Source organism: Streptomyces sp. NPDC052042 (assembly GCF_044548345.1).
Classification (GTDB): Bacteria; Actinomycetota; Actinomycetes; order Streptomycetales; family Streptomycetaceae; genus Streptomyces.
In genome coordinates this window covers 824,295-939,637 of sequence record NZ_JBIUBU010000001.1, presented here as the reverse complement: position 1 = coordinate 939,637, position 115,343 = coordinate 824,295, and the positions used below count along the sequence as shown (strand labels likewise).

At 71.6% G+C, this 115,343-nt stretch carries 84 protein-coding genes, 2 tRNA genes and 1 pseudogene (2 of these 87 cut by a window edge); 52 read left to right on the top strand and 35 right to left on the bottom strand.

Going from position 1 to position 115,343, the window contains the following annotated elements; translation table 11 throughout:
• The 4 genes from ACIHCL_RS04000 to ACIHCL_RS03985 form a co-directional block, all read left to right on the top strand.
• Window positions 1-910, top strand: the 3' portion of a protein-coding gene (locus ACIHCL_RS04000; RefSeq protein ID WP_399856652.1) for a Cys-Gln thioester bond-forming surface protein. Its footprint begins 458 nt before the window's first position; the window shows 910 of its 1,368 coding nt (coding positions 459-1,368); the start codon falls outside the window, past its left edge; it ends in the stop codon at window positions 908-910.
• A 600-nt stretch (window positions 911-1,510) separates the two neighbouring features.
• Window positions 1,511-3,175: an energy-dependent translational throttle protein EttA gene (ettA, locus tag ACIHCL_RS03995; RefSeq protein WP_399856650.1), complete on the top strand. Its 1,665-nt coding sequence runs from the start codon at window positions 1,511-1,513 to the stop codon at window positions 3,173-3,175.
• Window positions 3,176-3,181: 6 nt separating this feature from the next.
• Window positions 3,182-3,604 (top strand): acyl-CoA thioesterase, encoded by a 423-nt coding sequence (locus ACIHCL_RS03990; RefSeq protein ID WP_399856648.1) that lies wholly within the window; start codon window positions 3,182-3,184, stop codon window positions 3,602-3,604.
• A complete protein-coding gene (locus tag ACIHCL_RS03985; RefSeq protein WP_399856646.1) occupies window positions 3,601-4,299 on the top strand; it encodes a hypothetical protein in 699 nt (232 codons plus the stop codon). The genes ACIHCL_RS03990 and ACIHCL_RS03985 overlap by 4 nt, the downstream gene beginning before the upstream one ends.
• A 552-nt stretch (window positions 4,300-4,851) precedes the next feature.
• Here ACIHCL_RS03985 and ACIHCL_RS03980 read toward each other — a convergent pair.
• Window positions 4,852-5,256, bottom strand: coding sequence for a globin (locus ACIHCL_RS03980; RefSeq protein WP_399856644.1), 405 nt, complete (start codon window positions 5,254-5,256; stop codon window positions 4,852-4,854).
• Between the two features lie 154 nt (window positions 5,257-5,410).
• Between ACIHCL_RS03980 and ACIHCL_RS03975 the strand changes: the two genes are divergently transcribed.
• Complete coding sequence (locus ACIHCL_RS03975; protein ID WP_399856642.1) at window positions 5,411-6,394, top strand: methyltransferase domain-containing protein; 984 nt, start codon at window positions 5,411-5,413, stop codon at window positions 6,392-6,394.
• Window positions 6,395-6,508: 114 nt separating this feature from the next.
• Here ACIHCL_RS03975 and ACIHCL_RS03970 read toward each other — a convergent pair whose 3' ends face one another.
• The 14 genes from ACIHCL_RS03970 to ACIHCL_RS03905 form a co-directional block, all read right to left on the bottom strand.
• The gene (locus tag ACIHCL_RS03970) at window positions 6,509-7,756 is read right to left on the bottom strand and encodes an FHA domain-containing protein (protein ID WP_399856640.1); all 1,248 of its coding nucleotides are present in this window, start codon (window positions 7,754-7,756) and stop codon (window positions 6,509-6,511) included.
• A gap of 114 nt (window positions 7,757-7,870) precedes the next feature.
• Window positions 7,871-9,229 carry a VWA domain-containing protein gene (locus tag ACIHCL_RS03965; protein ID WP_399856638.1) on the bottom strand — a complete coding sequence of 453 codons (1,359 nt, stop codon included), beginning with the start codon at window positions 9,227-9,229 and terminating at the stop codon, window positions 7,871-7,873.
• Between the two features lie 211 nt (window positions 9,230-9,440).
• The gene (locus tag ACIHCL_RS03960) at window positions 9,441-10,763 is read right to left on the bottom strand and encodes a protein phosphatase 2C domain-containing protein (protein ID WP_399856636.1); all 1,323 of its coding nucleotides are present in this window, start codon (window positions 10,761-10,763) and stop codon (window positions 9,441-9,443) included.
• On the bottom strand, window positions 10,760-13,459 hold the full coding sequence (locus ACIHCL_RS03955; RefSeq protein ID WP_399856634.1) for a tetratricopeptide repeat protein: 2,700 nt from the start codon (window positions 13,457-13,459) through the stop codon (window positions 10,760-10,762). Before ACIHCL_RS03955 ends, ACIHCL_RS03960 begins: the two co-directional genes overlap by 4 nt.
• A gap of 118 nt (window positions 13,460-13,577) precedes the next feature.
• Window positions 13,578-14,903: a hypothetical protein gene (locus tag ACIHCL_RS03950; RefSeq protein ID WP_399856632.1), complete on the bottom strand. Its 1,326-nt coding sequence runs from the start codon at window positions 14,901-14,903 to the stop codon at window positions 13,578-13,580.
• Window positions 14,904-15,225: 322 nt separating this feature from the next.
• On the bottom strand, window positions 15,226-16,266 hold the full coding sequence (locus tag ACIHCL_RS03945) for a glutamate ABC transporter substrate-binding protein (RefSeq protein WP_399856630.1): 1,041 nt from the start codon (window positions 16,264-16,266) through the stop codon (window positions 15,226-15,228).
• Window positions 16,267-16,295: 29 nt separating this feature from the next.
• Complete coding sequence (locus ACIHCL_RS03940; RefSeq protein ID WP_399856628.1) at window positions 16,296-17,699, bottom strand: hypothetical protein; 1,404 nt, start codon at window positions 17,697-17,699, stop codon at window positions 16,296-16,298.
• A 514-nt stretch (window positions 17,700-18,213) separates the two neighbouring features.
• Entirely contained in the window at window positions 18,214-19,191 is a 978-nt protein-coding gene (locus ACIHCL_RS03935) for an N-acetylglucosamine kinase (protein WP_399856626.1), read from the bottom strand.
• On the bottom strand, window positions 19,182-20,471 hold the full coding sequence (locus ACIHCL_RS03930) for a 6-phospho-beta-glucosidase (protein ID WP_399856624.1): 1,290 nt from the start codon (window positions 20,469-20,471) through the stop codon (window positions 19,182-19,184). The genes ACIHCL_RS03935 and ACIHCL_RS03930 overlap by 10 nt, the downstream gene beginning before the upstream one ends.
• Window positions 20,472-20,473: 2 nt before the next feature.
• Complete coding sequence (locus ACIHCL_RS03925) at window positions 20,474-21,382, bottom strand: carbohydrate ABC transporter permease (RefSeq protein ID WP_399856622.1); 909 nt, start codon at window positions 21,380-21,382, stop codon at window positions 20,474-20,476.
• A gap of 1 nt (window position 21,383) precedes the next feature.
• Window positions 21,384-22,265: a carbohydrate ABC transporter permease gene (locus tag ACIHCL_RS03920; protein ID WP_399857135.1), complete on the bottom strand. Its 882-nt coding sequence runs from the start codon at window positions 22,263-22,265 to the stop codon at window positions 21,384-21,386.
• A 79-nt stretch (window positions 22,266-22,344) separates the two neighbouring features.
• A complete protein-coding gene (locus ACIHCL_RS03915) occupies window positions 22,345-23,682 on the bottom strand; it encodes an ABC transporter substrate-binding protein (protein WP_399856620.1) in 1,338 nt (445 codons plus the stop codon).
• 108 nt (window positions 23,683-23,790) lie between these two features.
• Window positions 23,791-25,014 (bottom strand): ROK family protein, encoded by a 1,224-nt coding sequence (locus ACIHCL_RS03910; protein WP_399856618.1) that lies wholly within the window; start codon window positions 25,012-25,014, stop codon window positions 23,791-23,793.
• Window positions 25,015-25,376: 362 nt separating this feature from the next.
• Window positions 25,377-26,444: a mechanosensitive ion channel family protein gene (locus ACIHCL_RS03905; RefSeq protein ID WP_399856616.1), complete on the bottom strand. Its 1,068-nt coding sequence runs from the start codon at window positions 26,442-26,444 to the stop codon at window positions 25,377-25,379.
• A 330-nt stretch (window positions 26,445-26,774) separates the two neighbouring features.
• Here ACIHCL_RS03905 and ACIHCL_RS03900 point away from each other — a divergent pair, with 330 nt between their 5' ends.
• Window positions 26,775-27,335, top strand: a complete 561-nt coding sequence (locus ACIHCL_RS03900; RefSeq protein WP_399856615.1) for an HNH endonuclease — start codon at window positions 26,775-26,777, stop codon at window positions 27,333-27,335.
• Between the two features lie 335 nt (window positions 27,336-27,670).
• On the opposite strand, the gene ACIHCL_RS03895 is transcribed toward ACIHCL_RS03900, so the two are convergent.
• A complete protein-coding gene (locus ACIHCL_RS03895) occupies window positions 27,671-30,760 on the bottom strand; it encodes a beta-N-acetylglucosaminidase domain-containing protein (protein ID WP_399856613.1) in 3,090 nt (1,029 codons plus the stop codon).
• 437 nt (window positions 30,761-31,197) lie between these two features.
• Between ACIHCL_RS03895 and ACIHCL_RS03890 the strand changes: the two genes are divergently transcribed.
• The 5 genes from ACIHCL_RS03890 to alc all read left to right on the top strand — a co-directional run bounded on the left by ACIHCL_RS03890 (window position 31,198) and on the right by alc (window position 36,537).
• The gene (locus tag ACIHCL_RS03890; RefSeq protein ID WP_399856612.1) at window positions 31,198-31,479 is read left to right on the top strand and encodes a hypothetical protein; all 282 of its coding nucleotides are present in this window, start codon (window positions 31,198-31,200) and stop codon (window positions 31,477-31,479) included.
• Window positions 31,480-33,675 carry a 4-alpha-glucanotransferase gene (gene malQ / locus ACIHCL_RS03885; protein ID WP_399856610.1) on the top strand — a complete coding sequence of 732 codons (2,196 nt, stop codon included), beginning with the start codon at window positions 31,480-31,482 and terminating at the stop codon, window positions 33,673-33,675.
• 178 nt (window positions 33,676-33,853) lie between these two features.
• Window positions 33,854-34,081: a hypothetical protein gene (locus ACIHCL_RS03880; RefSeq protein WP_399856608.1), complete on the top strand. Its 228-nt coding sequence runs from the start codon at window positions 33,854-33,856 to the stop codon at window positions 34,079-34,081.
• Between the two features lie 256 nt (window positions 34,082-34,337).
• Window positions 34,338-35,306 (top strand): LysR substrate-binding domain-containing protein, encoded by a 969-nt coding sequence (locus ACIHCL_RS03875; protein WP_399856607.1) that lies wholly within the window; start codon window positions 34,338-34,340, stop codon window positions 35,304-35,306.
• 55 nt (window positions 35,307-35,361) lie between these two features.
• A complete protein-coding gene (gene alc, locus ACIHCL_RS03870) occupies window positions 35,362-36,537 on the top strand; it encodes an allantoicase (protein ID WP_399856605.1) in 1,176 nt (391 codons plus the stop codon).
• Window positions 36,538-36,647: 110 nt separating this feature from the next.
• Here the strand turns inward: alc and pepN (ACIHCL_RS03865) are convergent, their stop codons facing one another.
• From pepN (ACIHCL_RS03865) to pepN (ACIHCL_RS03850), 4 genes are all read right to left on the bottom strand, one after another.
• Window positions 36,648-39,224, bottom strand: a complete 2,577-nt coding sequence (gene pepN, locus ACIHCL_RS03865) for an aminopeptidase N (protein ID WP_399856603.1) — start codon at window positions 39,222-39,224, stop codon at window positions 36,648-36,650.
• A gap of 169 nt (window positions 39,225-39,393) precedes the next feature.
• The gene (locus ACIHCL_RS03860) at window positions 39,394-40,422 is read right to left on the bottom strand and encodes an aspartate-semialdehyde dehydrogenase (RefSeq protein WP_399856601.1); all 1,029 of its coding nucleotides are present in this window, start codon (window positions 40,420-40,422) and stop codon (window positions 39,394-39,396) included.
• 229 nt (window positions 40,423-40,651) lie between these two features.
• On the bottom strand, window positions 40,652-43,963 hold the full coding sequence (locus ACIHCL_RS03855) for a S8 family serine peptidase (protein WP_399856599.1): 3,312 nt from the start codon (window positions 43,961-43,963) through the stop codon (window positions 40,652-40,654).
• A gap of 811 nt (window positions 43,964-44,774) precedes the next feature.
• Window positions 44,775-47,390, bottom strand: coding sequence for an aminopeptidase N (pepN, locus tag ACIHCL_RS03850; RefSeq protein ID WP_399856597.1), 2,616 nt, complete (start codon window positions 47,388-47,390; stop codon window positions 44,775-44,777).
• 179 nt (window positions 47,391-47,569) lie between these two features.
• Between pepN (ACIHCL_RS03850) and ACIHCL_RS03845 the strand changes: the two genes are divergently transcribed.
• Together ACIHCL_RS03845 and ACIHCL_RS03840 are read left to right on the top strand one after the other, a co-directional pair.
• Entirely contained in the window at window positions 47,570-48,220 is a 651-nt protein-coding gene (locus ACIHCL_RS03845) for a DsbA family protein (RefSeq protein ID WP_399856595.1), read from the top strand.
• Between the two features lie 275 nt (window positions 48,221-48,495).
• The gene (locus ACIHCL_RS03840) at window positions 48,496-48,954 is read left to right on the top strand and encodes a GNAT family N-acetyltransferase (protein WP_399856593.1); all 459 of its coding nucleotides are present in this window, start codon (window positions 48,496-48,498) and stop codon (window positions 48,952-48,954) included.
• Here the strand turns inward: ACIHCL_RS03840 and ACIHCL_RS03835 are convergent.
• Window positions 48,941-50,251 (bottom strand): MFS transporter, encoded by a 1,311-nt coding sequence (locus ACIHCL_RS03835; protein WP_399856592.1) that lies wholly within the window; start codon window positions 50,249-50,251, stop codon window positions 48,941-48,943. The genes ACIHCL_RS03840 and ACIHCL_RS03835 overlap by 14 nt on opposite strands.
• Window positions 50,252-50,312: 61 nt before the next feature.
• On the opposite strand from ACIHCL_RS03835, the gene ACIHCL_RS03830 reads away from it, so the two are divergent.
• The 3 genes from ACIHCL_RS03830 (at window position 50,313) to ACIHCL_RS03820 (ending at window position 53,435) form a co-directional block, all read left to right on the top strand.
• The gene (locus ACIHCL_RS03830) at window positions 50,313-51,329 is read left to right on the top strand and encodes an ArsR/SmtB family transcription factor (protein ID WP_399856590.1); all 1,017 of its coding nucleotides are present in this window, start codon (window positions 50,313-50,315) and stop codon (window positions 51,327-51,329) included.
• A gap of 109 nt (window positions 51,330-51,438) precedes the next feature.
• Window positions 51,439-52,386, top strand: a complete 948-nt coding sequence (locus ACIHCL_RS03825; RefSeq protein WP_399856588.1) for a hypothetical protein — start codon at window positions 51,439-51,441, stop codon at window positions 52,384-52,386.
• 548 nt (window positions 52,387-52,934) lie between these two features.
• Window positions 52,935-53,435, top strand: a complete 501-nt coding sequence (locus ACIHCL_RS03820; RefSeq protein WP_399856586.1) for a hypothetical protein — start codon at window positions 52,935-52,937, stop codon at window positions 53,433-53,435.
• A 204-nt stretch (window positions 53,436-53,639) separates the two neighbouring features.
• On the opposite strand, the gene ACIHCL_RS03815 is transcribed toward ACIHCL_RS03820, so the two are convergent.
• Complete coding sequence (locus ACIHCL_RS03815; protein ID WP_399856584.1) at window positions 53,640-54,479, bottom strand: MOSC domain-containing protein; 840 nt, start codon at window positions 54,477-54,479, stop codon at window positions 53,640-53,642.
• Window positions 54,476-55,126, bottom strand: coding sequence for a CatB-related O-acetyltransferase (locus tag ACIHCL_RS03810; RefSeq protein WP_399856582.1), 651 nt, complete (start codon window positions 55,124-55,126; stop codon window positions 54,476-54,478). The genes ACIHCL_RS03815 and ACIHCL_RS03810 overlap by 4 nt, the downstream gene beginning before the upstream one ends.
• A gap of 411 nt (window positions 55,127-55,537) precedes the next feature.
• On the opposite strand from ACIHCL_RS03810, the gene ACIHCL_RS03805 reads away from it, so the two are divergent.
• Both ACIHCL_RS03805 and ACIHCL_RS03800 read left to right on the top strand, forming a co-directional pair.
• On the top strand, window positions 55,538-56,191 hold the full coding sequence (locus tag ACIHCL_RS03805) for a hypothetical protein (RefSeq protein WP_399856580.1): 654 nt from the start codon (window positions 55,538-55,540) through the stop codon (window positions 56,189-56,191).
• A 187-nt stretch (window positions 56,192-56,378) separates the two neighbouring features.
• Window positions 56,379-57,254, top strand: coding sequence for an alpha/beta fold hydrolase (locus ACIHCL_RS03800; RefSeq protein WP_399856578.1), 876 nt, complete (start codon window positions 56,379-56,381; stop codon window positions 57,252-57,254).
• Between the two features lie 144 nt (window positions 57,255-57,398).
• On the opposite strand, the gene ACIHCL_RS03795 is transcribed toward ACIHCL_RS03800, so the two are convergent.
• The 4 genes from ACIHCL_RS03795 to ACIHCL_RS03780 all read right to left on the bottom strand — a co-directional run bounded on the left by ACIHCL_RS03795 (window position 57,399) and on the right by ACIHCL_RS03780 (window position 62,034).
• The gene (locus ACIHCL_RS03795) at window positions 57,399-58,040 is read right to left on the bottom strand and encodes a superoxide dismutase (RefSeq protein ID WP_399856576.1); all 642 of its coding nucleotides are present in this window, start codon (window positions 58,038-58,040) and stop codon (window positions 57,399-57,401) included.
• A 171-nt stretch (window positions 58,041-58,211) separates the two neighbouring features.
• Window positions 58,212-59,615 (bottom strand): FGGY family carbohydrate kinase, encoded by a 1,404-nt coding sequence (locus ACIHCL_RS03790; RefSeq protein ID WP_399856574.1) that lies wholly within the window; start codon window positions 59,613-59,615, stop codon window positions 58,212-58,214.
• 101 nt (window positions 59,616-59,716) lie between these two features.
• Window positions 59,717-60,889: an NAD(P)-dependent oxidoreductase gene (locus ACIHCL_RS03785; protein ID WP_399856572.1), complete on the bottom strand. Its 1,173-nt coding sequence runs from the start codon at window positions 60,887-60,889 to the stop codon at window positions 59,717-59,719.
• A gap of 371 nt (window positions 60,890-61,260) precedes the next feature.
• Window positions 61,261-62,034, bottom strand: a complete 774-nt coding sequence (locus tag ACIHCL_RS03780) for a DeoR/GlpR family DNA-binding transcription regulator (protein ID WP_399857134.1) — start codon at window positions 62,032-62,034, stop codon at window positions 61,261-61,263.
• Window positions 62,035-62,361: 327 nt separating this feature from the next.
• On the opposite strand from ACIHCL_RS03780, the gene ACIHCL_RS03775 reads away from it, so the two are divergent.
• The gene (locus ACIHCL_RS03775) at window positions 62,362-63,834 is read left to right on the top strand and encodes an FGGY-family carbohydrate kinase (protein ID WP_399856570.1); all 1,473 of its coding nucleotides are present in this window, start codon (window positions 62,362-62,364) and stop codon (window positions 63,832-63,834) included.
• Window positions 63,831-64,478, top strand: a complete 648-nt coding sequence (locus ACIHCL_RS03770) for a histidine phosphatase family protein (RefSeq protein WP_399856568.1) — start codon at window positions 63,831-63,833, stop codon at window positions 64,476-64,478. Before ACIHCL_RS03775 ends, ACIHCL_RS03770 begins: the two co-directional genes overlap by 4 nt.
• 172 nt (window positions 64,479-64,650) lie before the next feature.
• Here ACIHCL_RS03770 and ACIHCL_RS03765 read toward each other — a convergent pair whose 3' ends face one another.
• Window positions 64,651-66,174: an amino acid permease gene (locus ACIHCL_RS03765; protein WP_399856566.1), complete on the bottom strand. Its 1,524-nt coding sequence runs from the start codon at window positions 66,172-66,174 to the stop codon at window positions 64,651-64,653.
• A gap of 423 nt (window positions 66,175-66,597) precedes the next feature.
• On the opposite strand from ACIHCL_RS03765, the gene ACIHCL_RS03760 reads away from it, so the two are divergent.
• On the top strand, window positions 66,598-67,194 hold the full coding sequence (locus ACIHCL_RS03760) for a biotin transporter BioY (protein ID WP_399856564.1): 597 nt from the start codon (window positions 66,598-66,600) through the stop codon (window positions 67,192-67,194).
• A 188-nt stretch (window positions 67,195-67,382) separates the two neighbouring features.
• Here the strand turns inward: ACIHCL_RS03760 and ACIHCL_RS03755 are convergent, their stop codons facing one another.
• On the bottom strand, window positions 67,383-68,924 hold the full coding sequence (locus ACIHCL_RS03755) for an amino acid permease (protein ID WP_399856562.1): 1,542 nt from the start codon (window positions 68,922-68,924) through the stop codon (window positions 67,383-67,385).
• A gap of 430 nt (window positions 68,925-69,354) precedes the next feature.
• On the opposite strand from ACIHCL_RS03755, the gene ACIHCL_RS03750 reads away from it, so the two are divergent.
• Together ACIHCL_RS03750 and ACIHCL_RS03745 are read left to right on the top strand one after the other, a co-directional pair.
• Window positions 69,355-69,843 (top strand): ribose-5-phosphate isomerase, encoded by a 489-nt coding sequence (locus ACIHCL_RS03750; RefSeq protein ID WP_399856561.1) that lies wholly within the window; start codon window positions 69,355-69,357, stop codon window positions 69,841-69,843.
• A gap of 124 nt (window positions 69,844-69,967) precedes the next feature.
• Window positions 69,968-70,777 carry an Fpg/Nei family DNA glycosylase gene (locus tag ACIHCL_RS03745; RefSeq protein ID WP_399856559.1) on the top strand — a complete coding sequence of 270 codons (810 nt, stop codon included), beginning with the start codon at window positions 69,968-69,970 and terminating at the stop codon, window positions 70,775-70,777.
• Between the two features lie 268 nt (window positions 70,778-71,045).
• Here ACIHCL_RS03745 and ACIHCL_RS03740 read toward each other — a convergent pair whose 3' ends face one another.
• Window positions 71,046-72,278, bottom strand: coding sequence for a GNAT family N-acetyltransferase (locus ACIHCL_RS03740; RefSeq protein WP_399856557.1), 1,233 nt, complete (start codon window positions 72,276-72,278; stop codon window positions 71,046-71,048).
• 105 nt (window positions 72,279-72,383) lie between these two features.
• On the opposite strand from ACIHCL_RS03740, the gene ACIHCL_RS03735 reads away from it, so the two are divergent.
• The gene (locus tag ACIHCL_RS03735; protein WP_399856555.1) at window positions 72,384-73,529 is read left to right on the top strand and encodes a PP2C family protein-serine/threonine phosphatase; all 1,146 of its coding nucleotides are present in this window, start codon (window positions 72,384-72,386) and stop codon (window positions 73,527-73,529) included.
• 326 nt (window positions 73,530-73,855) lie between these two features.
• On the opposite strand, the gene ACIHCL_RS03730 is transcribed toward ACIHCL_RS03735, so the two are convergent.
• Window positions 73,856-75,058: a cation:proton antiporter gene (locus tag ACIHCL_RS03730; protein ID WP_399856553.1), complete on the bottom strand. Its 1,203-nt coding sequence runs from the start codon at window positions 75,056-75,058 to the stop codon at window positions 73,856-73,858.
• Between the two features lie 252 nt (window positions 75,059-75,310).
• Here ACIHCL_RS03730 and ACIHCL_RS03725 point away from each other — a divergent pair, with 252 nt between their 5' ends.
• From ACIHCL_RS03725 to ACIHCL_RS03715, 3 genes are read left to right on the top strand one after another with little or no spacing between them, the layout of a single operon-like run.
• The gene (locus ACIHCL_RS03725) at window positions 75,311-76,273 is read left to right on the top strand and encodes an ABC transporter ATP-binding protein (RefSeq protein WP_399856551.1); all 963 of its coding nucleotides are present in this window, start codon (window positions 75,311-75,313) and stop codon (window positions 76,271-76,273) included.
• A complete protein-coding gene (locus ACIHCL_RS03720; RefSeq protein ID WP_399856549.1) occupies window positions 76,273-78,759 on the top strand; it encodes an FtsX-like permease family protein in 2,487 nt (828 codons plus the stop codon). Before ACIHCL_RS03725 ends, ACIHCL_RS03720 begins: the two co-directional genes overlap by 1 nt.
• Before the next feature lie 9 nt (window positions 78,760-78,768).
• Window positions 78,769-79,248, top strand: a complete 480-nt coding sequence (locus ACIHCL_RS03715) for an HD domain-containing protein (RefSeq protein WP_399856547.1) — start codon at window positions 78,769-78,771, stop codon at window positions 79,246-79,248.
• A gap of 68 nt (window positions 79,249-79,316) precedes the next feature.
• On the opposite strand, the gene ACIHCL_RS03710 is transcribed toward ACIHCL_RS03715, so the two are convergent.
• Window positions 79,317-80,483, bottom strand: a complete 1,167-nt coding sequence (locus ACIHCL_RS03710; protein ID WP_399856545.1) for an acyltransferase family protein — start codon at window positions 80,481-80,483, stop codon at window positions 79,317-79,319.
• A 490-nt stretch (window positions 80,484-80,973) separates the two neighbouring features.
• Between ACIHCL_RS03710 and ACIHCL_RS03705 the strand changes: the two genes are divergently transcribed.
• Window positions 80,974-81,168: a hypothetical protein gene (locus tag ACIHCL_RS03705; protein ID WP_399856543.1), complete on the top strand. Its 195-nt coding sequence runs from the start codon at window positions 80,974-80,976 to the stop codon at window positions 81,166-81,168.
• A 185-nt stretch (window positions 81,169-81,353) separates the two neighbouring features.
• On the opposite strand, the gene ACIHCL_RS03700 is transcribed toward ACIHCL_RS03705, so the two are convergent.
• Window positions 81,354-81,424, bottom strand: a tRNA-Gly gene (locus ACIHCL_RS03700).
• Between the two features lie 190 nt (window positions 81,425-81,614).
• Between ACIHCL_RS03700 and ACIHCL_RS03695 the strand changes: the two genes are divergently transcribed.
• The 5 genes from ACIHCL_RS03695 to clpX all read left to right on the top strand — a co-directional run bounded on the left by ACIHCL_RS03695 (window position 81,615) and on the right by clpX (window position 86,529).
• Window positions 81,615-81,691, top strand: a tRNA-Pro gene (locus ACIHCL_RS03695).
• Between the two features lie 233 nt (window positions 81,692-81,924).
• A complete protein-coding gene (gene tig / locus ACIHCL_RS03690; RefSeq protein ID WP_399856541.1) occupies window positions 81,925-83,361 on the top strand; it encodes a trigger factor in 1,437 nt (478 codons plus the stop codon).
• Between the two features lie 324 nt (window positions 83,362-83,685).
• On the top strand, window positions 83,686-84,291 hold the full coding sequence (locus ACIHCL_RS03685; protein ID WP_399857132.1) for an ATP-dependent Clp protease proteolytic subunit: 606 nt from the start codon (window positions 83,686-83,688) through the stop codon (window positions 84,289-84,291).
• A 79-nt stretch (window positions 84,292-84,370) separates the two neighbouring features.
• Window positions 84,371-85,054, top strand: a complete 684-nt coding sequence (locus tag ACIHCL_RS03680; protein WP_399856539.1) for an ATP-dependent Clp protease proteolytic subunit — start codon at window positions 84,371-84,373, stop codon at window positions 85,052-85,054.
• 176 nt (window positions 85,055-85,230) lie between these two features.
• Complete coding sequence (clpX, locus tag ACIHCL_RS03675; RefSeq protein WP_399856537.1) at window positions 85,231-86,529, top strand: ATP-dependent Clp protease ATP-binding subunit ClpX; 1,299 nt, start codon at window positions 85,231-85,233, stop codon at window positions 86,527-86,529.
• Window positions 86,530-86,598: 69 nt separating this feature from the next.
• Here clpX and ACIHCL_RS03670 read toward each other — a convergent pair whose 3' ends face one another.
• Complete coding sequence (locus tag ACIHCL_RS03670) at window positions 86,599-87,630, bottom strand: hypothetical protein (RefSeq protein ID WP_399856535.1); 1,032 nt, start codon at window positions 87,628-87,630, stop codon at window positions 86,599-86,601.
• A 161-nt stretch (window positions 87,631-87,791) separates the two neighbouring features.
• Here ACIHCL_RS03670 and ACIHCL_RS03665 point away from each other — a divergent pair, with 161 nt between their 5' ends.
• The 12 genes from ACIHCL_RS03665 to ACIHCL_RS03610 all read left to right on the top strand — a co-directional run bounded on the left by ACIHCL_RS03665 (window position 87,792) and on the right by ACIHCL_RS03610 (window position 104,215).
• Window positions 87,792-90,440 (top strand): valine--tRNA ligase, encoded by a 2,649-nt coding sequence (locus tag ACIHCL_RS03665; RefSeq protein WP_399856533.1) that lies wholly within the window; start codon window positions 87,792-87,794, stop codon window positions 90,438-90,440.
• A gap of 196 nt (window positions 90,441-90,636) precedes the next feature.
• Window positions 90,637-92,160 carry a bifunctional folylpolyglutamate synthase/dihydrofolate synthase gene (locus ACIHCL_RS03660; RefSeq protein ID WP_399856532.1) on the top strand — a complete coding sequence of 508 codons (1,524 nt, stop codon included), beginning with the start codon at window positions 90,637-90,639 and terminating at the stop codon, window positions 92,158-92,160.
• 3 nt (window positions 92,161-92,163) lie between these two features.
• Entirely contained in the window at window positions 92,164-92,523 is a 360-nt protein-coding gene (locus tag ACIHCL_RS03655; RefSeq protein WP_399856530.1) for a DUF4233 domain-containing protein, read from the top strand.
• Window positions 92,524-92,619: 96 nt separating this feature from the next.
• On the top strand, window positions 92,620-93,033 hold the full coding sequence (ndk, locus tag ACIHCL_RS03650) for a nucleoside-diphosphate kinase (protein ID WP_399856528.1): 414 nt from the start codon (window positions 92,620-92,622) through the stop codon (window positions 93,031-93,033).
• 290 nt (window positions 93,034-93,323) lie between these two features.
• On the top strand, window positions 93,324-94,343 hold the full coding sequence (locus ACIHCL_RS03645) for a rod shape-determining protein (protein WP_399856526.1): 1,020 nt from the start codon (window positions 93,324-93,326) through the stop codon (window positions 94,341-94,343).
• A 145-nt stretch (window positions 94,344-94,488) separates the two neighbouring features.
• Window positions 94,489-95,532, top strand: coding sequence for a rod shape-determining protein MreC (gene mreC / locus ACIHCL_RS03640; protein ID WP_399856525.1), 1,044 nt, complete (start codon window positions 94,489-94,491; stop codon window positions 95,530-95,532).
• A gap of 11 nt (window positions 95,533-95,543) precedes the next feature.
• The gene (gene mreD, locus ACIHCL_RS03635) at window positions 95,544-96,203 is read left to right on the top strand and encodes a rod shape-determining protein MreD (protein ID WP_399856523.1); all 660 of its coding nucleotides are present in this window, start codon (window positions 95,544-95,546) and stop codon (window positions 96,201-96,203) included.
• Window positions 96,204-96,309: 106 nt separating this feature from the next.
• The gene (gene mrdA, locus ACIHCL_RS03630; protein ID WP_399856521.1) at window positions 96,310-98,475 is read left to right on the top strand and encodes a penicillin-binding protein 2; all 2,166 of its coding nucleotides are present in this window, start codon (window positions 96,310-96,312) and stop codon (window positions 98,473-98,475) included.
• Window positions 98,475-99,665, top strand: coding sequence for a rod shape-determining protein RodA (rodA, locus tag ACIHCL_RS03625; protein ID WP_399856519.1), 1,191 nt, complete (start codon window positions 98,475-98,477; stop codon window positions 99,663-99,665). Before mrdA ends, rodA begins: the two co-directional genes overlap by 1 nt.
• Window positions 99,666-99,727: 62 nt before the next feature.
• Window positions 99,728-101,440 (top strand): CHAD domain-containing protein, encoded by a 1,713-nt coding sequence (locus tag ACIHCL_RS03620; RefSeq protein WP_399856517.1) that lies wholly within the window; start codon window positions 99,728-99,730, stop codon window positions 101,438-101,440.
• Between the two features lie 71 nt (window positions 101,441-101,511).
• Window positions 101,512-103,467 (top strand): TIGR03960 family B12-binding radical SAM protein, encoded by a 1,956-nt coding sequence (locus tag ACIHCL_RS03615; protein WP_399856515.1) that lies wholly within the window; start codon window positions 101,512-101,514, stop codon window positions 103,465-103,467.
• A gap of 406 nt (window positions 103,468-103,873) precedes the next feature.
• Entirely contained in the window at window positions 103,874-104,215 is a 342-nt protein-coding gene (locus ACIHCL_RS03610) for a hypothetical protein (protein ID WP_399856514.1), read from the top strand.
• Here ACIHCL_RS03610 and ACIHCL_RS03605 read toward each other — a convergent pair.
• Window positions 104,212-104,367: pseudogene (locus ACIHCL_RS03605) on the bottom strand (transcriptional regulator); the annotation flags it as partial. The gene ACIHCL_RS03610 and the pseudogene ACIHCL_RS03605 sit on opposite strands and share 4 nt — an antisense overlap.
• A gap of 363 nt (window positions 104,368-104,730) precedes the next feature.
• On the opposite strand from ACIHCL_RS03605, the gene ACIHCL_RS03600 reads away from it, so the two are divergent.
• The 7 genes from ACIHCL_RS03600 to ACIHCL_RS03570 form a co-directional block, all read left to right on the top strand.
• Complete coding sequence (locus tag ACIHCL_RS03600) at window positions 104,731-105,513, top strand: TIGR03936 family radical SAM-associated protein (protein WP_399857130.1); 783 nt, start codon at window positions 104,731-104,733, stop codon at window positions 105,511-105,513.
• A gap of 232 nt (window positions 105,514-105,745) precedes the next feature.
• Window positions 105,746-109,990, top strand: coding sequence for an Rne/Rng family ribonuclease (locus tag ACIHCL_RS03595; RefSeq protein WP_399856512.1), 4,245 nt, complete (start codon window positions 105,746-105,748; stop codon window positions 109,988-109,990).
• 781 nt (window positions 109,991-110,771) lie between these two features.
• The gene (rplU, locus tag ACIHCL_RS03590; protein ID WP_045947825.1) at window positions 110,772-111,092 is read left to right on the top strand and encodes a 50S ribosomal protein L21; all 321 of its coding nucleotides are present in this window, start codon (window positions 110,772-110,774) and stop codon (window positions 111,090-111,092) included.
• Window positions 111,093-111,106: 14 nt separating this feature from the next.
• Entirely contained in the window at window positions 111,107-111,364 is a 258-nt protein-coding gene (gene rpmA, locus ACIHCL_RS03585) for a 50S ribosomal protein L27 (protein ID WP_399856509.1), read from the top strand.
• A gap of 171 nt (window positions 111,365-111,535) precedes the next feature.
• Window positions 111,536-112,972 carry a GTPase ObgE gene (gene obgE / locus ACIHCL_RS03580; protein WP_399856507.1) on the top strand — a complete coding sequence of 479 codons (1,437 nt, stop codon included), beginning with the start codon at window positions 111,536-111,538 and terminating at the stop codon, window positions 112,970-112,972.
• 287 nt (window positions 112,973-113,259) lie between these two features.
• A complete protein-coding gene (locus ACIHCL_RS03575) occupies window positions 113,260-114,759 on the top strand; it encodes a D-ribitol-5-phosphate cytidylyltransferase (RefSeq protein WP_399856505.1) in 1,500 nt (499 codons plus the stop codon).
• A 146-nt stretch (window positions 114,760-114,905) separates the two neighbouring features.
• Window positions 114,906-115,343, top strand: partial view of a hypothetical protein gene (locus tag ACIHCL_RS03570; protein WP_399856503.1) — the start only. It continues 1,590 nt past the right edge of the window; 438 of the gene's 2,028 nt are visible here — the first part of the coding sequence; the start codon lies at window positions 114,906-114,908; its stop codon lies off the right edge, out of view.

The window sequence follows — 115,343 nt, the reverse complement described above, 5'->3', positions numbered from 1 at the left end:
CGAGAAGCTCGCCGACTGGCTGGAAGAGAACGCCGTGAACCAGGCCGAGCCCAAGGCGTCCCTCGCCCTGGACCCGGCCGCGATCTCCGGCAAGTCCGGCGAGCGCCTCGGGCCGGTCACCGTCCACACCAACGCGGGCCAGGTCTCCGTGACCCCGCCCGCCGACGCCGCCAGCGGCGTCAAGGTCACCGACAAGAGCGGCAAGCCCCTCACCGCCGCGGTCAACGGCAGCGAGCTCTACTTCGACGTCCCGGCGGGTGCCGCCGACGGCTCCGCCTCGCTGACTGTTCAGGCCACCACGTCGGTGCCGGTCGGCCGGGTCTTCGCCGGCGTCACCAAGAGCCAGACCATGATCCTGGCCGGTTCCAGCGATTCCACGGTCTCCGCGACCGCCACCGCGACCTGGGCCAAGCAGGGCGCGATCCCGGCCGTCTCGGCGCAGAAGAACTGCGCCAAGGGCGGCGTGGACGTCACCGCGACCAACAAGGGCGACGAGGCGTTCACCTTCGAGCTGGCCGGGAAGGAGCACACCGTCGACGCGGGCAAGTCCGAGACGGTGACCGTCCCGGTCGCCGAGGACCAGGCGTACGACATCACGGTCACCGGCCCCGAAGGCTTCTCGAAGACGTTCAAGGGCGTCCTGGACTGCAAGACCAGCAGCAACGGCACCGGCGGCACGGGCGGCACGGCCGGTGCCGGCGGCACGGGCGGCACCGACACCCAGACCGAGGGCCAGCCGGCCCCCGCCACGTCCGGCGGCGGCTCGACGGGTTCTACCGGTGACCTCGCCGAGACCGGTGGGTCCAGCGCCACCCCGATCATCGCTGGTGCCGCGATCGCTCTCGTCGCCGTCGGTGGCGGCGCGGTCTTCTTCCTCCGCAAGCGCAAGGCCCAGCCTTCCGCGCCGTGACGCTGCGGCCCTGTGACCCCGCGATCGCCGAGTTCACCGTGATCGCGGGGTGACGGACCGCGAGCGGGGCGTGACACCCTGCTCGACGCCCGCTCGACGACGGCCCCGGTACGCGTACCGGGGCCGCCGTCGTGTGCCGGCGTACATGGCACTTGCCGGTGTGCCTGGCACTTCGATGCGGGACACGATGACATAGGCCGGGACGCGATGGCATATGCGGAGACAGATGACGTATGCGGAGACGCCCGGGAGCCGGCCGGGGCCCTCTCGGCATACGCGGGGGCGGGGCGCCGGGGAGCGGCCCGCCCGGCATGGCGGGGTGCGCCCGACGCGGTGTGGTGCGTCCGGTACGGCGGGGTGTGCCCGACACGGTGTGGTGCGGGCCGGTCCGGAATGGTGGGGTCCCGGTCCGGTACGGGGCCTGCGCGGCCGGGGCCGGTGTGGTCAGGGCCGTTCCGGGACGCCCGGAGGGGCCGGCCATGGGCCCGGTGCGCGGGCCAGGACGCGGGGCGGCGTGCGCCGGGCTGGTTTCCATCCAGGGGTGGCGGTCAGGCAAGATGGGGTGTATCTGCCCACACATCGATAGCCGGACGGTTTCTCTTGGCTGAGTACATCTACACCATGCGCAAGACGCGCAAAGCGCACGGCGACAAGGTGATCCTCGATGACGTCAACTTGAACTTCCTGCCGGGTGCGAAGATCGGTGTCGTGGGTCCCAACGGCGCCGGCAAGTCCACGGTGCTGAAGATCATGGCGGGCCTGGAGCAGCCGTCCAACGGTGACGCGTTCCTCTCGCCCGGTTTCAGCGTCGGCATCCTCATGCAGGAGCCGCAGCTCGACGAGTCGAAGACGGTCCTGGAGAACGTCCAGGACGGCGCCGCCGAGGTCATGGGCAAGCTCAAGCGCTTCAACGAGGTCGCCGAGCTGATGGCGACCGACTACTCCGACGCGCTGATGGAGGAGATGGGCAAGCTCCAGGAGGACCTGGACCACGCCAACGCCTGGGACCTGGACGCGCAGCTGGAGCAGGCCATGGACGCGCTGGGCTGCCCGCCCGGCGACTGGCCGGTCGTCAACCTCTCCGGTGGCGAGAAGCGCCGTGTCGCGCTCTGCAAGCTGCTCATCGAGGCCCCGGACCTGCTGCTCCTCGACGAGCCCACCAACCACCTCGACGCCGAGTCGGTGAACTGGCTGGAGCAGCACCTCTCCAAGTACGCCGGTGCCGTCGTCGCGGTCACCCACGACCGCTACTTCCTGAACAACGTCGCCGAGTGGATCCTGGAGCTCGACCGCGGCCGCGCCCTGCCGTACGAGGGCAACTACTCCACGTACCTCGACAAGAAGGCCGCCCGCCTCAAGGTCGAGGGCCGCAAGGACGAGAAGCGTCAGAAGCGGCTCAAGGAAGAGCTGGAGTGGGTCCGCTCCAACGCTAAGGGCCGGCAGACCAAGTCCAAGGCGCGCCTCGCCCGTTACGAGGAGATGGCGGCCGAGGCCGAGAAGATGCGGAAGCTGGACTTCGAGGAGATCCAGATCCCGCCGGGGCCGCGGCTCGGTTCCATCGTCGTCGAGGTCGAGCACCTCTCGAAGTCCTTCGGCGACAAGGTCCTCATCGACGACCTGTCGTTCACGCTGCCGCGCAACGGCATCGTCGGCGTCATCGGTCCGAACGGCGCGGGCAAGACCACGCTGTTCAAGATGATCCAGGGCCTGGAGACCCCCGACTCGGGCTCCATCAAGATCGGTGACACGGTCAAGATCTCCTACGTCGACCAGAGCCGGGCCAACATCGACCCGAAGAAGACCCTCTGGGCCGTCGTCTCGGACGAGCTGGACTACATCAACGTCGGACAGGTCGAGATGCCGTCGCGGGCGTACGTCTCCGCCTTCGGCTTCAAGGGCCCGGACCAGCAGAAGCCGGCCGGTGTCCTGTCCGGTGGTGAGCGCAACCGCCTCAACCTGGCGCTGACGCTCAAGGAGGGCGGCAACCTGCTGCTCCTCGACGAGCCCACCAACGACCTCGACGTCGAGACCCTGTCCTCGCTGGAGAACGCGCTGCTGGAGTTCCCGGGCGCCGCGGTGGTCATCTCCCACGACCGCTGGTTCCTGGACCGCGTCGCCACGCACATCCTGGCGTACGAGGGCGACTCCAAGTGGTACTGGTTCGAGGGCAACTTCGAGTCGTACGAGAAGAACAAGATCGAGCGCCTCGGTCCGGACGCGGCCCGGCCGCACCGTGCCACGTACAAGAAGCTGACGCGAGGCTGATCCGTCTTGGCACGTCACATCTACCAGTGCCCCCTGCGCTGGTCGGACATGGACGCCTTCGGGCACGTCAACAACGTCGTCTTCCTCCGGTATCTGGAGGAGGCGCGCATCGACTTCATGTTCCGACTGGCGCCGGGGGACGGTTCGCCGTCCTTCTCGGGCGGTTCCGTGGTGGCCCGGCACGAGATCGACTACCTGCGCCCGCTGGTCCACCGACACGAGCCGGTGACCATCGAGTCGTGGGTCACGAAGATCGGTGCCGCGTCGCTGACGGTCGCGTACGAGGTCAAGGACCCGGACCAGGTGTACGTGCGGGCCACCACCGTCGTCGTTCCGTACGACCTGGCCGCGAAGCGGCCCCGGCGGATCAGCGCCGAGGAGAGGCTCTTCCTCCAGCAGTACCTGGACGGGGAGCCTGTCGCGGCATGACGGTTCCCGTGATGCCCCTGGAGTTCGCCGACGCGAGGGAGGCCGCGGATCTCGCGGCCTTCCTCGTGCGGCTGCTCCACTACGACCGGGCCGCCGCGGTGCGGCTCCAGGCGAGCGGCGACGCGCTGGCCGTGTTCGGCAGGCCGCCGTCGTTCGAGGTGCTGGCGATCCGGACGGCGCGGCTGACCGGACGGCATGACTTCGACATCACGGTGTCGGCCGGGGAGCTTCTGGAATCCCTCGGAACCTTCGACACCGAGGGCGGGGCTTCTGCCGGGCCTCTGCCGGCCGCCGTCACCGGGCCGCCGTGGGCGGGGGTGCTCCCGCCGCGCGGCGGCTGGCGCGAAGTGCCGGGCCTGCCTGACCCGGTCTCCCTGCGTCAGGCCGTCACCACCGCGGTGGCGGAGTTCCGCTCCCGCGACGAGGTGCTGCCCGAGGCCCGACGCACCCGCACCGAACGGGACCTGATCGGCCGTGAGATCTGGTCCCGCACGATCGGCGCCACCGGGCTCCCGTTGCGGGCCGTCCACGCCGCCCTGTCCCTGGGCTTCCTCCGCCCGGCACCGGACTTCCCGATCGCCCTGCTCGCGGCCGGGTCCTGGATGCGGCTGCGCACTCCGTTCGGCTCGATCGCCCTGCGCGGTCACGGCAGCGGGCTCGGCGGCGCGATCGCCGTGTCGGTGACCGCGGGCTGAGCGGCCCGCCCTCCGGTCCTTCCGGACGCCGAAGGTCCGGACGCCTGGTCCCGGGCTTCCCGGCGAGCGTCCCGGCAGCCGCTGACCGGGCACAGCCCGGTCAGCGGCCGGTCGGCGCCCGGTCCACCGGGCACAGCCCGGGTGAGTTCCAGGCTTCCTGGGCCGGGTCGCGCATCCGCAGGCTGAGGGCGGCGCCGGTCACGGCCCGGGAGCCGTCGGGGCACCACGCTCTCGAAGACGCCTCCCGGCGACGACCCCCGTACGGGAGGCGTTCCACGGCGGCACCTGTCCGGGAGACGCCACCCCCCTGCACGGGAGACGCCCCCCGTACGGGTGCCGCCGTGGAACGGGAACCTCCGCGGATCCCGGCCGCGGCCGGGGCGTGTTTCGAAAGCAGCGTCGCCCGCCCGAAGGGCAGGGGCCGCGGCGTCCGGTGCGGTGCATCGCAAGGCGGACGGTCGTCCTCGTACTGGGCGTACGTGGACGATCCCGACAACACGGCGAGGCGCCGTGCCGGACGCCGCAGGCCGGACGGGACTTTCGAAGCACGCACTAGCCCTCGGTGTTCACCATCGAGGCCGCAGCGTACGTGAGGTAGTCCCACAGCCGTCGCTCGTGCTCCGGCGCCAGCCCGAGTTCGTCGAGGGCGGTCCGCATGTGGCCCAGCCATGCGTCGTGCGCCGCCCGGTCCACCCGGAACGGGACGTGCCGCATCCGCAGCCGCGGGTGTCCGCGCCGCTCGGTGTACGTACGGGGGCCGCCCCAGTACTGCATCAGGAACAGCCTGAACCGCTCCTCGGCGGGGCCCAGATCCTCCTCCGGGTACATCGGCTTGAGGAGCGGATCCTCCGCAACGCCCTGGTAGAAGCGATGCACCAGGCGCCGGAAGGTCTCCTCGCCGCCGACCTGCTCGTAGAAGGTCTGCTCCTGAAGCGTGTCGCTCGGGTTGTCAGTCACCCGTCCATCGTCGCAGACGCACCGGCCGAGTACCCGGGTCCTAGGACCCGATGGACCCGATGCCTGCCGGTCCGGTCCACGGCGGGCCGGACCGGCCAGGGTCCTGGCCACCGGGGCCCGCGCGCAGCAAGGTGGAGACCGGGAAGGTGGAGAGATGGACGACACACATCCGGACCGGTTCGCAAAGGCCGCCGCCGAGGAACGGTCGGCGATGGTACGGCGGATCGCGGCCGGCGGGGCACTGCGCGATCCGCGGTGGCGGGCCGCGTTCGAGGAGGTGCCGCGCCACCTGTTCGTTCCGTACTACTTCGTGCGTGGCGGCACGAACCGGCTGTGGTGCGAGGACCCCGACCCGGTCCGCCGGGCCCGCTGGCTGCGCGGGGCGTACGCGGACGAGGCGCTGGCCATCCGGATCAGGGACGGCGAACTGATCTCGTCGAGCAGTCAGCCCTCGCTGATGGCCCGGATGCTGGAGGAGCTGGACGTGCGCGACGGCCAACGGGTCCTGGAGATCGGCGCGGGCAGCGGCTACAACGCGGCTCTGCTCGCGCACCGGCTCGGCGACGACGCCGTGACCACCGTCGACCTCGACCCGGAGATCACCGAGTCGGCGCGCCGGCATCTGGCGGCGGCGGGCCACCACCCGGCGGTGGTCACCGGTGACGGGTCCCGGGGCTGGCCGCCGCGCGGCCCGTACGACCGGATCATCGCGACCTGCACCTTGGCGCGCGTGCCGCGGGCCTGGCTGGACCAGTGCGCACCGGGCGCCCGGATACTGGCGCCGCTCGCCACCGGGCTGATCGCGCTGCGGGTGCGGGAGACAGCGCGCGGGAGGTGCGCCGAGGGCCGGTTCCTGCACACGCCCGCCTACTTCGTGCCGCTCCGGGGCAGCCCCGTGCGGCACGCCTGCCGCCCGTACACCGGCGCACTTCCCAGGCGCTTCAGCGAGGACGAGCGCTTCCGCTTCCTGCTGGAGCTGACCGGATCCAGCCTCGATCCGCACGAGGCGCTCTCCCTCTGGAAGCGCGAGGGGCGCCCCGGACGGGAGAGATTCGGCATCACCGTCCGGGACGGGCGGGAGTGGGCCTGGCTGGACGACCCCGACGGGCCGTACGCCTGGCCACTGCCCGACGAGTAGCCCCGGCCCACCCGGGGCGCCTGCCGGACACCGCGCGCCGGGCGGAACGTGTCGGACGGAACGTGTCGGACAAGGCCCAGGCGGCCCCGTGTTCCGGCGGGGCGCCCCGGCCCGTCAGTCGCGGCGGATCGTGAGCGTCGTCCACGCCCCGACATGCACCCTGTCGCCGTCCTTGAGCGGGACGGGCACATAGGGCTGGATCGGGTCCTCGGCCCCATTGAGCGTGGTGCCGTTCGTGGAGTTCTGGTCGACCACGGCCCAGCCGCCGTCGGGCTGGCGCACCAGTACCGCGTGCTGGTGCGAGACGCCCGGGTCCTCCGGCGGCACGGAGAGGTCGATGTCGGGGGACTCGCCGGTGCTCTGCCTGCGGCGACCGATGGTGACCTGGTTGCCGGTCAGCGCGACCCGCTGCTCCGGGGAGTACGCCGGCAGGTTGAGTCCGTTCGCCTCCGGGCCGCTGCGCTGCATCATCGCCAGGAAGTAGTCGCGGTCCGGGGCGAGGACGGCGGTCCAGCCCGCGGACGGCTGGTTCGGGGCCCCTCCGGGTCGGCTCGGGTCCGCGCCCTGGGCAGGCTGCTGCGGCGGAGCCGCCGGCTGCGGATCCTGCGGCCGGGACGGCGGTGACAGCATCCAGTCGTCGTCACCGGACCGTGTCGGCCGCGATGGTGCGGGCGGCTGAGGCGCCGAGGGCGCGGGCGGGCCGGGGTGCTCGAACGAGGGCGGCGCCGACTGCTGCTGGAACGGCGACGGGGACTGCTGCTGGAACGGCGGCGGAGAGGGCGGCCCCTGCTGCTGGAAAGGCTGCGGGGGCTGCGGCGCCTGCGGTCCGGGGCCGGACGCGGGTCCCGGGCCGGGCGTGGAGGCGGCGGGCGCTCCGGGCACGGGGGCCGGGGGCTCGGGGCGGCTCGCCTGGTCGGGCGAGAGCGGTTCGGCCGGGCGGTTCACCTGTGAGGGCCGCGAGCCCTGGTACTCGAACGGATCGGGCAGCCGCTGGGGCCCCGACGGCTGCTGCGCCTGGAAGCCCGGCGGCAGGTTCAGGCCGGGCGGGGGCGCGACGGAGGCGCTGGGGCGCGGGGCCAGCGGTGTGTACGACGTCGCCTTGTTCGTCAGGTAGTTCCAGCGGCACTCCTCGCAGAACGGCTCGTTCGCCTCGCGTGGTGTGCGGCACTGGGGGCAGAGCTCGGCCTGCTGGGTGGCGTCCGCACCGGCCGTCCCCTGCGGGGAGCCGTAGCCGGGCGTGGGCGGCGGGGGAGGCGGTGGAGGGACCGAGCCCGCGGGAGCGCCCGCGCCGGTCATGCGATGGCCGCAGACCTCGCACCAGTCCTCGGAACCCGACTGGTGTCCGTTCGGGCAGGTCGGCATGTCGGCGCTTCCTCCTTTCCTCGTCCGGCCCCTCGGGGCCGGCCCTTCTCGTTCTCCTCGCCGCCTGGCGGATCACTCCGCTCCGGGCGGCCCGACTGGGCGGTTGTCTCTCGGCTATCTCTTGACGCGGACGGTCTTGGTGGAGCGCGTTTCGAGCGTCATCGAGTCGGCCTCCGCGACCTTCGCCTTCAGTCGCACAGTACCGTTCGCGGCGTCCACGACGTCCACCACCTTCGAAAGCAGTTTCGCAGTGTCCTCGTTCCCGGACACCGACGCCAGCTGTACCGCGCGGCCCAGTTTCGCGGTCGCGCTGTCGAAATCTCCCGATTTACGGGCGTCCAGTCCCTGCTGGATGACCTGCGCCAGCTCCGCCTGGCCCGTGTAGTGCGCGACCTGTGGATTGATCGAGGTGGACGCGGCAGCGTCGTCGGTCCACACCGCCCGGACCAGGCCCTGGGAGAGCGTCTGCGGTGCCCCGCCCGCGGGGTCGGGGAGGACCAGCGAGACCCGGCACGCCAGCATCTCCTGGCCCGTTCCGGCCGCCGGTACCCGTATGCACACGTGGTAGTCGCGCGACTCGTCGCCCCATGAGCCCGTCGGATAGTCCCCGGCTCGGGGGCCCGCCTCGGTGCGGCGCCCGGTCAGATCGACGACGCTCGGCGCGACCTGCTTCATGAACGCGATCTCGGCCCCGACGGGCGTCCAGAGCCGCAGCGCGATGTCCGCGACCTCCTTGCCCATCGCGTTCTCCATCATCTGCCGGAAGTCCGTGGCCAGTTCGGCCGGGTCGGCGACGATGTCGGCCGTGCCGAGCAGGGCGGAGGCGATGCCTGTGACCTCTTTCACCTCCCAGTCGGTGCCGACGCCCCGCGCGTCGCAGGTGAAACGGCCCGCGCAGGATTCGAGAGCGGCCCGCAGATCCTCCGGCGTCTCATGCTCGTTGCGGCCGTCGGTCAGCAGGATGCCGTGCCGGATCGCCACGTCGGCCGCGCCCAGCAGCCGGTCGGCCAGCCGCAGCCAGGTGCCGACCGCGGTGCCGCCTCCGGCGGCGAGCGAACGCAGCGCCTCCTTCGCCCGGGCCCTGGTCCGGGCGTCGGCCACCGCGAGCCCGCCGTTGGCCGGGTAGACCTCCTTGGCGACATGGGTGCCGCCGATCACCGCGAACGAGGTGCCGTCGCGCAGGGTGTCGATCGCCGCGGCCGTCGCGTCGCGGGCGTTGCGCATCTTCGTCGGCGGGTAGTCCATGGAACCGGAGCAGTCGACCATGATCACCACAGCGGCTCCCGTCGCCCGGCCCGGCCCGGACAGCGGAGCCGACGCCGTACCGGGCAGCGGGTCGCCGCCGGTGGTGCCGCCTCCGGTCGAGGTGACCGTGACGATCGCGTTGACCTCGCGACCGCCCTCCGGGAGGAATTCGTTCTGGTACACCTCGACGGAGAACCGCGGCGCGTTCGACTTGGAGAAGTTGGCCATCTGATCGGCTCCTTGGAGACTCCAGGTGTCGGATGAGGACAACTGTGAGGGGGCAGGCGGAGAAGCGGTGCGGAGGGGGCGGGACAGGGCAGGAGTCGGGCGCGCGGGGACGGGCGGGACCGGGAGGGAACCGGCATCGGAGGCGACCGGATCGGGACCGGAGGCGACCGGAACCGGCAGCGAACCGGAACCACGTGCTACGCAAGGCGGCTCAGGGCGTGCCGCAGCCCGATCCTGCCCCTTGCGGCGCCACCGCGAACGGCAGCAGCGCCACTGTTACGTTGTCGTGGCCCCCGCCGTCGAGGGCGTGGCCCACCAGCACCTGTGCGCCGTGCAGCGGGCGCGCCCGCGCGTCGGCCGGAACCGCCGCCGCCATCTCGACGGCCGACTCCGCGTAGTTCCACAGGCCGTCCGTGCAGACCACCACGAGACCCGGCCGGTCCGGCTTGAACGACCCGGTGTGCGGCTCCACTTCGTACGCGTCGGCGCCGAGCCAGCCGGTGATCGCGTGGGCGCGGTCGTCCGCGTACGCCTCGGCCTCGCTCATCAGACCCGTCGCCACCATCTGCGCCGCCCACGAGTCGTCCTCGGTGAGCCGGGCGGGCGGAACGGAGCGGTCGTCCGGCACCCAGTAGGCGCGGCTGTCGCCGACCCAGCCGACCACCAGCAGGTCGCCCGCCGTGATCGCGCCGACCAGAGTGCACGCCGGGGCGTTCTGGTGCCGATGGGGGTCGTGTTCCATGTTCCCGGCCAGGGCGTTGACCGACTTCGAGGCCGCGACGATCGCGTCGTGCATCGCCTGCTGCGGATGGATGCCGCGCGGCAGCGACTCCAGAAGCGCCTCGTTGGCGGCGTTCGCGGCGGCGGCCGATGCCTCGTCGGGGCGGCTCGCCGAGGAGACGCCGTCGCACACGATCGCGATGACGGCCGGTGATCCGTCGGGCAGGGCGGTGGTCGAGACGGCGAACGAGTCCTCGTTGCGGTGGTGGCGCAGGCCCCGGTCGCTGACGGCGGCCACCGAACCGAGCTCCTGCTCCATGTGGTCGCGTTCGCGCGGCTGGGCGTGACCGCAGTTCTGGCAGTAGCCGTCGGTGTCGACCCGGCCGGCGCGGCAGGCCACGCACAGCTTGGTGCCGGCCGGGGGTGTCGCGAGCGGTCCGTCGAGACGGGTGCGCGGGTCCGGCACCGGTGGCGCGGGGCAGGGGACGGACGCTTCGGCGGCCGGGGCGGCCGGGAGCCCGGAACCGGCCGGGGCATCGGGTGCGGACGCGGTCCCGGGCGCGGCCAGTTCGAAGTCTTCCGACCCGCCCTCCGCATCGGACCGGACCCGCGTGTCCGGCCGGTTCTCCGCGTCGGGTCCGCCCTCCGCCGCCGATACGGCCAGGGCGTTCGTCGGGCGGTCACGCGGCGGCACGGATACGGCCGACAGGTCGTACCCGCACGCGCCGCAGAACCGGTCCCCCGACTCGGCCGGTTCCTCGCAGCCCGGGCATTTCGACCGGGCCGTCTCCTGGGGCTTCTGCGACATCCTCACACCCACGTTCGGGGGCGGAAGCGGTTGGCCCGCTCCACCAGTTCGATCCTCTCGTCGCCGGGCTCCGCGAGCCGGGCGAGCAGCCGGTACGAACGTTCCAGCCCGAATCTCAGGCCGCGCTCGTCCAACTCACTGCCGAGCAGCTTCCCCGGCCCGGTCGAACCACCCGGCCCGACCGGCCCGGTGGCCCCGTTCGGCCCTGGTGCCGGGCCCCCCGCCGCGGGGCTGCCGGAGAGCACCCAGTCGAGCGCCGTCCCCAGCACCTCCGTCGACAACTCCTCGCGGCGCACCGGGTCCAGGCCGAATCCGGCCAGTGCCGAGACCTGGTCGGCGGCGGCCCGAAGATCGGCGAACAGCGGCTCGTCCGGGGCACGTTGGCGTAGCCGCGCCCGCACCGCGGCGACCCTGGCCGCCGTGTAGTGGATGGACGCCTCGGGCACGGACTCCAGCGTCGCCACCGCTCCGGCGCGGTCGCCGGCGGCCAGTTGCACCCGGGCCAGGCCGAACGCCGCGCTGACGATGCCCGGATCGGTCGTCCACACCAGGCGGTAGTACTCGGCGGCGTTGTCCGCTTGCCCGAGCACCTCCGCGCAGATCCCCAGCGCCAGCTTCGGAGCCGGCTCCCCGGGGAACGCGTCGTACACCGCGTCGAAGGACAGCGCCGCGTTCTCGTACGCGCCCGTCACCAGCGAGGTGACTCCGCGGTACCAGACGACCCGCCAGTCGTCCGGATGCCGGCCCTCCAGTTCGGCCAGGATCCGTGCGGCGGTGTCGAGTTCGCCCGTCTCCAAGCGGGCGTGCAGCTCACGCAGCCGGATCTCCGGGGAGGGCGCTGGTACGTTGCTCAGCGCGGCGATCAGGTCGGCCGGGGCGGTGGCCATCAGCCCGGCGAGGAAGCCCGCGTTGGGATCGCTCGTGTCGACCCGGGGCACGGGCAGCGCGAGCGAGGCGGCCCGCACGTCGAGCCCGGCGGGCCGGGGACCGTTCCAGGCGTACGGCACCGGAGGCGCGGACGGCGGCGCCGACGGCCTTGCCGACGCGGTGGCCGGGAGCCGGGGGCCGGGAAGCACGACGCCCGAGGCCCCCGCCCCCGCCCGTGCACCCGGGGCCGGGGCCGCACGCTTCCGGCGCCGCCCGAGCAGCCCGGACGGCGCCGGGGTGGCGGCCCGCGCCCCCAGCCGCGACACCTCACCCGTTCGCTCCGCGAACAACCGCGTGTCCGTGACCCGTACTTCCGTACCGAACAGCGTCGACAGCGCCGGCCTCGGCTGCCCTGTCTGCAGCGCCACCACCTCGCGCAACACGCCGGTCAGCTGTTCCGCCATCTCCGCCGCCGAGGCGAACCGCCGCCCCGGGTCCGGGTCGGTGGCCCGGACGAGCAGCCGGTAGAACGACTCGTACGTCCGGAACACCTCGATGTTGTCCGGGTTCGGCAGCGAGTCCACGAAGACGTTCGTGTAGCCCTGGAAGTCGAAGGCGAGCACCGCGAGCGTCCGCGCGACCGTGTACAGATCGGAGGCGACCGACGGGCCGACCTCGGCGACCTCCGGCGCCTGGTACCCGACCGTGCCGTAGATGGCCGACTCGTCGTCGTCCATCCGGCGGACCGCGCCCATGTCGATCAGCTTCAGCCGGCCCTCGGTCTGGATGGCGTTGTCGACCTTGAAATCGCAGTACAGCAGGTTGCGGCTGTGCAGATGCCCGAGGGCCTCCAGCGCCTCGATGCCGTACGCGCACGCCTGCTCGACCGGCAGCGGATCACGTCTCCCGGCCGGGGTGCGCCGTGCGTTCGCGATCTCCTTGAGCGACTTGCCGCCGACGTACTCCATCACTATGTAGCCGTCGAGCGAGCCGGTGCGCTGGTCGAGGTGTTCGACGAAGTTGTAGATCCGGACGATGTTGGCGTGCTCGATCTCGGCGAGGAACCGGCGCTCCGAGATGGCGGCGGCCATGGCGTCCTGGTCGCCGGTGTCCAGCAGGCCCTTGAGCACCACCCAGCGGTCCGACACGGCATGGTCCACCGCGAGATAGACCCAGCCGAGCCCGCCGTGCGCCAGGCAGCCCACCACCTCGTACTGGCCGTGCACGACATCGCCCGTGTCGAGCTTGGGCACGAAGGAGTACGGATGGCCGCATGTGGTGCAGAACCCCTCCGTGCGGCCCGGTCGTCCGCCGCGCGACCGGCCCACCGGCGCCCCGCAGTCGGAACGCGAGCAGAACCGCTTCCGTTCCGGGACCTCCGGGCGCGCCATCACCGCCGTGCGCGGATCGGGCCGCGGCACGTCCGGCACCTCCACCAGGCCCGCGCCCAGCCTGTCCCGGCCGGACACGCCCGAGGAGGAACCGGAGGAACGCACCGACACCGAGGGGGAGGTGGCCGCCCCGGACAGCGAACGCGAGAGCCGGCCCGAGACGGACCGCCGGGACGTCGACGAGCGGGACGAGGACCGGGCGGAGGAGCGCGACGAGGACCGGGACGCCCGCGAACCGCTGCCGCCGCCCCGGCTGCCGTGGCTCTCCCGGCCGTCGGCGCCCGCCGGGCCGTTCGCGCCGCCCGCGAGCCCGGTGGGCGGCGAACTCACCATGCCCGTCGGGGAGACGACCGGTGCCAGGCCGCAGGTGTCGCAGTACAGCTCACCGCCGCCCACGTCGTCGTAAGCGCCCTCGCACGAGGGGCGCTGGCACTGCGTACTCATCTTCCGTCCCCCTGTCCGCCCCGCCTCCGCGGCGGCCGTTCCACCTCGGGCGTGCCGGTACCGGCCGCCACGCGTACACCCGCGTCCGCCGCCCGCTCCGTCCCGCGCAGGACCGTGCTCACCGCCCGTCCTCCGGTTCCGGGGTCCGGCGCGGCGACAGCAGCTCGACCGCCGTCTCCTGGTAGCGCCGCACCGCCTGGGAGGCGACCCGCAGATCGCACGGCGCGCTCCACAGCATGCGGCGTGCCGCGTCGTACCGCTCGATCAGCATCGGGTCCTCGGCCAGACCGTGCCGGGCGACCTTCGCCCGGTACGCGTCCAGTCTGCCGCGCAGCTCCGCCCGCACGGCCAGCGGCGCGGTGACGGCGGTCAGCGATTCGCGGGCGCGCAGCAACTCCTCCTCGGCCTCCCGCTCCAGCGATTCCAGGAGCGGCGAGAGCCGGTGCCACCGGGCATGCCTGCGGTGCTCCGAGGCCGCCGCCAGCCGCTCCTGGAGTACGGTCGGCGGGCCACTCACCGCGGGCACTTCGGAGGCGGCGATCTTCGCCAGCACCTCGCCGCGCGCCGTCCTGGCCTCCGCCAGGGTCCGGTCCGCGCGGGAGAGCACATCGCGCAGCCGGCTCAGCCGCTGCTCGGCGTCCTGCCGGACCGCCAGGACCGCCTCGATCTCACGCCGCACGTCCTCCAGAGCGCGGGCCGCCCGGTCGTAGCGCGTCGTGTCCGGGCGTCCGCCGCCGGGTGCCGCACTGCCCGGACCCGGCAGCCAGAAGGCGAGCGGATCGGAGACCACCTGGGTCCGCAGCGCGGACAGCTCCTGGGTGATGGCCTCCAGCTCGTCGCCCGCCGGGTGTTCACCGGGCCGGACGCCGACCGAGTACGCGAGCGAACGGGTGCGATGCAGCTCGGCGGAGAGCAGGTCGATCCGGGCCGGCAGCGCGGACCACACGGAGTCGGAGGCGACGACCATGTCCAGCGAGCGGGCGTACAGATCATTCATACGGGCGACCAGCTCCTCCAGCGTGAACCGCTCGGAGAGCCTGGCCGGGCCGCCGGCCGACGGATCGGGGTGCCCGGCGGCGTGCGCCACGGTGACGCTCCGGCCGCGCAGCAGATCGGTCAGGGCCACCAGATCGTCCTGGTTGGGATGGCGGCGACGGGCCCGCACCGCGCGGGCCCGGGCCAGCGTGCCCGCGTACGCCTCGAAGTACCCCCACAGCCGTGCGACCGACCGCGCGGTGGCGGCCCAGCGCTCCCGGGTGACGCCGGTCAGCTCGGCGCCCTCCAGGAGCCGACGGCCCGCGTGGTCCTGCAGGGCGAGGAGCGAGGTCTCGATCGCCTCGTGCTCCGCGCCCAGCCGGTCCAGCGCACGGTCCGCCTCATGCCGGTCCATGACCGGGCCGGGGGGCCGTTCCGTGTAGCCGGGGAAGGGACCCGCGACGCTCATCGATCACCTCTCCGCTCCTCCCGCCGGGACGGACCCGCCGGGACCAGTGCCCTTGCCTCGCCTGCCACTGCCTCATGTGCCGGGGCCGCGCCCGCCACTGTCTCGCGTACCGGGCCGTGTTCGCCACCACCTCCGTCCGCCGAGCCGTGCCGCCACCCCCATGCACCGGACCGCGCCCGTCCGGGCACCGGTCTCCCGGCCACGGCTGCCTCTCCGGGCACGCACCGGCCCTCACGGCCGCCACGGCGCCGGTGGCCCTTCCGGTACCAGGCCGTGCCCTCACACCGACGTCGTCCGGCCGGGGGCGGTGCGCCGGCACGGCCTAGCGGCTCCGGTACTTGGGGGCCGGTGGCGCCGTCAGTCCCGGCAGACCGGCCTTCAGCCACTTCCGGTACGACACCATCCAGGGGCTGTTCGCGCCACCGCTGCGGTAGTCGACCAGCACCTGATTGACGCGGGCCACCAGGTCGTCCGCGCCCCGCTTCGCCGCCACGCCGTAGTACTCGGTGGTGAACGGCTTGTCGCCCTTGAGCTCGACCGCCGGGTCCTGGGCCGCCTGACCGGCCGCCAGCGCGTTGTCCGTGACCACGGCGTCCACCTCGCCCAGTTGCAGTCGCACCAGGCAGTCCAGTTGGTTGGGGACGGTCAGCCGGTCCTCGTCCGCGTCGGTGCCGTCGTGCTCGTCCTCGAAGACCGCGCCGAACGACTGCTTCTTCAGCGCGTCGTAGGCGGTGGAGCCCTCGGCGGTGCAGACCCGCCTGCCGGCCAGGGACGTGTCGTACCCGGTGATCGTCGACTTCTTCGGAGCGAGGACCTGCTGCCCGGTCTGGAAGTAGGCGGTGGAGAACGAGACCTGGCGGGCCCGTTCGCAGTTGATCGTCATTGTCCGGACGACGACGTCCACCTTGTCGTTCTCCAGGACGGCGACCCGCTGGTTGGTGGGGATGGTCCGGAAGACCACCGCGTCCGGATCGCCCAGGATGTTCTTGGCGATGGCCCGCACCAGATCGATGTCGAAGCCTTCGAGCCGGCGGTTCTCCGGGTTGCGGTACCCCCAGCGGAAACTGTTCTGGTCGACGCCCGCGATCAGCCTTCCCCGCGCCTTGATCCTCGCGATGCTCGGACCGTCCGCACCGGACGGGGGCAGGCTCGCCTCCGGGTCCGTGCAGTCCTCGGCCAGGGTCTGCGTCGCGTGTGCCGCACCCGGCCCGGGGGCATTGCCGAACGCGTCGACGCCGGCGCGGGAGAGCGGCAGCAGCGTCAGCGAGGCCGTCACCGCGCAGGCCACGGCCATGCCCGTCACACCGCCCCAGCCGCGCAGCCTGCCGACGGCGGACCTCGCTCCCGTACGCTTCCCGGTCATCGCTCCTCCTCCCGCTCCCACTCCCGTTCTCACCGGTACTCCGAGAGCCTGGTGTTGACGCCGACGACCGCGGCGACCGCTCCCAGTGCGGCGAGCACGGCGGCCCCCACCGGAAGCCAGGCCAGCGCCCCGAGACCGTCGTTCGCCGCCGTGGTGAACTGGTCCTGCTCATGGGCGATCGCCCGCGCCAGCGCGTCGTCCACCCGGCCGAACGACTCGCCCGTCGACCCCTCCGCCCCGGTGATCTGCTCCAGCGCGCCGTCGTAGTCGCCGTCGTCGTCGGCCGCGCGGGCGGTCCGGTGGCGTCCCTGCCATTCGGCGACCGCGCCGATCGCGGTCACCACCGGACCGCGCCCCTGGTCGTCGTCGGCGAGCCGTCGGGCCTTCGCCAACTGCGTGCCGAGGTCCTTCATCCCGGTGTTGAAGTCGCTCTCGTACTTGTCGTTCCTGCCGTCCGGGGTGAGCACGGCGCCCCGGGCGACCAGGGTGAGGTTCTCGTTGGCGCGCGCCTTCAGGGAGTCGATGCGCGCGTGGTGGAGCACATCGAGGGACCGCTGCCCGTGCGTGTCGGCACTCCGCAGCTCGGAGCGGGCCACCGTGTGTCCCACGGCCAGCCACAGCAGTGCCACGCTCGCCGCGGCGGTCGCGACGAGCAGCCCACGGTTGAAGACCCGGTTCGTCCGACGGTATTCGCGCCGCTGCGCCCAGAGCAGCGCGCCCACCGCCACGACGCCGAGCCCGAGCGAGAGGAACGGCCAGGCCCCGGCCTCGTCGCCGTCCCGGCCGAGCCGGTCCGTCTCCGCGGCGTACAGCCGCTCGGCGGCCGGCAGCATGACATCGGTCATCTTCTGGTTGGCGTACCGGAGGTAGGCGCCGCCGAGCGGCAGGCCCTGGCGGTTGTTGGCGCGGGCCCGCTCGATCAGGCCCGTGTAGCGGGGGAGTTCCTTGTTGAGCGTGGTGATCTCGCGCCCGGACTCCGTCGACGGATCGGTCCCGGCAGCGGCCCGCACCAGCAGCCGGGACGCCTCCTCGATGTCCTTCTGGTACCGGTCGTGGACCGCGCGCGGCTCCTGGGCGCCGGCCAGGAAACCGCCGGCCGCCGCGGTGTCGGCGTCGGCCAGCGAGCGGTAGATGGCGGCGGCGCTCGCGCTCAGCGGCTGGCTGCGGTGCACCACGTCGTCGGCGGCGTCCGCCCGGTCGCCGGTCTCGAACGCGGTCACGGCCCCGAACGCGACGACGCACAGGGCCAGTACGGCCCCGATGATCCGGAGCCGCCCCGGCTCGGTCGTCGCCGCGGCCCGCAGCCGGCGCGACGCGACGGCCCAGGCACCGGGGTGCGGCCGGCCGGGCTCGGTCACGGGCACGGCCGGGCGCACGGAAGGCCGGGCCCCCGTGTGCTCCGGCGCGGTGCCCGTGCTCGGCAGGTGTGTCACCTGACCTCCCCCTCGGTCGTCGACGGTGGCCCGGCCCCCGATCGGTCGGGGGCTGGTGCCCGGCCAGAAGTATGGCCGCGCGGAACGGTCTCCACACCGGGAACACGGATCCCGCGTCGATCCGCCGTTGGATCAACCCGCATTCGATCAAGGCACGCGCCGCCGATCAAGCCGGACGGCGCCCGGAGCCCGGAATCGGGCCCGGACGCTCCCGCGCGACCGGATTCCGGCGCGGACCCCGCAACACACTCCCCACCGGATTCCGGGACGAACCTCGAAGCGGTCGGTGGACCGAAGCCCGGCAGCGGACGGTGAGCGGCCCGCGGGCGGCACCCGGAACGGACGCGGAAGCGGACCGGCTTCCCTTCATGAACACGTCCCGGACCGCACATCGGTTCCCTCACACGGAAGGTGCCCCGCGGCACGGAACACCGCGGGGCACCTTTGGGGCGGGCCGGGGAAGGCCGGGGCCGCCCCCGGGGGGAGGGGACGCCCCAGCGACGGCCACGGCCGGTCAGCGGCGGTACAGCGCGCGCAGCCTCTCGTGCACCTCAGCCGGCGCCCCCGTCCGGTCCAGGCCCAGCAACGCGGCCCCCAGCACCGGGGGCTCCGTCACCACCCGGACGACCGCCTTCGGGGCCCGTACCGCCAGGAGCTTCGCGATCCGCTCGTCCAGCCGGGGGTGACGGGCCGCCAGCACGCTCCCGCCCAGCACCACCGGAGCCTCCTCGGCCACCAGACCGAGCCGCCCCAGCGCCACCGACGCCATCACGACGACCTCGTCCGCCAGCCGATCCACCAGCGCGCCCGCCACCGGGTCCCCGGAAGCGGCCGTCGCGAAGAGCACCGGCGTCAGCTCGTGCCGTCGCTCGGACTCGATCCGGCCCAGGTGCAGCGCCTCGATCAGCGCGTACATCGAGTCGAGCCCGAAGTGCCCGGGCAGCGTACGGGCCAGTTCGGTCGGTTCGCCGCGCCCGTCCTCGGCCCGCGCGGCGAACCACATCGCCTCCTCGGCCAGCCCCGAACCGCCGCCCCAGTCACCCGAGATGCGGCCTATCGCGGGGAAACGCGCGGTCCGCCCGTCCGGCAGCATGCCCACGCAGTTGATCCCCGCGCCGCAGACGACCGCCACGCCCCGGGGCTCGTCCACCCCCGCGCGCAGGATCGCGAAGGTGTCGTTGCGCACCTCGACCGACTCGCCCCAGCCGCGGGCGCGCAGCGCCGCCGCCAACTGCTCCTCCTCCACCGGGAGGTCGGCGTTGGCGAGACAGGCCGACACGTGCGCGACGCCGCCGGACGGAACCCCGGACAGCTCCAGGGCCCGGCCGATGATCGTGCCGAGCGCGTCGACGGCCGACTCCACGCCCACCACCGGTGGCTGGAAACCGCCGCCGCGCGCGGCCGACAGAATCGTTCCGTCGGAGCCGATCACGGCCACGTCGGTCTTGCTGTTCCCGGCGTCGATCGCCAGGACCGAAGCGTTCATGCCCACGCCAGGTGCTCCCGGTTGTGCGCGATCAGCTTGTCGGTGAGCGCCTCGGCGTACTCGAACTGGCCGATCAGGGGGTGCGCGAGCAGCGCCTTGAACACCGCGTTCCTTCCGCCCGCCCGCCCGGTGGCCCGCCCGCCGAGCAGCGCGGCCTCCAGGGCCAGGTGCTCGTACGCGGTCACGTCGGCGATCAGACCCGCGTACAGCGGGTCCAGCTCAGGTACGGGGAGCGGGGTCGCGCCCGAGCCGTCGACCCGGGCCTGCACCTCGATCACCGCGTCGTCCGGCAGGAACGGCAGTGTGCCGTTGTTGTACGTGTTGACCACCTGGACGGGGGCGCCGCCGGAACCGAGCAGCGAGGACGCCAGGTCCACGGCCGCCTCCGAGTAGAAGGCGCCACCGCGTTTGGCGAGCAGTGCGGGCTTCTCGTCCAGTGCGGGATCGCCGTACATGGTCAGGAGTTCCTTCTCCATCGCGGCGACCTCGGCCGCTCGGGAGGGCTTGGTGCGAAGCTCCCGCACGACCTCGTCGTGCGCGTAGAAGTAGCGCAGGTAGTAGGAGGGGACGACGCCGAGCCGGTCCATGATCGCCCGGGGCATGCGCAGATCGCCCGCGATCGCGTCGCCGTGCTCGGCGAGGAGCCTCGGCAGGATGTCCTCGCCGTCCGGGCCGCCGAGCCGGACCCCGAGCTCCCAGGTCAGGTGGTTGAGCCCGACGTGCTCGAGGTGCACCTCGGCGGGCGCGACGTCGAGCAGCCGGGCGAACTTCCGCTGGAAGCCGATCGCCACGTTGCACAGGCCCACGGCCTTGTGCCCGGCCTGGAGCAGCGCCCGGGTGACGATGCCGACCGGGTTGGTGAAGTCGATGATCCAGGCGTCCGGGTTGGTGCGGCGGACCCGCTCCGCGATGTCCAGGACGACCGGGACGGTGCGCAGCGCCTTGGCGAGGCCGCCCGCACCCGTGGTCTCCTGGCCGACGCAGCCGCACTCCAGCGGCCAGGTCTCGTCCTGGTTGCGGGCGGCCTGGCCGCCGACGCGCAACTGGAGCAGGACCGCGTCGGCGCCGTCGACGCCCGCGTCGAGGTCCGAGGTGGTGACGATCCGGCCCGGGTGCCCCTGCTTGGCGAAGATCCGCCCGGCGAGGCCACCGACGAGTTCCAGCCGGTCGGCCGCCGGGTCGACGAGCACCAGCTCCTCGATGGGCAGGGTGTCCCGCAGCCGGGCGAATCCGTCGATCAGTTCGGGGGTGTAGGTGGAACCGCCACCCACTACAGCGAGCTTCATGGTCAGCCCTTCACTCCGGTCAGTGTGACGCCCTCGACAAACGCCTTCTGGGCGAAGAAGAAGACGAGGATCACGGGGGCCATGACCAGTACGGTCGCGGCCATGGTCAGGTTCCAGTCGGTGTGGTGCGCGCCCTTGAAGGATTCCAGTCCGTAACTGAGCGTCCAGGCGGCCGGGTTCTCGGAGGCGTAGATCTGCGGGCCGAAGTAGTCGTTCCAGGCGTAGAAGAACTGGAACAGCGCGACGGCCGCGATGCCCGGTTTGGCCATCGGCAGGACGACCTTCAGCAGCGTGCGCAGTTCGCCGCAGCCGTCGACCTTCGCCGCGTCCAGGTACTCGTCCGGGATGGTCAGCAGGAACTGCCGCAGCAGGAAGATGGAGAACGCGTCGCCGAAGGCCATCGGGATGATCAGCGGCCAGAGCGTGCCGGACAGGTCCATCTGCTTCGCCCAGAACAGGTACATCGGGATGACGACGACCTGCGGTGGCAGCATCATCATCGAGATGACGAGCATCAGCGACAGCCGCCGTCCGCGGAAGCGGAACTTGGCGAGCGCGTACGCCACGGGCACCGAGGACACGACGGTCAGGACCGTGCCGAGCCCCGCGTACAGCAGGGTGTTCTTCCACCAGGTCAGGAAGCCCGGGGTGTCGAACACCTTCTTGTAGTTGCCCCATTCGAAGGGGTGCGGCCACAGATCGCGGGTCAGCGCCTGCTGGTCGCTCATCAGCGAGGTGAGCAGCAGGAAGACGAACGGCAGCACGAAGAAGAGCGCCGCGGCGACCCCGAGCGCGTGCACGGCGATCCAGTTCAGCAGCGCCTTGCGGCGTGCGGTGCGTACGGCCGGGGTGGCGGGGGCCGGAGCGGGGGCCGTGGCCGCCGTCTCGGGGGTGTCGAGTGCCTGCGCCATATCACTCACCTGCCTGGATCAGTCCGCCGCGGCGCCGCATCAGCAGTGCGGTGAACGCCATCGCGAGCACGAGGAGAACGAGCGCGACCACGCAGGCGGAGCCGTAGTCGAAGCGCTGGAAGCCGAGGTTGTAGACGAGCTGGGGCAGCGTCAGTGTCGATTTGTCGGGATAGCCGGGTTCGAACTGCTGCCCGGAGCCGCCCATCACGCCGGAGGCGATCTTCCCCGCCACGAGCGGCTGGGTGTAGTACTGCATCGTCTGGATGACCCCGGTGACCACGGCGAACATCACGATCGGCGAGATGTTCGGCAGGGTGATGAAGCGGAACCGCTGGAGGGCGCTCGCCCCGTCCAGCTCCGCCGCCTCGTACTGCTCCTTCGGCACGTCCAGCAGCGCGGCCATGAAGATCACCATCAGGTCGCCCACCCCCCACACCGCGAGCGCGGTGAGCGCGGGCTTGGACCAGGCGGCGTCGGTGAACCAGCCGGGCGTGGGCAGCCCCAGCGCGTCCAGGACCGAATTGGCCGGCCCCGTACCGGGGTTGAGCAGGAAGACGAAGGCGAGCGTCGCCGCGACCGGCGGCGCCAGGTACGGCAGGTAGAACAGGGTGCGGAACACGCCGGTCCCGGTCTTGATCCGGGTGATCAGCAGCCCGATGCCGAGGCCGAACACGACCCGGCAGGTCACCATCACCACGACCAGCCACAGGGTGTTGCGCAGCGCCGGCCAGAACAGCGGGTAGTCAAAGAAGACGAACGCCCAGTTCTTCAGCCCGCTGAACTCGGGGGCGGTGAAACCGTCGTAGGAGGTGAAGGAGAAGTAGAGCGTGGAGATGAGCGGGTAGGCGAAGAAGAAGCAGAACCCGATCAGCCACGGAGACAGGAAGGCGGCGGTCAGCAGCGCCGATCTGCGGTGCTTCCGGCCCAGGGTGTACGTGCCCGTGCGCTTGCTCACCGCGGCGCTACTTCGCCTGTGCGATCGCCGCGTCGATCTCGGCGGCGGTCTTCTCCAGACCCGCCTTGACGTCCTTCTGCTTGCCCTTCTCGATGTCGAATCCGAGGTTCTGCAGGGACACCAGGTATGCGCCGCCGTTCACGGAGGGCGGGGTGGTGGTGCTCCGCGGGTCGGCGGCGATGTCCAGGAACGTCTTGAACCGCGGGTCGTACTTCAGCTTCGGCGACTTGAGGGCGTCCAGCGTGGAGGGAACGTTGTGGATGGCGTTGGCGAAGTTCACGACCGCGTCGGTGTCGGTCGTCATGAACTTGACCAGTTCCCAGGCGGCGTTCTGCTTCTTCGAGGTGGCCGCGATCCCCGCGATGGTGCCGGTCAGATAGCCCTTGCCGTAGGTGTCGGCCTGGTCGTCGGCGACGGGCATCGGGGCCACACCGATCTCGAAGCCCGGCTTGCTCTCCTCGGCCATCCCCAGCCGCCACTCGCCGTCCAGCTGCATGACCACCTGGCCGGTGTGGAACGGGTGCTTGGCCCCCCACTCGTCACCGAACGAGGTGCGGTACTTCTCCAGCTTCTCGTACCCGCCGAGTCCGTCGACCAGCTTCTTCTGGGTGGTGAGCATGGCGGCGAACGCCGGGTCCTTGGCGATGTTCGACTTGCCGTCGGCGTCGAAGTACTCCGGGTCCCAGCCGCCGAGGTAGTGATCGGTCGTCGACTCGTAGCCGTGGTAGTTCGGCATGAACCCGAGCTGCTCGTACGAGTCGCCCTTGGTCTTCGTCAACTTCTTCGCGACGGTGGCGAGTTCGGACCAGGTCCTCGGCGGCGCCGTGATCCCGGCGGCCTCGAACGCGTCCTTGTTGTAGTAGAGGCCGTACGCGTCGCCGAGCAGCGGAACGGTGCAGCGCACGCCGTCGAACTGCGTGTACTCGTTCATCGCCTTCGGGAACGTCTTCTCCGGGTCGATGCCGTCCCGCTTCAGAAGGGCGTTCAGATCGACGAACGCCTTCGAGGAGCAGAACTTCCCGACGTTGTTCGTGGTGAACGACGACACGACGTCCGGAGCCTTCGAACCGCCCGCCCGCAGCGCCTGGTTGATCTTGTCGTCGGTCATGTTGCCGACGACGTCCACCCGGATGTTGGGGTGCTTCTCACGGAAGGCGGCGACCGTGTCCTGGATCGCCTTGACCTCGCTCGGGGCGCTCCAGCCGTGCCAGAAGGTGATGGTCGTTTCCTTGGACGCGTCGTCCGTGGCACCGGAGTTGTTCTGGCCGGTGCAGGCGGAGGCGAACAGCGTGAGCGCGGCGGTCGCGGCGAGTGCGGCGGCCGTCTTCCGGCGGTTTCCGGACATGGCGGTGACTCCCGGTGTACGAGATGCGGAGTTGGGTGACGTACGGGTGGGGGAGGAACGGGTGCGGTGTGCGGGGCGTGTGCGGCACGGGCCGCGGGGGGTACGGATTCAGCGCGAGGTGTCGAAGACCTCGTCGCGGGTGGTGGCGAGGGCGCTTTCCAGCGCGCCGCGCAGGACGGGGCGATGCGTCACGGCACCGGCGATCAACCGGGGCCGGGAGGCGGCCAGTTCGGCGAGCTCGGACTCCACCCGGCCGCGCAGGGGTTCCCCGCCGGCCGCGATCACGTCGCCGGACAGCACGACGAGCTCCGGGTCCAGCACGGCGATCATGGAGGTGAGTCCGGTGGCGAGCGCGGTGGCGAACCGGTCGAGGAGCCCGGCGTACGGGCCGTCCTCGCCCGACTCCACGGCCTCGGCGGCCCGGGCCATCAGCCGGGACGCCACTTCGTGATGGGTGCCGGGGCCGCGGACGGCCTCGTCGTCGATGCCGAGCTCCCGGGCCAGCCGGGACAGCACCTGCGCGCCCGCCAACGCCTGGAACCCGCCCGAGTTCGCCTTGGTGACCTGCCGCACCAGCGGGGTGCCCGGCACGGGCAGGAAACCGACCTCTCCGGCACCGCCGGTGAAGCCGCGGTGCAGCCGTCCGTTGATCACGATGGCGGCGCCGAGCCCCTCCTCGTTCCACAGCAGGACGAAGTCCTCGTGTCCCCGCGCCGCGCCGAGCCGTTGTTCGGCCATCGCGACCAGGTTCACGTCGTTCTCGTACTCGACCGGCATCGGCAGGAACGCGGCGAGCTCGTCCAGCAGGGTGGGGGAGTGCCAGCCGGGCAGGTGCGAGGCGTACCGCAGCCGCCCGGTGCCGGGGTCGAAGGCGCCGGGGGTGCCGATGACGACGCGGTGGATCCCGGAGCGGGTGAGCCCGGCGTCCTTGACCGCCCCGTCCAGCGCGTCCGTCACCTGACGCACCACGCAGTCGGCGCGTCGCCCCGGGGTGCGCAGCTCGAACTCACCGACCGTCTCGCCGGTCACATCGGCTACGGCGGCGAGGATGCGCCGGGCGTTCACGTCCAGCCCCGCGACATGCGCGGCCCGCGCGTTCACCGCGTACAGCTGGGCGCTGGGCCCCGGCCGGCCCGCCACGGTGCCGGTGGCGACGACCAGCCCGGCCGCCTCCAGCCGCGCCAGCAGCTGGGAGGCGGTGGGCTTGGAGAGCCCCGTCAGCTTGCCGATCCTCGTACGGGACAGGGGGCCGTGCTCCAGCAGCAGATCGAGAGCGGCCCGGTCGTTCATGGCCCGCAGAACGCGGGGGGTACCCGGTGTGGTTCCGGCCATGGCCGCTCCACCTGCCCTCTGTTCGGAAAGGTTGTTGGAAAAGTTGTTAGGAAAGTTTCCTATTGGGTGACAGGACCGTATGGCGCCATGGCCGGATCGTCAATGGTCAGCATCGCCGCGGCAATCAAAGCGTTACGTGGCGGCCTCCCTTCGGCCGTCTTCCGGCCGCATCCGGCCGGCCCCGGTCCTTCCCGGCCGGCCCCGGCCGTCTCCGGTCATCCCCGGCCGCTCGTCCCTGGCCGTCCGCCGTCCCTTGCCGGGGCGGGGAACACGGGGCGCGGATACGGCGGAAGGGGCACCCGCGAACCGACTCGACGGATTCGCGGGTGCCCCTTCCACGGGCCCGGGTTCGGAAATCCCGGCTACTTCGACAGGTTCGACGGCGGGGTGATCGGGTTGCTGGCCAGGGTCTGCGGCGAGGTCGTCGACGAGAACGCCGACGGGGCGGCCACACCGGCGGCCGGGTCGGGGGCCGGTTCCTCTTCCTCCTGGGGCGGAGCGCCGCCGATGATCCGGATGCCCGCCACGACGAGGGCCTGCTTGATCCGCCAGCGCAGCTCGCGTTCCACGCTCACCGCCTTGCCCGGCATGGTCTTCGCCGCCACCTGGACCGTCATGGAGTCCAGCAGCACGTCGTTCAGGCCCAGCACCTCCACGGGGCCCCACAGTCGCTCGTTCCACGGGTCCTCCTTGGCCATCGAAGCGGCGGCGTCGTCGATCACCGCGCGGACCCGGTCGAGGTCTTCCGAGGGGTGCAGCACCACCTCGACCGCGGCCGTCGACCAGCCCTGGCTGAGGTTGCCGATCCGCTTCACCTCGCCGTTGCGGACGTACCAGATCTCGCCGCAGTCACCGCGCAGCTTGGTGACCCGCAGGCCGACCTCGATGACCTCGCCGCTGGCGACGCCCGCGTCGATGGTGTCGCCGACGCCGTACTGGTCCTCAAGGATCATGAAGACGCCGGACAGGAAGTCCGTGACCAGGTTGCGCGCACCGAAACCGATCGCCACACCGGCCACACCGGCGGAGGCCAGCAGTGGGGCCAGATTGATCTGGAACGCGCCCAGGATCATCAGGCAGGCCGTACCGAGGATCAGGAACGACGCCACCGAACGCAGCACCGAACCGATCGCCTCGGAGCGCTGGCGGCGGCGTTCCGCGTTGACCAGCAGCCCGCCCAGGGCGGTGCCCTCCACCGCCTGGGCACCGCGGTTCATCCGATCTATGAGCTTGGTGAGAGCGCGCCGGATGATGGTCCGCAGCACGATCGCGACCGCCGCGATGAGCACGATCCGCAGACCGGTGTTCAGCCAGGTGGACCAGTTCTCCTCCACCCAGCTTGCGGCGTTGCCGGCCTGCTCGGCCGCCTCGTCGAGAGAGCTGCCGGGCCCGGGTGACGGGACTGCGGTCAGCAGGGCGGGCAGGGACACGACGAAACCTCCGGATGGGGTGCGACAGACCCACCACACTAACGGGGCAGCCGAGGCGCACCACCGCCCGTGAGCGAGCGGACGGAGGCGTCACGGGGGCGCTGGGGCGCACATGTGGCCGATCACACATTCGGGCGGCCACCGCCACAGCGACGGGCCAAAGGAGCCCGTTCCGGCGGGCGATGACGGTCGGGGGCGGCCATGGCGGAGAAGAATCCTTCCGGCCCGTTACCTGCACGTGGTGGCGCTTCGACCGGGCGTAAGGAGAAACTTGGAACGGATCGTCCCGGCGCGAGCCACGCGCCGCCGGCGTACAAGGAGGCGTCCACCGTGCCGCATGTCCTAGTTCTCAACGCGTCGTACGAGCCGCTCGGCGTCGTACCGCTTCGCCGCGCTCTCGTCCTCGTGCTCGAAAACAAGGCCATCTGTCTCGAGGAATCCGGCGCCTTCATGCACAGTGCCACCCGGGTCGTGCCGGCCCCCAGCGTCGTCCGTCTGAAACGGTTCGTACGGGTCCCTTACCGGGGGCCCGTACCCCTGACCCGCCGGGCCCTGTTCGCCCGTGACGGAGGCCGCTGCATGTACTGCGGCGCCGCCGCGACCAGCGTCGACCACGTCATCCCGCGCAGCCGTGGCGGGCAGCACTCCTGGGACAACGTGGTCGCGGCCTGCCGCCGCTGCAACCACGTCAAGGCCGACCGGCACCTGCCGGAGCTCGGCTGGCGGCTGCGGCGGCAGCCCGCCCCGCCCACGGGCCTCGCCTGGCGCATCATCGGGACCGGGCATCGCGATCCGCGCTGGTTGCCGTACTTGCAACCCTTCGGCGCTGACGACGCGATGGCCCGGATCGACGGCGCGTCGATGGCCCGGATCGACGGCGTATCAGCCTAGTGCCGCATCAGGCAACGTTCGCCCCGTCGCGACGTCCGGCACGCCCTCTCGCCGCACCGGCCGAAAACCCGAGTACGTCCAGTACGAGGGTTTCCGGCCGGCACACCGAGAGCACGCACCGGACGCGCTCCTTGACGGGCAAACGTCTCCTGCCGCGGCACTAGCTAGAGGCTGTGCCGTAATCCGGGCCTTTGTCGTTCCCCGGGCCCTACGGACGCCGGGGGTCTTGCGATGCCCGGGCTCTCGGACGCCCGGTTTTGGGACGCCCGGGTTTTCGGACGCCCGCGAAGGGCCCGCCGGGGGCCCCGCCGGTCCGCTGCGTCCGGGGCCCGGCGTCAGTCCGCTTCGGCGACCGCGTACGCCTCCACCGACCAGAGGGAGTAGCCGAACTCGGTGCCCCGGGCATCCCCCTGGACCCGGATGAAGCGGGTTTCCTTCGCGTCCATCCGGACCGCCTCGCGTCCGCCCCGCCCGTCCCGCACGGTCGCCGCCGTGCGCCAGTTCCGGCCGTCCGCCGAGACCTGGATCCGGTAGCGGGAGGCATAGGCGTCCTGCCAGTGCAGCACCACCTGGCCGAGCCGGGCCGGCTGCGGCAGCTCCGCCTGCCACCAGGCACCGTCCTCGACCGGGGAGGACCAGCGGGTCTCCGGGTCGCCGTCGGAGGCGGCCGACGCAGGGAAGTCCGGGGTCTCGTCACCGGAGGAGGACGCGGCGGCGGCGCGCAGCAGGTCGGGGCCCCCGGTGCGGGGGTACGCCCGGACGGTCAGCGTGCTGCGCTCCTCGCCGAAGCCGATCGGCACCTCGTACTCCCCGGCCGGGGTGCCCGCCGGGACGGTGATCTCGACGGGGACGTCGGTACGGGAACCGCGCGGCACCCTCGTCTGCTTCGGCACGCTCACCTCGATGCCCTCGGGAGCCCGAGCGGTGAGCCTGCCCCGCACCTCGGCGGGGCGCTGGGCGGCCAGCCGGGCCCGGACCCGCTGCGGTCCACCACCGATCTCGGCGTCCGTCTCGTCGCGCGCGAGAGCGAGCCGGGCGGCCGGCTCGTCGCCGAACCACGGCACGAGCGCTTCTACCCGCACAGCCGCCGCGTCCCCGGAGTCCCGGTTTCCGGAGTCCTGGCTTCCGGAGTCCGCGTCGAGGAAGTCCGCGTCCTTCGAGGCCCCGGGCACGCCGCTTGGGGCGATGCCGTCCGGGACGAGCGGCGGCAGCGCGCCCGTGATGACCGGGGGAGCGGCCGGACCGGCGACGGGCCAGCTGAGCCGGACCGCGTCCGCGCGCAACCCCCGGGCCGCCGTCTGGGTCCAGCCCGTCTCCGACACCGGCCCCAGCGCGCGCCAGCCCTCGCCGGGCACGTGCGCCTCCAGCCTCGCACCGGACGCCGTACCGCTCCCGGGCACGGTCATCGCCGTCACGGTCTCCACCGGACGGGGCCGGTTCAGCCGCACCGTGTAGCTGCCCGGCGACCGCGTCACCGAGCCCGCCTTCCGGTCCGCGCCGGTCCAGGCGTCGGCCTCGCGGCGCACCCGGTCCAGGAACGGGCCCAGCACCCCCTCGCCGACCGTCGCGTCGCTCTTCTTCGCCGCCCGGTGCAGGGGCTCCAGCGCCAGGGACGCCCGCCACGCGGCGGCGCCGTCGCCGCGCGACTGGGCCCGCAGCAGGTCGACGGCCAGTTCCCCGGCCCGGCCGTACCGGGACAACTGCTCGCTCCACGGCCGCACCTCCTCGTCGAGCCGCCCGCCGGCCGCACCCTTCAGCCGCTGCGGCGCCTGGCGCATCACGGTGAACGCGTCCCGCAGCGCGCGGGCCGCACGGTCCCGTGCCGCGGCGTCCTCCGACGTCCGCGACTGCCAGAACGCGTCCAGCAGCGGCCGCAGGTACGCCGACTCGTCGCCGCCCAGGACGGACGCCGCGTTGTTCCCGGCCAGCGCGCGCAGCGCCTCCCCGGTCCCGGCGTCGCCGCCCGCGAGGTCGTCGATCGCCGCCTGCCAGGACTCCTGCGGCCGGTAGGCCCTGGGGTTCCACGCGAAGTCCGCGGTGGTGAACAGCGGGATGCGGGACGCGGTCGGCTGCTCCATGGCGTTCGCCAGCAGCGCCGCGGAACCGGCCGCCACCGCCGGATCCCGGCCGGTGTACGGGCCGAGGAAGATCCGGTCCTGCGCGTAGTCGTTCACCGGGTAGTTGTCCATCGTGACCAGCGGATGCCGGAACGCGGCGCGCGCCCCGGCCAGTTCCCCGCCGGTGATGGTCCTGGGCACGACCCCGACACCGGTCCAGGCGACCTGCACCCGGTCGTCCAACTCCTTCGCGAGCGCCGTGCGGTATGCGGTCGCCCCGTCCTGGTAGTACTCCGTCGGCATCAGCGACAACGGCTCCGACCCCGGATGCCGGTCCGCGAGATGCCGGGCCACCGCGCTCGCCAGCCGCGCCTGCGCCCGGGCCGCCGCCTCGGGGCCGCTGCCGAACGTGTCGATGTCCCGGTCGCAGTGCCACTCGCTGTAGCTGACGTCCTGGAACTGCAACTGGAACACCCGCACGCCCAGCGCCCACATCGCGTCGAGCTTCCTCGTCAGCGCCCGCACGTCGTCGTCCGACGCCATGCACATGGCCTGGCCGGGGGCGACGGCCCAGCCGAGCGTCACATGCTCGGCGCGGGCCCGCTCGGCCAGTGCCCGGAAGTCGGCCCGCCGCTCGGCGGGATACGGATCGCGCCACCGGGCCTGCCGGTACGGGTCGTCGCCCGCCGCGTACAGGTACCGGTTCTGCTTCGTGCGCCCCATGAAGCCGATCTGCGCCAGCCGTTCGGCGAGGGACCACGGCTCCCCGTAGAAGCCCTCGGTCATCCCGCGTACGGCGGTGCCCGGCCAGTCCCGGACCGTGACCGCGGCGACACCACCGTTCCGGATGAGCTGACGCAGCGTCTGTACACCGTGGAACAGACCGTCCTCGCCGACGCCGTCCACGGCGACGGTGTCCCGGCCCGCGACCCGGCCGACCGCGAGCCGGTAGCCGCCGGAGGGCAGATCGCCACGGTCGGGGGCGCGCAGCGTGCGCAGCGCGTCGCGGGCGCCGTCCCCGCCGAGCCGGACGACGGGGCCGCGGCCCGGCAGCGCCTCGTGGAGCGTGCCCACGCCCGCGCTGCGCAGCAGTTCCCGGAGCGCGTCGACGGCGTACGGATCGGCGTCCGCACCGGCCGCGAGCGTGACCTCGGCGGTGAGCGGGACGGCCTGGCCGGCCGTCTCGATGGACTGGGGGCGCGGCCACACGGCAGGCGGTGCGCCGTCCTGTGCGCGGTCCGGGCTGGTGACGGACGGGGAGCCGGGCGCCGAGGGGGCGGCGACCGCGGCCGGGGTTCCCGTGGAGAGCAGCCCGCCGAGTACGGCGACCGCGACGGCCGTCGCCCGCTTTCCGCACCTGAGCCGCATCGCTCGTCTCCCTCGCTCCCCCCGGCTCCCGCCGGTGACGCTTCCTTCGCCTCTGCCCGTGGCGCTGCCCTCGTTCCACCGGTGGCGCCGTCGCGGCCCCGACCGGTGCTTGCCCCTGCCCCCGTCGGCGGCGTCCGCGCCGCTCCCGTCGGGACTTCCGAGCCCACCACCCGCGCGCGAGGGTGTCAATGCGCGTGGCGGTTGTGCCGTAAATGCCCGATTGAATGGGGGTGGTGAGAGACGGTCGGCTGTCGGCGTATGACGCCAAAGATGACGCCGAATGGCCGAAATCGGCGGATGACTTGCGGAGAACCGCCCCTGGCGGAAAGGAATGTGACTCGGAGCACGTTCAACTCGTTGCGATAACGCCTGCGTCTGCGGCCGGGCCCGCTGGGTAGGCGTGCTGTGCCCTGTTCCGCCACGGCCAGGAGGCCACCATGCCCGCTGCCGCGCAGCTTCTGCTCTCCGCCCTCTCCCCGCAGGCCCCCGGCCCCGACCCGCTGCCCGACCCGCCGTCGCCCGGTGCGCTGCCCGCCCCCGGTCCCGGACCGCTGACGAGCGAGCCGCCGCTCGCCGACGCGATACCCCTGACCAGCGAGCCCCCGCTCGCCGAGGCGACCCCGTTGACCAGCGAACCCCCGCTCGCCGCCCAAGCCCCGCTGACCAGCGAGCCGGCCACCGCCGGCCGCCCGTGGGGCATGGAGTCCCCAGGAGTCTGAATGGGCCTGTCCCGGCTCGCCGCACTGCACGGCGTCGCCACCTCCTATTCCCCGTCCGCCGGTGTCACGGTGTCCGTCCCCGACGACACGCTGCTCGCCGTGCTCGCCGCGCTCGGCGTGGACGCCGCCACCCCCGAAGCGGTACGGGAGTCGCTCGCCGCCGCCGAGTCCGCCGCCCGGTCCGCGCTCCTCCCGCCGACGCTGGTGGTGTGGGCCGGGGAACCGCCCCCCGGTCCACTGACCGCCCTGCCGCCCGGCACCACGCTCGACGTCGTCCTCGAAGACGCCGGTGCGCCCCCGCCGCCCATGCGGATCACGGCCGGCCGTGGCTTTGACGGAGGGGCCGACCCGGGCGGGGGCGGAGGCGCCGGTACGGGGACCGGTCCGGGCGCGGTCACGGGAGGACGCGCCGCAGCCGCGGCGGACGGGCCGCCGGCCCCCGCCTGGTGGGTCGAACCGCCGCTCGGCGTGCACCGGCTGTCCGCGCGCGTGCCGGGCGGCCGGACCGCGTCCGCCACGCTCGTCGTCGCCCCGCCCCGGGCCCCGGGCCCGACCGCCCGCTGCCACGGCTTCCTGGTACAGCTCTACTCCCTGCGCTCCGCCCGCTCCTGGGGCATGGGCGACCTCGGCGACCTCGCCGACCTGGCCGCCTGGTCCGGGCGCGCGCTCGGCACCGGATTCGTCCAGGTCAACCCGCTCCATGCCGCCGTGCCCGGCGACCCCACCGACCCCTCCCCGTACCGCCCCTCGTCCCGGCGCTTCCCCGATCCCGTCCACCTGCGCGTGGAGTCGGTCCCCGAGTACGGCCACGTACCGGACCGGGTCGCCCTCGACGACCTGCGGCAGGGCGCCGCCGCGCTCGGCGACACCGTGGTGGACAAGGGCGCCCTGATCGACCGGGACGCCGTCTGGGCACTCAAGCGCCGGGCCCTCGAACTCGTCCGGGACGTCCCCCTCACCCCGGGCCGCCGCGCCGCCTACTGCGACTTCCTGGCCCACCAGGGAAAGGCCCTGGAGGACCACGCCCTGTGGTGCGCCCTGGCCGAGGTGCACGGCCCCGACTGGCGCACCTGGCCGTCCGCCCTGCGCGACCCCCGCTCCGAGGAGACCGCCCGGGCCCGTCGCGAACTCCTGGACCGGGTCGACTTCCACTGCCGGATGGCCTGGCTGACCGATGAGCAGCTCGCCGCCGCCCAGCGCGCCGCCCTGGACGCCGGGATGACCGTCGGCATCGTCCACGACCTCGCCGTCGGCGTGCACCCCGGCGGCTCCGACGCCTGGGCCCTGCGGGACGCCTTCGCGCACGGCATGTCCATCGGCGCGCCCCCGGACGCCTTCAACGCCCGGGGCCAGGACTGGGGGCTGCCCCCGTGGCGCCCCGACGCCCTCGCCGCGGCCGGCTACGCCCCGTACCGCGCACTGCTGCGCGGCCTCCTCGCCCACGCGGGAGCCCTGCGCATCGACCACGTCATGGGCCTGTTCCGGCTCTGGTGGGTGCCCGAGGGACGTCCGCCGACCGAGGGCACGTACGTCGGCCAGGACGCCGAGGCGCTGCTCGCGGTCCTCGTGCTGGAGGCGCACCGCGCCGGGGCCGTCATCGTGGGGGAGGACCTCGGCACCGTCGAACCGCGGGTGCGCGAGACCCTGGCCCGCCGCGGGGTGCTCGGCACCTCCGTGCTCTGGTTCGAGCGGGACTGGGACGGCACCGGACGCCCGCTCGCCCCCGAGCGGTGGCGGGAGAGCTGCCTGGCCACCGCCACCACGCACGACCTGCCGCCCACCGCCGCCCGGCTGACCGGCGACCACGTGGCGCTGCGCCACGACCTCGGCCTGCTCACCCGCGGCCTCGCGGAGGAGCGGGCCGCGGAGGCCCACGACACCGCCGAGTGGCTCGGCCACCTCACCCGGCTCGGCCTGCTCCCGGAGGGCGAGGGCGACGAGGAGGGCGCCGTCCGCGCCGTCCACCGCTTCCTGCTGCGCACCCCCGCCCGCATGGTCGGCGTCTGGCTCCCCGACGCGCTCGGCGATCGCCGCCCGCAGAACGTTCCGGGCACCTGGAACCAGTACCCCAACTGGCGGCTGCCGCTCGCCGACGCGGAGGGCGAACCGGTCACCCTGGAGGAACTGGCCGCCGCGCCCCGCCTGCACCGGCTGATGGAAGTCTTTCGCCCCCGCGAGGACCACCGGGTGAGATGACCGCCGACGACCACGGGGCGAAAGGGCGGCGACGCATACCGGCTGCCGCCCCGAATCCGCCCCGAACGCGGTCCGTACACGCTCCGCGCGCGGTTCGCCGTGTGATCCACAGACGATGCCGAGGCCCGTACGGCACCCCGGACGCGCGCCCGTCGTAGGCGTTCGCTACGTTTGCACCGTGGACAAGAAGAACGCTATGCGCGCCGGCGCCGTCGCGGCCGGAACGACGCTGATGATGCTGCTCATGTCGTCCCCCGCGCTCGCGCTCACCCGCGACGACGGTGACGACCCCGGTCCGGGCCTGAGCGTGATGGAGACGGTCGGCCTGTACGTCGTGGCCCCCATCGCCCTGTACGTGGTCATCGCGGGCCTGGTCATGATCTTCGACAAGTCCAAGAAGGCCTGACGACCCCGGAAGACGGGTACGGGAAGCGGGTCGGTCCGGGAGACGGACCCGGACCCGCCCCCCGCCCCGTCGAGTGCGCCGCCGGTACCTCGTGCCGCGCGGCGCACCGGCACGTCCGGGCGACGGCGGGCCCTGTCGTCGTGGGCGGACGCGTGTCTCCGGAGAGGTCTCGTCCCGGGCGGGCCGCGTCTTCGCGGACGGGGCACCGTCATCGGGCCGGACGGGCCACCGCCCTCGGGTTGCGTAGGTTGCGTCCATGACCGACTGGGACGTCAAGAAGCTCCGCATCCTTCGCACGCTGCGCGACCGCGGCACGGTCACCGCGACCGCGGAGGCGCTGCTGATGACCCCGTCGGCGGTCTCGCAGCAACTGTCCAACCTGACCCGGCAGCTCGGCGTCCCGCTCCTGGAGGCCCAGGGCCGGCGGGTCCGTCTCACCGACGCCGCGCACCTCGTGCTGCGTCACGCCGACGCGGTCTTCGCCCAGTTGGAGCGCGCCGACGCGGAACTGACCGGCTATCTGCGCGGCGAGGCCGGAGAGGTGCGGGTCGCGGCGTTCTCCACGGCGGTGACCGCCCTCGTCGTACCGGCCGTCCAGCGGTTGCGTGCCGAGGACCGGCCCGGACCGGACGTGCGGGTGCGGGAGGCGGAGGCCGCGCAGGCGTACGAACTGCTGGCCGCCGGTGACGCGGACCTCGCGCTGTCCCTCGCCGCCCACGCCCCGGCCGCCCACGACCCCCGGTTCGCCGTGCTGCCGCTGCTCGCGGACCCGCTGGACGTGGCCCTGCCCGCCGATCACCGCCTCGCCGCCGTCCCCGGGCTCCGGCTGGTGGACCTCCGCGACGACCCCTGGATCTTCGGCGGCTCCGGTCCCTGGTCGCGGATCACCACGGCGGCGTGCGAGGCCGCCGGTTTCGTACCCGAACGGGCGCACAGCGCCGCGGGCTGGACGGCGATCCTGGCCATGGTCGAGGCGGGCATGGGGGTCGCGCTGGTCCCGCGCATGGCGTCGGCGGAACGGCACGGCCGACGGGGCGGTGTGGTGCTGCGCGTACTGGAAGCGGACCAGCCGCGCCGGCATGTGGTGGCGGCGGTACGTCAGGGCGCCGAGCGGAGGCCCGCGGTGGCCCGGGTCCTCGCGGCACTCACCGAGAGCGCCGCGTCGTTCGCTCGCCCCACATCCACCCCCGCCGCCGGATCGGCATCGTTCAGTTCCACTGCATAGACAGTGCAGAAACTTTCGATGGACCTGATGGGTCGCCGCTGGCGACAGTGGCCCCATGACCTTCGACCAGAACGAGAACCAGCAGGGGAAGCCGCACGAGAACCAGCACGAGAACGCCGTCGGGGATCCCCATGCCAACGACGCGGCCCCGTACGGCGGCGGCGACCCGTACGCCGACTACCGCACCACCGACCTCCCGTTCACCGATCTCGTCGACCTCGCCGACCGCCGCATCGGCGCGGGCGTGGTCGCCGCCAATGACGAGTTCTTCGCCGAGCGCGAGAACCTCCTCGTCCCGGAGCGCGCGGTCTTCGACCCCGAGCGCTTCGGCCACAAGGGCAAGGTCATGGACGGCTGGGAGACCCGCCGTCGACGCGGAGCGGACGCGGAGCACCCGTTCCCGGCGCCGGAGGAGCACGACTGGGCCCTGATCCGCCTCGGCGCCCCCGGCGTGATCCGTGGCATCGTCGTGGACACGGCCCATTTCCGCGGCAACTACCCCCAGCGCGTCTCGATCCAGGCGACGGCCGTCGAAGGCGCCCCGAGCCCCGAGGAACTCCTCGCGGACGATGTGAAGTGGGAGGAGATCGTCCCGCCGACCCCGGTGCGCGGCCACGCCGCCAACGGCTTCGCGATCACCGACGGCCGCCGTTACACCCACCTGCGCCTGTGCCAGCACCCCGACGGCGGCATCGCCCGCCTCCGCGTCCACGGCGAGGTCCTCCCCGACCCGTCCTGGCTCGCCGCGCTCGGCACCTTCGACCTGCTGTCCGTCCTGAACGGCGGTAGTTACGAGGACGCCTCGGACCGCTTCTACTCCTCACCCACCCAGATCATCCTGCCCGGCACCTCCCGCAAGATGGACGACGGCTGGGAGAACCGCCGCCGCCGGGTCCGCGACACCAACGACTGGGTCCGCTTCCGCCTCCCCGCCCAGGGCGCGGTCCGCGCGATCGAGATCGACACGGCCTACCTCAAGGGCAACGCGGCCGGCTGGATCGCCCTGCACGGCCGCAACGGCGAGACGGGTGAATGGTTCGAGATCATCCCCCGCATCCGCCTCCAGCCCGACACCCCCCACCGCTTCCCGCTGAGCGCCGAGGCGGTCGTCACCCACGTCCGCCTCGACGCCTTCCCCGACGGGGGCGTCGCCCGGATGCGCCTGCACGGCAGCCTCACGGAGACCGGCCTGGCCGACCTGACCCGCCGCTACGAGCAGGCGCGGGCGTAGTCCGCCGCCGGGGCCGCGCGCGTCGCGGGTCCGGGCCGGGAAACAGGAACGGCGGTGCCCCGGGCCGCGCCGATGGCGGTCCGGGGCACCCTCGTTCTTCTGTCCGGGTGTTACGCGGTGGCCGCCGCCGCGTCCGCCGCGCGGGCGTTCAGGGCGCGCTCCACGCCCGAGCGCGACTCGGAGACCAGGCGGTGCAGGGCCGCGTTCGGCTCGGCCGAGGACAGCCAGGCGTCCGTGGCGTCCAGGGTCTCCTGCGAGACCTGGACGGTCGGGTAGAGGCCGACGGCGATCTGCTGGGCCATCTCGTGGCTGCGGGACTCCCAGACTTCCTTGACCGACGCGAAGAACTTCTCCGTGTACGGGGCCAGCAGTTCGCGCTGGTCGGTCTGGACGAAGCCGGTGATGACCGCTTCCTGGACGGCGTTCGGCAGCTGGTCGGACTCGATGACCGAGGCCCACGCCTCCGCCTTCGCCGCCTCCGTCGGGCGGGCCGCGCGGGCGGTCGCCGCGTGGCGCTCGCCCGCCGCCGTCTTGTCGCGCTCGTACTCGCCGGCGATCTCGTCCTCCTCGAACACGCCGGTCGCGGCGAGCCGCTCGACGAACGCCCAGCGCAGCTCCGTGTCGACGGCCAGGCCCTCGATGGTCTCCTTGCCGTCGAGCAGCGACGCCAGCAGGTCGAGCTGCTGCGGGGTGCGAGCCGTCGCCGCGAAGGCGCGGGCCCAGGCGAGCTGGTGGTCGCTGCCCGGCTCCGCCGAGCGCAGGTGCGCGAGCGTCGCCTCGGTCCACCGGGTCAGACCGGCCTCGCGCCACTCCGGCGCCGCGTACAGGTCCACCGCCAGCTTCACCTGGCGGTGCAGCGACTGGACGACGCCGATGTCCGACTCCTTGCCGATGCCGGACAGCACCAGGGAGAGGTAGTCGCGGGTGGCCAGCTCTCCGTCGCGGGTCATGTCCCAGGCGGAGGCCCAGCACAGGGCGCGGGGGAGGGACTCGGTGAAGTCGCCGAGGTGTTCGGTGACGACGCGCAGCGACTCCTCGTCGAGCCGGACCTTCGCGTACGAGAGGTCGTCGTCGTTGAGCAGGATCACGGCGGGGCGGGTGGTGCCGGCCGGGAAGGGCACGGGGGTGCGCTCGCCGTCGACGTCCAACTCGATCCGGTTGGTGCGGACCAGCTTGCCGGAGCCGTCCAGGTCGTAGCAGCCGATCGCGATCCGGTGCGGGCGCAGCGTCGGCTCTCCCTTCGCACCGGCGGGCAGGGCCGGGGCCTCCTGGAGGACCGCGAACGAGGTGACGTGGCCGTTCTCGTCCGTGGTGATCTCCGGGCGCAGGATGTTGATGCCCGCCGTCTCCAGCCACGCCTTCGACCAGGTCTTCAGGTCGCGGCCGGAGGTCTTCTCCAGCGCGCCCAGCAGGTCGGACAGGCGGGTGTTGCCGTAGGCGTGCGTCTTGAAGTACGCCTGGACGCCCTTGAAGAACTCGTCCATGCCGACGTACGCCACCAGTTGCTTGAGCACCGAGGCGCCCTTGGCGTACGTGATCCCGTCGAAGTTGACCAGCACGTCGTCCAGGTCACGGATGTCCGCCATGATCGGGTGCGTGGACGGCAGCTGGTCCTGGCGGTACGCCCAGGTCTTCATGGAGTTGGCGAACGTCGTCCAGGAGTGCGGCCACTGCGAGCCCTCCGCGTACGCCAGGCAGGCGATCGACGTGTACGTGGCGAACGACTCGTTCAGCCACAGGTCGTTCCACCACTCCATGGTGACGAGGTCGCCGAACCACATGTGGGCCAGCTCGTGCAGGATGGTCTCGGCCCGCGTCTCGTACGCCGCGTCCGTCACCTTCGAGCGGAACACGTACTGGTCGCGGATGGTGACCGCGCCCGCGTTCTCCATCGCGCCCGCGTTGAACTCCGGGACGAAGAGCTGGTCGTACTTGGCGAACGGGTAGTCGTAGTCGAACTTCTCCTGGAACCAGTCGAAGCCCTGCCGGGTGACGTCGAAGATCGCGTCCGCGTCGAGGTACTCGGCCAGCGACGGACGGCAGTAGATACCGAGCGGAACGGTCCGGCCGTCCTTCTCGTAGCTGCTGTGCACCGCTTGGTAAGGGCCCGCGATCAGGGCCGTGATGTACGTCGAGATGCGCGGGGTCGGCTCGAAGGACCAGACGTCGTCGCGCGGCTCGGGCGTCGGGGAGTTCGAGACGACCGTCCAGCCGCTCGGGGCCTTCACGTTGAACCGGAACGTCGCCTTCAGGTCGGGCTGCTCGAAGCTCGCGAAGACGCGCCGGGCGTCCGGCACCTCGAACTGGGTGTAGAGGTACGCCTGCTGGTCGACCGGGTCGACGAAGCGGTGCAGGCCCTCGCCGGTGTTGGTGTACGCGCAGTCGGCGACGACCTTCAGCTCGTTGGAGCCCGCGACCAGGTCCGGGAGCGCGATGCGCGAGTCATGGAAGACGGCGTCCGCGTCGAGCGTCCTGCCGTTCAGCTCGACCTCGCGCACGGTCGGTGCGACCAGGTCGATGAAGGTCTCCGCACCGGCCTCGGCGGAGTCGAAGCGCACCGTGGTCACGGATCGGAAGGTGCCGCCCTCCTGCGCTCCGGAGAGGTCGAGATCGATCTCGTACGCGTCCACGGTCAGCAGGCGCGCCCGCTCCTGTGCCTCTTCTCGGGTCAGATTCGTGCCAGGCACGCGGTCATCTCCTTGGGTGTGACGTTTTCCCGTCATCCTTCCACGTCGCTCCCCCGTGCGGAGCGGGGACGAAGCGGGGCGGAGCGCGGACGAACCCGGGCGGACGCGGACGTACGGGAGAGGGCGGCCACCGAACCCCGGTGGCCGCCCTCTCCCGTCCGCGAACGCGTCAGCCGTTCAGCTCCGCCGCCACCAGCTCCGCGATCTGCACCGTGTTCAGCGCCGCGCCCTTGCGCAGGTTGTCATTGGAGACGAAGAGCGCGAGGCCGTTCTCCACGGTCTCGTCGACCCGGATCCGGCCCACGTACGAAGCGTCCTTGCCGGCCGCCTGGAGAGGGGTGGGGATCTCGGAGATCTCGACGCCCGGGGCGTCCTTCAGCAGCTCGTAGGCGCGCTCGACACCGATCGGACGGGTGAAGCGCGCGTTGACCTGGAGCGAGTGGCCGGAGAAGACCGGGACCCGGACGCAGGTGCCGGACACCTTCAGCTCCGGGATCTCCAGGATCTTGCGGGACTCGTTGCGGAGCTTCTGCTCCTCGTCGGTCTCGAAGGAGCCGTCGTCCACGATCGACCCGGCCAGCGGCAGCACGTTGAAGGCGATCGGGCGCCGGTAGACGGCGGGCTCGGGGAAGTCGACGGCCGAGCCGTCGTGGGTGAGCTTGTCGGCGTCGGCGATGACCTTGGACGCCTGGCCGTGCAGCTCGGCGACACCGGCCAGTCCGGAACCGGACACCGCCTGGTACGTGGCGACGGTCAGCGCCTCCAGGCCGGCCTCCTCGTGCAACGGGCGCAGCACGGGCATGGCGGCCATGGTGGTGCAGTTCGGGTTGGCGATGATGCCCTTGGGGCGGTTGGCGATCGCGTGCGGGTTGACCTCGGAGACCACCAGCGGGACCTCGGGGTCCTTGCGCCAGGCGGAGGAGTTGTCGATGACCACGGCCCCCTGCGAGGCGACCTTCTCGGCCAGTGACTTCGAGGTGGCGCCACCGGCCGAGAACAGCACGATGTCCAGTCCGGTGTAGTCGGCGGTCGAGGCGTCCTCGACGGTGATCTCCCGGCCCTCCCACTCGATGGTGGAGCCCGCGGAGCGCGCGGAGGCGAACAGTCGCAACTCGTCGATCGGGAACTTCCGCTCGGCCAGGATCCCGCGCATGACTGTGCCGACCTGACCGGTGGCGCCGACGATTCCGACCTTCACGGGAACTCCTTCGAACGTACGAACTGGCACGGTTGCCGTTCCATGATGCGTATGTCCACGGCTTCCTTGTCCAATCCATTGTCCGGGGTGTGGACAGCGTCCGCCCGCCCGGTGGTGCGCGGGTGCGGGGGAGCGCGGGCGCGGCGCGCACGGCAGTGGGGCGGGAGCTCTGCCGAGCGCCCGCCCCACTGTTGTACGGATCACATGCCGATCCCGTGCGGTCCGGTCCTTACTGCGTGACCTTCTCGATCACGACGCTGGCGGTGCCCGCGGCGGTGCCGCGGCCGTTGACCAGGTGAACCTCACCGAAGAACTGCCGGCCCGCGGGGGCCGTCCCGGCGACGGACACCTCGGCGGAGATCTCGGTGGAGGCACCGCCCGCCAGGTTCACGGCCTTCGACTCGTCGACCTCGATCGAGCCGAGCGACGGCGCGTAGTACACGTCGCGGTAGTCGTACGTGCTGGTCCCGGCCGGGACCGAGTAGCCGTGGATGAGGACCGTGTACGTACCGGCGGCCGGCTCCGCGATGCTGACCGCTTCCTCGGAACCGGCCGTGGTGGACGCGGCGACCTGGGTGCTGCCCTTGAAGACGTACAGGTCCAGGTCCGCGTTGGTGTCCGAGGTGCCGCCGATGGCGACGTCCAGCTTCTCGACGCCCTCGCCGATGGTGACGGTGTACAGCTGCTCGTCACCCGTCTTGATCGTCGGCTTGTCGACCTTGGCCGAGCCCAGCGAGCCGCCCTTGAGCGAGCCCACCAGGTCACCGGCGTTGTTGGTGGCCTTCCAGGTCACCGCGGCCGGGGTGCCGATCTTCGCCTCGGGAAGGGTCTGCACCGCCGGGTCGAAGGTGGCACCGAGCAGCGAGACATCCAGCTTGTACGGGTTGTCCAGCAACGGCGAGGTGCGGCGCGACTCGACCTCGATCTCCCAGACGCCCGGCTGCGGGTCCTTGTAGGAGCGCACGTCGGGGCGGCAGGGGTTGGTCGGGTTCTCGTAGTTCGGGTAGCAGTAGATGGTGGAGCTGCTCTCCATCTGCACCCCGTACGGGTGAAGCGAGATGAAGCGGGTCTGGCTGCCGGAGCGCAGCCCGCTCATCGCGACCTCAAGGGTCTTGGCGCCTTCCGGAACGGTCACGAAGTGCGACGTGGTGCCGTTGCGCTGCACCGAGCCGGACGCCTTGAACGCGTAGGAGGGCTTCGCCAGCTCCGTGGAGACGACGACCGTGGCGAGGATCTGATGGTCGACGCCGATGGTCTTCTTGTCGTCGACGCTCAGGATCGCGCTGTGCACGCCCGTGCTGCCCGGCTTCGCCTGAACCTTCACCGTGACCGGCTGGTCCAGCGGCAGGGAGACGGCGGACGGGCCGACGAGCTTGAAGGTGCCGTCGTTGTTCTTCCACGACAGCTGGTGCTTGACGGCCTTGTCCGGACCCGTGGTGCGGGTGATCGTGACGTCGTACGTCTTCTTCTGGCCGGCCTTCAGGCCGCCCTCGCGGTCGTAGATGCCGGTGCCGAAGCCGGGGGTCTTGAGCGCGAAGTCGAGCGCGGTGTCGACCGGAGCCTTCACCGTGTACTCGTGCGCCGGGGCGCCCTGCTTCTCGATCAGCTTCCAGGCGCCGACGATGTCGATCAGACCGGCGCCCTGGGCGTGCGCGGGCACGTCCTTGATGTGGGTGGCGGAGCTGGTCAGCGCGGTGCGCAGATCGGCGGGCGGAAGCTCGATGTGCTTCTGCTTCGCGGCCGACAGCAGCAGCGCGGTCGCACCGGCGGCCTGCGGCGAGGCCATCGAGGTGCCCTGGAGCATGGAGTAGCCGGCCGGCAGGCTGTAGCCCGCCTCCTTGACCGGGCTGCCGGGTAGCCAGGTCTGGGTGGTGTTGATCGCGGCACCCGGGGCCGACAGGGTCGGCGTGAAGCCGCCGTCCTCACGCGGGCCGCGCGAGGAGAACGGCATCATGTCGTACTTCTTGGTGACGTTCGAGCCGTAGTTGGCGGCCCAGGTCTCCTTGGAGATGGACGCACCGACGGAGATGACGTGGTCGGCGAGAGCGGGGTCGCCGATGGTGTTCAGCCCCGGGCCGTTGTTGCCGGCCGAGATGATGAGCTGGACGCCGTAGATGTCGACGAGCCGCTTGTAGAGCTGGGCGCGGGCGTTGTTGCCGTCGTTCAGCGGCGGCAGGCCGCCGATCGACATGTTGACGACGTCGACGCCGCGGTTGACGACGAGGTCGATCATGCCCTCGGTGAGCGCGATGTTGGTGCAGCCGCCGGACCAGGTGCAGGCCCGCGAGGAGACGATCTTCGCACCCGGCGCGGCGCCGTTCATCTTGCCGCCGAACAGGCCGTTCGCGGCGGTGATGCCCGCGACGTGGGTGCCGTGCTCGCTCTCGATGACGCCGATGTTGACGAAGTCGGCCTTGGCGCCAGCCGCGTTGTACACGACGTTCTTGCGCGTCTCGATGGTGAACGGGATGCGCTCGACGACCTCGGTCCGCGGGTCGTCCTCGCCGAAGTAGGAGACCTGGTGCTTCTCCTTGTACGGCTTCAGGGCGGTGTCGTCGGTGAAGTCGGCGTTGTCGTTCAGGTCGACGCGCACGTCACCGGTGACCGGGTCGTACAGCACGGCCCACACGTCGGTGGTGTCGCCGTCGCGGTTCAAGTCGCCCGCCATGTCGCCGCCCTTGGTGGCGGCCTCGGCGAACAGGCTGATCTTGTAGTTGCCCTTGGGCGCGTTGTAGGTGCGGCCCTTGTACGTGAACGTCGGGCCGGACACCGAGTCGGTCATCCGCAGCCAGGTGCCGTCGCCGTCGTTGACCGGGTCCGTGGCGGTCACCCAGTCGACGATCTTGCGCTCGCCCGTGGTGGTCTTCTGCAGCGCCGGGTGGCCGAGGTCGACACCCGAGTCGATGACGCCGATGGTGATCCCGCGGCCGTCGGCCTTGGGGTGCTGCTGGACGAAGTCCACCGCGCCCGTCTCGAAGGACGGGTTGTACGGGTTCTTCGCCGGGGTCTTCTTGTCGGGCGCCGGGTAGCTGCCGGTGGCCTTCGTCTTCGCCTTGGCCCCGGCGGCGCGGTCGCCCTCGGGCGTCGGGTCGTCCAGCTTGATCTCCTGCTTGAGATCGATGCCGTGGACGGACGACAGCTTGGAGGCGGCCTTGATGGTCGCCTCGGCGGTCGAGGTCGGCACGGTGGCCCGTACGTAGCCGAGCTTGTCGTACGCACGTCCCAGCACGGAGCCTTCGACGGCGTCCAGTTGCTTGGCGACCTGAGCGGTCGCACCGGGCGTGGTGGCGACCATCATCGTGATGTTCTTCTCGCCCTTGGCCTTTGCCTTGGCCAGGATCTCGGCGTCGGCTGCGCCGAGCTTGTCCTTCGAGGCGTCCGCGGCGGCGGACTTGACAGGACCGGGCGTGGGGTCGTCGAGGGCGAAGACGGGGGCCGCGCCTGCGGCGGCGAGCGCGGCCACCAGGCCGGCGGCAGCCGCGACTCGGGCCGCGCGTCTCGCCCCGGGTATGAGACTGGAGGACTCGGTGGTCATCAGCATCCCTGAAAGTGAAAGAGACAGTCCGGAATTCGGTACCGGATGACCGCTCACCCTTTCGTAAATGACAGGGCTTTGTGGAGAGTTGCGGGGGGCGAGATGTGGACATGGCGGCATTCCGCCACTGGAGCTGATGCGCCAGCGGGGATGAAAGGGTGGAAAGCCGTCCCTGTAACGGGTGTTGGGCCCGGTGCGCGCGGGGTGCGGTGCGCGTGACGCGCGTGCCGTACGGGCTCAGGGAGGCACGGCGCAAGGCGTCAAGGCGTGGTCCTCGGGGCGCGAGTGAGTGCGAGGCGCGCGGTGTACGGCGTGCGTGCGGACGCCATGCGGGGCGCGGCGCGTGCGGTGCCGCACACGCGCACGGAGGCGAGCGCGAAGAGCCCGTGAGCAGGGTTTCTCGTGCCCGGGGGCCGAACCCGGACACGTCCGCCCGTCCGCTCGCCCTCGCTCATCCGACTGGGCCCACCCGTACGCCCGCGCCCGTTCGTCCGCGACTGCCCGTCCGCTCGCCCTGGCTCATCCGACTGGGCCCATCTGCATGCCCGCGCCCGTTCGTCCGCGACTGCCCGTCCGCCGGGGCCCGTCCGCGCGGCGCACGGCCGAAAAGTGCCCCTCGGGCGGTCCGTTGGCAGAGGCCGTCCCGGACGGTCCGACGGCACGAAAGCGCGCTTGGTCCGGGACGGAGCCCTGGCCCGGGAGCGGCCGAGGGCACGGGAGCGCACCCGGGCCGGTCCGATGGCAGAGGGCCGCCCCGGCGGAAGCCTCCGCCGGGGCGGCCCTCATCGGACAGCCCGTCAGAACACCGCCGGTCCGCTCAGAGCCCGGTCGGCGCGGTCGTGCCCGCGTCGCACGCCTGAGCCCGCAGTGACCGCGCCAGGTCGTCCCGCGCCTCCAGCACCAGCCGCCGCAGCGCCGGCGCCGCGTCCGCGTGGGCGGTCAGCCAGGCGTCCGTCGCCGCCAGCGTCACGGGGTCGTCCTGGATCGCCGGGAACAGGCCCTCCACCACGTTCACCCCGGTCTGGATCGACCGCTCGGCCCAGACCCGCTCGATCGCGGCGAAGTACTTCTCCGTGTACGGCGCCAGCAGTTCGCGCTGCGAGGACTGGGCGAAGCCGTCGATCACGGCCTCCGTCAGCGCGTTGGACAGCGCGTCGGACTCCACGACGTCCGCCCAGGCACGCTCCTTCACCTCGGCCGAGGGCCGCGAGGCCAGGCACCGCACCTGGTGCCGCTCCCCGGACGCCGTGTCGTCACGGGCCAGTTCGGCGTCGAGCACCGACACGTCGACCACCCCGTGCGCGGCCAACGGCGACAGGAACGCCCACCGCAGCTCCTGGTCGACGTCCAGACCGTCGATGCCGGCCGAGCCGTCGAGCAGCCCGGACAGCAGCCGGAAGTCCGCCTCCGAGTCGGCGACCGACGCGAAGAACCGCGCCCAGGCGAGCTGGTGCTCGCTGCCCGGCTCGGCGATCCGCAGCTCCCGCAGTGCGCCCTCGGCCAGCGTCCTGCCGCCCTCCTCGCGCCACTCCGGCGCCGCGTAGTGGGTCAGGGCCCTCCGGGTCCAGGCGTGCAGCATCTGCAGGACGCCGATGTCCGACTCCCGGCCGGAGAAGGCCAGCACGAGGGAGACGAAGTCGCGGGCCGGCATCAGCCCGTCGCGCGTCATGTTCCACAGGGCCGACCAGCACAGCGCCCGCGCGAGTGGATCGGTCAGGTCGCCCAGGTGCGCCCGCAGCGTGGCCAGCGACACCTCGTCGAAGCGCACCTTGCAGTACGTCAGGTCGTCGTCGTTGACCAGGATCAGCTCCGGACGCTCCGCCCCGGCCAGCTCCCCGACCACCGTGCGCGGCCCCGCCACGTCCACCTCGGCATGTGCGTACCGCTCCAGGTTCCCGTCGGCGGTCCGCCGGTACAGCCCGACCGCCACCAGGTGCGGGCGCAGCTCCGGGTGCGACTCGGCCGCCTCCTGGACGACGGCCAGCTCCGTGATGCGGCCCGCCGCGTCGTACGTCGCCACCGGCGTCAGCGAGTTGACGCCCGCGGTCTGGAGCCAGGAACGGGACCAGGAGGTCATGTCCCGGCCGGACGTCTCGGCCAGCACCGACAGCAGGTCGTCCAGCCGGGTGTTGCCGTAGGCGTGCTTCTTGAAGTAGCGCCGGGCACCCTCCAGGAACGCCTCTCGCCCCACGTACGCCACCAGTTGCTTGAGCACCGAGGCGCCCTTGGCGTACGTGATGCCGTCGAAGTTCAGCTTGGCGTCCTCCAGGTCACGGATGTCGGCCGTGATCGGGTGCGTGGACGGCAGTTGGTCGGCGCGGTACGCCCAGGCCTTGCGGTTGTTGGCGAAGGTGATCCAGCCGTCCTTGAAACGGGTCGCCTCCACCATCGCGAAGACGCCCATGAAGTCGGCGAAGGACTCCTTGAGCCACAGGTCGTCCCACCACTGCATGGTGACGAGGTCGCCGAACCACATGTGCGCCATCTCGTGCAGGATGACGTTGGCCCGGCTCTCGTACGACGCCTGCGTCACCTTGCCGCGGAAGATGTACTCCTCGCGGAACGTGACACAGCCCGGGTTCTCCATCGCGCCCAGGTTGTACTCCGGAACGAACGCCTGGTCGTACTTCCCGAACGGGTACGGGTAGTCGAAGTGGTCGTGGAAGAAGTCCAGGCCCTGCTTGGTGATCAGGAAGACGTCGTCCGCGTCGAAGTGCTTGGCGAGCCCCTTGCGGCACATCGCGCCCAGCGGGATCTCCAGCGTCGTGCCGTCCTCGAACGTGCGGGTGTAGGTGTCGGTGAGGTAGTGGTACGGGCCCGCGACGATCGTCGTGATGTACGTGGAGATCGGCTTCGTCTCGACGAACCGCCACACCTCGCCGTCCCGCGACTCGACGGTCCCGTTGCTCCAGACCGTCCAGCCCTCGGGCGCCGCCACCTCGAAACGGAAGGGGGCCTTCAGGTCGGGCTGCTCGAAGTTCGCGAAGACCCGGCGCGAGTCGGCGGGCTCGTACTGCGTGTAGAGGTAGACCTCGTCGTCCTCCGGGTCGACGAACCGGTGCATGCCCTCGCCGGTCCGGCTGTACGCGCACTGCGCGTCGACCACCAGGAGGTTCTCGCCCTCCGGCAGGTCCTCCAGCGCCACCCGCGTGCCGTCGAAGACGGCGGCGGGGTCCAGCGGGCGCCCGTTCAGCGTCACCGCGTTCACACTCGGCGCCACCAGATCCGCGAAGGTCGACGCCCCCGCCCGCGCGGTGCGGAACCGGATCGTCGTCACCGAGCGGAAGGTCAGCGGGCCGGCGGAGGCACCGCCGTCGGCCCCGTCGGGCCCGCCGACGGCGGAACGCAGGTCGAGAACGACCTCGTATCCGTCGACGCTCAGCAGCTCGGCCCGCTCGCGGGCCTCGTCGCGGGACAGGTTCTCACCGGGCACGGGCACACTCCTTTGTGTCACGTTCCTTTGTGTACGTTCGAATAGTTTGATCCTCCCACGCCGCCGCCCGGCCGGACGGCCACGCCGTCACCCGGCCCGCGCACGGGAATGACCGGTGTGCACGGCGGCGTTCTCAAGGGGAGGCGTGCACGCCCGCATCACGCGCGATGAGGAGAGAGATGTCCGACAACACCACGGCGACTGGCAGGACCCCCGTCGATTTCTGGTTCGACCCGCTCTGCCCCTGGGCGTGGATGACCTCACGCTGGATGCTGGAGGTGGAGAAGGTCCGCGACGTGGCGGTCCGCTGGCATGTCATGAGCCTGGCCGTCCTCAACGAGGACCGGCTCGACGAGCTGCCGGAGGAGTACCGCGACATGCTGGAGAACCAGGCGTGGGGCCCGGTCCGCGTGGTCATCGCCGCCCAGCAGAAGCACGGCGACGACATCGTCGGCCCGCTCTACACCGCGCTCGGCACCCGCTTCCACGACCGGGGCGAGGGCGTCACCCGTGAGGCGGTCGTGGACGCGCTGAAGGAAGTCGGCCTGCCCGTCGAGCTGGCCGATTACGCGGACTCGGACGCATACGACACCGAGCTGCGCGCCTCCCACAAGGAGGGCATCGACAAGGTCGGCCAGGACGTCGGCACCCCGGTCATCGCCGTTCCGGGCGCGGACGGCGAGCAGATCGCCTTCTTCGGCCCGGTCGTCACCCCCGCCCCCAAGGGCGAGGAGGCGGCGAGGCTGTGGGACGGCACGCTGCTGGTGGCCTCGGTTCCGGGGTTCTACGAGATCAAGCGGACGCGGACGCAGGAGCCGATCTTCGACTGAGCCGGGCGGCGCGTGCGGGGCCGGGCCGTGAGCCGGCCCCGTGCCCTGCGCGGTCCCGTGTCCCCGCGCAGTCCTGTGCCTCCGCTCACCGCCGTGTCCTCACCGCACACCCCCGTGCTCCCGCACACCCCCGTGCTCCGGCACACCCCCGTGCTCCGGCACAGTCCTGTGCTCCTGCGCACGGCGGCCCTTCGGGCATACAGTGCGGACGACGGCGAGGCGGCGGCAGAGCGGGACGGGACGAGGGACCGCACGGGCGCGGCGGAGAGGCGGATATGGACCTGCGACCGGCACGGGCAGACGAGGCGGGGCTGCTGAGCGGACTGGCCCTGGAATCGAAGGGCCACTGGGACTACGACGAGGCGTTTCTCGCCGCCTGCCGCGAGGAACTCACCCTGCGCCCGGACGACATCGAGCGCCTTCGGACGACGGTCGCCGAGGAGGGCGGACGCGTCCTGGGCTTCACCACCCTTGAGGGAGCCCCGCCCGAGGGCGCCCTCGGCATGATGTTCGTCGCCCCGGGCGCGATCGGCCGGGGTCTTGGACGGCGCCTGTTCGAGCACGCAATGGCTCAGGCCCGACGCCTCGGCTTCGCACGCCTCACCATCGACGCCGACCCGAACGCGGAACCCTTCTACGCTGCGATGGGCGCGGTCCGCATCGGGTCGACCCCGTCGGGCTCCATCCCCGGCCGCGAACTGCCGCTGATGGAGTACTCGCTCACTCCGTGCTGACCCCCTGCGCCCGGGGCCCCGGTTCCGCCGCGCCCGAGCCTGCGGGCTTCGCGCGTGCCGCCCCCGCGTCCGTCGGCCCGGTGCCCGCCGACGCCCCGGTCGCGTCCGCGGCACGCGCGTCCCCCCGCCCGGCCACCGCCAGGGACAGGGTGACCACGAGGGAGGCCCCCGCCATCGCGGCCATCGCCGCCCCCGGCGAGGTCCGCTCGGCGACGGCCCCGGCGAGCGTCGCCGCCACCCCCTGCAGGGTGAGCATGCCGGAGGAGTGCAGCCCGAGTGCCTGTCCCGTGACCCCGTCCGGGGTCAGGGCCATCAGCCGTTCCTGGAGCAGCAGACTCGCCGCGAACCCGACCGAGGCGAGCGCGACCAGAGCGAGGGCGAGCGGCAACGCCGGACGCGCGGCGAAGACCGGGTACGGAGCGGCCAGGAGCAGCAGCAGTGCCGTGGGCGCCCACCGACGCCCCGGCCCGTTCCCCCCTTCCCGCAGGCGCGGCGCGAGGAACCGGCCCACCGCCGTGTCCCCGACGAGCATCCCCAGCGCGGCGGACGCGAACAGCAGCCCCGCGTGGTCGGGGGCGTAGGGGACGAACAGTGACTCGCAGCCGACGACCAGCCCGTTCGGCACCCAGAGTGCGAGATACGTGCGGCGGCGCGGGCCCGAGGACCACAGCAGGGCGTTGACCCGCCAGGTCGCGGCGACCGACGGCCGCCCGGTGGCGCGGGGCGGGCGGCGCGCCAGCCCGAACCGGGCGATGGCCGCCCCGACCGGATACAACGCGGCGGCCACCAGCAGCGCACCACGCGCGGACAGCGCCGCCACCAGGAGCCCGCCGACCGCGTAGCCGCCGACCTGCGCCAGCCCGGTGCACATGTTCAGCACCGAACGCCCCAGCAGATAACCGTCCCTGGGCAGAACCTCGTTGAGCAGCCCGTACCGCACCCCGCCGCCCACTGCGGCGATCACCCCTTCCACCAGGATGATCGTGAAGACGGCCGGCAGCGGAAGTCCGGGAACGGCCAGGACGGCGGTCGCCGCCCCGAAGGCGAGCGCCGTGCCGGTCATCGCGGCCCGGGGCGGCAGCCGGTCCGCCGCCGACATCAGCAGGGTCGCCCCGATCATCTGGGCCAGCGAGGAACCGAACATGGACAGGGCGGCCAGCAGCGGCGAGGCGGTGGCGGAGTAGACGAGGATGCCGAGGGCCGGCCCGCTCACCGTCGAGGCAGCGACGTGGACGGCGCTGAGCGCGAAGAGCGGCCGGAACTGGGGCACCCGGAAGAGTTCCCGGTAGGTGCGCATGCGGGGAGTCTCGGCGGGTGTCCGTGCGCGCCGTTACTGTTTCGCGCGGAGGCGAAACGTCATGGGTCTGTGGGAGATCAGTACGGACACCCTCGCGGGGAGCCGGTTCGTCGTCTCGTCCCTTGCCGAGACCATCGCCGCCCTCCAGTCGCTGGAACGTGGCCGGGCCGAGCACCCCGGCGAACGCGCCTGGCTCGACACCCATCTGCCCGCCTACCGCGCCCGCCGGGCCGCCGACCCGGTGGCCGCGCTCCTCGTCCAGGTGGCGCTCGGCGGCCACTGGAACGCGGACTTCATCACGCCCACCCCGACGGGCGAGGACACCCCGTCCTTCGAGGAGGAGCTGGCCCCCGTCCGGGCCACCGCGCCCGAGCGCGCCCGCGCCGACCTGATGGTGTCCCTGGGCGGCCGTCCGCTTCCCGCGCTCCTGGACCGCGACGACCTGGCCCAGTGCGCCGCCGATGTACTGCGCTGGGTCTGGCACCGCACCGTTCTGCCGGACTGGCCGCGCCGCCGCCGGATCATCGAGGCGGACATCGTCGCGCGGACCGGGCAGCTCGGCCGGGGAGGCTGGGCTGCCGCCCTCGGCGGTCTGCGCCCGGGGACTCGGTGGCTCGGGGACGGCAGGCTCCGGATCAACGCGCACGACTACCCGCCGAAGCGGCTGTCCGGGGCGCGGCTCTTCTTCGTCCCGGTGACCCGGAAGGCGGGCTGGGTGTCCTGGGCCGACGACGCCCTGCGGTACGCGGTCGTCTACCCGTGCTCCGGCGCCCTGGCCGACGCGGACCGGGCTCCAGTGCCGGACCCCCTGGGCCGGTTGCTCGGCCCCGGCCGGGCGGCGGTCCTGGTCCTCCTCGCGCAGCCCAAGAGCACCACTCAGCTCGTGGCGCTGACCGGCCAGGGGCTGGGCTCGGTGGGCCGCCACCTCAGGGTCCTGCTGGACTCGGGTCTGGTGGACCGGTGCCGGGCCGGCCGGTCGGTGCTGTACTTCCGCACGGACGCGGGGCACGTGCTGGTGCACGCCGGGTGGGAGAGCCGAGGGGACGACGGGCCCTCCGCCTCCTCGGTACGGGCATAGGCTGCGGACAGCGCATCGGAGCCGGGAGGCGGGGGACGCCGAACATCTTTCGCCCGAACCGCCGTTGGGCGCGCGTATGCGCCAAGGGGTCGAGCAAGGGGGAAAGGCCATGAGGGACCGGGACGGCAAGCGCGGCGGCGGGAGCGGCACGGGCGGAAATCGGCGGCGGAGTGCGGACGCGGCCGAACTGGGCCGGGTCCTCGCCCGCTATCGGGAACGCCCGACGATGGGCAAGCTCGCCATGACCGCGGTCCCGGCGCTCGCCTTCTACCTGTTCCTGGGCGAATCCTTCTCCACGCACGGCGTCGGACACCTCATATTCGACGCCGCCTGCCTCCTGCTGTCCGTCTGGGGAGCGGTCAGACTGATCCGTTCCTTCGGCTCCTGGCTGGACTTGTACGAGGACGGGATCGTCTACCGGGGGCGGAGCAAGGTGCGGTGGGCGTACAAATGGGAGGAGTTCCACGACGTCACCCTGACCCGTGAGGCCACGTACGTCGGCGGGTCGTCGCGGCCTCTGTCGGACAAGTCCGTCGCCCGTATGGAGACGGTGCCCGGACCGGAAATCGAGCAACTGTCAGGCAACTACTTCCTCCCCGACCTCGGCGGTGGCTTCCTGCACACGTACCTGCGCTCCCGGGGCAACCTGACGACGATGTTCGGCGGGATCGTCGATCGCGTCGTCGAGGCGCGGGTACGGCTCATCCTGAGCGAACTGACCGAGGGCGGCGACGTCCGCTATCCCCCCTTCGAGATCGGTGCCACGTACCTCTACGTCGACGGCGCCGCCGACGAGATCCCCTGGGACGAGGTCACCCGGATGACGGTGGACGCCCAGCAGATCGCCATTACCGTCCCCCACCTCCTGCGCCGTATGGAGGGCCTCAAACTCGAAGCGGACGGAAGCCGGGAGAACTACCGGGTCGGCAGGGACAACACCCTGTACATCGGGTCCAAGGACATGAGCGAGTGCCGGAGGGCCATCATCTGGTCCGTCATGGCCCACATCGCGGACTCTCGCGTCGCCGACCGGAACACGGATGCGGAGCCGCGCTGACCACGGCGGCCGGTCGCCATGGTCATGGCAGCAGTCCCCGCTGACCCCAGGAGGACAGGACTTGGTCCAGCGGCCTCCACGGCGTCGCCGCGGCCGACCGGGAGCCGAGATCAAATTTCGCTCAGAGAATCAGAAAATCGTTGAATGATTCATGCCAGGGATCTAGTCTCTGACTATTCGTCCGCCCAGGGGGGCGGCACGAGCAGAGAGACTTCTTGTGGAAATTCGGATGAATTGAAATCTGGCCATTCCCGCGGCGGCGCTCCTGTTGTGTGTGGGCATGGCAGGGCCGGCCATGGCGGCTCAGAGTAAGGATCCGGTGGACGAAACGCCGACGTGAATCTGTCTGCGAAGCTCACCGCGAAGTTGGGTAATTCCATCAGCGTGAAAACGCCGCCGAAGAAGACGACGAGCGGAAAATACGGTGTCCATCGGTTGAAGAACACAGGCGTCAGCTACACCATTTATAGTAATTGTCGCACCTCTGCTGAGAAGACCATCACTAGCTACAGCCCCTACCGGGTCGGCTGGTATATCTGGGAGAGCTGATGTCCACAGTCGCCCGATTGAACCGCGCTTCGGGGGGCGTAGCGCTCTGCGTCGTCCTGGTCGGCATTGCGCTCAGTGGTTGTTCGGGGGGCGGAGAGGCGAAAACCTCCGAAAAGGGCACGGTGCCAGTCGCAGCCCCGTCGGGAACGCCCGAAAAGAGTCCCGGCAGGGCGGAGAATGTCGCGGGCGAAACGGTCACCGAGGCTCCGCGGTTGCTGTCCGGCGAACCCTTGGCCCAGGTGGCTTCGGCCAAGGGAAACCGTGAAATCGATCTGGGGCAGATCTCTGCACGACCACTGTCCGTGCTGGTGAACTGTCAGGGCGAGGGCACGCTGACGGTCAGGGTTCAGCCGATGGGCCTCAGCTTTCCGCTGGAATGCGTGGACCACGAGGTCAACAGCACATACAACGAGCTGCGCCTCAAGCGGGCCAGAGAGCATGGAACGGTGACCGTGACCGCTCCCTCCACTGTTCGCTGGGCGATGACCATCGGGCAGTAGCCGAGCCGTAGCGTGAGGGAGGATGCTGACCGCCATCAGTATCCTCCCCGACGTGCTTGGCCATCACATGGCTCTCTGTAGGAGTGGACATGCCCGCGGCGGCCGCCCGTGCGGTTGGCTCCTCCGCCTCCGCCAGGTGCGTGGCGACCACTGAGCCCCCGGCGTCGGCTGCGAGGGCCGGATCCACGTGACAGTGGTTGCTCCTCAGCGGCCGAGCCACTCCGCGACCTCGACCACGTCCCCGACGCTCACCACGCCCTCGCGCACCACGGCGTTCTTCGCGCCGAAGCTGACCTTGTTCTTGTACTCCGGTTCGCGGCGGTACGTCGACAGGGTCCGGATCGGTTCCGGGCCGCTGCGGCGGCCGGTGCGCTGGTCGACCATGGGGACGGCACACCGCGTCGCCCGCACGGAGTGGGCGAGTTCCACCGTGCCGAGGGCCATCCGGCGCACCCGGTCCTCGAAGTGCGGCTCGTCGTCGCCGGTCAGGACGATGTTGGCGCGGAAGCGGTCCATCGGGACGGGCGCCGCGTCGCCCCGCGCGTCGATGCGGGCGTTGAGGTCGTCCAGGGAGGCCGTCGAGGCGACCAGTACCGCGTGCGCGTCGGCGAAGTTGACCTTGCCGGGGGTGTCGCCCCAGCCGTCCCGGTCGAAGCTGGGCACCACCCGGACCAGGCGGGACGTGGCGCCGAGCGCGTCCGAGAACCACTCCGCGACCTCGTCCCCCTGGTCGGCGGCGACGCCGAGCGGGCGGTCGAACATGCTGACCTCGCGGTGCGGGCCGCCCGGATCGATGTCCAGGCGCAGCGGCTCGATCCCCTCGGCGGACAGGGCCAACGCGGTGCCGTCGTCCAGGACTTCGACCCCGATCGCGGCCATCGCGGGGTGCGTGCGCTGGCTGCGGAACGCGCCGTCCGCCGCGTCCACCACCATGAACGTGCGGTCGTGTTCGAGGCCGGTGCCGAGGACCCGCGCGGAGTCGACCGGAGTGCCGGCGCAGCCCTTGACCGGGTAGTAGACGAGTTCGCGAACGGTGATGGTCACGCTGTCCCCTCCGGGGCGGCTGCTTCGAGTTCGTCGACGCCGCCGGACATGATGGTGCGGATGTGGCGGGTGAGGTGGTCGACGGGCCAGTCCCACCAGGCCACGGCGAGGAGCCGGGCGATGGTCTCGTCGTCGTAACGGGTGCGGATCAGCCGGGCGGGGTTCCCGCCGACGATGCCGTAGTCGGGTACGTCGGCGGTGACGACCGAACCGGCGCCGATGACCGCGCCGTGCCCGATCCGCACGCCGGGCATCACCATGGCGCCGTACCCGAACCAGACATCGTTGCCGACGACCGTGTCGCCCCGGTTCGGCAGTCCGGTCAGCAGGTCGAAGTGCTCGGCCCAGGAGCCGCCCATGGACGGGAACGGGAAGGTGGACGGGCCGTCCATCCGGTGGTTGGCGCCGTTCATGATGAACCGCACACCGGTGCCCAGCGCGCAGAACTTCCCGATGATCAGCTTCTCCGGGCCGTAGTGGTACAGCACGTTGCGGGTCTCGAACGCGGTCGCGTCGTCCGGGTCGTCGTAGTACGAGTAGTCCCCGACCTCGATCAGTTCGGAAGTCACCAGCGGCTTCAGCAGGACCACGCGGGGCTGTCCCGGCATCGGATGGAGCACGGTGGGATCGGCGGGGACAGAATTCATGGCGCCCATCATCGCATCCGGCCCGTACGAGATCATTTTCGTTTCGGGGCTTCGACGGTCCGCGGTCCGGACGAGGGGCGAAGCCCCGTACACCGTCGCACCGCAGGTGCTGTGTCCGGTTCGCCACCGGGCGCGGTCGCGGCTCCGGACCATCGGCGAGCAGGGGCGGCGAGGGCTGATCAGGGTGCCGGTCGTCGGCCCGCACCTCCGTGGGAAGCTTGCGGCGATCACGACACGACGGCCCAGGGGTGGGGATTGACCGGCATGAGAATCGGACGAAGAGCCACGGGGATCGGGAGAAGAGCAGGGGCGGCGGTGTGCGCCGTCGCCCTGCGGGGCGGAGCGGCAGGATGCGGCGAGGACGGGGGAGGCAAGGCGTCCGCCGCGGTTTCCCGGGGTGAGGCCGGGCGAATGAGCGAGGCGCTCACTTCGCTCAAGGGCTACCGTTCCCTCCGGGTGAAGGGCGAGTTCAGGAGCGACGGCGGGTACAACTTCAACAGAGTCGACCTGCACGTCGACCGGCAGGGAAACTGTGCCGGCTCGTACATGCCGTCCCACCCACCCACCACCAAGTTCGTCATCATCGGTGACCGTGCCTGGCTCGCACATGACGACGAATTTCTGGAAGAAATTCGCACCTTCGCGAAGAACGTGATGCCGGACAAGGTCGCTGGTGTCGAGGAAGCGATCAAGAGGGCCCGCGGAAAGTACATCGAGTACTCGGTCCGTGACCTGGACTACCCGAGCTTGATCCTGTGCGATCTCGACCGGTTGTTCGCGGGGGTGCCCGAGAAGGTGGACAGCGCCGAGGAAGTGGGCAATCCGCGTACCAAGGGCGGCGTGCGAACCGTTCAGCTGACGCATGCTCGTGGTGACGGCGAACTGGCGGTGCACGTACCGGAGAAGGGGAAACCCGTGCCCCGGGGTATCGAATTCGAGATCGACGGTGATCCCGTGCTCCTCGAATTCGAGGACTACGACGAACCGGTGCGGGTGAGGCCGCCCCGTCGCGCGGACACCGTTCTGGCGGAAGAGGTGCGCGGACTGGACGTGCTCGCCGACTGAGCGGGTGCCGGACGAGCGGAGCCCTTCCCCTCGCGCCACGTGGCGGACGGCCCGCTCACCCGCCGCGTTCGGCCGGGAAGGGCCTTTGCCCCTCCCGGCCGAACCCCACCGCCCCGGTGTGGTCCGTTCCGGTGCCGGACGGAAAGTCCTTCGACACGGTCGGGCGGCTCCGGCCATGATCGGACGCATGGCTTTGCACGTGATCGACCCGTTTCGCATCGGTACGGAACAGTTGCCGGGAGGGCGGCTGCTGGGCTGGGCCGAGTGGGGACCGGAGGACGGGGTGCCGGTGCTGTTGTCGCCCGGCGCCGCCACCAGCAGGTATCTCGGGTTCGGCGCCGATGTCCTGGACGGGCTCGGGGTGCGGCTGATCTCCGTCGACCGTCCCGGGCTCGGCGCCTCCTCGCCGCTGCCCGGCCGCACCTTCGGCGATTTCGCCGACGACCTCCGCGCCTTCGCCGGGCTGCGCGGTCTGGGCCGGCCGCTGATGGTCGGCAACTCGCAGGGAGCGCCGTTCGCCCTGGCCTGTGCCGCCGCCGGAACGGTCGGCGCGCTCGCGGTGGTCTCCGGGGCGGACGAGGTGGCCGAGCCCCGATTCGCCGACACGCTCCCCGACGATCTGCGGGGTCTCGTCGAGCTCGCGGTCTTCGACCCGGACGCCGCCGAGAAGATCTTCGGCGGGTTCACCGCGCGGGCGATGTGGGACCTGGTCATGTCCGGCAGCCCGGCATGCGACCTCGCCGTGTACCGGCAGCCGGAGTTCGCCACCGCCTACCGCCGCGCGCTCGACGAGGCCTTCGCCCAGGGGGCCACCGCGGGCTATGCCCGGGACACGGTCCTGGCCATGGGCCGCTGGGACATCGAGCTGACGGCCATCGCCGTGCCCGTCGACCTCTGGTACGGGGAGAAGGACACGGGTCACTCGCCCGACCACGGCGAAGGGCTGGCCGCGCGCATCCCGGGTGCCGTCCGGCACCTCGTGCCCGAGGCGGGCGGATCCCTGCTCTGGACCCATGCCGAGCAGGTGCTGACCACCCTGCTGGGGCACGCCCCGGTGTCCTGACGCCCTGCCGGGCGATACGACAGAAGGACCCCCGCCAGTCACGTCCTGGCGGGGGTCCCCCCTTCATCCGCCTGCCGGGTGAAGGTTGAGAAGACGATCACGAGGCAGGACGTCCGCGGGACAGGACGTTCGTGCGTCTCCCGGTCAGGGGGCGAGCAGCAGCACGTCGGCGCGCTCCTTGGCCGCCGCGTAACGCTTCGCCACGTCCTGCCAGTTGACGACGGCCCACATGGCGTCGATGAAGTCGACCTTCTGGTTCTTGTACTGGAGGTAGAAGGCGTGCTCCCAGGCGTCGAAGACCAGGATCGGGGTGGAGCCCTGGCCGACGTTGCCCTGGTGGTCGTAGACCTGCTCGACGATCAGCTTGCCGCTGACCGGCTCGTACGCCAGAACGCCCCAGCCGGAGCCCTGCGTGGTGGCCGCGGCCTTCGTCAGCTGGGCCTTGAAACCGGCGAATGAGCCGAACGACTCCGTGATCGCGTCCGCGAGGTCGCCGACACCGTCCGCCGCGAGGGGCTCGCCGCCGCCCTCGCCGGACATGTTGTGCCAGTAGATCGAGTGCAGGATGTGGCCGGAGAGGTGGAACACCAGGTTCTTCTGGAGCCCGTTGATCGCACCCCACGTCCCCTTGTCGCGCGCCTCCTCCAGCTGCTCCAGGGTGTCGTTCGCCCCCTTCACGTAGGCGGCGTGGTGCTTGTCGTGGTGGAGCTCGATGATCTGCGGGTTGATGACCGGTTCGAGCGCCGCGTAGTCGTACGGGAGTTCCGGAAGCGTGTACGTGGCCATGGTTCGAACCCTCCAGCTGCTTTCTTATTGTTATTGCAACCGATGTGCAGGAGCAGGCTAACAGCAGGAGGTGTCAGCGGTGATCAGCCCTTCGACTTAGGCCGTGTCCTCGCACGGGCGGCGTTCGGTCGCAGGACGCGGTACGGGGCCGGAGCGGACGGCAGCGGTGGCTCAGGCACGGGCCCGTGACCGGGCGTCGGCGAGGCGGGTCAGGTGGTCCTGGTACGCCTTCGCGTAGAACGCCGCACGCGCGGGGTCCGGCTCGACCACCTCCGTGGGGGCCGTCCAGGCGGCCGTGTCCAGCTCCGCGCCGAAGCGGTGTGCCGCCGCGAGGACCGCGCCCCGCGCGCCCACCTCGCCCTCGACGATCCGCACCGGGCGGCCCAGGACGTCGGCGAACAGCCGTGTCCAGGCGGGGGAGCGGGTGCCGCCGCCGCACAGGGCGAGGGTGCCGGTGAGGCCGGCGGCGTCCAGGCAGTGACGGGCCGCGAAGCCGATGCCCTCGCAGACCGCGCGGACCAGGTCCGCCGGGGTGGTCTCCAGGGACACCCCGGTGAGTTCGGCGCGCAGCCGCGGTTCGACGAACGGGGCGCGTTCGCCGGAGGGGGCGAAGTGGGGGAGCACCCGTACGCCGTTCGCGCCCGGCGCGGTGGCGGTGAGTAACCGGTCGACGTCCCCATGGCGTACGCCGGTCGTGGCCAGGACCCAGTCGAGGGCCGCGGTGCCGACCATCGCGGGCATGGCGCGCAGCCAGTGACCGGGACGGTCGGTGGAGATGTGCAGACCCGCAGGTTCGCCGTCCAGATCGAGCCGCTTGGTCGCCACCAGCGCGGCCAGGCACGTGCCGATGATCAGCAGGCCGTCGCCGGGGCGGGTGACGCCCGCACCGAGGGCGCAGGCCGGCAGATCGTACGGGCCGTTGGAGACGCGTACACCCGAAGGGAGTGCGCCGGTGGCCACCGGGTCGCTGACCGGGGCGAGGAGTCCGGCCCGGCGACCGAGGCCGAGCGCGGCCACGACATCGGAGGAGTACCGGCGGGTCATCGGGTCCAGGAACGGCATCGATGCGTCGGAGACGTCCGTGGCCCGGACCCCGGTCAGCCGCTGGAACACCATGTCCTTGCAGTACGACGCGGACGCCGCGGCATCGAGCGAGGCCGGGTCGTGGCGGTCGAGCCAGGCCAGCAGCGGGCCGGGGCAGCCCGGGAACATCGCACTGCCGGTGCGCCGGTACACGGCCTTGTACACCCCGGACTCCTGCCAGGCGTCGACGAATCCATGGGCGCGCCCGTCCATCCAGGAGATCGCGGTGCGGACCGGCCTGCCCGCCGCGTCGACCAGCCAGACCCCGTCGCCCTGGCCGGTGAGACCGGCGAACGCGACCCCGTCGGAGCCCAGCGCGCCCAGGACCTCCCGGACCGCCCCGTACACCTCGTCCATGTCCTGTTCCACGAAACCGCCGCGGATCGAGAGCCCCACCGGGCGGGATTCGACGGCGAGCGTCCGGCCGTCCGGGCCGAAGGCCGCGGCCTTCACCACGGACGTGCCGACATCGATGCCGATGTACCTCGTCATGGGCTGCCTCCGTACCTCGCAGTGCGGGACGTCGTCGCGTGGGGCGCCACGGCGTGGGACGCATGGCGCCCGGTGTCACACCGTGGGTCGTGTGCGGGGGTTCACAGCGCGTGGGCGAGCGGTTCGCCCCGCACGTAGCGCGCGACCTCGGCCGCCGCGATCCGCGCCGCCTTCTCCGCGACGGCCCGGCTGGCGCCCGCCACATGAGGCGTCATCAGCAGATTCGGGGTCCGGAACAGCCGGGAGGAGTACGGGGGCGGCTCCTGCTCGTACGTGTCCAGCGCCGCGGCCCGCAACCGGCCCGAGTCCAGGGCATCGCACAGTGCCTCGGTGTCCAGCAGCCCGCCCCGGGCCGCGTTCACCAGCACGGCGTCGCGCGGGAGGAGGGCCAGTTCGCGGGCGCCGATGAGGTACCGGGTCTCCGGGGTGAGCCTGGCGTGCAGGGTGAGTACCCGGGAGTGGGTGAGCAGTGCCTCCAGCGAGGGGGCGCGCACGCCGTGCACGTCGCCGCGCGCATACGGGTCGTACACCTCGACCCGCGCGCCGAACGCGGAGAGCACCCGGGCCACCCGGCTGCCCACCGCTCCGTAGCCGACCAGGCCGACGGGGGTGTCTTCCAGCTCCAGACCGCACTGCTCGTACGTGTAGGGGGAGGTGTCCCAGCGGCGGTGCGCGGTGAGCGAGCGGTGGGCGTCCGGGATGCGGCGCAGCGCGCACAGCATCAGCCCCAGCGTGAACTCGGCGGTCGCCGCCGCGTTGCGTCCGGGGGCGAAGCACACCCGCACCCCGCGGGCCCGTGCCGCCGCGGCGTTCACGTTCACCGGACCGCCCCGGCAGACCACGACCAGGCGCAGTCCGGGGGCGGAGGCGAGGACCCGCTCGGTGAACGGACCCATCTGGGTCACGCACACCTCGACCCCCTCCAGGGCGTCGATCAGCGCGTCCTCCGCATGGCTGGCCTCGTCGACCTCGGCGACCCTTCCGAAGGGCTCCAGGGGCCAGGGCAGGGTGAGTTCGCTGATCAGCGGCTCCGTGCCGAGTGGGCCGAGGGCGTGGACCAGGGCCTGCGCGATCAGGGAGTTGCGGACGAAATGGTCACCGGCGGCCAGGATCCTCGTCGTGGACCGGGGCGCGGCGGGCCGGGACGCGGTGGGGTGGTCAGCGGGGGGAGCAGCGGGGGCAGCCGGGGGAGCGGTTGTGCCGGGAGGGAGTGTGCCAGAAGGGGGTGTGCCGGGAGGGGGTGTCGCCGAGTGGGAGGCCGTGGGGCGGGTCATCGCAGAGCGTCTCCTGTCCGGGCGTCGAAGACATGGATGTGCCGGGTGGTTCGGCGGTGACGCGTACGAAGATCTTCCGGGCGGACGCGGGGCAGGGCCGTGCGACCTGCCGCCGGGCGGTGCGGCGGGCGGCACGCACCGCCTCGACGGCGGCACGGACCGGCTCGGTGCGGACCCGCGTCCGGTACGGGGCCGTCCGGTGCGGAGCCGCTCGGGACGGGCCCGTCCGGCGCGGTCCTTCGGGGTGGGCCGTCCGGCGCGGGCCGGTCGGTAACGGGTCCGTTCGGTACGGCCTCCGGCGGCGGCCCTTCGGGGTGGACCGTCCGGCGCGCGGGCCGGCACGGGGCCGGTCCGCGACGGGACCGGTGAGCTCAGCCGTCATCGCCGCCTCCCGTCCCCGCTCGCCGTCCCGTGCGGCAGACCTCGTACGGCACCTTGTGCTCGTCGAGCTCGCGCAGTTCCCCTTCGCAGGCCCCGTCGTCGACCAGCAGCAGATCGAAACGGGAGAGCGGGGCCAGCCGGTGCAGGGCGACCCGCCCCAGCTTGGAGTGGTCGAGCAGCAGCACATTGCGGCTCGCCGAGTCGAGCATCGCCCGTTTCACCGAGACGATGTGCTGCTCCTGGTGGTAGGCGAAACCACCGGACACGGCGGAGGTGGACGTGAAGCAGAGGTCGACCTGGAGCGACTGCACCGCCTCCACGCACGAAACACCCAGGAAGGAGGCGTGCAGCGGGTCGAAGTCGCCGCCGAGCCCCATCAGACGGATGCCGCGCTCCTGCGACAGCAGATTGATCGCTTCGAGGAAGTTGGTGACGACGGTCAGCGGGGTGACCGACCCGAGTCCGCGGGCGATCTCCAGCGCGGTCGTCGAGTCGTCGAGCATCACCGCCATGCCCGGCTCGATCAGCTCGAAGGCCCGCGCGGCGACGGCTGCCTTCTCGGCGCGCATCGCCTTCAGCCGGTAGGCGACGTTCGACTCGAAGACACCGGACGGCTGCGCGGTGACGCCGCCGCGGAACTTGCGGACGATGCCCTGCCGCTCCAGTTCGTCCAGATCCCGGTGGATGGTCATCAGGCTGACGTCGAAACGCTCCGCCAACTCGGCGGCGCTCACCTCGCGCCGTGCGAGGACGTACTCGGCCATGGACGCCTGACGCGGGGCGGGCCCCCGCTGCGGAACGCTGCTCACGTGCTGATCCCTCTGCTCCTTCTGCCGGCCGCGCTGATTCGTTCGTCCCGGACGTGTCGGCCGGTCGGCGCCGGACGCCGGCGGCTGCCGGGCGGTGGCACGGTTTCCGGGCCGGAGACCGGAGGCCGAGGTCGGGGACCCGGACCGGAGAGGGGCGCCGCGGGTCGGGCGCCGCCCGTCCGATCGAACGGGCGGCGCCCGTTCACACACCGGATCGACTGGTTAACAGAGCTTGGAACAACCGAAGTTGACCGTCAATCCCTCGCGCAACGGAAAAACTCGATGCAGAGTGAGAAGTTCACAGGAGGTGCCGATATGTGGATGGGCGTCGACCTCGGTACACAGAGCGTCCGCGCGGTGGTGGTGGGGGACCGGGGCGAGATTCTCGGCAGCGGCTCCGCCCCCCTCACCGGACATCGCGACGGCGTACGGCACGAGCAGCGGCCCCTCGACTGGTGGACGGCGGTGTGCGCGGCCAGCCGGGAGGCGTTGCGCGACGGCCCGGCACCGCGCGCGCTCGCCGTCTGTGCCACCTCCGGCACGGTCCTGCTCGGTGACCGGGCGGGACGGCCGCTGACGCCGGGGGTGATGTACGACGACGGACGCGCCGTGACCGAGGCCGTCCGGGCCCGGACTCCGCCGAGTTGGGCCCTGCCCAAGGTGATGTGGCTGCTGCGGGAGTACGGGCGGGCGCACGGCGGACGCGTGGACGGCACGGTGCGGGTCATGCACCAGGCCGACCTGGTGCTGGCCCGGCTCGCCGGGACACCGCTGCCCACCGACTCCAGCCATGCCCTGAAGACGGGGTACGACATGGAACGGGACGCCTGGCCGCACGGCAGGTTCGGCCGGCTGGGCCTGCCGGAGCAGTTGTTCCCGGAGGTGGTGCGGCCGGGGCGGCGGATCGGAGAGGTGGGACGGGCGGCGGCGGAGGAGACCGGCATCCCGGCGGGGACGCTCCTGGTGTCCGGGATGACGGACGGCTGCGCGGCGCAGATCGCCTCGGGCGCGCTCACCACGGGCTCCTGGAACTCGGTGCTCGGCACGACGCTGGTCCTGAAGGGGGTCACCTCGTCGCCGGTCGTGGACCGGGCCGGGGTGGTCTACAACCACCGCGCCCCGGACGGTGGCTGGCTGCCGGGCGGGGCCTCCGGAGTCGGCGGCGGGGCGTTGACCGCCGCGTTCCCGGGCGCGGACCCGGCCCGGCTGGACGCCCTGGCCCGCGAGCGCGAACCGGCACGGGCGGTGGCGTACCCCCTCGCCGGCACCGGCGAACGCTTTCCCTTCGTCGCGCCCGGGGCCACCGGATTCCTGCTCGGCGAACCCGCCGACGAGGCCGAGCACTGGGCGGCCCTGCTCACCGGGACGGGCCTGGTCGAACGGCTCTGCCTCGACTACCTCGACCTGCTCGGCGCCCCGCTGCACGGCCGGCTCACCTTCACCGGCGGCGCGGTCCGCAGCGGTTACTGGAGCAGGCTGCGCGCCGACATCCTGGGCCGGCCCGTGTACATTCCGCGCTCCGCCGAACCCGTGCTCGGCATGGCCGTCCTCGCCGCGTACGGCGCGCGGGCCGTGGACACCCTGGCGGGGGCCGCGGGCCGGATGGTACGACTGCGGCACGTGCTGCGCCCGCATCCGACGCGCACCGCGTGGTACACCGAGCCGTACGTCGCGCTGGTCGACGAACTGGAGCGGCGCGGCTGGCTTCCCGGTCCGGTCGCCGCCCACGCCCGCACCCGAACGGAGAACCGATGACCAGGAGCCCGGCCCCGGCCGCTCTGCTGCTCGTCCGCCACGGGCAGACCGTCTGGCACGCGGAGAACCGCTACGCCGGGGTCAGCGACATCGCGCTCACGGACGAGGGGCGCCGCCAGGCCGAGCAACTGGGCGAGTGGGCGGCCCGGCACCCGGTCGACGCGGTCTGGACGTCCCCGCTCACCCGCGCGATCGAGACCGCGAGGCCCGCGTGCCGGGCGCTCGGCCTCATGCCCTGGCTCGACCACGACCTGCGCGAGTGCGACTTCGGCGAGGTGGAGGGGCGCACCCTGGCCGAGTTCGAGGCCGAGCACCCGCGATGGGCCCGGGAGTACCGCGCCGATCCCGTGACCCACCCCTTCCCCGGGGCCGAGGACCCCCGGACGGCGGCGGCCCGGGGCACGATGGCGCTGCGCCGCATCGCGAACGGGCACCCCGGACAGCGGGTCCTCGTCGTGGCCCACAACACCCTGCTGCGGCTCGTGCTCTGCGAACTGCTGTCCATCCCGCTGGGCGCCTACCGCCGGGTCCTGCCGAAGCTGCGGAACACGGCGATCAGCGAGGTGCGGATCGGGGAGCAGGGCGGGGCGCTGCTCTCCCTCAACGTGCCGTGCGCTCCGGACGGGCCCGCCCGTACCGGCTGATCCCGCCGTCCCGGTCGCGTCGTTCCCGTCGGAACCCGTCGTACGGGCCTGCGCGCCGTCCGTGCCCGGCGCGCAGGCCCGTACCGAACGCGTACGCGGCACCGGGCACGCCCCGCGCGCCCGGTGCCGCGTACGCGATGGGACCGGGCGCGCGGGCCGGTCCGCGACGGCGTCAGCCCGCGACGGACGCGGCCCGCCGCTGCCGCACGACTCCGGCGATGATCAGCACGGCGGTGAGGATGCCGCTCGCCATCAGCTGGTCGCGCGTGTCCGGCTGGCGCAGCATCAGGATGAAGATCCCGACCATGGCCAGCAGCGCCAGCACGGTCAGCACCGGGAAGAACCACATCCGCACGACGAGCTTCTCCGGAGCCTCCCGCTGGAGTCGGCCGCGCAGGATCAGCTGGGAGACGGCGATGAAGATCCAGACGATCAGGATCACCGCACCGATCATGTTGAGCAGCCACGGGAACACGTCGTCGGGGCGCCAGTAGCTGAGCAGCACGCACAGGAAGCCGAACACCGACGAGGCCAGCACGGCCCTGCGCGGGACGCCCGAGGAGATCCGGCCGAGCCGCTGCGGGCCCTGACCGCGGGACACCAGCGAGCAGGCCATGCGCGAGGAACCGTAGATGTTGGCGTTCATCGCGGAGAGCAGGGCGACCAGGACGACCACGTTCATGATCTGCGCGGCGCCGCCGATCCCGAGGTGGTTCAGGGCCGCGTAGAACGGGCCGATCTTCGCGACCTCCGGTTTGTTCCACGGCACCAGCGTCACGACGACGGCCATCGAACCGATGTAGAACAGCGCGATCCGCCACATGGCGGTTCGTACGGCCTTGGCGACCCCCCGCACCGGGTTCTCGGACTCGGCCGCGGCGATGGTGACCGTCTCCAGACCGCCGTATGCGAAGACGGAGGCGAGCAGGCCGACCACCAGACCCTCGGCGCCGTTCGGCAGGAAGCCGCCCACGCCGGTGAGATTGCTGGTACCGGGCGCGTCCGTACCGGGCAGCAGGCCGAGGATCGCCAGTACGCCCAGCCCGAGGAAGAGCGTGATCGCCACGACCTTGAGGGCGGCGAACCAGAACTCGAACTCGCCGAAATTCTTCACCGAGGCCAGGTTCGTGCCGAGGAAGACCACCATGAACAAGGCGACCCAGGCCCACTCCGGGGTCCCGGGCAGCCAGCCGGTGACGATCTTCGCGGCACCGATGCCCTCCAGGCCGACGGCGACACAGAGCAGCACCCAGAAAGCCCAGCCCACGGCGAACCCCGCCCAGGGACCGATCGCCCGTTCCGCGTGGACGGAGAAGGAACCGGAGGCCGGGTTCGCGGCGGACATCTCGCCGAGCATGCGCATCACGAGCATGACCAGCAGCCCGGAGACGGCGTACGCGATGACGATCGACGGACCCGCGGCGGCGATGCCGGCGCCCGAGCCGACGAACAGCCCGGCGCCGATGACACCGCCGAGCGCGATCATCGACAGATGACGCTGCTTGAGTCCGTGGGTGAGGGCGGCTTCGGCCGGGACGCCGGTTCCGGTGCCGGATTCGGCGGGGGAGCCGGTGCGGGCCTCGTCGGGAGCGTCGGAGGCGGTGGGGGAACCGGAGCCGGTGCGGGACTCGGCGGGGGATCCGGTGCGCGACTCGGCGCGGGGTTCGGCGGGGGGAGGGGTGGGGTTCCGAGACATGAACGGCTCTGTTCGGTAGGTGGCACAGGGGAGACGTGGGGGTGGCGTGGGGCACGTCGCGCACAGTCTGAGCGCGTATACCGCTCAGCGGGAACCAGCGTCCGCCATACGGGCACGAGGCTCACACATCGTGCACATGCGGGTACAAGCCGCCGCGGGAGGGCGCCGGGAAGGAGGGGGCACCCCGTTTTGGGGAGAACCTACAGTTCGTACGAGGCGGACCTCGCGGAGGAACGGCGCGACGATCCGCCGCTGCCCCAGTGACGCGCATCACGTCACCCTGTGATGACCCAAGGCTCTTTGTGTGAACTGCACCAATGCCCGGATCACCGCTTGTGAGCCGCTGACGGTGGTCGATCGTCGACCCGTGGGTTAGCGTTCGGTCCAGTCTGTCCCCACCTGTCCTCACCCCGCGGAGTTCCGATGAGCACTGCTGCTGCCGCCCCTGCCCGTACCGGAGCGGTCCTCGCCGACCTGCTGCCCGCCGTCCGGCACCGCTACGCCGTCGACACGGCCCTGGTTCTGGGGGGCGCCGCGCTCACCGGGATCGCCGCCCAGATCGCCGTCCCGATCCCCGGCTCCCCGGTCCCGGTCACCGGCCAGACCTTCGCCGCGCTCCTCGTCGGCACCGCGCTCGGCGCCCGCCGCGGTTTCCTCTCCCTCGCCGTGTACGCACTCGTCGGCATGGCAGGGGTGCCGTGGTTCTCCGAGGGCCGGTCCGGGATGGGCTTCCCGTCGTTCGGCTACGTCCTCGGCATGCTGCTGGCCGCCGTCGTCGTCGGCGCCCTCGCCCGTCGTGGAGGGGACCGTTCCGCGCTGCGCACCGCGGGCACGATGGTGCTGGGCTCCGCGATCATCTACGCGGTCGGTGTGCCGTACCTGGCGCTGTCCACCGGCATGTCGGCGAGCGCCGCGATCGCGGCCGGCCTGGTGCCGTTCCTGCTGGGCGATGCGCTGAAGGCCGCGCTCGCGATGGGCGCGCTGCCCGCGGCCTGGAAGCTGGTTGGCCGCCGCGGCTGACGCCCGGCCGTACCGCCCCCGCGCGGACGACGCGCGATACAGACCTGACGGCTCCGCTATCGCAGACGCTGTACCGCCCCCGCGCGGACGACGCGCGAACCGAAGAGGCTCGTCCGACCGTGATCCGCCACGGTCGGACGAGCCTCTTCCGCGTTCCCGCGCCCCTTCCGCCTCCCGGGCGCGGACTCTCAGATCCGAGCTTCCCGCGCGGCCCCACCGGCCACCGCGCCGGCGGTCACGGCGCTCCCGGCCGCGGCCTGCGTCGCGTCCGCGCCCACTGCGGCCACCGCGGCCTTCCGCTGCCGGACGTCCCGCAGCAGCGCGATCGTCACCACCAGCGCCGCGACCAACAGCGAGAGCAGCACCTGCTCGCGCCCGTCGGCATCGGTCAGCATGTAGACCAGGACGAACGAGATCATCGCGATGGTCGCCCAGGTCAGATAAGGGAAGAACCACATCCGTACGACCAGCTTCTCCGGGGACTCGCGCAGGATCATGCCCCGCATCCGAAGCTGCGTGAAGCAGATGACCAGCCAGACGAACAGCGCGACCGCGCCGGACGAGTTCAGCAGGAACTGGAAGACGGTGTCGGGCCACTGGTAGTTGAAGAACACCGCGACGAAGCCGAAGACGACGGACGACAGGATGGCCGTCCGGGGCACACCCCGCTTGTTCACCCGGGCGAACGCCTTCGGCGCGTCCCCGCGCCCGCCGAGCGAGAACGCCATCCGTGAGGCGGTGTAGAGGCCGGAGTTCAGACAGGACAGCACGGCCGTCAGCACGATGACGTTCATCACCTGGCCCGCGTGCGGAATCCCGATGGCGTTGAGGGCGGCCACATAGCTGCCCTCCTTCACGAGGGACGGGTCGTTCCACGGCACCAGGGAGAGCACGACGAGGATCGAGCCCAGGTAGAAGACGGCGATCCGCCAGATCACACTGTTGGTGGCCTGCCGCACGGCGCGCTGCGGGTCCTCCGACTCACCGGCGGCGAGCGTGACGATCTCGCTGCCCATGAAGGAGAAGACGACCATCAGCACACCGGTGAGGATGGCGCCCGCCCCCACGGGGAGGAACCCGCCGGAGTCGGTGAGATGGGCGAACCCCGTGGCCGCGTGGTCCGAGCCGGGCAGCACCCCGAAGACGGCCAGCAGCCCGACGACCACGAACGCGGCGATCGCCACGACCTTGATCCCGGCGAACCAGAACTCGAACTCGCCGTACGACCCGACCGAGACCAGGTTCGTCGCGGTCAGGACCAGCATCACGATCAGCGCCCATCCCCACTGCGGGACGGCGGGCACCCAGCCCTCCAGGATCTTGGCACCGGCCGTCGCCTCGACGGCGAGCACCACGACCCAGAAGAACCAGTACAGCCAGCCGATCGAGAAACCGGCCCACCGGCCCAGTGCCTGATCGGCGTAGGCGGAGAAGGAACCGGAACTGGGGCGGGCCGCCGCCATCTCGCCCAGCATGCGCATCACGAAGACGACCATCAGGCCGACCAGGGTGTACGAGATCAGGATGGCCGGTCCGGCGGCGGCGATTCCGGTACCGGAACCGACGAAGAGGCCCGCGCCGATGACACCGCCGATGGCGATCATCGACAGGTGACGGTTCTTGAGGCCCGCCTGGAGTCCGCCGGAGGAGTTCGCCGGGGCCGGCCCGTCCGATCTCTCCGGTTCGCCGGACCGCCGGTCCGGCCTGGTCGGAGTCGTCTGCGACGTCATGGAATTGAGTCCTTACGTGTGCCGATCACTCGTGCACGCCCCGGCCGCCGTGCGAAAAGCCGCGGTGGGGCGCGGTCGCTCGGCCACGGATACCGCGGTGGGGCGCGGTCGCCCGGCCGCGGTTGCCGCGAGCAGGGCGTGGTGCATTGAAGCTCTTCCGGCACCCCAAGCGGAACCCTTCATTCCGATTTCTTTGCCTGTGAGGTATTCCCCACACGGGGGCCGCACGCGAACCCCACAGGTGTTTCCGCCGCCGTGCGGGACGGTTCCCCGCACGTGTCCGCCCCGTGCGGGACGGCCCGCATCCCCGTTCCGCCGCGGTCGCGGGGCCCGTCGGGACGCGGCCCCGGCGGCCCGGTCCTGATCCGGATGCCCCGATCCGGACGCCCCGATGACGGCTGCCCGGTGTCGCTCGTGCCACACTCGGAACATGCGCGTGTACCTCGGCTCGGACCATGCCGGCTATGAACTCAAGAACCACCTCGTCGAGTGGCTGACGGCCCAGGGCCACGAGGCCGTCGACTGCGGACCCCACATCTACGACGCCCAGGACGACTACCCGCCGTTCTGCCTGCGTGCCGCCGAGCGGACGGCGGCGGACCCGGACGGACTCGGCATCGTGATCGGCGGTTCCGGCAACGGCGAGCAGATCGCCGCCAACAAGGTCAAGGGGGTGCGCGCCGCGCTCGCCTGGAGCGAGCAGACCGCCGCCCTGGGCCGCGAGCACAACAACGCCAACGTGGTCGCCATCGGCGGCCGGATGCACTCGCTGGACGAGGCGACCAAGTTCGTCGAGATCTTCCTGGCCACCCCGTACTCGGGTGAGGAACGCCACACGCGCCGCATCGAGATGCTGACGGCGTACGAGACGACCGGCGAGCTCCCGCCGATCCCCGCCCACCACCCGCAGCAGGACTGACCGACGACCATCCTGTGCCGCCGGTGCTCCCGGCGGCACAGCCATGTCACCGCACCACCCGCCCACACCGCCATCCCCGGCGACGCGAGCGCCGTCGCCACGGTCACCGAGGAGAGCCGCCGCAGTGCCCGAGGGACACACCATCCACCGTCTCGCGGCCGACCACCGGGACAGGTTCGCCGGGCGGTCGGCACGGGTGAGCAGCCCGCAGGGCAAGTTCTCCGACGGTGCCGCGCTGCTCGACGGCCGGACGTTCACCGGCGTCGACGCCCACGGCAAGCACCTCTTCCTCGGCTTCGGGGACATCGGCTGGATCCACATCCACCTGGGCCTCTTCGGCAAGCTCGGCTTCGGGACCACCCCGGCCCCACCGCCCACCGACACGGTCCGGCTGCGGCTGGTGAACGACGGCCACTACGCGGATCTGCGCGGTCCCACCACCTGTGCCCTGATCACCGAGCCCGAGAAGCGAGCGATACACGACCGCCTCGGCCCGGACCCCCTGCGGACCGACGAGGACGGTGAGCGGGCCTGGCGGCGGATCTCCCGCAGCCGGATCACCGTCGCCGCGCTGCTGATGGACCAGAAGGTCATCGCGGGCGTCGGCAACGTGTACCGGGCGGAGGTGCTCTTCCGCCACGGCATCGACCCGTACCGCCAGGGCAAGGACCTCGGCCGCGTGGAGTGGGACGCGATCTGGGCCGACCTGGTGGCCCTGATGCGCGAGGGCGTACGGAACAACCGGATCGACACGGTCCGTCCCGAGCACACCCCGGAGGCGATGGGCCGCCCGCCGCGCGTCGACGACCACGGCGGCGAGGTCTACGTGTACCGCAGGGCCCGGCAGCCCTGCCACATCTGTGGCGGCGAGATCCGCACCGCCGATCTCGCCGCCCGCAACCTCTTCTGGTGCCCGGGCTGCCAGCGGGCCTGAGCGTGGCCCAGGCCCCAGGCCCCAGGCCCCGCACCCGTACGTCCGAACCCGGCCGCGGGTCCGTCGGCGACCCGCCGCCCCTCGTCCGTGTGCCCGGCCCCCGAACCCGGCCACCGGTCCGCCGCCCGGACTCCGTGAGCCCGGCTCCGGTCGCGAACCGGGCCGCCGGCCGGAAGCCGTGTCCCCGTCCCCCCGATCCTCGGCCCGCCCCGTCGGAACGGCGATCAGGCCAGGCCGGAGCGGGGCCCCTGACCCGTGAGGGGCTTTCTCAGAACCCCTGGGGCAGCCACGGCGCCACGTCCGAGGAGAACGCCGTCGACGCCTCCGCCAGCGCGCCCGGTCGCAGCTCCCGTACCCGCCCGGCCCGCGCCAGCGCCGTGAGGGACTCGCCGCCCAGATACACCGAGCCCAACTCCCTTACGGACAGCGCGAGATCGGCGGCGTCCTCGGTCCGCCGGCAGGTCGCCGCCCCCTTCGCGTCCCCCGTCAGCCGCCAGCGCCCCGCGTTCCAGGGGCAGAACGCGTCCTCGACCTCGAACACCACGTCCACCGGCGCCCGGTACGTCCGCGCTTCCAGAGCCGCCCCCAGCTCCACCAGCCGCACGTGCAGCGAGTCCCGGAGCCGGATGTTGCACCGCCGCACGTCCGACACCAGGTGGAGCACCGCGTCGTCCTCCGGCCGGTTCCGCGCCTCCACCGTCGACGTGAGGTCGATGTCGAAGACGAACCGCCACAGCGCCGCGTACGCCGCCGGGTCCAGCGCGTCGAGATCGTTCACGATCACTCTGCCCCGGGGGCCGGACGCCTCCCAGTCGGGCTTGATGCGGTACGTCACATAACCGACGACCTCGCCGTCCAGCTCCGCCAGCACGCACTGCTGCGCAGAGGCCCCCTCGCGCGTGCTCGGCGGGTCGACCATGGGCTTGCGCTCCCAGCCGGGGCCGTGGGTCGGGGTGCCGGGACGGCCGGGCACGAGCTGCGCGTACACGCTCTCGCACGCGGCCATCGCCTCACCCGGCCGCGCATGGCGCAGCCGCACCTCGTCGGTGCCCTCCGGGACCGTCAGACGCACCCGGTCCGTGTCGATCGTCAAGGACATCTGCCGACTGGCCGCCCCGTACCCGAACCGGCCGTAGATCACCGGCTCCGACGCCGTCAGAACGGCGATCGGCTCGCCCAGCGCCCGGACGTCGTCGAGCTGACGGCGCATCATCGAGGTCAGCAGCCCGCGCCTGCGGTGGGTGGCCGCGACACTCACCATCGTGACCCCGGCGGCGGGCACCAGTGCCCCGCCCGGCACGGCGACCCGGAAGCTGAAGGCTCCCGTCGTCGCGACCACGTCGGGACCGTCCCAGATGCCGATCGACCGCTCGTGCTCGGTCAGTTGCTCGTCCAGCTCGCGTTGTTCCGGCGGCTCCGCGATACCGCCGAATGCGAGTTCGAGACACTCGAACCATTGGTTCCACTCGGAGGGGCGCAGCACGCGAAGCTCGGTCGTCATGGTCCACACCTATCAGGGGGTGCGGCGCCCGGTCGACCCGATTTCGAACGCATTGTCATGGGGTCCCCCTGCACCGGGAGCCGCCGGGTGGATAAGGTCCCCGCAATGGCCCGTCGCGGAGCAGTGGATAGGTACTCGGCCCGATTGAGGAAATCGGTGCACCGGGCACGCATCACGCTGCGCAAATCCGGGGTCGACTACTTCCGGGGCGACGGGGCCGACTGGATCGCGCTGGTCGGTCTGCTGCTCACCGTTCCGGCCATCACCTGCGCCACCCTGCTGAACCCGGTGTGGTTCTCACCGGCGGCGCTCGGCCTGCCGATCGTGGCGGGCGGTCTGCTGCTGCGCCCCGCGAGCCTGCTCGGTCTGTACGCGGTCGCCGCCCTGGCCCTGATCGTGGAGTCGCTGGGGCTCGGCTCGTACGAGGACGGTCCGGCCGGAGTGACGCCCGGCATCGTGCTGGTGGTCGCGGCCTGCGGCCTGTTCGGGCTGCTTCTCGCCCAGTTCCGGGCCAGGGTCGGCGTGCCGTGGCGGCGCGGCAGCACCATGCTCTTCGACCTGCGCGAACGCATCCGGGTGCAGAGCGCCCTGCCCCGGTTGCCGCAGGGCTGGCACCGCGAGATGGCGTTGCGGCCCGCGGGCGGCCAGTCCTTCTCCGGCGACTTCGTCGTCGCCGCCCGTACGAACGGCGGCCGGAGCCTGGAGGTCGTCCTCACCGATGTGTCCGGCAAGGGCATGGACGCGGGCTCCCGCGCCCTGCTGTTGTCCGGAGCCTTCGGCGGTCTGCTCGGCTCGCTGCCCCCGCACGGCTTCCTCCCCGCGGCCAACGGCTATCTGCTGCGCCAGGACTGGGAGGAGGGCTTCGCCACCTCGATCCACTTGGTCCTGGACCTCGAATCGGGCGACTACGAACTCTTCTCCGCGGGGCATCCGCCGGCCCTGCAACTCCACTCGGGCAGTGGTCAGTGGGAGGAGAAGGCCACCGAGGGGCCGCTGCTCGGGGTGTACGACGGGGCGCAGTTCGACGCCGTGAAGGGCACGCTGGCCCCCGGTGACGTGCTGATGCTGTTCACCGATGGCCTGGTGGAGGCGTCCGACCGCGACATCACGGAGGGCATCGACCGGCTGACCGGCGAGGCCGACCGCTATGTCGCGACCGGTTTCGAGGGCGCGGCCTGGCATCTGATCGAGGCGTGCGCCAAGGACGTCAACGACGACCGGGCGCTGCTGCTGTTGTCGCGTACGCCCTGATGCCGTCGTGGGGGGCGCCCCGCCCGGGGGGGGGGGGGCCGGGCCCCGGGGGGGGGGGCGGGGCCGCGGGCGGGGCGGCGGGGGGGGGGGCCCGGGGGGGGGGGGGGGGGTGGGGGCGGGGGGGGGGCCCCGGGCCCCCCCCGCCGGGGGGGGGGGGGGGGGGGGGGGGGGGCCCCCGGGGGGGCGGGGGGGCCCCCCCCCCGGGGGGCCGCCCCCCACGACGGCCCGTGCGGTACGCGGACCGCACGGGCCGTACGGGCCGGAGTGAGCCCCTGGCTCCGGGGTGAGCCCCGGACTCGGGAGTGCGCCCCGGATTCCCCGCCCTCTCAAGCCGGGACCGGGATCCGTTCGGTGCTGTCGTCCCCGTCGCCGCTCCCGCTCTGCCCCCGGCCCCGTCCGCCCGGCAGGATGCGGGCCAGCCAGTGCGAGCGTCCGGCGGACAGCGGCGAGAGGACCGCGAGGACGAGCACGTATCCGGCGATGAACGGCGGGAACCGCTCGTCGAGCCCCGCGCCCGCGGCCATGGTGGCGAGGATCAGGGCGAACTCGCCGCGGGCCGTCAGCGTGGTCGAGATGTTCGCCGCGGCCTGCGCGCCGAATCCGTAGACCCGTGCCGAGACGATCCCGGACAGCACGTTCATCAGCACGGTCAGCACCACCGCGGCCAGCACCGGCCACATCACGCCCGGCAGGTCGCCGGGGTTGATGGACAGGCCGAAGGCGAAGAAGAAGATCGCCCCGAAGGCGTCGCGCAGCGGATGGACCAGCTTGAGGATGCGCTCGCCCGACGTCGTGCTGCCGAGCATCAGACCCATCATGAAGGCGCCGATCGCGTCCGCGACCCCGAACCACTCGGAGACCCCGGCGACGAGCACCGCGGAGCCGAGGAAGGAGATGACGAGCAGTTCGTCGTCCGAGGTGTGGATCAGCTTGCTGATGAGCTTGGTGCCGAACCGGGCGGTGAGCGCCAGGAGCAGCAGGAAGCCGAACGCCTTGCCCCCGTCGAGCACCGCGGTGCCGAGGCTGTCCGAGCGCGACAGGATCGGCTGGAGCGCGGCGAGGTAGAGGGCGAGGAAGATGTCGTCGACGACGATGATGCCGAGGATCGTCTTGGTCTCCGGGTTCCCCAGGCGTTTCGTGTCCACGAGGATCTTGGTCACGATGGCCGACGAGGAGATGCCGATGACCCCGGCCATGACCAGGGCCTCCGAGGTGCCCCAGCCCAGCGCGAAGCCGAAGCCGAGCCCGGCTCCGACGTTCAGGAGCAGATAGACGGAGCCCGCGACGACCATCTTGCGACCACCGGCTTTGAGGTCGTCGAGATGGAATTCGAGGCCGAGGTAGAAGAGCAGCAGCACCAGGCCGAGTGCCGAGAGCATCTCCAGGTCCCGCGGGTCGGCGACGAGCACGATGCCCGGGGTGTGCGGGCCGAGCAGGATTCCGGCCAGGATGAACAGGGGGATGGTCGGCAGCCCGATGCGGCTGCCGACGCGGGCGAGTACGGCGGCGGCGAGGAAGGCACCGCCCATGGCGATGAGCGTGTCTGCGTGTCCGATGAGCCTGCCCCTTCTGATGGGTCAAGGAAGCGTCAAGAAAGCGTTAGTAATTAGTTTACCGAACGATCGATGTGCTCTCTGCGGCCCGGGTCCCCCAATCCCTGACCTGGGGTTTTCCCCACCTTCGATCCGGCGGCAGCCGCCATGGTCCGCGCCCGCCCCTGATCCGTACGTTCGAGTCGCCGGGCCGGAAGACCGGCCGGCGAGCGAGGGAAGGCGGACATCATGGCGCTGCGACGCACCAGGCCGGGCGCGCAGAAGCGGGACGAGCCGGGACAGACCGCGCGGGCGCGGTACGGGCGGAACGGCGAACAGCCGTACGCGGCCCGCTCCGCCCAGGCGGTGGACCCCCGGCCGCGGCCCGGCCGCACGGGCGGCCCCGACCCGGCGGAGCCCGAGGACCTCACGGCCTCCGCGGCCCGCACGGACTTCGCGGTCGAACTGCGTGGTGTCCGCCGGCAGTACGGTCGCGGCAACACGGCCGTGCACGCCCTGCGGGGCATCGACCTCGCCCTTCCGCGCGCCGGCTTCACCGCGGTGATGGGCCCCTCCGGCTCCGGGAAGTCGACCTTCCTGCAGTGCGCGGCCGGACTCGACCGCCCCACGGCCGGCTCCGTCCGCCTCGGCGGCACCGAGATCACCGGGATGAAGGAGAACCGGCTCACCGAACTGCGCCGCACCCGCCTCGGCTTCGTCTTCCAGGCGTTCAACCTGCTCCCGTCCCTCACGGTCGAGCAGAACGTCCTGCTGCCCCTGCGCCTGGCAGGGCAGCGCACCGGCGGCGCCCGCAGCCGCCGTGCGGCGGCCGACATGCTCGACGCGGTCGGCCTCGGCGACAAGGGGGCCCGCCGCCCCGGCGAACTCTCGGGCGGCCAGCAGCAGCGCGTCGCCGTCGCCCGCGCCCTGATCACCCGCCCCGACGTGGTGTTCGCGGACGAGCCGACCGGCGCGCTCGACACCACCACCGCCGCCGAGATCCTCGCCCTGCTCCGGAACGCGGTGGACGACCTCGGCGCCACCGTGGTGATGGTCACCCACGACCCGACCGCCGCGGCCTGGGCCGACCGGGTCCTCTTCCTGGCCGACGGCGCGATCGCGGACAGCCTGCCACGCGCCGACGCCGTGCGGATCGCCGCCCGGCTGACCTCGCTGACCACTCCCACCGCCCACGCGGGAGCGGCGGCCTGATGTTCACCCCACGCGTCCCCAACGGCCTCGCCCGCGCGGCCGTCCGCTTCAGGCCCGCGTCGTTCGCCGGCACCTTCGTCGCCCTCCTGCTGGCCGCCGCGATCGTCTCCGCCTGCGGCATCCTGCTGGAGACGGGCCTGCGCGCCTCCGTCCCCGCCGAGCGCTACGCCAAGGCGCCCGTGGTGGTCGCCGCCGACCAGCGGGTCCACATGAGGGTCGGCCGCGGTGAGAGCGAGGTCGACGCGGGCGCGCCCGTACCGGACACCGCACGGCTTCCCGAGTCCCTGGTGGACAAGGCCGCCGCGGCCCCCGGCGCGGCCACCGCGATCGGCGACGTCGGCTACCCCGTACGCCACGACGGCGCCCCCCTCACCGCCCACGGCTGGGGCTCCGCCGCCCTCACCGGCACCCGGCTGCTCACCGGCGACGCGCCCCGGACCGGCGAGGTCGCCGTTCCCACCGGCCTCGGGGCGGAGGCCGGCGACACGATCGCCCTCGACACCCCCGTGGGGCCGGGCAGATTCCGGGTCTCGGGCACCACCGCCGGGAGCGACACCGGCACCGTCTGGTTCGGCGACCGCGAGGCCGTGAGACTCTCCGGTCACCCCGGCCGGGTCGACGCCATCGCGGTGCTCGCCGCGCCGGGCACCACCACCGCCGCCCTCGCCGACCAGGTGCGCGAGAGCGTCGCTCACACCGCCGGAGCCCGGGTCCACACCGGCGCCGACCGGGGATCCGTCGAGGACCCGAACCTCGCGAACGCCGAGGAACTCCTCATCGCCCTCGGCGGCTCCTTCGGCGGCGTCGCCACCATGGTCGCCGTCTTCACCGCCGCCGGCACGGTCGCCCTGTCCGTCGGCCAGCGGGGGCGCGAGTTCGCCATGCTGCGCGCCATCGGAGCCACCCCCCGCCAGCTCCGCCGCACCATCGCCACCGAGTCGCTGCTCATCGCCCCGCTCGCCGGAGTGCTCGGCTGCCTGCCCGGAACCGCCCTGGCCCACTGGTGGTTCGGACAGCTCCGGGACAAGGGCGCCGTTCCCGAGGCGGTCGGCCTGCACGTCTCCTGGCTGCCCCCGGCCATCGCCACGGCCACCACGGTGCTCACCGCGCTCGTCGCCGGTTACGCCGCCGCCCGCCGGCCGTCCCGGACCGCACCCGGGCTCGCCCTCGCGCGGTCCGCGGTCGAGCAGCCGCCGTACGGGTGGATCCGGACCCCGCTGGGCATCGCCGCGCTCGTCGGGGGCATCGTCCTCGCCGGTGTCGCCGGCGCGGCCGGGGGCGAGGACGCGGCGAACGCCGCACTCGGCGTCGTCATGCTCTTCATGCTCGCCGTCGCGCTGCTCGGTCCGCTGATCGCCCGGATCTGCGCCGCCGTCATCGGCCTCCCGCTGAGCGTCGCGGGTGCCCCCGGATCGTTGGCCGCCGCCAACCTCCGTACGAACTGCCGCCGGTCGGCGTCCGCGATCACCCCGATCGTGCTGGCCATGGCCTTCGCCTCCACACTCGTGTTCCTGCACACCAGCGAGGACCGGGTGATCGCAGATCAGCGGCGCGACGCCGTCACCGCCGACCACGTCGTCACCGCCCCCGGAGGGCTCGCCTCCGACGCCACCGAACGCGCCGCCGCCACCCCCGGGGTCTCCGCCGCCGTCGGACTGCTCCGCACCTCCGTCCTGGTGCCCGTCGGCTCGGGCGGCGAACGCAGGCTCCTGAGCGCCTCCGCCCAGGGCGTCATCGGCACCGGTGACGGGCTCGGGAAGGTCCAGGACCTCGACGTACGGCAGGGCTCGCTCGGCGGCCTGCGCCCCGGCACCGTGGCCATCGACACCACGCTCGCCGACTCCACGGGCCGCAGGACGGGCGACCGCCTCGCACTGCGCCTCCCGGACGGCACCAGGGCGTCCCCCAGGATCGTGGCCGTCTACGCCCGCGGACTGGGCACCGGCCTCGTCACGCTCCCCGCCGCCGACCTCGGGACCCGGGTCACCTCGCCGTACGCCTCCGAACTGCTGGTGAGGGCCACCCCCGCCGCGGCAGGGCGGCTCACCGCGCTCGGCACCGTCACCGACCCCTCCGGACACGCCGCCGCACGGGACCGCGACCGCGAGTTCAACGCCTGGGCCAATACCGTCATGGCCGCGGTCCTCGGCGGATTCGCCGCCGTCGCCGCCGTCAACACCCTGGTGATGACCGTCCTCGACCGCCGCCGGGAACTGACCCTGCTCCGTCTCGTCGGCACCACCCGCCGCCAGGTCATGGGCATGATCCGCTGGGAGGCGCTGCTCGTCACCGCGGCCGGTGCCGGGCTCGGCACCGCCATCGCGCTGATCACGCTGAACCCGATGGCGAGGGGACTGACCGGTGAACCGCCCTACGTCCCGCCGGTGTTGTACGGGGCTTTCGTCGCCGTGACCGTCGGGCTCGGGCTCGCCGCCATGACGATCCCCGCCCGGGCGGCCCTGCGCGGGGCGGCGGCACGCCCGTAAAGTCGGATCATGACCACGTCACGCAGCAAGCTGAGCCTCGCCGAGATCGAGGCGATCGCCCGCGCGGCCCACGGAACACAGACGGACAAGGCCGGTCGCCCGTACGCGGAACACCTCCGGGCCGTCGCCGAGGGGGTCAGGGCCAGAGGCGGAAGCGAGGAGCAGATCGCCGCCGCCTGGCTGCACGACGCCGTCGAGGACGAGGTCCTGTCGCAGGAGTGGCTGGCCGGGGCCGCACTGCCGCAGCGGGTCAAGGACATGGTCCTCGCCGTCACCAAGAGGGACGGCGAGGACCTCGACGCGTACGCCCGCCGCATCCTGGACACCCCGGGCGCCCTGCTGGTCAAGGAGTCCGACCTGGCGCACAACGCCGACCCGGTCCGTCTCGCCGCCCTGGATCCGGCGACCCGTGCCCGACTGGCCGAGAAGTACGCGCACGTCCGGCGACTGCTCGGCCTCACCCCGGACGCATCACCCACCGGAAGCTGAGGGCTGTGGCCGGGAAACCCTCCCGGCCACAGGACCGAGGGCTGTCTGCCGCGTGCCGCCGTCCGTCGTCACTGCCCGGAGGTGGTGCGCCGCGCAAACGCCCACTCCAACCGGGGTTCGGTCACCGGGCGCAGCACTCGCCGCACCGGCGGCGTGCACATCAGCGTCACCGCGCCGGCCGCGACCACGGAGACGAGCGCCAGCCCCGCGGGCTCCGACAGCCAGTCGTTGGCGTCGAACAACCCGGCGTACTCGGCGCCCTTGACCAGGAAACCGTGCAGCAGATAGCCGCAGATGGTTCCGGCGCCGAGCACGGTGAACCAGGTACGGCGGCTCGGCACCAGGGCCAGGAAACCGATGGTGAGCAGCAGCGCACAGCCGAACATCAGGAGCGTCATCACGGCGCCGGACCACCACGGCGCGTCCATCTCCTGCGCGCTGTTGCTGCGGTAGAACCAGCCCAACTGCATCCGTGGTGCCGCCCAGTACGCGCACACCACCGCCGCGGCGAACAGTGCCGGGGCGAGCATCCGCACCTCGCGACGGCGCACCAGGTCGAAGTGCTCGGGCTTCAGTTGGAGGCCGAGTACGAAGAACGGCAGGAACTGCAGCACGCGTTGGAGGTCGAGATCGTCGCCGATGGTCGGGGAGAAGGAGGCGAGCACGGCGACGACGAGCGCCACCGGAAGCGGATGGCGCAGCGCCTGCCACAGTGGCGTGGTGACTCGCCAGATGAACAGCGCGATCAGGAACCAGGTGAGATACCAGGGGTCGATCAGGCTGATCGGATGATCCGGCGAGTCGTCCGCGTATCGCTTGAACAGTGAATACGCCGTCTCGAACACTACGTACGGAACGACGACTCCGGTGACCAGGCGCTTCACCTTGGCGGTCGACATGTCGAACGAGCGTGAGAAATACCCGGAGATGATGATGAACGCCGGCATGTGAAAGGTGTACGCGACCATGTACAGCGCACGGGTCGTCCGGCTTCCCTCCATCACCGGTTCCCATGCATGTGCCACCGCCACCAGCACGATGGCGAGATATTTGACGTTGTCGAAGTAGGAATCCCGCTTCTTCGCCGGGGCGGCTCCGGGAGTCTCCCGCCGCGTGGTCGTGGCGGCAGGCGCAGCTGCGGTAGGGGCTGTCGCCGGCTCTCGGTGTCTGGGCTCCGACTCCCGGGTCGCCGATGGGAGCGGGGCCCTCTGAAATACGTTCGGAGCTTGGAACATTCAAAACACCATAGACGCCCCGATCGCAATTCGTAAAACCCCCCGAGGGAATTGTGGTCGGCGTCCAGTCCATAGTGAAACCGCAGAGAACTGACCGATATGCCATGATTTATCATCTTTGGTGGAGGGTGTGCTGAACATCGATCGAGGGGAGGGGATTTCCTGGTGCGGAAGTCTGAGAATTGCATGTGAATAACGTGTGCGGATGCGGAAACTATTGCGTTCATGAGCTGTTGTGATTATTGGCGCGCGGGTGATGTGGGCGGGGTGCGCCGAGGTGCGGGGAGATGCGGCGCCGACCCGTGCGGCCGTGCGCCCCGGGGCTCACGTGGAGGCAATGGGGGTGCGTGGACGGAGAGGATCGGTTCGGTGCAATCCGTCACTCGGCGGCGGCCGGAGGGGAGTTGGTGGCACGATGGACGGAACGGAGGCGTGCTCGGCCGCACTCCTCCGGGCCGGCAAGGCGGACCGACCGAGGGTGTGATCAGTAGTGGCCATTTCGCTGTCTGTGGTGCTGATGTTGGCGATCGTCTTGGTGGTCATGATCCGAGGCGGATCCATCAAGGCGGGCCCCGCGCTCGTGGCGGCGCTCTTCGGCTTCTTCCTCGCGTCGACCGGTATGGCGCCCACGATCCAGCGCTTCATGGACTCGATAGCGCAGACCATCACCCAGATCAGCTTCTGATCGGACCCCTGCCGCCCCGGACGTGCCGCACGAGTGCCGTGCGGCCGCGCAGCCGTGCGCGGAGGGCGGGCGTGTGTGTCGAAGGTGCCGTGCGGCGCCCGTGCCGTGGGCGGTGAGCGGTATGCGTCGGGCGAACGCGCGGGGCCCGGCTCGACGAGATCTCGTCGAGCCGGGCCCCGGTCCGGAGCGGGCGACGGGAATCGAACCCGCGTAGCTAGTTTGGAAGACTAGGGCTCTACCATTGAGCTACGCCCGCAATGCCGCACCGCAGGTCCCACGACCGGCGGCACGAGAAGCATCGTAGCGGGTCGTGGGCACTGTCCGCACACCCGATGGCCGTTCCCCGGTGTCGCGTTCGGAACCGCCCGTACGAGCCGCTTTTCAAGCCGCCCGCGTAAAGCGGCCGATGCACCGCCTGTCTGCATGTACCCTACGTGTCGCACCGACGGGGTGTGGCGCAGCTTGGTAGCGCGTCCGCTTTGGGAGCGGAAGGTCGTCGGTTCGAATCCGGCCACCCCGACCACCGGCACGTATACGGACCATCCGGAAAGATCGCGGGCCACCCGGCAGGGCCGGTCGCGATCGCCCCGGCGGGATCGCGCGGCACTGGCGAGAGCGCATTGCGGGAGTCCGTCTCCTTGCCGTTACTATGCAAATTGCGTGCCCGTGTGTCTGATGTACCGGGCTCGGTCCGCGAAGCCGCCTCCCGTGCGGCGGAGCAGAACCCCAAGAAGTCAGCCACAAGGAGACCGAACCGTGAAGAGCGCCGTGGAGACCCTGAACCCGACTCGGGTTCGGCTCACTGTCGAGGTGCCCTTCGAGGAGCTGAAGGACAGCCTCGACGCGGCGTACAAGAAGATCAACCAGCAGGTCACGGTGAAGGGCTTCCGCAAGGGCAAGGTCCCGGCGCGGGTCATCGACCAGCGGTTCGGCCGCGGCGCGGTGCTGGAGGAGGCCGTCAACGACGCCCTCCCGAAGTTCTACACCGAGGCCGTCAACGAGGGCGAGCTCAACGTCCTCGGCCAGCCCGAGGTCGACATCACCGAGCTGAAGGACGGCGAGCTGCTGGCCTTCACCGCCGAGGTTGACGTACGCCCCGAGATCGAGATCCCGGACTACTCCGGCATCGAGATCACCGTCGACGCCGTCTCGGTCGGCGACGAGGACGTCGAGAAGGCCGTGGAGCAGCTCCGCGAGCGCTTCGCCTCCACCAACCCGGTCGAGCGCGCCGCCGCCGAGGGCGACGTCGTGACGATCGACCTGCAGGCCCAGGTCGACGGCGAGGTCCTGGAGGACGGCATCGCCGAGGGTGTCTCGTACACCATCGGTTCCGGTGAGCTCCTCGACGGCATCGACGCCGCCGTCACCGGCCTGGAGGCGGGCGGCGAGGCCACCTTCACCTCCGAGCTGAAGGGCGGCTCGGCCGCCGGCAAGGAGGCCGAGGTCACCGTCAAGGTCACCGCCGTCGCCGCGCGCGAGCTCCCCGAGCTGGACGACGAGTTCGCCCAGATGGCGAGCGAGTTCGACACCCTCGACGAGCTGAAGGCGGACAGCCGCAAGCGCCTGGAGGAGAGCCGGCAGTACGAGCAGGCCACCCAGGCCCAGGAGCGCGTCCTGGACGCGCTGCTGGAGCTCGCCGAGGTCCCGATCCCGGAGAAGCTCCTCGCGGACGAGATCCAGACCCGCAAGCACAACCTGGAGCACCACCAGCTCGGCCAGATGGGTCTGACCCTCGACAAGTACCTGGAGATCCAGGGCAAGACGGCCGAGGAGTTCGAGACCGAGACCTCCGAGCAGGCGGTCAAGGGCATCAAGACCCAGTTCCTCCTCGACGAGATCGTCAACAAGGAGAAGCTGAACGTCAACCAGGAGGAGCTCACCGAGCACCTCATGCGCCGTGCCGCCTCCTCGGGCATGAGCCCCGACCAGTTCGCCCAGGCCGTCGTCGAGGGCGGCCAGGTGCCGATGCTCGTCGGCGAGGTCGCCCGCGGCAAGGCGCTGGCCGTGGTCGTCGAGGCCGCCAAGGTCGTCGACACCAACGGCGAGACGGTCGACCTGGAGGACGAGGAGGAGGCCATCGAGACGGTCGAGGCCGCCGACGGTTCCGCCGGTGCCGTGGCCGACGCCGCCACCGAGGCCGCCGAGAAGGCCGAGGAGAAGACCGAGGCCGCCGCGGAGAAGAACGAGGCCTGAGCCTCGCACGAATCCGTACGACGGGCTCCGGACGCCGCCAAGCGTCCGGAGCCCGTCGGCTTCGGCCGGTGGAGCCCCCCCGGCCGAAGGCCCCGGGCCCGTCGTCCGGACCGGCCGGCGAGCGGCCCGGGACGGCCCACAACCCTTGTGGGGACTGAGGAGCTTGCGCTCCCAGCGAACAGTTGCGGAAGCGGGATGGCGATGTCCCACCTGCGCGTTAGGGTCCATGAATAGGAAGGGCAGGGGAGTCCCCGCCCACCGGTACGAAGACGCTGAGACGGCCGGAGCCGTCAGAGACGAGCAGGTGGATACGTGACGAATCCGATGCCCTACGCCGCCGGAGAACCGTCCCTCGGTGGAAACCTCGGCGATCAGGTCTACAGCCGACTGCTCGGCGAGCGCATCATCTTCCTCGGCCAGCAGGTGGACGACGAGATCGCCAACAAGATCACCGCCCAGCTGCTCCTTCTCGCCGCCGAACCGGAAAAGGACATCTACCTCTACATCAACAGCCCCGGCGGCTCGGTGACGGCCGGCATGGCGGTCTACGACACCATGCAGTACATCCCGAACGACGTGGTCACCATCGGCATGGGCATGGCGGCCTCGATGGGCCAGTTCTTGCTGACCGGCGGCGCGGCGGGCAAGCGCTTCGCGCTCCCGAACACCGACATCCTCATGCACCAGGGTTCGGCCGGCATCGGCGGTACGGCCTCCGACATCAAGATCCAGGCCCAGTACCTGCTGCGCACCAAGCAGCGGATGGCGGAGATCACCGCCCGTCACTCCGGCCAGACGGTCGAGACCATCCTCCGCGACGGCGACCGCGACCGCTGGTACACGGCGGAGGAGGCCAAGGAGTACGGCCTCATCGACGAGATCATCTCGTTCGCATCGGGCGTTCCGGGCGGCGGCGGCACCGGCGCCTGATCCGGCGATCCACCGGATCGGCTCCTCGCCGCGCGCACCTCTCGTACGCCGAGACATCCAGCCACAGAACGCCACCAGGATGGTGAACACCCACATGAACAACTTCCCCGGCGCCTCCGCGAGCGGCCTCTACACCGGCCCGCAGGTGGACAACCGCTACATCGTCCCGCGCTTCGTGGAGCGCACCTCGCAGGGCGTGCGCGAGTACGACCCGTACGCGAAGCTCTTCGAGGAGCGCGTGATCTTCCTCGGCGTCCAGATCGACGACGCCTCGGCCAACGACGTCATGGCGCAGCTGCTGTGCCTGGAGTCGATGGACCCGGACCGCGACATCTCCATCTACATCAACAGCCCCGGCGGCTCGTTCACCGCGCTCACCGCGATCTACGACACGATGCAGTTCGTGAAGCCGGACATCCAGACCGTCTGCATGGGCCAGGCCGCCTCGGCCGCGGCCGTCCTGCTCGCGGCGGGTACGCCCGGCAAGCGGATGGCCCTGCCCAACGCGCGGGTGCTCATCCACCAGCCGTCCTCGCAGACCGGCCGCGAGCAGCTCTCCGACCTGGAGATCGCGGCCAACGAGATCCTGCGCATGCGTACCCAGCTGGAGGAGCTGCTGGCCAAGCACTCCACCACGCCGCTGGAGAAGATCCGCGACGACATCGAGCGCGACAAGATCCTGACCGCCGAGGACGCCCTCGCCTACGGTCTCGTCGACCAGATCGTCTCGACCCGCAAGAGCACGGCCGGAGCGGCCGCCTGACATCGGCCTTCATCCCTTGGCGCGGCGGTTTCGGGCGGTTTCGGGACGCTTGAGCCGTGCGAACCGCGTGAACCGCGCCAAGGGGGGCCCGTACGGGGGGCAAGGCAAGGTACCGTCGGATAGAGGCACCAGGAGCCGCTGGACCAAGCTGCTCCCAGGCGAAGGGGAAGCACCTCGTGGCACGCATCGGTGATGGCGGCGATCTGCTCAAGTGCTCGTTCTGCGGGAAGAGCCAGAAGCAGGTGAAGAAGCTCATCGCGGGACCCGGTGTGTACATCTGCGACGAGTGCATCGATCTCTGCAACGAGATCATCGAGGAGGAGCTCGCGGAGACCTCCGAGGTGCGGTGGGAGGAGCTCCCCAAGCCGCGCGAGATCTACGAGTTCCTCGAGGGGTACGTCGTCGGGCAGGAGCCCGCGAAGAAGGCCCTCTCGGTCGCTGTGTACAACCACTACAAGCGGGTCCAGGCGGGTGAGAACGGCGGCGCGCAGGGCCGCGAGGACGCCATCGAGCTGGCCAAGTCCAACATCCTGCTGCTGGGTCCCACCGGCTCCGGGAAGACGCTGCTCGCGCAGACCCTGGCCCGCATGCTCAACGTCCCGTTCGCCATCGCCGACGCGACGGCGCTGACGGAGGCCGGGTACGTCGGCGAGGACGTCGAGAACATTCTGCTCAAGCTGATCCAGGCCGCGGACTACGACGTCAAGAAGGCCGAGACCGGGATCATCTACATCGACGAGATCGACAAGGTCGCCCGCAAGAGCGAGAACCCGTCGATCACCCGTGATGTCTCCGGCGAGGGCGTCCAGCAGGCCCTCCTGAAGATCCTGGAGGGCACCACCGCCTCCGTCCCGCCGCAGGGCGGACGGAAGCACCCGCACCAGGAGTTCATCCAGATCGACACGACGAACGTGCTGTTCATCGTGGGCGGTGCCTTCTCCGGCCTGGAGCGGATCATCGAGTCGCGCGCGGGCGCCAAGGGCATCGGCTTCGGCGCGACGATCCGCTCCAAGCGCGAGATCGAGGCGAGCGACCAGTTCCAGGAGGTCATGCCGGAGGACCTGGTGAAGTTCGGAATGATCCCGGAGTTCATCGGTCGGCTGCCCGTCATCACCTCGGTCCACAACCTCGACCGCGAGGCGCTGCTCCAGATCCTCGTCGAGCCGCGTAACGCCCTGGTGAAGCAGTACCAACGTCTTTTCGAACTCGACGGTGTGGAGCTGGACTTCGACCGTCCGGCCCTGGAGGCCATCGCCGACCAGGCGATCCTGCGCGGCACGGGCGCGCGCGGCCTGCGGGCCATCATGGAGGAGGTCCTCCAGTCCGTGATGTACGAGGTGCCGTCCCGCAAGGACGTGGCCCGCGTCGTCATCACCGCGGACGTCGTCCGGGACAACGTCAACCCGACGCTGGTCCCGCGCGAGCCGCGCACGATCGGCAAGAACGACGGCGGCCGCCACGAGAAGTCCGCGTAGCGGCCCGCACATACGAGGGGCGCCCGGCGGGATCACCTGCCGGGCGCCCCTCGCGTTGCCGCGGTGCGGTCAGAGCTTGGTGCGGGAGGTGTTGTAGAGCTTGGCGGCCAGGGCGGCCAGCTCGTCCTGGGGCATCGGCTTCTCCGTCAGCGCCCCGCCGAGGTCCATACCGATGACGACGCCCACCGTGCTGTAGTCGGCCCACACGCAGACGGGCATGACGATTTCCTTGGGACCGTTGGCGGCCGTCCCGTCGCCCTTCTCATTGATGGTCTTGAGGCTCTGGCACTTCATCAGCGCGCCCTTGAACTCGGGCGGAGTGACCTGCTCGGGGCTGCCGACCAGCGAGACCTTCGAGTCGTCGCTCTTCTTCATCTCCTCCTGGGCGCCCGCGAAGGCGCCGTCGATGGCCTTGGCCGGGTCGCTGACTTCGCCCCAGGTGCCGTTGAGCAAGAGGAACTTCGCGGTCAGCGGATTCTCCTCGCTGCCGCTGACGTACTGGGCGCCGGCCTTCTGGGGGTCCTTGATCCCCATGGCCTCGGCCCGGGTCTTCTTCTCGCCGGTCACCGGTCCCGACGGCTCGACGGCCGAGGCGCTGGAGTCCTTCTTGTAGTCGTCCACCGACGCCGCCGGCGTCAGCTTGTACCCCTTGGTGCTTTCCGCGACGTCGCTGTTGCTCGCGCCGCCCGAGAGCGCGAGGTACACTCCGCCGCCGATGACGGCCAGCGCCACCACGATGCCGCCGACGATCAGGCCGGTCTTCTTCTTCGGTGCGGCCGGGGGCGCCGGCATCTGGGCGCCGTACGGGGCCTGGCTGTACGGGGGAGCGGGCGGCTGCTGGCCGTAGGGGCCGGGCTGCTGGGGCTGCGGGTAGCCGGGCTGGGGCTGCTGCGGGGGGACGCCCTGCGGGCCCGGGGCCTGCTGCGGGTAGCCGTAACCGGGCTGGCCCTGCGGGGGCTGGCCGTACGGACCCGGCTGGGCGCCGTAGGGACCGGGCTGGCCCTGCGGGGGCTGACCGTACGGACCCGGCTGGGCTCCGTACGGGCCGGGCTGGCCCTGCGGCGGCTGCTGGCCGTACGGTCCGGGCTGGTTGTTGCTCATGTGCGGTGTCCCCTGTTCGGAAGTGCTCACCGGAGTGCTGACCTATTGATGTGTTCTGAACATCCTGACGGAGGGTGCGCCCGTACGGACGATCGGGTGGCACACCGTTACGGAACAAACCGGTTTCGGCGCACGACTGTGACAGCCGTAAACTGTCCCCCGTGACCGAGAACACTCAGCAGACGCCAGCCAGCAACCCCGAACTGCCGACCCAGTACGCGCCGGCCGAGGTAGAGGGGGAGCTGTATGAGCGCTGGGTAGAGCGTGGTTACTTCGAGGCGGACGCGAAGAGCGACAAGCCGCCGTACACCGTCGTCATCCCACCGCCGAACGTCACCGGAAGCCTCCACCTGGGACACGCCTTCGAGCACACGCTCATCGACGCCCTGACCCGCCGCAAGCGCATGCAGGGTCACGAGACCCTGTGGCAGCCGGGCATGGACCACGCCGGCATCGCCACCCAGAACGTCGTCGAGCGCGAGCTGGGCAAGGAGGGCAAGTCCCGCCACGACCTCGGCCGCGAGGCATTCGTCGAGCGCGTCTGGAAGTGGAAGAACGAGTCCGGCGGTCAGATCTCCGGCCAGATGCGTCGTCTGGGTGACGGTGTCGCATGGTCCCGTGAGCGCTTCACCATGGACGAGGGCCTGTCCCAGGCCGTCCAGACCATCTTCAAGCGGCTCTACGACGACGAGCTGATCTACCGGGCCGAGCGCATCATCAACTGGTGCCCCCGCTGTCTGACGGCGATCTCGGACATCGAGGTCGAGTACCAGGACGACGACGGCGAGCTGGTCTCCATGAAGTACGGCGACGGGGACGACACCCTCGTCGTCGCCACCACCCGCGCCGAGACCATGCTCGGGGACACGGCCGTCGCCGTTCACCCCGACGACGAGCGCTACCGGCACCTGGTCGGCAAGCTCATCAAGCTGCCGCTGACCGACCGTTCCATCCCGGTCGTCGCGGACGAGCACGTCGACCCCGCGTTCGGCACCGGCGCGGTCAAGGTCACCCCGGCCCACGATCCGAACGACTTCGAGATCGGCCAGCGCCACGACCTGCCGTCCATCACCGTGATGGACGAGCACGCCGTCATCACCACCCCCGGCCCCTTCCAGGGACTGGACCGCCTGGAGGCCCGCTCCGCGATCGTCGGCGCCCTGCGCGCCGAGGGCCGGATCGTCGCCGAGAAGCGACCGTACCTCCACTCCGTCGGCCACTGCTCGCGCTGCAAGACCACCATCGAGCCCCGCCTGTCCATGCAGTGGTGGGTCAAGGTCGGCCCGCTCGCCAAGGCCGCCGGTGACGCGGTCCGCGACGGCAAGGTCACGATCCATCCGCAGGAGATGGAGAAGCGGTACTTCGACTGGGTCGACAACCTCCACGACTGGTGCATCTCACGACAGTTGTGGTGGGGCCACCGCATCCCCGTCTGGTACGGCCCGGACGGCGAGGTCGTCTGCGTCGGCCCGGACGACGAGGCTCCCACCGGCGAGGGCTGGACGCAGGACAGCGATGTCCTGGACACCTGGTTCTCCTCCGGCCTGTGGCCGTTCTCCACGCTCGGCTGGCCGGAGAAGACCGACAGCCTCGCGAAGTTCTACCCGAACTCCGTCCTGGTCACCGGATACGACATCCTCTTCTTCTGGGTCGCCCGGATGATGATGTTCGGCCTGTACGTCAGCGACGGCGTCCCGCCCTTCCACACCGTCGTCCTGCACGGCATGGTCCGCGACGAGTTCGGCAAGAAGATGTCGAAGTCGTTCGGCAACGCCGTCGACCCGCTGGACTGGATGGACAAGTACGGCTCCGACGCCCTGCGCTTCACCCTGGCGCGCGGCGCCAACCCCGGCGTCGACGTCCCGATCGGCGAGGACTGGGTCCAGGGCTCCCGCAACTTCGCCAACAAGATCTGGAACGCCACGCGCTTCGCGCTGATGAACGGCGCCACGGTCGAGGGCGAACTGCCGCCCGCCGAGAAGCTGTCGGTGACCGACCGCTGGATCCTGTCGCGGCTGGGCAAGACCGTCGCCGAAGTCGACGCGTTCTACGACGACTTCCAGTTCGCCAAGCTCAGCGAGGCGCTCTACCACTTCGCGTGGGACGAGGTCTTCGACTGGTACGTCGAGCTGTCCAAGACCACGTTCTTCGCCGGCGGCGAGCAGGCCGAGGTCTCCGGCCGGGTCCTCGGCGAGGTCCTCGACGTGATGCTGCGTCTGCTGCACCCGGTCGTCCCGTTCGTCACCGAGACGCTGTGGACCACGCTCACCGGCAAGGAGTCCGTCGTCATCGCCGACTGGCCGAAGGCGGTGTTCGTTCCCGGGGCCGACGCCCCGGGCGGCTTCCGGGACGACGCGGCCGAGCAGGAGATCGCGCTCGTGCAGCAGGTCGTCACCGAGGTCCGCCGGTTCCGCTCCGACCAGGGCCTCCAGCCCGGCCAGAAGGTCCCGGCCGCGCTCACCCTGGACGGCACGGCGCTCGCCCCGCACGAGGCGGCCATCCGCCAGCTGCTGCGCCTCCAGCCCGCCGGCGAGGACTTCCAGGCCACCGCGTCGCTGCCGGTCGCCGGGGCCACCGTCGCCCTCGACCTGACCGGCACCATCGACGTCGAGGCCGAGCGCAAACGCCTGACGAAGGACCTGGGCGCCGCCGAGAAGGAGAAGGCCCAGGCCACCGCGAAGCTCGGCAACGAGGCGTTCCTCGCCAAGGCGCCGGACAACGTGGTCGACAAGATCCGCGGCCGGCTCACCAAGGCGGAGGCGGACATCGAGCGCATCACCGCCCAGCTGGCGAACCTGCCGCAGGGCTGAGCCCGCGGCGCCCGAAGCCCCCGCACTCCCGTGCCGTGCCCCGGCCGGGAGCGCGGGGGCTTCGCGTGCGTCCACAGTGCGCGGGGGAGCCGGACGGCCGGGACGCGAGGGCCGTGCGGGCCGGGGCTTTTGGCGCCGCCGGGCCCGTCGCCGGGCGCCGCGCATGTTTGCCGGCGCCGGTCCGTAGACTGGCCTCGTGAGTGAGCCCCGCCCTTCCGACCGGCATGACGCCTCCGACCCCGACGACGCCTTCGCGGAGATCGTCGACGAAGCGACCCAGCGCGACCCCGACCTGGCGGTGATCGAGGCCGGGAGCCGCACGCTGCGCACCCGCTCGGGACCGCCCCAGGGCCAGGCCGCCCCCGCCCGCCCCGCCGATCCCGAAGTGGACAAGGCGCTGCGCGAGGTCGAGCAGGAGCTCGCCGGCCGCTGGGGCGAGACGAAGCTGGAGCCCTCCGTCACACGCATCGCCGCACTGATGGACGTCCTCGGCGAGCCGCAGCGCGCGTACCCCTCCATCCACATCACCGGGACCAACGGCAAGACGAGCACGGCCCGCATGATCGAGGCCCTGTTCGGCGCCTTCGACCTGCGCACCGGCCGCTACACCTCGCCGCACGTCCAGTCGATCACCGAGCGGATCAGCCTGGACGGCGCCCCGATCGACCCCGAGCGGTTCGTCGAGGCCTACCGGGACATCCAGCCGTACGTGGAGCTGGTCGACGGCCGACAGCCCTACCGGCTCTCCTTCTTCGAGGTGCTGACCGGCATGGCGTACGCGGCGTTCGCCGACGCGCCGGTCGACGTCGCCGTGGTCGAGGTCGGCATGGGCGGCAGCTGGGACGCGACGAACGTCATCGACGCCCAGGTCGCCGTGGTCACCCCCATCGCGCTGGACCACACCGACCGGCTGGGCTCCACGCCCGCCGAGATCGCCGTGGAGAAGGCCGGGATCATCAAGCCGGACGCCACGGTCGTCCTCGCCCAGCAGCCGGTGGATGCCGCGCAGGTCATGCTCAAGAAGGCCGTCGAGGTGGACGCCACGGTCGCCCGCGAGGGCATGGAATTCGGCGTCGTCTCCCGCGAGGTCGCCGTCGGCGGCCAGCGACTGACGCTGCGCGGGCTCGGCGGCGAGTACGACGACGTCTTCCTCCCGCTGTACGGCGCCCACCAGGCACACAACGCGGCGGTGGCGCTCTGCGCGGTGGAGGCGTTCTTCGGGGTCGGGGCCGAGCGGCCCGGTCCGCTGGACGTCGACACGGTTCGCGAGGCGTTCGCCTCCGTGCTCTCTCCGGGCCGCCTCGAAGTGGTCCGCTCCAGCCCGACCGTCGTTCTGGACGCCGCCCACAACCCGGCGGGCGCCCGCGCCACCGCCGACGGGATCACCGAGGCGTTCGGCTTCTCCCGGCTCATCGGCGTCGTCGGCGTCAGCGACGACAAGGACGTCAAGGGCCTCCTCGAAGCCTTCGAGCCGATCTTCGCCGAGGTCGTCGTCACCCAGAACTCCACCCCCCGCGCGATGGACGCCGACGCCCTGGCCGCCATCGCCGTCGAGGTCTTCGGCGAGGAGCGTGTCCAGGTCGAACCACGTCTGGACGACGCGCTGGAGGCGGCCATCACGCTTGCCGAGGAAGAGGGCGAATACGCGGGGGCCGGTGTGCTCGTGACCGGTTCCGTGATCACGGTCGGGGAGGCCCGACTGCTTCTGGGAGGGCACTGACCCGTGCGAATGCTCTGCGCGTCGACGCTGATCGGTGAATTCTTCGTGATCGGATTCGCCGGCCTCGTCGCGATGAAATCGGACGACCTCACGACCACCACGGTCTGGACGGTGTGCGGCATCGGCATGCTGCTCTCCGTACTGCTCTGCGGGATGATCGGCCGCCCTGGCGGGGTGCAACTCGGCTGGGCTCTCCAGATCGCCCTGGTGGCCAGCGGATTCATCGTCCCGATGATGTTCGTCCTCGGACTGGCCTTCGGCGGCCTGTGGTGGGCCTCCATCCACTACGGCCGGAAGATCGACGAGGCGAAGGCCCGTTGGGCGGCAGCCGAGGAGTCGGCCGAGGCCACTACCGGTGGCTGATCCGTCATCCTTTGGCCAAACCCGGTCGCGGACTCGTTCCCGTCCCCCTGTAGCCTCGCCTCACCGCACTCGCATGCCCGCAAGGAGCCGCACACCATGACCCAGCGCACCCTCGTTCTGCTCAAGCCCGACGCCGTCCGGCGCGGACTGGTCGGCGAGATCGTCGGGCGGATCGAGCGCAAGGCCGACTGGCGGATCACCGCGCTGGAGCTGCGCACCCTCGACCGCGCCACCCTGGAGCAGCACTACGCCGAGCACGTCGGCCGCCCGTTCTACGAGCCGCTCGTCGAGTTCATGCTGTCCGGTCCCGTGGTGGCGCTGGTCGCCGAGGGCGAGCGGGTCATCGAGGGGGTGCGCACGCTGAGCGGGCCCACGGACCCGATCGCCGCAGCGCCCGGTTCCATCCGCGGTGACTTCGGCACGATCACCCGTGAGAACCTCATCCACGCGTCGGACTCCGAGGAGTCCGCGGAACGCGAGCTGAAGCTTTTCTTTCCGGGGCTCTTCTGAGCGCGAATCAGCCGAACAGCGCTCATGACCTGGGGCGACCGAATTAATTCGGTCGCCCTTCGGCATACGCGTCGGGGTCGCGGGAACGCATCACTTCGACGTAACGTCACCAAGAGTGGAACGTCCACCCGTTCCGCCCACAATGGCGAAGGACCCTCGCACGGTGTCCGTGCACACGGCACTACGATGGAATCTTCCACGCCCACAGCGCTCACCTCGCCGACCAGAACAAGCCATCCGTGCTTTCCTGGAAGGCCCGACGCATCCTCATGGGGAACAAGGGGAACTCAATGTCGTTCATCGGTCGTGACATGGCTATCGACCTCGGGACTGCCAACACGCTGGTGTACGTCAGAGGGCGAGGCGTCGTACTGAACGAGCCGTCCGTCGTGGCCATCAACACCAACACCGGCGGCATCCTGGCGGTCGGCTCCGAGGCCAAGAAGATGATCGGGCGCACTCCGGGCAACATCGTCGCCGTGCGCCCCCTGAAGGACGGCGTGATCGCCGACTTCGAGATCACCGAGCGGATGCTCCGCTACTTCATCCTGAAGATCCACAAGCGCCGCTACCTGGCCCGCCCGCGGGTCGTGGTCTGCGTGCCCTCCGGCATCACCGGGGTCGAGCGCCGCGCCGTCATCGAGGCGTCGACGCAGGCCGGGGCGCGGCAGGTGCACATCATCGAGGAGCCCATGGCGGCGGCCATCGGCTCCGGGCTGCCGGTCCACGAGGCCACCGGCAACATGGTCGTCGACATCGGCGGCGGCACCACCGAGGTCGCGGTCATCTCGCTCGGCGGCATCGTCACCGCCCAGTCGATCCGGGTCGCCGGTGACGAGCTGGACAACGCGATCATCCAGCACATCAAGAAGGAGTACTCGCTCCTCCTCGGCGAGCGCTCCGCCGAACAGATCAAGGTCACCATCGGTTCCGCGGACGACCTGAAGAAGGACGAGCACACCGAGATCCGCGGTCGCGACCTGGTCTCCGGACTGCCCAAGACCGTGGTCATCTCGGCCGACGAGGTCCGCAAGGCCATCGAGGAGCCGGTCAACGCGATCGTCGACGCCGTGAAGACCACGCTCGACAAGTGCCCGCCGGAGCTCTCCGGCGACGTCATGGACCGCGGCATCGTCCTCACCGGCGGCGGCGCGCTGCTGCGCGGGCTGGACGAGCGGCTGCGCCGGGAGACCGGCATGCCGATCCACATCGCCGAGGACCCGCTGGACTCGGTGGCGCTCGGATCCGGCAAGTGCGTCGAGGAGTTCGAGGCGCTCCAGCAGGTGCTGGACGCCCAGCCCCGCCGGTAGCCGGCGCGGCACGACACGCCCCGCGGGCGGACGGGCGCACGCGGGTGGACAACGGCAGTCCGTCGTACGGTTCCCAGAGTTCCGTATGGCGGATCGCTGATATACAGGCACGAACATTCCTACGAGGAAGGCACGGCCGCCGCACGTGAGGGACACACGAGAGAGCCGGCTGCTCCTGGTGCTGCTGATCGTCATCGCGTTCGCACTGATCACGGTGGACATCCGGGGCGGAGAGGGATCACCGGTGGACGGCGCCAGGCGGGCCGCCGCCGCCGTCTTCGGCCCCGTCGAGAACGGCGTCGCGGCCGCCGTCGATCCGGTGGGCAACGCCATAGGGGCGGTGCGCGACTCCGGCACCCGGCACAACCGGATCGCCGAGCTGGAGCGCCAGAACGCCGCGCTCAAGACGGCGCTCGGCAGCGACGACAGCAACCGCAACCGAGTCCGCGAGCTCGACAAGATGCTGAAGAAGTCGGCCGCCGGACAGTACGGCATCAAGGCGGCCGAGGTCATCGCCATAGGAGCCGCCCAGGGCTTCTCCTGGACGGTCACCATCGACGCGGGCTCCCGCGACGGCATCCGGCGCGACATGACCGTCATCAACGGCGACGGGCTCGTCGGCCGGGTCACCACCGTCGGCCCGCAGACCGCCACGGTCCTCCTCGCCACCGACCCCGACTTCACCGTCGGCACCCGCCTGGAGAAGACCGACGAACTGGGCTTCGCCACCGGCCAGGGCTCCCGGCCGCTGTCCGTCCAGTTCCTCAACGGCAAGGCCAAGGTGAAGAAGGGCGACCGTCTGGTCACCTTCGGCTCCAGCAAGGACAAGCCGTTCGTGCCCGGCGTCCCGGTCGGCGAGGTCGTCCGCGTCGACCCGTCCGGCGGCGGCCTGACCCGTACCGTCTACGTCCGCCCGTACGTCGGGTTCACCAAGCTCGACATCGTCGGCGTCGTCGTCCAGGCACCGCGCCACGACCCCCGGGACACGGTCCTGCCGAAGGCCCCGCCCAAGCCCGCCGAGCCGAAGCCCACCCCGACCGTCACCGTCACGATCTCGCCCAACGGCGACATCGTCGACACCGAGGGCAACGTCGTCGGCAACATCCACGAGAGCCCCGATCCGAGCGGCGGCCCCGATCCGAGCGGAAGCCCGGGCGCCCTCACCGCCACGGACGACGAGCAGAGGTAGCGCCGATCCCCATGCGTCTGAACCGCATTCTGCTCTCCACCGTCCTGGTCGTGGCGGCGCTCGTCATCCAGGTCTCGGTACTGGCCCGCCTCCAACTCCCTGGCGCCGTGCCGGATCTGCTGCTCCTGGTCGTCCTCGGACTGGCCTTCGTGTACGGGCACACCAGCGGGGCCCTGATCGGCTTCGGCGCGGGTCTCCTCGCCGACCTGGCACCGCCCGCCGACCACGCCGTGGGGCGCTACGCCCTGGTCCTCTGCGTCATCGGCTACCTCGCCGGACTGGTCAAGCCGGAGAGCGGGCAGCTCAGGTCGGCCGCCGTACCGATGATCGGGGTCGTCGGCGCGGCGATCGGCTCGACGCTGCTGTACGCGCTCGTCGGCGCGCTCGTGGGGGACACCGCGGCCCGCCACGTGGGCCTCGGCAGTCTGCTGTTCACCGCCGCCCTCTACGATCTGCTGCTCGCCCCGTTCACCGTGCCGCTGATCATGGCCGTCGCCAGACGCACCGTGAACGACCCGGTCGCCGAGGCGTCCGGCGGCGACGTGTCCGCCGGATGGCTGGCCTCGGGCACCGGTCTGCGGATCGGCGACCAGCGCGGCGGACTGCGTGTCAGGGCCGCCCGCAACCGCGCGTCGCGCACCGGACGGATCAAGGGGGTCAAGCGACTGTGAGGCCGCACCACCGCGCGGGCGCCCCGGTCGCGCCCCGCACCCCCGGCGCGACCCGTACCCCCGGCACGCCCCGTCCCTCCCGCCCGACCGCCATCGGGGGCGCCCTGTGAGCAACATCCCCGAGACCGGCCGGACCCCCAGGGTCCAGATCCGTCTCGTCGTCATCCAGGTCCTCGTGTTCTCGCTGCTGTTGACCCTCGGCGGGCGGCTCTGGTACCTCCAGATCCGCAACGGCCAGGAATACAGCGAGGAGGCGAAGAGCAACCATGTCCAGCAGGTCGTGCAGCCCGCCGTCCGCGGCTCCATCCTCGACGCCCGCGGCGTCCCCCTCGCCGACAACGAGACCCGGCTGGTCGTCTCCGCGAGCCGCACCGAGCTGATGAAGATGAAGGACGACGGCAGGGACGTGCTGACCCGGCTCGCCGACGTCCTCGACATGAAGCCCAAGGACGTCCTGGACAAGGTGCGGCTCTGCGACGCGAAGACGCCCCAGCCCTGCTGGAACGGGTCGCCCTACCAGCCGATCCCGGTCACCGACGAGGCCACCACCCAGCAGGCCCTCACGATCCGTGAGCGCGCTGAGGACTTCCCCGGCATCACCGCCGAACCCACCGCCGTACGCCGCTACCCCGCGCCCGGCAAGGCCAACACCGCCCAGGTCCTCGGCTACCTCTCGCCGGTCACCGACGAGGAGATCACCAAGGCCCAGGACACCGATTCGCCCTACCTGCGTTCCGACCAGGTCGGCCGCTCCGGTCTGGAGCGCACCTACGACAAGGAACTGCGCGGCAAGGCCGGGGTCACCCGCTACGAGGTCGACAACCTCGGCCGGGTCATCGGCGAGGCCGAGAACGACAAGGCGGAACCCGGCTCCAGCATCGTCACCTCCATCGACGCCCGGGTCCAGGCCGTCGCCGAGTACGAGCTCAACGAGGCCATGAAGGCCGCCCGCCAGTCGTTCGACAGGAACACCGGCGAGAACTACAAGGCCGACTCCGGCGCCGTCGTCGTCATGGAGGCGAAGACCGGACGCGTCGTGGCGATGGCCTCGCTGCCCAACTACGACCCCAACTCCTGGGTCGGCGGCATCTCCGCCAAGGACTACGCCAAGCTCACCGGCCCGAAGTCCAACTTCCCGCTGCTGAACCGGGCCATCCAGGGCCAGGCCGCGCCCGGCTCGATCTTCAAGGTCATCTCGTCGACCGCCGCGGTCAACGCCGGCTACGCCTTCGACGGCCACTACCCCTGCCCCAGCTCGTACAGCATCGGCGGGCAGGTGTTCAAGAACTTCGAGTCCCAGGGCTACGGCAGCATCACCATCGGCCGCGCTCTGGAGGTCTCCTGCGACACCGTCTACTACGGCATCGCGCACAAGGAATGGCAGAAGGACGGCGGCAACAAGCCGAAGAAGAACACCAAGGACTGGTTCTACAAGACCGCCCACCAGTTCGGCCTGGGCAAGGAGACCGGCATCGACCTCCCCAACGAGGTCACCGGCCGCGTTCCCGACCGCCAGTGGAAGCAGCGGTTCTACGACGCCAACAAGGACGCCTGGTGCAAGCAGGGCAAGAAGGACGGCTCGTACGTCGAGAAGATCGCGTACGAGAACTGCCTCGAAGGCGACAGGATGCGCGCCGGTGACGCGGTCAACTACTCGATCGGCCAGGGCGACACCCTCGTGACCCCGATCCAGATGGCCACCATCTACTCCGCGATCTCCAACGGCGGCACCCTCTACACCCCTGCCGTCGGCAAGGCGGTCGTCAGCGGCGACGGCCGGACCGTCAAGGAGATCAAGCCCAAGTCGCACGGCAAGCTGCCCTTCTCGCGCAAGACCCGCAACGAGATCGACGAGGCCCTCGCGGGCGTCGCGACCCGGGGATCGGCCGCCTGGCGCTTCGGCGGCTGGCCGCAGGACAAGATCCCGATGCACGCCAAGACGGGTACCGCGGAGGTCTACGGCAAGCAGACGACCTCCTGGCTCGCCACGTACACCAAGGACTTCTCGATCGTCATGACGATCTCCCAGGGCGGCACCGGCTCCGGTGCGTCCGGGCCCGCCGTGCGCAACATCTACGACGCCATCTACGGGCTCGACGACTCCGGGACGCAGGACCTGAAGAAGGCGCTGCTGCCCGCCCCGCAGAAGTCCCTGCCGAAGATCCAGCCGGACGGCTCCATCGAGGCACCGGAGATCAAGCCCTACAACCCCGCCTCGCAGAAGCCCGAGCAGGAGCAGACCCTCGCGGCGGTCCTGGGGAGGCGCGACTGATGGCCGGATTCTCCGTCTCGCGCTACACCCCCGAGCGCTCCGCCTGGGGCAAGCTCGTCGCCCGCGACTCCGTCGTGCGCCGGCTCGACTGGCCCCTGCTCGGATCCGCGCTCGCGCTCTCGTTCATCGGCTCGCTGCTGGTCTGGTCGGCGACCCGGGGCCGGGACTCGCTCACGCACGGCGACCCCTACTACTTCCTGATGCGGCACGCCCTCAACACGGGCATCGGCTTCGCCCTGATGGTCGGCACGATCTGGCTCGGCCACCGCACCCTGCGCGGCGCGGTCCCGATCCTCTACGGCCTTTCGGTGCTCTTCGTGCTGGCGGTCCTCACCCCGCTCGGCGCCACCATCAACGGCGCGCACGCCTGGATCGTCATCGGCGGCGGCTTCTCCATCCAGCCGTCCGAATTCACCAAGATCACCATCATCCTGGTCATGGCGATGCTGCTCGCCGAACGTGTCGACGCGGGCGACCAGCTCCACCCGGACCACCGCACCGTCGCCAAGGCGCTGGGCCTGGCGGCCGTGCCGATGGCCGTCGTGATGGGAATGCCGGACCTCGGCTCCGTGATGGTCATGGTCGTGATCGTGCTCGGAGCGCTGCTCGCCTCCGGCGCCTCCAACCGCTGGATCTTCGGCCTGCTCGGCACGGGCGTGGCCGGCGCGGTCGCGGTCTGGGAGCTCGGTCTGCTCGACGACTACCAGATCGCCCGCTTCGCCGCGTTCGCCAATCCGGCACTCGACCCGGCGGGCGTCGGCTACAACACCAACCAGGCCCGCATCGCGATCGGCTCCGGCGGCCTCACCGGCACGGGCCTGTTCCAGGGCACCCAGACCACCGGCCAGTTCGTCCCCGAGCAGCAGACCGACTTCGTCTTCACCGTCGCGGGCGAGGAACTCGGCTTCCTCGGCGCCGGGCTGATCCTCGTGCTGCTCGGCGTCGTCCTGTGGCGTGCCTGCCGGATCGCCCGCGAGACGAGCGAGCTGTACGGCACGATCGTCGCCGCCGGGATCATCGCCTGGTTCGCCTTCCAGTCGTTCGAGAACATCGGGATGACGCTCGGCATCATGCCGGTCGCCGGACTCCCACTGCCGTTCGTGTCGTACGGGGGGTCCTCGATGTTCGCCGTCTGGGTCGCCGTCGGACTGCTCCAGTCCATCAGGGTCCAGCGGCCGATAAGCGCCTGAACCGGTGCCGCGGCACTGCCCGAGCCGGTGAACTTTTCCGGACACAGCACTAGATTCGGTCTATGGCGGACTCGAAACGTGAGATCGAGCGCAAGTACGAAGCCGCCGCGGAGACGCGGCTCCCCGATCTGAGCCGGGTGCCCGGGGTCTCGTCCGTCGTCCACCGGGGCGTCAGCGAGCTGGACGCCGTCTACTACGACACCGAGGACCTCCGGCTCGCGGCCGACCGCATCACCCTGCGCCGCCGCACCGGTGGTGACGACGCCGGTTGGCACCTCAAGTTCCCGGTCGCCACCGGCATCCGCGACGAGCTGCGCGAACCGCTCTCCGACACGCTGCCGTCCTCCCTGGCCGGCCTGGTTCGCTCCCGGGTACGCGACGGCGCGCTCGTCCCCGTCGTCCGGCTCCGCACCGCCCGCGACGTCCACCTCCTGACCGGCGGCGCCGGCGACGGCACGCCGCTCGCCGAGGTCTCCGTCGACGCCGTGCGCGCCGAACGGCTCCTCGGCGGCGAACGGCCCGCCGACGGCACGGAACGGCCGGCCGACGTGGAACGGCGGCCCGGCGACGACGCCGAACCCGCGGCCGACGGCGGTGCGCAGCGGCCCGCCGGCGGCGTGAGCACGGCGGCCTGGACCGAGATCGAGGTCGAACTGGCCGACGGGGCCGACCCCGCCCTCCTCGACGCCGTGGAGAAGCGGCTGCGCAAGGCCGGCATCCGCCCGTCCACGGCCTCGTCCAAGGTCGCGAGGGCGCTCGCCGAGACACGACCGGGCGACCGGCAGCGGGCCGGTGACGACAGAGCCGCACGCGGGGGCCCGGGACCGGGGGCCGGACAGGACGGCGCAGCCGCCCGGCCGGGGCCGGATGCCCGCGAGGGCGGCGCGCCGGCGACCGCGGGCGATCACGTCCTCGCGTACCTCCGTGCCCAGGCCGAGGCGATCGTCGCCCTCGACCCCGCCGTGCGCCGCGACCTCCCCGACTCCGTGCACCGGATGCGGGTCGCCACCCGCAGATTCCGCAGTGCGCTGCGGACGTACCGCGGGATCCTGGACCGGGGCGTCACCGACCCGGTCGGCGAGGAGCTGAAGTGGCTGGCCGCCGAGCTCGGGATCGATCGCGACCAGGAGGTTCTCGACGCCCGGCTGTGCGCGGGCCTGGACGCCCTGCCCCGCGTCCTCGCCCTCGGCCCCGTCCGGGCCCGGCTCCGGATCTGGTCGGGGGCCCGCCGGGGCGGCTCCCGGCGCCGTACCGTCTCCGTACTGGACGGCGAGCGGTACCTGGCCCTGCTGAACCGCCTCGACGTCCTGCTCGCCGACCCCCCGCTGCGGTCCGCCGCCTCCCAGGCCCCCGGGCGCGCGCTGCCCCGCGCCGTGCTCAAGGAGTACGGGCGTCTCGCGGCCCGCGTCGGCCGTGCCCTGGAGCTTCCGCCCGGCCACGACCGGGACCTCGCCCTCCATGACGCCCGCAAGGCAGCCAAGCGCGCCCGCTACGCGGCGGAGGCGGCCGGCCCCGCGCTGGGGAAGCCGGCCGCGCGGTTCGCCGCACGGATGAAGGCGGTGCAGACCCTGCTGGGCGACCACCAGGACAGCGTGGTGGCCCGTGAGGCCCTGCGCACCCTGGCCGCCCAGGCGCACAACGCGGGGGAGCCCGGGTTCACCTGGGGACTGCTCTACGGGCGGGAGGAGGCGACGTCCGCGGAGGAGGAACGGCGGCTTCCAGAGGTCTGGAGGCGGGCCTCGCGCCCGAAGGTGCGCAGGGCGCTGGCCAGGTGAGCGGAGGCGCTGCGAAGGCCGGACGCCGGGTAGGCTGAAGGGTCACCCTTGCCTGCTCTCGAAAGTTCGCGATGTCAGTCGATTCGGTCTTCCCACAGCTCGAAGCTCTGCTCCCGCATGTGCAGAAGCCCATCCAGTACGTCGGCGGTGAACTGAACTCCACCGTCAAGCCGTGGGACGCATGCGACGTCCGCTGGGCGCTGATGTACCCGGACGCGTACGAGGTCGGGCTCCCCAACCAGGGCGTCATGATCCTCTACGAGGTGCTGAACGAGCGCGAGGGCGTCCTCGCCGAGCGCACGTACAGCGTGTGGCCGGACCTCGAAGAGCTGATGCGCAAGCACGGGGTCCCGCAGTTCACGGTGGACGGCCACCGCCCGGTCAAGGCGTTCGACGTGTTCGGGCTCAGCTTCTCCACCGAACTCGGCTACACCAACATGCTCACCGCCCTGGATCTCGCGGGCATTCCGCTGGAGGCCCGGGACCGCACCGTCGACGACCCGATCGTGCTGGCCGGCGGGCACGCCGCGTTCAACCCGGAGCCGATCGCGGAGTTCATCGACTGCGCGGTGGTCGGCGACGGCGAGCAGGCCGTCCTGGAGATCACCGACATCATCCGCGACTGGAAGGCCGAGGGCCGCCCCGGCGGTCGCGAGGAGATCCTCTTCCGGCTGGCGAAGACCGGCGGGGTGTACGTTCCGGGCTTCTACGACGTCGAGTACCTCCCGGACGGGCGCATCGGCCGTGTCGTGCCCAACAGGTCGGGTGTGCCGTGGCGGGTGTCGAAGCACACGGTGATGGACCTCGACGAGTGGCCGTACCCGAAGCAGCCCCTCGTCCCCCTCGCCGAGACCGTCCACGAGCGGATGTCCGTCGAGATCTTCCGCGGCTGCACCCGCGGCTGCCGTTTCTGCCAGGCCGGCATGATCACGCGCCCCGTACGGGAGCGAAGCATCACCGGCATCGGCGAGATGGTCGACAGGGGTCTCAAGGCGACCGGCTTCGAGGAGGTCGGGCTGCTGTCGCTGTCCTCCGCCGACCACACCGAGATCGGCGACGTCGCCAAGGGTCTCGCCGACCGGTACGAGGACGACAAGATCGGCCTCTCGCTGCCCTCCACCCGTGTCGACGCGTTCAACGTGGACCTGGCCAACGAGCTGACCCGCAACGGCCGCCGCTCCGGACTCACCTTCGCCCCCGAGGGTGGCTCCGAGCGGATGCGCAAGGTCATCAACAAGATGGTCTCGGAGGAGGACCTGATCCGCACGGTCGCCACCGCGTACGGCAACGGCTGGCGCCAGGTGAAGCTGTACTTCATGTGCGGCCTGCCGACGGAGACCGACGAGGACGTCCTGCAGATTGCCGACATGGCCACCCGCGTCATCCAGAAGGGCCGCGAGGTCTCGGGCTCCAACGACATCCGCTGCACGGTCTCCATCGGCGGGTTCGTGCCCAAGCCGCACACCCCGTTCCAGTGGGCCCCACAGCTCGGTGTGGAGGAGACCGACGCGCGGCTGGCCAAGCTCCGGGACAAGATCCGCGGCGACAAGAAGTACGGCCGTTCCATCGGCTTCCGCTACCACGACGGCAAGCCGGGCATCGTCGAGGGACTGCTCTCGCGCGGCGACCGCCGCGTCGGGTCCGTCATCCGCGAGGTCTACGAGTCCGGCGGCCGCTTCGACGGCTGGCGCGAGTACTTCAGCTTCGACCGCTGGATGATCGCCGCCGAGAAGACGTTGCCCGAGTACGGCGTGGACCTCGACTGGTACACGACCCGCGAGCGGACCTACGAGGAGGTCCTGCCCTGGGACCACCTGGACTCCGGCCTGGACAAGGACTGGCTCTGGGAGGACTGGCAGGACGCGCTCGACGAGACGGAGGTCGAGGACTGTCGCTGGACCCCGTGCTTCGACTGTGGTGTCTGCCCGCAGATGGACACCAGCATCCAGATCGGCCCGACCGGCAAGAAGCTGCTGCCGTTGGCGGTCAAGAACGCAGCGCTGGCACCGAGTGGTCACGCGCACTGAGGTGAACGAGGCACTCGATCGCGTGGTTGAGGCCCCGGTGGGGGCGAGCGAGGACGAGGTGGCCGCTGCGCTCACTGCGGCAGGTGTTCCGCGTCCTTGCCTGTCGTTGCCGCCGCCCTCATCCCGGACGCCGTTGCCGGGACCTGGAAGCGGTTCACGGATCGTCCCTGAGGTGGAGTGGGTCTGAGCCCATCCCACTCTCCTGAGTGCGGCGCGACCGGTCGAGCCCCTTCCCTGGACCGGGAAGGGGCTCGTTGCGTTTGCGGGCTCGTCGCGGTTCGGGTGATCAGCCCCGCTGTCTGGCGCTCCGACCGGAAAGGTTTGCCAGAAGCTCGCGGCGTCCGGCATGGACGGGCCTCGTCAACCCTCCCTCGGCTGGCGACTGCCTACGAAAGGGGGGTGCGGGGTGAACGGCAATCCGCTGTACCACTGGATTGGGCTGGCCGTGTCGACGGCGCTCATGCTGCCGGTCCCGGTGGCGATGCTGGCAGGGTGGACACCACCGTGGATGCGGAAGCGGCAAGCAGGGATGCGCCTTCGCGCCTACGGCTTCCTGTGCGTCTACGCCTTCACGCTCATCAACAGCATCGCCCGGATCGCCGACGCCTCCTACGAGACGGTCATGGCCTGCATGTACGTCGGCTTCGGCTTTGTCGCCTCCGCTGCCCTCCTGTTCCTGCTCGCGGAGCGCAAGGATTCACGCGCCCAGGCAGCCGGCCCTGTCGAACCTGTGCGGTCACAGCACTAGAAGTTCGAAGCGGCCACCGGCTCCGTTTCCGGGTCTTCAGCGGTGGCTGGGGTGTCAGTCGGACCGAGGCGGACGTGTTCGACGTGGTGGAGGGCGTGGCCGAGAAGTTCGGCGACGTGGTTGTCGTAGAGGGAGGACACCACCGACCGGCCCGCCGCGCGGACGTCCTCTGGGCGCCGCGAACGACGGCGCGCGGCGCGCGGCGCGGGGAGAAGGGGGCGAGAGAGCGCCGCGCCGACCGTCGGCGGCGGTCGGCGCGGCGGGGGCGTCCGAGCCCTGGGAACCCGGGAGCGCCCTTGCGCGTACCCTGGGTGTAGCAACGACTGTGCCTTGCGCGGCGCCTGGACCAGAGATCTCCCCGCTCGGAGGAAAGGAACACCGAGCGGGCGTGAGTCGGACCGGGCACCCCGGGCCACACCGCATCTCGTGGGCGGCATGCCAGCGTGTCCGCCCCGCACCGAGGAGAAGAACCACTGGGCAAGCGACAGCCCGAAGGCCCGCCGCCCGCACCGGCGGTGCAGCGCATCCGACTGCGCTACACCAAGCGCGGCCGCCTCCGGTTCACCAGCCACCGCGACTTCCAGCGCGCCTTCGAGCGGGCACTGCGCCGATCCGAGGTGCCGATGGCCTACTCGGCGGGTTTCACCCCGCACCCGAAGGTGTCGTATGCCAATGCCGCCCCCACCGGCACGGGCAGCGAGGCCGAGTTCCTGGAGATCGCTCTCACCGAGGTCCGGGACCCGGCTGTGCTGCGTGAACTGCTCGACGCCTCGTTGCCGGACGGCCTCGACGTCGTCGACGCCGTGGAGGCCCGTACGTCGGGTCTGGCCGAGCGGCTGACCGCCTCCGTATGGGAACTGCGTCTCGACGGGGTTTCCGTCGAGGAGGCGGCCAAGGCCGTGGACGCGTTCAACGGCGCGGAGAGCGTCGAGGTGCAGCGCCGGGGGAAGAACGGCCTGCGGACCTTCGATGCCCGGGCCGCCGTGGTCGAACTGGGCGTCGTCGATTCCCGGCCAGATGGGCCGGGGGACATGCCCTGTGCGATACTGCGGCTGGTTGTTCGGCACGTGACACCTGCCGTCCGACCTGACGACGTCCTGTCCGGTCTCCGTGTCGTGGCCGACCTGGCGCCGCCGGTCCCCGCAGCGGTGACCAGGCTGGCGCAGGGGCTCTTCGACGAGGGGTCCGGCACGGTGACCGACCCGCTCGCGCCCGACCGCGAGGCAGCCTCGGCCGCTCCACCCACGGCCGCCGGGACCGCCGTCGCGACGGCGCCGGAAGGTGCAGGTTCCGCGTAAGGCGGTCGTTGCAGCGCAGCCCTGAGACCCGGGAGCCACCGGGGCGGGTCGCGCGATGACACATAAGACTTTCGCCAGGCCGTGCGCACATCACGTACGGAACCGGCGAGCCAGACACCGAGCTCCTGTGCGGCGCCCGCGCCCCGGACGGCGGTATCGCGCACATCACGCGGACCGTGATCCGACCGGAACCAGACGCGGCGCCCGGGAGCCTGACGGGAGAAACGCCCGCATGCCCCAGGCCAACGAACCCGGCACGACCGGGAACATCGAGAACATCGAAGAGAACAACGCGCCCGGTGACAAGCTGCCGCCGCGCCGCAGGCGCCGTGTCGCGTCCCGCCCGGCCGGTCCGCCGGTGGCGGAGGCGCAGACCGTCGACGCCCCGGCCGTAGCAGCCGTCGACGTCGAGGTGACCGTCGCCGCCACCGCCGCGGCCGACGCCCCGGAGGCCGAGGCCGCGCCGCCCGCGCGTCCGCGTCGTCGTGCGGTGCGCAAGGCGACGTCTCCCGCGGGTTCGCCGAAGGCGGCCGAGCCGGCCGAGGCCGTTGAGCCGCAGGCCGCGGAGGTGGTCGAGGCCGCGTCCGAGGTCGAGGCCGCGCCGCCCGCGCGTTCGCGTCGTCGTGCGGTGCGCAAGGCGACGTCTCCTGCGGGTTCGCCGAAGGCGGCCGAGCCGGCCGAGATCGTCGAGCCCGTCGCGTCCACCGAGAACCCCGAGGACGCCGAGACGGCGGAGAGCGCCGAGGAGGCGGCCACTGTGACGGCGGCCGAGCCCGCCGCCGCGCCGCACAGGCGCACCCGCCGCAGGGCATCGGCCCCGGCCGGTTCCCCCCAGGCCGCCGAGGCCGAATCCGCTGTCGTGGAGGCCGCACCGGAGGAGCCCGCCGAGAAGGCCGTCCAGGCCGCAGCCGAAAGCACCCCGGAGACGGAGGCGGAGCCGACTGCCGAGGCCGCGCCGCCCGCGCGTACCCGCCGCCGCGCCGTCCGCAGGGTGGGCGCACCGGCGGGCGCCCCGAAGGCCGCCGAGAGCCCGGCCGAGCCCGCGGCCGGAACCGAGCCCGAGCCCGCCGCCCAGGCCGAGCCCGCCGCCCAGGCCGAGTCCGTCGCCCGGGCCGAGCGGGAGCCCGTGGCCGAGGCGCCGGACGCGGAGGACACCGCGCCGCACGGCCGTCGTCGCCGGCGCGTCACCGCTCCCACCGCACGGCCCGCGTTCACCGGCACGGAGGACGAGGAGCCCGTACGCAAGGGCCGCCGCGTGACGCGTCCCGCCGCAGCCGTGTTCCAGGCTCCGGTCTTCACCGAGCCCATGTTCCAGACGCCGGAGACCGCTGCCGCCGCCGCTGTCGCCTCGCGCCCCGTCGAGACGGAGGCCGAGGTCGAGGTCGAGGAGGAGGCCGGGGCGATCGAGGAGCGGCACGGTGCCGAGGCCGCGCCGTCGGCCGGTTCGCGCCGCCGTCGCCGCCGTCGCGGTGAGGCTGTGGAGACCGAGCAGGCCGCCCCCGTCGAGACCGAGCAGGCCGCCCCCGTCGCGGAGGAGCACGCCGAGGACGAGCACGAGCCGGAGGGCGACGGCGAGGGCGACGGCGAGCACGAGGGCGAGACGGACGAATACGGGGAGCGCCCCACGCGCCGCCGTCGCCGTGGCGGACGCCGTCGTCGTCGTGGCGAGAACCACGAGGGCGAGGAGACCGCCGAGCAGCACGGCGAAGAGGCCGCGCCGGCCGACCACGCCGAGGACGAGCGGGAACACGTCCGGGAGACCGAGGCGGAGGAGGCCGAGGAGGCCGAGGACGAGCACGAGGCGTCCGATTCCGGCACGACCAGCAGCCGTCGTCGCCGTCGTCGTCGCCGTCGCAGCGGTGACCTCGCCACCGACACGGAGGTCGCCGCGGACGATCCGGAGCGCACGGTCGTCAAGGTGCGCGAACCCCGCAAGAAGGAGGAGCGGGAACCGGGCACGGGCTTCGACGAGGTCCAGTCCATCAAGGGCTCGACCCGCATGGAGGCGAAGAAGCAGCGCCGCCGTGAGGGCCGTGAGCAGGGCCGTCGCCGCGTCCCGATCATCACCGAGGCCGAGTTCCTGGCCCGCCGCGAGGCCGTCGAGCGCGTGATGGTCGTCCGCCAGAGCGGCGAGCGCACCCAGATCGGCGTCCTTGAGGACAACGTGCTCGTCGAGCACTACGTCAACAAGGAGCAGGCCACCAGCTACGTCGGCAACGTCTACCTGGGCAAGGTGCAGAACGTCCTGCCGTCCATGGAGGCCGCCTTCGTCGACATCGGCAAGGGCCGCAACGCCGTCCTGTACGCCGGCGAGGTGAACTTCGAGGCGCTCGGCATGGCCCATGGGCCGCGCCGCATCGAGACCGCGCTGAAGTCCGGCCAGTCCGTCCTCGTCCAGGTGACCAAGGACCCCATCGGCCACAAGGGCGCCCGCCTGACCAGCCAGGTCTCGCTGCCCGGCCGCTACCTGGTCTACGTGCCCGAGGGCTCGATGACCGGCATCAGCCGCAAGCTGCCCGACACCGAGCGGGCCCGGCTGAAGACCATCCTCAAGAAGATCGTCCCCGAGGACGCGGGCGTCATCGTCCGTACCGCGGCGGAGGGCGCGAGCGAGGAAGAGCTGCGCCGCGATGTCGAACGGCTGCAGCAGCAGTGGGCGGACATCCAGAAGAAGGCGAAGGGCACCACCAGCTCCAACGCGCCGACGCTGCTCTACGGTGAGCCGGACATGACCGTCCGGGTCGTCCGCGACATCTTCAACGAGGACTTCTCGAAGGTCATCGTCAGCGGTGACGAGGCGTGGGAGACCATCCACGGCTATGTCTCGCAGGTGGCGCCGGACCTGGCGGACCGCCTGTCGCGGTGGACGTCCGAGGTCGACATCTTCGCGACCTACCGGATCGACGAGCAGCTGATGAAGGCGCTGGACCGGAAGGTCTACCTGCCGAGCGGCGGCTCGCTGGTGATCGACAAGACCGAGGCCATGGTCGTGGTCGATGTCAACACCGGCAAGTTCACCGGTCAGGGCGGCAATCTTGAGGAGACCGTCACCAAGAACAACCTGGAGGCGGCCGAGGAGATCGTGCGCCAGCTGCGGCTGCGCGACCTCGGCGGCATCGTGGTCGTCGACTTCATCGACATGGTGCTGGAGTCCAACCGGGACCTGGTGCTGCGGCGCCTGCTGGAGTGCCTGGGCCGCGACCGTACGAAGCACCAGGTCGCCGAGGTGACCTCGCTGGGCCTGGTCCAGATGACCCGCAAGCGGGTGGGGCAGGGGCTGCTGGAGTCGTTCTCCGAGCCCTGCGTCCACTGCAACGGGCGCGGCGTGATCGTGCACATGCCGCAGCCGGCGTCGATCGGTGGCGGCAACGGCAAGCGCTCCAAGAAGCGCGGCCGTGCTGGAGCGGTGCATGACCACGAGCACGTGATCGAGGCGGCCGGTACCGGTACGGAGGCCGCCGCCGCGGCCGAGGTGGTCACCGAGGCCGAGGCACTCACCGGGACCGCTGCCGAGGCGGCTGCCCCGGTGGCGCAGGCCGAGCCGGCGTTCGCCCCGGACGAGGAGCTGTACAGCAGCGCCGCCGAGGCCGAGGAGGCCGCGATGCGCGGCCGCGGCCGGCGCCGTGCGACCCGCAGGGCATCGGCCCCGACCGGCGCCCCGAAGGCTCCGGCGGTCGAGCCGGCGACGGAACCGGAGCCGGTCGTGGCCGTGGACGCCGCACCGGTGGCGGAGGCCGAGCCGGTCGCCGAGGTCCCGCAGGGCCGTACGCGTCGCCGTGCGACCCGCAAGGCGACGGCCCCGGCGGGCTCGTCCGCCCCGGCCGAGGCAGCCGTGACCGTGGTGGCCCCGGCCGAGGCCGAGGCCGCGCAGCCCGAGCCCGCGCCGGTGGAGGCCGCCCCCGAGGCCGCCGTGCCGGAGAAGGTCCTCGCCGAGGAGCCCGCACCGGTGGAGGCCGTCGCCGAGCCGGCCCCGCCGCGCGCTCGTCGTCGGGTGACCCGCAAGGTCACCGCCCCCGCGGGCTCGCCCGCAGGAGCGGATGCGGCGGAGGTCGTCGTGGTGACCGGCACCGCCCCGGCGGAGTCCGTGCCGGAGGCCGAAGTGGCGGAGGCCGAGCCGGCCGCCTCCACCGAGGCACCGGCGGTCCCCGCGGCCGAGGCACCTGATGAGGGCGGCACCCCCGAGGCCGAGGCGGCGGAGCCGGCCGACGAAGCCCCGGAGGCCGAGGCGCCGGCCAAGAAGACGGCCCGCAAGGCGGTCAAGAAGGCCACGGCCAAGAAGGCGGCCGTCAAGAAGACGGCTGCGAAGAAGACCACGACGGCCAAGAAGACCGCGGCGAAGAAGACGACGGCCAAGAAGACCACGACGGCCAAGAAGACCGCGGCGAAGAAGACGACGGCGAAGAAGGCGGCGGCGAAGAAGGCCGTCGCGGCCGAGCAGTCGGCGCAGCCGGCTGTGTCGGTCGGCACGGAGGCATAGCGCACTCCCGGCCGCCACAGGGGCGGGTTCCGTCCGGGCCGGACCGGATCGGTGTACGCGGCATGGTGCGGCGGACACATGATCGCGGCATGGCCCGGGCGGAGGGCTCCGGGGCGGGGGAACGGCCCCGCCCGGCCGAGGGTCCGACGCCCGCGCTCGTGGCGGGTTCCCTCCGGTCCTTCCGGCACGGCTCGACCGGCGGCCGGGGCGGACGGGCGGTCGCCGCCCTCCGCCGGGCCGTCGCAGGGCTGCCTGCCGTCCAGGTGTCTTCCCGAGCCGGTGGCGGCCCGGGTTCATGGCGAAAGCTCCTCCTCCCGGCGGGGTCGGCCGGGGGAGCGCATCCGGCCGGGTACGGGGTGGAGACGGCCCGACACGGCTCGTGCCGACGTGCGGGAGCGGCTGTGTCGGCCGTTGCCGTCCCGACGCACCCGGTGGGGCGGCTGCCGGTCCCCCGGGAAGTCCGCTCCCCGGTCCTCCTGTCGCCTCGTGGGCCGCGTCCGGCACTCCGGGAGGGGCCGAGCCTCCCCGGACGACGGGACGGCGCTCGGAGCGGCGCGTGGGCGGCTCCGCACCGGAGAGCAGGGAGCGAAGGTCCCGGTTTGACCCTCAGGACCGCGGCCCGTAACCTTGCCCCTCGGCGTGTTTCCCTATGCGCCTGTCCCTGAGCACCCCCCTCCCTTCACCGGCGAGAGGCCGCTCGTCCATTCGGATCACCTCGGGCTCCGGCCCGTGTGAGCGGCTGGCGTCAGGGACCCCGTTCCGAGCGAGAAGAGAGATCCGCGTGTACGCCATCGTGCGCAGCGGTGGCCGTCAGCACAAGGTTGCTGTCGGTGACATCGTCGAGGTTGACAAGATTTCCACGGCCAAGGTTGGCGACACGGTCGAGCTCTCGACCCTGCTCGTGGTCGACGGCGACGCCGTGACCAGCGACCCCTGGGTGCTGGCCGGGATCAAGGTTCAGGCCGAGGTCGTGGACCACCACAAGGGAGCGAAGATCGACATCCTTCGCTACAAGAACAAGACCGGCTACCGCCGTCGCCAGGGTCACCGTCAGCAGTACACGGCGATCAAGGTCACCGGCATCCCGACGGCCGCGAAGTAAGGGACTGAGGAGACATGGCACACAAGAAGGGCGCGTCGTCCACCCGGAACGGCCGCGATTCCAACGCTCAGCGGCTCGGTGTGAAGCGCTTCGGCGGTCAGACCGTCAACGCCGGTGAGATCCTGGTCCGCCAGCGTGGCACCCACTTCCACCCGGGCGCCGGTGTCGGTCGCGGTGGCGACGACACGCTGTTCGCGCTGACCGCGGGTGCGGTCGAGTTCGGCAAGCGTCACGGCCGCAGGGTTGTGAACATCGTTCCGGTCGCCGCCTGATTCACGGCGCTCGTCGAGCGATTTCTGCGGAGGCGGACCTCACTTCCCCAACGGGAAGCGGGTCCGCCTTTCGCGTGTTTCTCCCATGAGGAACGGCCTTCTCCTGCGCGGGACGGCACGAGTGAGACTTTTTCGCACGCATGTACACGCATGTAACTGGAGGTTCCAACCATGACCACCTTCGTGGACCGCGTCGAGCTGCACGTCGCCGCGGGTAACGGAGGCCACGGGTGCGCCTCCGTACACCGCGAGAAGTTCAAGCCGCTGGGCGGGCCGGACGGTGGGAACGGCGGGCGCGGCGGCGATGTGACCCTGGTCGTCGACCAGTCGGTCACCACGCTCCTCGACTACCACCACCGACCGCACCGCAAGGCCACCAACGGACAGCCCGGTGAGGGCGGCAACCGCTCCGGCAAGGACGGGCAGGACCTCGTGCTGCCGGTGCCGGACGGCACGGTCGTGCTCGACCGGAACGGCGGCGTACTGGCCGACCTCGTCGGCCAGGGCACCACGTTCGTGGCCGGCCAGGGCGGACGCGGCGGCCTCGGCAACGCCGCGCTGGCCTCCGCCCGGCGCAAGGCCCCCGGGTTCGCCCTGCTCGGCGAGCCCGGCGAGGCCCGGGAGATCGTCCTGGAGCTCAAGACCGTCGCCGATGTCGCGCTCGTGGGCTACCCGAGTGCGGGCAAGTCCTCGCTCATCTCCGTCCTGTCGGCGGCCAAGCCGAAGATCGCCGACTACCCGTTCACCACGCTGGTGCCGAACCTCGGCGTGGTCACCGCGGGCGAAACCGTCTACACCATCGCCGACGTCCCCGGGCTGATCCCGGGGGCCAGCCAGGGCCGCGGCCTCGGCCTGGAGTTCCTGCGGCACGTGGAGCGGTGCTCGGTCCTCGTGCACGTCCTGGACGCGGCGACGCTGGAGTCGGACCGCGACCCGGTCTCCGACCTCGACGTGATCGAGGCGGAGCTGAAGCAGTACGGCGGCCTGGAGGACCGGCCCCGCATCGTCGTCCTCAACAAGATGGACATCCCGGACGGCAAGGACCTCGCCGACATGGTCCGCCCGGACCTGGAGGCGCGCGGCTACCGCGTCTTCGAGGTGTCGGCCGTCTCCCGCACCGGTCTCAAGGAACTGTCCTACGCGCTCGCGGGCGTCATCGCGCAGGCGCGCGCGGCCAGGCCCGTGGAGACGGCGACGCGCATCGTCATCCGCCCGAAGGCCGTCGACGATGCCGGATTCACCGTCACCAGGGAGGAGGACGGCCTCTACCGGGTGCGCGGCGACAAGCCGGAGCGCTGGGTCCGGCAGACCGACTTCAACAACGACGAGGCCGTGGGCTACCTGGCGGACCGGCTCAACCGCCTCGGTGTCGAGGACGAGTTGATGAAGGCCGGCGCCCGCGAGGGGGACGGCGTCGCCATCGGCTCCGAGGACGACGCGGTCGTCTTCGACTGGGAACCGTCCATGGCCGCGGGCGCGGAAATGCTCGGCCGACGCGGCGAGGACCACCGCTTCGACGAGCCCCGCCCGGCGGTGCAGCGCCGCCGCGAGCGCGAGGCCGAACGAGACGAGGCGCAGCAGGAGTTCGACGACTTCGATCCGTTCTGAGCCGGACCCGGCCGCCGGCGCGGACGTGTTCCGTGGGCCCGCGCCGGTGGCCGGACAGGGTTCTTCGTGTCGCACGACAAGGCGACCGAAGCCGCTCAAGGGTGATTCATTCCGCTCATTCGTGTGGCATCGGTCACCCGGTCGAGCGGCCTGTTTCCGTTGTTCGCCCTGATCGCAAGGCAACGCAACGTTTCGCTGCGGGGTGTGTAGATCAACATCCACCTTGCGAGACAGTAACGGAGAGTGCAACCATCGCTGTGTCTCCCAGCCCTCAAGGTAGGTCGTCCGTGTCTGCTCAGCACATAGCCCAAGCCCGAACCACAGCAGTCGTGCTCGCCGGCGGTACCGGCCAGCGTGTGGGGCTGTCGATCCCGAAGCAGTTGCTGAAGATCGCGGGCAAGGCGGTCATCGAGCACACGCTGTCGATCTTCGAGCAGGCCGACTGCATCGACGACATCATCGTGCTGATGGCTCCCGGGTACGTGCCCGACGTGGAGAAGATCGTCGCCAAGGCCGGGCTCACCAAGGTCGTCAAGGTGATCGAAGGCGGCTCCACCCGCAACGAGACCACCGAGCGGGCCATCGCCGCCCTCGGTGAGGGGCTGGCCGAGGGCGAGGACCGCAACGTCCTCTTCCACGACGCCGTGCGCCCGCTGCTCTCGCAGCGCGTCATCAAGGACTGCGTCGACGCCCTGGAGCGCTACCAGGCGGTGGACGTCGCCATCCCGTCCGCGGACACGATCATCGTGACGCGCACCCACGGCGGCGACGGCGAGTTCATCACCGACGTGCCCGACCGCTCCCGGCTGCGCCGCGGCCAGACGCCGCAGGCGTTCAAGCTGTCCACGATCCGCCGGGCGTACGAGATCGCGGCGGGTGACCCGAATTTCCAGGCCACCGACGATTGTTCGGTCGTCCTGAAGTACCTCCCCGACGTACCGATCTACGTGGTCGCGGGCGACGAGTACAACATGAAGGTCACTCAGCCGGTCGACGTCTTCATCGCGGACAAGCTCTTCCAGCTGGCCTCCACGGCCGTTCCGCAGCCGACCGACGACGCCGCCTACCGCGACCTGCTCACCGGCAAGACCCTGGTCGTCTTCGGCGGTTCGTACGGAATCGGTGCGGACATCGCGTCGCTCGCGGAGTCCTACGGCGCCACCGTCTACGCCCTGGGCCGCTCCACCACCGGCACGCACGTGGAGAACCCGGAGCACATCGACGACGCGCTCTCCAAGGCGTACGCCGACACCGGCCGCATCGACTACGTGGTCAACACCGCGGGCGTGCTCCGCATCGGCAGGCTGGCCGAGACGGACAACGCGACCATCCAGGAAGCGCTGAACGTCAACTACCTGGCACCGGTCCAGATCGCCCGCGCCTCCCACAAGTACCTCGCCGAGACCAAGGGCCAGTTGCTGCTCTACACCTCCAGCAGCTACACCCGGGGCCGCGCGGAGTACAGCCTCTACTCGTCCACCAAGGCCGCCATGGTCAACCTCACCCAGGCGCTCGCGGACGAGTGGGCGAACGAGGGCGTGCGGGTGAACTGCGTGAACCCCGAGCGCACCGCCACGCCAATGCGCACCAAGGCGTTCGGCGAGGAGCCCGCGGGCACCCTGCTCTCCTCCGAGGCGGTCGCGAGGACCTCCCTCGACGTCCTGCTCTCCGAGATGACCGGCCACGTCATCGACGTACGGCAGCAGGACCCGACCCGGGGCGCCTCCGAGGCCTCGGGATTCGAGCAGGCGCTGGCCGCCGTCCTGGACCGACAGGCCGATGTGTAATACTGCTTGACAATCAAAAATTCGGACCCCTGCAGTCGTCGAAGGCGACCGCAGGGGTCCGAATTCGTGAAGCTGCGCCTTCACACTCTCTTCGCAAGGTAACAAGTCGGCACCCTCGAGAGCGGTACTTCGTGATTTCGAAAGCCATGCGCTTGGCTCGGGTGGGCAGTGGTTCGGAGCTGGCCGCCGCGCTCCTGTTGGCTGTGGGATTCCCGTGCATAATGCTCGCTGCGATAATCCCCAATGGCTGGGTCTTCGCCGCTGCCACAGCGGTCACCTACCTCGCGGACCGGTATCTGCACCACTGCGGCAGCTACCTGATCAACCGCCTGGCCGCCGTCCGGGCGGGGCTTTCGATCCGTTTTCTGGTCCGCCAGCTGCTGCTCGTCCTGCTGCTCTCCCGCATGGAGTACGGCGAACAGACGCTCTTCTACGTGACGGTCGCCTGCCTGCTGGCCTTCTACGGGCTCCAGGTGCCGCAGAGCGCCATGGTCACGCTGATCCGCCTGCGCCGCAAGCTTCCGGTGGTGACCCGCAACATCGACCTCGGGTCGGTGCGGATCGCGGACGCCCCGCCGCAGTTC

Coding starts and splice junctions, on each gene's coding strand:
- ACIHCL_RS03985 (WP_399856646.1), top strand. CDS start 3,601: ATGACGGTTCCCGTGATGCCCCTGGAGTTCGCCGACGCGAGGGAGGCC.
- ACIHCL_RS03975 (WP_399856642.1), top strand. CDS start 5,411: ATGGACGACACACATCCGGACCGGTTCGCAAAGGCCGCCGCCGAGGAA.
- ACIHCL_RS03970 (WP_399856640.1), bottom strand. CDS start 7,756: ATGCCGACCTGCCCGAACGGACACCAGTCGGGTTCCGAGGACTGGTGC.
- ACIHCL_RS03965 (WP_399856638.1), bottom strand. CDS start 9,229: ATGGCCAACTTCTCCAAGTCGAACGCGCCGCGGTTCTCCGTCGAGGTG.
- ACIHCL_RS03955 (WP_399856634.1), bottom strand. CDS start 13,459: ATGAGTACGCAGTGCCAGCGCCCCTCGTGCGAGGGCGCTTACGACGAC.
- ACIHCL_RS03950 (WP_399856632.1), bottom strand. CDS start 14,903: ATGAGCGTCGCGGGTCCCTTCCCCGGCTACACGGAACGGCCCCCCGGC.
- ACIHCL_RS03945 (WP_399856630.1), bottom strand. CDS start 16,266: ATGACCGGGAAGCGTACGGGAGCGAGGTCCGCCGTCGGCAGGCTGCGC.
- ACIHCL_RS03930 (WP_399856624.1), bottom strand. CDS start 20,471: ATGAAGCTCGCTGTAGTGGGTGGCGGTTCCACCTACACCCCCGAACTG.
- ACIHCL_RS03925 (WP_399856622.1), bottom strand. CDS start 21,382: ATGGCGCAGGCACTCGACACCCCCGAGACGGCGGCCACGGCCCCCGCT.
- ACIHCL_RS03915 (WP_399856620.1), bottom strand. CDS start 23,682: ATGTCCGGAAACCGCCGGAAGACGGCCGCCGCACTCGCCGCGACCGCC.
- ACIHCL_RS03910 (WP_399856618.1), bottom strand. CDS start 25,014: ATGGCCGGAACCACACCGGGTACCCCCCGCGTTCTGCGGGCCATGAAC.
- ACIHCL_RS03895 (WP_399856613.1), bottom strand. CDS start 30,760: ATGCGGCTCAGGTGCGGAAAGCGGGCGACGGCCGTCGCGGTCGCCGTA.
- ACIHCL_RS03890 (WP_399856612.1), top strand. CDS start 31,198: ATGCCCGCTGCCGCGCAGCTTCTGCTCTCCGCCCTCTCCCCGCAGGCC.
- malQ (WP_399856610.1), top strand. CDS start 31,480: ATGGGCCTGTCCCGGCTCGCCGCACTGCACGGCGTCGCCACCTCCTAT.
- ACIHCL_RS03875 (WP_399856607.1), top strand. CDS start 34,338: ATGACCGACTGGGACGTCAAGAAGCTCCGCATCCTTCGCACGCTGCGC.
- alc (WP_399856605.1), top strand. CDS start 35,362: ATGACCTTCGACCAGAACGAGAACCAGCAGGGGAAGCCGCACGAGAAC.
- ACIHCL_RS03855 (WP_399856599.1), bottom strand. CDS start 43,963: ATGCTGATGACCACCGAGTCCTCCAGTCTCATACCCGGGGCGAGACGC.
- ACIHCL_RS03845 (WP_399856595.1), top strand. CDS start 47,570: ATGTCCGACAACACCACGGCGACTGGCAGGACCCCCGTCGATTTCTGG.
- ACIHCL_RS03840 (WP_399856593.1), top strand. CDS start 48,496: ATGGACCTGCGACCGGCACGGGCAGACGAGGCGGGGCTGCTGAGCGGA.
- ACIHCL_RS03835 (WP_399856592.1), bottom strand. CDS start 50,251: ATGCGCACCTACCGGGAACTCTTCCGGGTGCCCCAGTTCCGGCCGCTC.
- ACIHCL_RS03830 (WP_399856590.1), top strand. CDS start 50,313: ATGGGTCTGTGGGAGATCAGTACGGACACCCTCGCGGGGAGCCGGTTC.
- ACIHCL_RS03825 (WP_399856588.1), top strand. CDS start 51,439: ATGAGGGACCGGGACGGCAAGCGCGGCGGCGGGAGCGGCACGGGCGGA.
- ACIHCL_RS03820 (WP_399856586.1), top strand. CDS start 52,935: ATGTCCACAGTCGCCCGATTGAACCGCGCTTCGGGGGGCGTAGCGCTC.
- ACIHCL_RS03810 (WP_399856582.1), bottom strand. CDS start 55,126: ATGAATTCTGTCCCCGCCGATCCCACCGTGCTCCATCCGATGCCGGGA.
- ACIHCL_RS03805 (WP_399856580.1), top strand. CDS start 55,538: ATGAGCGAGGCGCTCACTTCGCTCAAGGGCTACCGTTCCCTCCGGGTG.
- ACIHCL_RS03800 (WP_399856578.1), top strand. CDS start 56,379: ATGGCTTTGCACGTGATCGACCCGTTTCGCATCGGTACGGAACAGTTG.
- ACIHCL_RS03795 (WP_399856576.1), bottom strand. CDS start 58,040: ATGGCCACGTACACGCTTCCGGAACTCCCGTACGACTACGCGGCGCTC.
- ACIHCL_RS03790 (WP_399856574.1), bottom strand. CDS start 59,615: ATGACGAGGTACATCGGCATCGATGTCGGCACGTCCGTGGTGAAGGCC.
- ACIHCL_RS03785 (WP_399856572.1), bottom strand. CDS start 60,889: ATGACCCGCCCCACGGCCTCCCACTCGGCGACACCCCCTCCCGGCACA.
- ACIHCL_RS03780 (WP_399857134.1), bottom strand. CDS start 62,034: ATGGCCGAGTACGTCCTCGCACGGCGCGAGGTGAGCGCCGCCGAGTTG.
- ACIHCL_RS03775 (WP_399856570.1), top strand. CDS start 62,362: ATGCAGAGTGAGAAGTTCACAGGAGGTGCCGATATGTGGATGGGCGTC.
- ACIHCL_RS03770 (WP_399856568.1), top strand. CDS start 63,831: ATGACCAGGAGCCCGGCCCCGGCCGCTCTGCTGCTCGTCCGCCACGGG.
- ACIHCL_RS03765 (WP_399856566.1), bottom strand. CDS start 66,174: ATGTCTCGGAACCCCACCCCTCCCCCCGCCGAACCCCGCGCCGAGTCG.
- ACIHCL_RS03760 (WP_399856564.1), top strand. CDS start 66,598: ATGAGCACTGCTGCTGCCGCCCCTGCCCGTACCGGAGCGGTCCTCGCC.
- ACIHCL_RS03755 (WP_399856562.1), bottom strand. CDS start 68,924: ATGACGTCGCAGACGACTCCGACCAGGCCGGACCGGCGGTCCGGCGAA.
- ACIHCL_RS03750 (WP_399856561.1), top strand. CDS start 69,355: ATGCGCGTGTACCTCGGCTCGGACCATGCCGGCTATGAACTCAAGAAC.
- ACIHCL_RS03740 (WP_399856557.1), bottom strand. CDS start 72,278: ATGACGACCGAGCTTCGCGTGCTGCGCCCCTCCGAGTGGAACCAATGG.
- ACIHCL_RS03735 (WP_399856555.1), top strand. CDS start 72,384: ATGGCCCGTCGCGGAGCAGTGGATAGGTACTCGGCCCGATTGAGGAAA.
- ACIHCL_RS03730 (WP_399856553.1), bottom strand. CDS start 75,058: ATGGGCGGTGCCTTCCTCGCCGCCGCCGTACTCGCCCGCGTCGGCAGC.
- ACIHCL_RS03725 (WP_399856551.1), top strand. CDS start 75,311: ATGGCGCTGCGACGCACCAGGCCGGGCGCGCAGAAGCGGGACGAGCCG.
- ACIHCL_RS03720 (WP_399856549.1), top strand. CDS start 76,273: ATGTTCACCCCACGCGTCCCCAACGGCCTCGCCCGCGCGGCCGTCCGC.
- ACIHCL_RS03715 (WP_399856547.1), top strand. CDS start 78,769: ATGACCACGTCACGCAGCAAGCTGAGCCTCGCCGAGATCGAGGCGATC.
- ACIHCL_RS03710 (WP_399856545.1), bottom strand. CDS start 80,483: ATGTTCCAAGCTCCGAACGTATTTCAGAGGGCCCCGCTCCCATCGGCG.
- ACIHCL_RS03685 (WP_399857132.1), top strand. CDS start 83,686: ATGCCCTACGCCGCCGGAGAACCGTCCCTCGGTGGAAACCTCGGCGAT.
- ACIHCL_RS03680 (WP_399856539.1), top strand. CDS start 84,371: ATGGTGAACACCCACATGAACAACTTCCCCGGCGCCTCCGCGAGCGGC.
- ACIHCL_RS03670 (WP_399856535.1), bottom strand. CDS start 87,630: ATGAGCAACAACCAGCCCGGACCGTACGGCCAGCAGCCGCCGCAGGGC.
- ndk (WP_399856528.1), top strand. CDS start 92,620: ATGACCCAGCGCACCCTCGTTCTGCTCAAGCCCGACGCCGTCCGGCGC.
- ACIHCL_RS03645 (WP_399856526.1), top strand. CDS start 93,324: ATGTCGTTCATCGGTCGTGACATGGCTATCGACCTCGGGACTGCCAAC.
- mreD (WP_399856523.1), top strand. CDS start 95,544: ATGCGTCTGAACCGCATTCTGCTCTCCACCGTCCTGGTCGTGGCGGCG.
- rodA (WP_399856519.1), top strand. CDS start 98,475: ATGGCCGGATTCTCCGTCTCGCGCTACACCCCCGAGCGCTCCGCCTGG.
- ACIHCL_RS03620 (WP_399856517.1), top strand. CDS start 99,728: ATGGCGGACTCGAAACGTGAGATCGAGCGCAAGTACGAAGCCGCCGCG.
- ACIHCL_RS03615 (WP_399856515.1), top strand. CDS start 101,512: ATGTCAGTCGATTCGGTCTTCCCACAGCTCGAAGCTCTGCTCCCGCAT.
- ACIHCL_RS03595 (WP_399856512.1), top strand. CDS start 105,746: ATGCCCCAGGCCAACGAACCCGGCACGACCGGGAACATCGAGAACATC.
- rpmA (WP_399856509.1), top strand. CDS start 111,107: ATGGCACACAAGAAGGGCGCGTCGTCCACCCGGAACGGCCGCGATTCC.
- obgE (WP_399856507.1), top strand. CDS start 111,536: ATGACCACCTTCGTGGACCGCGTCGAGCTGCACGTCGCCGCGGGTAAC.